Annotated in this window: 95 protein-coding genes and 1 pseudogene (2 of these 96 cut by a window edge); 53 read left to right on the forward strand and 43 right to left on the reverse strand. The window is 65.4% G+C overall.

Annotated features, from left to right (window positions below; genetic code table 11):
• Both ACODS0_RS07955 and argC read right to left on the reverse strand, forming a co-directional pair.
• A protein-coding gene (locus tag ACODS0_RS07955; protein WP_488834100.1) for a chemotaxis protein CheW crosses the window boundary here: on the reverse strand, nt 1-1,602 show its 5' portion. 1,092 nt of this gene lie to the left of the window's left edge; 1,602 of the gene's 2,694 nt are visible here — the first part of the coding sequence; its start codon is at nt 1,600-1,602; its stop codon lies off the left edge, out of view.
• Nucleotides 1,603-1,766: 164 nt separating this feature from the next.
• Nucleotides 1,767-2,699 (reverse strand): N-acetyl-gamma-glutamyl-phosphate reductase, encoded by a 933-nt coding sequence (argC, locus tag ACODS0_RS07960; RefSeq protein WP_488834102.1) that lies wholly within the window; start codon nt 2,697-2,699, stop codon nt 1,767-1,769.
• Nucleotides 2,700-2,914: 215 nt separating this feature from the next.
• On the opposite strand from argC, the gene sucC reads away from it, so the two are divergent.
• The 10 genes and pseudogenes from sucC (at nt 2,915) to ACODS0_RS08010 (ending at nt 16,128) form a co-directional block, all read left to right on the forward strand.
• Nucleotides 2,915-4,075 carry an ADP-forming succinate--CoA ligase subunit beta gene (gene sucC, locus ACODS0_RS07965; protein ID WP_056056610.1) on the forward strand — a complete coding sequence of 387 codons (1,161 nt, stop codon included), beginning with the start codon at nt 2,915-2,917 and terminating at the stop codon, nt 4,073-4,075.
• 15 nt (nt 4,076-4,090) lie between these two features.
• Complete coding sequence (gene sucD / locus ACODS0_RS07970) at nt 4,091-4,987, forward strand: succinate--CoA ligase subunit alpha (RefSeq protein ID WP_056056609.1); 897 nt, start codon at nt 4,091-4,093, stop codon at nt 4,985-4,987.
• A 357-nt stretch (nt 4,988-5,344) separates the two neighbouring features.
• The gene (locus tag ACODS0_RS07975) at nt 5,345-7,975 is read left to right on the forward strand and encodes a CHASE2 domain-containing serine/threonine-protein kinase (protein WP_488834105.1); all 2,631 of its coding nucleotides are present in this window, start codon (nt 5,345-5,347) and stop codon (nt 7,973-7,975) included.
• A gap of 17 nt (nt 7,976-7,992) precedes the next feature.
• The gene (locus tag ACODS0_RS07980) at nt 7,993-8,781 is read left to right on the forward strand and encodes a Stp1/IreP family PP2C-type Ser/Thr phosphatase (RefSeq protein ID WP_121421578.1); all 789 of its coding nucleotides are present in this window, start codon (nt 7,993-7,995) and stop codon (nt 8,779-8,781) included.
• Nucleotides 8,782-8,825: 44 nt separating this feature from the next.
• Nucleotides 8,826-9,479, forward strand: a complete 654-nt coding sequence (locus ACODS0_RS07985) for an FHA domain-containing protein (protein ID WP_436129340.1) — start codon at nt 8,826-8,828, stop codon at nt 9,477-9,479.
• Nucleotides 9,480-9,542: 63 nt separating this feature from the next.
• The gene (locus tag ACODS0_RS07990; protein ID WP_488834108.1) at nt 9,543-11,804 is read left to right on the forward strand and encodes a CHASE2 domain-containing protein; all 2,262 of its coding nucleotides are present in this window, start codon (nt 9,543-9,545) and stop codon (nt 11,802-11,804) included.
• Between the two features lie 33 nt (nt 11,805-11,837).
• Entirely contained in the window at nt 11,838-12,629 is a 792-nt protein-coding gene (locus tag ACODS0_RS07995; RefSeq protein ID WP_488834110.1) for an MBL fold metallo-hydrolase, read from the forward strand.
• A 772-nt stretch (nt 12,630-13,401) separates the two neighbouring features.
• Entirely contained in the window at nt 13,402-13,941 is a 540-nt protein-coding gene (locus tag ACODS0_RS08000; RefSeq protein ID WP_488834112.1) for a pilin, read from the forward strand.
• A gap of 113 nt (nt 13,942-14,054) precedes the next feature.
• A pseudogene (locus tag ACODS0_RS08005) lies at nt 14,055-15,315 on the forward strand (IS3 family transposase).
• Between the two features lie 33 nt (nt 15,316-15,348).
• A complete protein-coding gene (locus ACODS0_RS08010; RefSeq protein ID WP_488834114.1) occupies nt 15,349-16,128 on the forward strand; it encodes a hypothetical protein in 780 nt (259 codons plus the stop codon).
• Between the two features lie 39 nt (nt 16,129-16,167).
• On the opposite strand, the gene ACODS0_RS08015 is transcribed toward ACODS0_RS08010, so the two are convergent.
• Entirely contained in the window at nt 16,168-19,176 is a 3,009-nt protein-coding gene (locus ACODS0_RS08015) for a fused MFS/spermidine synthase (RefSeq protein ID WP_488834116.1), read from the reverse strand.
• 145 nt (nt 19,177-19,321) lie between these two features.
• Nucleotides 19,322-19,816 carry a cyclic pyranopterin monophosphate synthase MoaC gene (gene moaC / locus ACODS0_RS08020; RefSeq protein WP_488834117.1) on the reverse strand — a complete coding sequence of 165 codons (495 nt, stop codon included), beginning with the start codon at nt 19,814-19,816 and terminating at the stop codon, nt 19,322-19,324.
• 100 nt (nt 19,817-19,916) lie between these two features.
• On the opposite strand from moaC, the gene ACODS0_RS08025 reads away from it, so the two are divergent.
• The gene (locus ACODS0_RS08025; RefSeq protein WP_488834119.1) at nt 19,917-21,476 is read left to right on the forward strand and encodes a M48 family metalloprotease; all 1,560 of its coding nucleotides are present in this window, start codon (nt 19,917-19,919) and stop codon (nt 21,474-21,476) included.
• Here the strand turns inward: ACODS0_RS08025 and ACODS0_RS08030 are convergent.
• From ACODS0_RS08030 to ACODS0_RS08040, 3 genes are all read right to left on the reverse strand, one after another.
• Nucleotides 21,444-21,797, reverse strand: a complete 354-nt coding sequence (locus ACODS0_RS08030; protein WP_055394559.1) for a phage holin family protein — start codon at nt 21,795-21,797, stop codon at nt 21,444-21,446. The genes ACODS0_RS08025 and ACODS0_RS08030 overlap by 33 nt on opposite strands.
• An 86-nt stretch (nt 21,798-21,883) precedes the next feature.
• Nucleotides 21,884-22,342, reverse strand: coding sequence for a hypothetical protein (locus tag ACODS0_RS08035; RefSeq protein WP_218300852.1), 459 nt, complete (start codon nt 22,340-22,342; stop codon nt 21,884-21,886).
• 78 nt (nt 22,343-22,420) lie between these two features.
• Nucleotides 22,421-23,155, reverse strand: coding sequence for a TerC family protein (locus tag ACODS0_RS08040; protein WP_055394555.1), 735 nt, complete (start codon nt 23,153-23,155; stop codon nt 22,421-22,423).
• A gap of 487 nt (nt 23,156-23,642) precedes the next feature.
• Here ACODS0_RS08040 and ACODS0_RS08045 point away from each other — a divergent pair, with 487 nt between their 5' ends.
• Together ACODS0_RS08045 and ACODS0_RS08050 are read left to right on the forward strand one after the other, a co-directional pair.
• The gene (locus tag ACODS0_RS08045; protein ID WP_488834123.1) at nt 23,643-24,083 is read left to right on the forward strand and encodes a DUF3717 domain-containing protein; all 441 of its coding nucleotides are present in this window, start codon (nt 23,643-23,645) and stop codon (nt 24,081-24,083) included.
• Nucleotides 24,084-24,177: 94 nt separating this feature from the next.
• Entirely contained in the window at nt 24,178-24,483 is a 306-nt protein-coding gene (locus ACODS0_RS08050; protein ID WP_055394551.1) for a putative signal transducing protein, read from the forward strand.
• A gap of 75 nt (nt 24,484-24,558) precedes the next feature.
• Here the strand turns inward: ACODS0_RS08050 and ACODS0_RS08055 are convergent, their stop codons facing one another.
• Together ACODS0_RS08055 and purB are read right to left on the reverse strand one after the other, a co-directional pair.
• Nucleotides 24,559-25,119, reverse strand: coding sequence for a YaeQ family protein (locus tag ACODS0_RS08055; RefSeq protein WP_008903834.1), 561 nt, complete (start codon nt 25,117-25,119; stop codon nt 24,559-24,561).
• A gap of 186 nt (nt 25,120-25,305) precedes the next feature.
• Nucleotides 25,306-26,685 carry an adenylosuccinate lyase gene (gene purB / locus ACODS0_RS08060; protein ID WP_488834126.1) on the reverse strand — a complete coding sequence of 460 codons (1,380 nt, stop codon included), beginning with the start codon at nt 26,683-26,685 and terminating at the stop codon, nt 25,306-25,308.
• 119 nt (nt 26,686-26,804) lie between these two features.
• Here purB and ACODS0_RS08065 point away from each other — a divergent pair, with 119 nt between their 5' ends.
• From ACODS0_RS08065 to ACODS0_RS08100, 8 genes are all read left to right on the forward strand, one after another.
• Complete coding sequence (locus ACODS0_RS08065; RefSeq protein ID WP_488834129.1) at nt 26,805-27,419, forward strand: glutathione S-transferase N-terminal domain-containing protein; 615 nt, start codon at nt 26,805-26,807, stop codon at nt 27,417-27,419.
• 68 nt (nt 27,420-27,487) lie between these two features.
• Nucleotides 27,488-28,204 carry a TetR/AcrR family transcriptional regulator gene (locus ACODS0_RS08070; protein WP_063459681.1) on the forward strand — a complete coding sequence of 239 codons (717 nt, stop codon included), beginning with the start codon at nt 27,488-27,490 and terminating at the stop codon, nt 28,202-28,204.
• 178 nt (nt 28,205-28,382) lie between these two features.
• Nucleotides 28,383-28,970 carry a TRAP transporter small permease gene (locus ACODS0_RS08075; RefSeq protein ID WP_094289513.1) on the forward strand — a complete coding sequence of 196 codons (588 nt, stop codon included), beginning with the start codon at nt 28,383-28,385 and terminating at the stop codon, nt 28,968-28,970.
• A gap of 23 nt (nt 28,971-28,993) precedes the next feature.
• Nucleotides 28,994-30,274, forward strand: coding sequence for a TRAP transporter large permease subunit (locus tag ACODS0_RS08080; protein WP_488834131.1), 1,281 nt, complete (start codon nt 28,994-28,996; stop codon nt 30,272-30,274).
• A gap of 73 nt (nt 30,275-30,347) precedes the next feature.
• On the forward strand, nt 30,348-31,352 hold the full coding sequence (locus tag ACODS0_RS08085; RefSeq protein WP_488834133.1) for a TRAP transporter substrate-binding protein: 1,005 nt from the start codon (nt 30,348-30,350) through the stop codon (nt 31,350-31,352).
• 83 nt (nt 31,353-31,435) lie between these two features.
• Complete coding sequence (locus tag ACODS0_RS08090) at nt 31,436-32,347, forward strand: shikimate dehydrogenase (RefSeq protein WP_488834135.1); 912 nt, start codon at nt 31,436-31,438, stop codon at nt 32,345-32,347.
• A 36-nt stretch (nt 32,348-32,383) separates the two neighbouring features.
• A complete protein-coding gene (locus ACODS0_RS08095; RefSeq protein ID WP_228897187.1) occupies nt 32,384-33,283 on the forward strand; it encodes a VOC family protein in 900 nt (299 codons plus the stop codon).
• A gap of 15 nt (nt 33,284-33,298) precedes the next feature.
• Entirely contained in the window at nt 33,299-34,204 is a 906-nt protein-coding gene (locus tag ACODS0_RS08100) for a sugar phosphate isomerase/epimerase family protein (protein WP_055394681.1), read from the forward strand.
• Nucleotides 34,205-34,234: 30 nt separating this feature from the next.
• Here ACODS0_RS08100 and ACODS0_RS08105 read toward each other — a convergent pair whose 3' ends face one another.
• From ACODS0_RS08105 to glnE, 15 genes are all read right to left on the reverse strand, one after another.
• Nucleotides 34,235-34,690 carry a nuclear transport factor 2 family protein gene (locus ACODS0_RS08105; RefSeq protein WP_055394683.1) on the reverse strand — a complete coding sequence of 152 codons (456 nt, stop codon included), beginning with the start codon at nt 34,688-34,690 and terminating at the stop codon, nt 34,235-34,237.
• Nucleotides 34,691-34,695: 5 nt separating this feature from the next.
• Nucleotides 34,696-35,478, reverse strand: a complete 783-nt coding sequence (locus ACODS0_RS08110) for an SDR family NAD(P)-dependent oxidoreductase (protein WP_488834139.1) — start codon at nt 35,476-35,478, stop codon at nt 34,696-34,698.
• Nucleotides 35,475-36,017, reverse strand: coding sequence for a DUF3833 domain-containing protein (locus ACODS0_RS08115; RefSeq protein ID WP_488834140.1), 543 nt, complete (start codon nt 36,015-36,017; stop codon nt 35,475-35,477). Before ACODS0_RS08115 ends, ACODS0_RS08110 begins: the two co-directional genes overlap by 4 nt.
• A 26-nt stretch (nt 36,018-36,043) precedes the next feature.
• Nucleotides 36,044-37,339: an MFS transporter gene (locus tag ACODS0_RS08120; RefSeq protein WP_488834142.1), complete on the reverse strand. Its 1,296-nt coding sequence runs from the start codon at nt 37,337-37,339 to the stop codon at nt 36,044-36,046.
• Nucleotides 37,336-37,833, reverse strand: coding sequence for a chalcone isomerase family protein (locus ACODS0_RS08125; RefSeq protein WP_121421602.1), 498 nt, complete (start codon nt 37,831-37,833; stop codon nt 37,336-37,338). The genes ACODS0_RS08120 and ACODS0_RS08125 overlap by 4 nt, the downstream gene beginning before the upstream one ends.
• An 89-nt stretch (nt 37,834-37,922) precedes the next feature.
• On the reverse strand, nt 37,923-39,146 hold the full coding sequence (locus tag ACODS0_RS08130) for a class I SAM-dependent methyltransferase (RefSeq protein ID WP_488834365.1): 1,224 nt from the start codon (nt 39,144-39,146) through the stop codon (nt 37,923-37,925).
• Between the two features lie 26 nt (nt 39,147-39,172).
• Nucleotides 39,173-39,964: a DUF1365 domain-containing protein gene (locus ACODS0_RS08135; RefSeq protein ID WP_488834144.1), complete on the reverse strand. Its 792-nt coding sequence runs from the start codon at nt 39,962-39,964 to the stop codon at nt 39,173-39,175.
• On the reverse strand, nt 39,961-41,271 hold the full coding sequence (locus tag ACODS0_RS08140) for an NAD(P)/FAD-dependent oxidoreductase (RefSeq protein ID WP_488834146.1): 1,311 nt from the start codon (nt 41,269-41,271) through the stop codon (nt 39,961-39,963). Before ACODS0_RS08140 ends, ACODS0_RS08135 begins: the two co-directional genes overlap by 4 nt.
• Before the next feature lie 244 nt (nt 41,272-41,515).
• Nucleotides 41,516-42,109: a glutathione peroxidase gene (locus ACODS0_RS08145; protein WP_488834150.1), complete on the reverse strand. Its 594-nt coding sequence runs from the start codon at nt 42,107-42,109 to the stop codon at nt 41,516-41,518.
• A 323-nt stretch (nt 42,110-42,432) separates the two neighbouring features.
• Nucleotides 42,433-43,638, reverse strand: a complete 1,206-nt coding sequence (locus tag ACODS0_RS08150) for an HD-GYP domain-containing protein (protein ID WP_176887530.1) — start codon at nt 43,636-43,638, stop codon at nt 42,433-42,435.
• A gap of 92 nt (nt 43,639-43,730) precedes the next feature.
• Entirely contained in the window at nt 43,731-46,838 is a 3,108-nt protein-coding gene (locus ACODS0_RS08155; RefSeq protein ID WP_488834154.1) for an efflux RND transporter permease subunit, read from the reverse strand.
• A gap of 12 nt (nt 46,839-46,850) precedes the next feature.
• Complete coding sequence (locus ACODS0_RS08160; RefSeq protein ID WP_488834157.1) at nt 46,851-48,050, reverse strand: efflux RND transporter periplasmic adaptor subunit; 1,200 nt, start codon at nt 48,048-48,050, stop codon at nt 46,851-46,853.
• Nucleotides 48,051-48,123: 73 nt separating this feature from the next.
• A complete protein-coding gene (locus ACODS0_RS08165) occupies nt 48,124-49,560 on the reverse strand; it encodes an efflux transporter outer membrane subunit (RefSeq protein ID WP_488834159.1) in 1,437 nt (478 codons plus the stop codon).
• Entirely contained in the window at nt 49,557-50,285 is a 729-nt protein-coding gene (locus ACODS0_RS08170) for a TetR/AcrR family transcriptional regulator (protein ID WP_488834161.1), read from the reverse strand. The genes ACODS0_RS08165 and ACODS0_RS08170 overlap by 4 nt, the downstream gene beginning before the upstream one ends.
• 105 nt (nt 50,286-50,390) lie before the next feature.
• Nucleotides 50,391-53,138 carry a bifunctional [glutamate--ammonia ligase]-adenylyl-L-tyrosine phosphorylase/[glutamate--ammonia-ligase] adenylyltransferase gene (gene glnE / locus ACODS0_RS08175; protein WP_488834163.1) on the reverse strand — a complete coding sequence of 916 codons (2,748 nt, stop codon included), beginning with the start codon at nt 53,136-53,138 and terminating at the stop codon, nt 50,391-50,393.
• A gap of 98 nt (nt 53,139-53,236) precedes the next feature.
• On the opposite strand from glnE, the gene ACODS0_RS08180 reads away from it, so the two are divergent.
• The 4 genes from ACODS0_RS08180 to ACODS0_RS08195 all read left to right on the forward strand — a co-directional run bounded on the left by ACODS0_RS08180 (nt 53,237) and on the right by ACODS0_RS08195 (nt 61,040).
• Nucleotides 53,237-57,397: a YhdP family protein gene (locus ACODS0_RS08180; RefSeq protein ID WP_488834164.1), complete on the forward strand. Its 4,161-nt coding sequence runs from the start codon at nt 53,237-53,239 to the stop codon at nt 57,395-57,397.
• Nucleotides 57,397-58,212 carry a carbon-nitrogen hydrolase family protein gene (locus ACODS0_RS08185; protein ID WP_488834368.1) on the forward strand — a complete coding sequence of 272 codons (816 nt, stop codon included), beginning with the start codon at nt 57,397-57,399 and terminating at the stop codon, nt 58,210-58,212. Before ACODS0_RS08180 ends, ACODS0_RS08185 begins: the two co-directional genes overlap by 1 nt.
• Nucleotides 58,209-60,254 carry a two-component system sensor histidine kinase NtrB gene (locus ACODS0_RS08190; protein ID WP_488834167.1) on the forward strand — a complete coding sequence of 682 codons (2,046 nt, stop codon included), beginning with the start codon at nt 58,209-58,211 and terminating at the stop codon, nt 60,252-60,254. The genes ACODS0_RS08185 and ACODS0_RS08190 overlap by 4 nt, the downstream gene beginning before the upstream one ends.
• 156 nt (nt 60,255-60,410) lie before the next feature.
• Nucleotides 60,411-61,040, forward strand: coding sequence for a response regulator transcription factor (locus ACODS0_RS08195; RefSeq protein WP_055394714.1), 630 nt, complete (start codon nt 60,411-60,413; stop codon nt 61,038-61,040).
• A 41-nt stretch (nt 61,041-61,081) separates the two neighbouring features.
• Here ACODS0_RS08195 and ACODS0_RS08200 read toward each other — a convergent pair whose 3' ends face one another.
• From ACODS0_RS08200 to ACODS0_RS08210, 3 genes are all read right to left on the reverse strand, one after another.
• On the reverse strand, nt 61,082-61,729 hold the full coding sequence (locus ACODS0_RS08200; protein ID WP_055394716.1) for a YiaD family glycine zipper/OmpA-like lipoprotein: 648 nt from the start codon (nt 61,727-61,729) through the stop codon (nt 61,082-61,084).
• A gap of 78 nt (nt 61,730-61,807) precedes the next feature.
• A complete protein-coding gene (locus ACODS0_RS08205) occupies nt 61,808-61,936 on the reverse strand; it encodes a hypothetical protein (RefSeq protein WP_487256038.1) in 129 nt (42 codons plus the stop codon).
• Nucleotides 61,933-62,109 carry a hypothetical protein gene (locus tag ACODS0_RS08210; protein WP_176885330.1) on the reverse strand — a complete coding sequence of 59 codons (177 nt, stop codon included), beginning with the start codon at nt 62,107-62,109 and terminating at the stop codon, nt 61,933-61,935. Before ACODS0_RS08210 ends, ACODS0_RS08205 begins: the two co-directional genes overlap by 4 nt.
• On the opposite strand from ACODS0_RS08210, the gene mltA reads away from it, so the two are divergent.
• Nucleotides 62,042-63,265 carry a murein transglycosylase A gene (mltA, locus tag ACODS0_RS08215; RefSeq protein WP_488834369.1) on the forward strand — a complete coding sequence of 408 codons (1,224 nt, stop codon included), beginning with the start codon at nt 62,042-62,044 and terminating at the stop codon, nt 63,263-63,265. The two genes, ACODS0_RS08210 and mltA, sit on opposite strands and share 68 nt — an antisense overlap.
• A 113-nt stretch (nt 63,266-63,378) precedes the next feature.
• Here the strand turns inward: mltA and ACODS0_RS08220 are convergent, their stop codons facing one another.
• The 3 genes from ACODS0_RS08220 to ACODS0_RS08230 form a co-directional block, all read right to left on the reverse strand.
• Nucleotides 63,379-63,822, reverse strand: a complete 444-nt coding sequence (locus tag ACODS0_RS08220; RefSeq protein WP_488834173.1) for a hypothetical protein — start codon at nt 63,820-63,822, stop codon at nt 63,379-63,381.
• A 4-nt stretch (nt 63,823-63,826) separates the two neighbouring features.
• Complete coding sequence (locus tag ACODS0_RS08225; protein ID WP_055402226.1) at nt 63,827-64,072, reverse strand: hypothetical protein; 246 nt, start codon at nt 64,070-64,072, stop codon at nt 63,827-63,829.
• 616 nt (nt 64,073-64,688) lie between these two features.
• Nucleotides 64,689-64,820: a hypothetical protein gene (locus ACODS0_RS08230; protein ID WP_255424243.1), complete on the reverse strand. Its 132-nt coding sequence runs from the start codon at nt 64,818-64,820 to the stop codon at nt 64,689-64,691.
• Between the two features lie 97 nt (nt 64,821-64,917).
• Here ACODS0_RS08230 and ACODS0_RS08235 point away from each other — a divergent pair, with 97 nt between their 5' ends.
• A complete protein-coding gene (locus ACODS0_RS08235) occupies nt 64,918-65,472 on the forward strand; it encodes a hypothetical protein (protein ID WP_147433274.1) in 555 nt (184 codons plus the stop codon).
• A gap of 142 nt (nt 65,473-65,614) precedes the next feature.
• Here ACODS0_RS08235 and ACODS0_RS08240 read toward each other — a convergent pair whose 3' ends face one another.
• From ACODS0_RS08240 to ACODS0_RS08255, 4 genes are all read right to left on the reverse strand, one after another.
• Entirely contained in the window at nt 65,615-67,375 is a 1,761-nt protein-coding gene (locus ACODS0_RS08240; protein ID WP_488834178.1) for an MFS transporter, read from the reverse strand.
• Nucleotides 67,376-67,476: 101 nt separating this feature from the next.
• Nucleotides 67,477-68,961 carry a DUF3999 domain-containing protein gene (locus ACODS0_RS08245; RefSeq protein WP_488834179.1) on the reverse strand — a complete coding sequence of 495 codons (1,485 nt, stop codon included), beginning with the start codon at nt 68,959-68,961 and terminating at the stop codon, nt 67,477-67,479.
• Entirely contained in the window at nt 68,958-71,939 is a 2,982-nt protein-coding gene (locus ACODS0_RS08250) for a DUF2339 domain-containing protein (RefSeq protein WP_488834182.1), read from the reverse strand. The genes ACODS0_RS08245 and ACODS0_RS08250 overlap by 4 nt, the downstream gene beginning before the upstream one ends.
• A gap of 385 nt (nt 71,940-72,324) precedes the next feature.
• Nucleotides 72,325-72,810, reverse strand: a complete 486-nt coding sequence (locus ACODS0_RS08255; protein WP_094289647.1) for an Lrp/AsnC family transcriptional regulator — start codon at nt 72,808-72,810, stop codon at nt 72,325-72,327.
• 191 nt (nt 72,811-73,001) lie between these two features.
• Between ACODS0_RS08255 and ACODS0_RS08260 the strand changes: the two genes are divergently transcribed.
• From ACODS0_RS08260 to ACODS0_RS08280, 5 genes are all read left to right on the forward strand, one after another.
• Entirely contained in the window at nt 73,002-76,577 is a 3,576-nt protein-coding gene (locus ACODS0_RS08260; RefSeq protein WP_488834187.1) for an indolepyruvate ferredoxin oxidoreductase family protein, read from the forward strand.
• A gap of 301 nt (nt 76,578-76,878) precedes the next feature.
• Nucleotides 76,879-77,214: a preprotein translocase subunit YajC gene (yajC, locus tag ACODS0_RS08265; protein WP_055400362.1), complete on the forward strand. Its 336-nt coding sequence runs from the start codon at nt 76,879-76,881 to the stop codon at nt 77,212-77,214.
• 161 nt (nt 77,215-77,375) lie between these two features.
• On the forward strand, nt 77,376-79,259 hold the full coding sequence (gene secD / locus ACODS0_RS08270) for a protein translocase subunit SecD (protein WP_228897166.1): 1,884 nt from the start codon (nt 77,376-77,378) through the stop codon (nt 79,257-79,259).
• 12 nt (nt 79,260-79,271) lie between these two features.
• Nucleotides 79,272-80,222: a protein translocase subunit SecF gene (gene secF / locus ACODS0_RS08275; protein WP_121421621.1), complete on the forward strand. Its 951-nt coding sequence runs from the start codon at nt 79,272-79,274 to the stop codon at nt 80,220-80,222.
• A 17-nt stretch (nt 80,223-80,239) separates the two neighbouring features.
• Nucleotides 80,240-82,612 carry a DUF1631 domain-containing protein gene (locus tag ACODS0_RS08280; protein ID WP_121421622.1) on the forward strand — a complete coding sequence of 791 codons (2,373 nt, stop codon included), beginning with the start codon at nt 80,240-80,242 and terminating at the stop codon, nt 82,610-82,612.
• Nucleotides 82,613-82,676: 64 nt separating this feature from the next.
• On the opposite strand, the gene dprA is transcribed toward ACODS0_RS08280, so the two are convergent.
• Nucleotides 82,677-83,864 carry a DNA-processing protein DprA gene (dprA, locus tag ACODS0_RS08285; RefSeq protein WP_488834191.1) on the reverse strand — a complete coding sequence of 396 codons (1,188 nt, stop codon included), beginning with the start codon at nt 83,862-83,864 and terminating at the stop codon, nt 82,677-82,679.
• A gap of 79 nt (nt 83,865-83,943) precedes the next feature.
• Entirely contained in the window at nt 83,944-85,161 is a 1,218-nt protein-coding gene (locus ACODS0_RS08290; protein WP_218300823.1) for a LysM peptidoglycan-binding domain-containing protein, read from the reverse strand.
• A gap of 199 nt (nt 85,162-85,360) precedes the next feature.
• On the opposite strand from ACODS0_RS08290, the gene def reads away from it, so the two are divergent.
• The 12 genes from def (at nt 85,361) to ACODS0_RS08350 (ending at nt 95,607) form a co-directional block, all read left to right on the forward strand.
• Nucleotides 85,361-85,870 (forward strand): peptide deformylase, encoded by a 510-nt coding sequence (gene def / locus ACODS0_RS08295; RefSeq protein ID WP_488834193.1) that lies wholly within the window; start codon nt 85,361-85,363, stop codon nt 85,868-85,870.
• A gap of 35 nt (nt 85,871-85,905) precedes the next feature.
• Nucleotides 85,906-86,385 carry a hypothetical protein gene (locus ACODS0_RS08300; protein ID WP_488834195.1) on the forward strand — a complete coding sequence of 160 codons (480 nt, stop codon included), beginning with the start codon at nt 85,906-85,908 and terminating at the stop codon, nt 86,383-86,385.
• Nucleotides 86,386-86,416: 31 nt separating this feature from the next.
• The gene (locus ACODS0_RS08305) at nt 86,417-87,484 is read left to right on the forward strand and encodes a methionyl-tRNA formyltransferase (protein WP_488834196.1); all 1,068 of its coding nucleotides are present in this window, start codon (nt 86,417-86,419) and stop codon (nt 87,482-87,484) included.
• Complete coding sequence (locus tag ACODS0_RS08310) at nt 87,481-88,305, forward strand: AzlC family ABC transporter permease (RefSeq protein WP_055400344.1); 825 nt, start codon at nt 87,481-87,483, stop codon at nt 88,303-88,305. Before ACODS0_RS08305 ends, ACODS0_RS08310 begins: the two co-directional genes overlap by 4 nt.
• Nucleotides 88,305-88,643, forward strand: coding sequence for an AzlD domain-containing protein (locus tag ACODS0_RS08315; protein WP_121421627.1), 339 nt, complete (start codon nt 88,305-88,307; stop codon nt 88,641-88,643). The genes ACODS0_RS08310 and ACODS0_RS08315 overlap by 1 nt, the downstream gene beginning before the upstream one ends.
• A gap of 238 nt (nt 88,644-88,881) precedes the next feature.
• Nucleotides 88,882-90,081, forward strand: coding sequence for a phosphoglycerate kinase (locus ACODS0_RS08320; protein WP_488834198.1), 1,200 nt, complete (start codon nt 88,882-88,884; stop codon nt 90,079-90,081).
• Nucleotides 90,082-90,290: 209 nt separating this feature from the next.
• Nucleotides 90,291-90,980, forward strand: a complete 690-nt coding sequence (locus ACODS0_RS08325) for a hypothetical protein (RefSeq protein ID WP_055400342.1) — start codon at nt 90,291-90,293, stop codon at nt 90,978-90,980.
• Nucleotides 90,977-91,534 (forward strand): FlgO family outer membrane protein, encoded by a 558-nt coding sequence (locus ACODS0_RS08330; protein WP_055400340.1) that lies wholly within the window; start codon nt 90,977-90,979, stop codon nt 91,532-91,534. The genes ACODS0_RS08325 and ACODS0_RS08330 overlap by 4 nt, the downstream gene beginning before the upstream one ends.
• A gap of 191 nt (nt 91,535-91,725) precedes the next feature.
• Entirely contained in the window at nt 91,726-92,553 is an 828-nt protein-coding gene (gene pyrF, locus ACODS0_RS08335) for an orotidine-5'-phosphate decarboxylase (RefSeq protein WP_121508156.1), read from the forward strand.
• Between the two features lie 56 nt (nt 92,554-92,609).
• Nucleotides 92,610-93,506, forward strand: a complete 897-nt coding sequence (locus ACODS0_RS08340) for a LysR family transcriptional regulator (protein ID WP_218300819.1) — start codon at nt 92,610-92,612, stop codon at nt 93,504-93,506.
• 125 nt (nt 93,507-93,631) lie between these two features.
• The gene (locus tag ACODS0_RS08345) at nt 93,632-94,606 is read left to right on the forward strand and encodes a Bug family tripartite tricarboxylate transporter substrate binding protein (protein WP_218300818.1); all 975 of its coding nucleotides are present in this window, start codon (nt 93,632-93,634) and stop codon (nt 94,604-94,606) included.
• Entirely contained in the window at nt 94,603-95,607 is a 1,005-nt protein-coding gene (locus ACODS0_RS08350) for a M14 family metallopeptidase (protein ID WP_488834205.1), read from the forward strand. The genes ACODS0_RS08345 and ACODS0_RS08350 overlap by 4 nt, the downstream gene beginning before the upstream one ends.
• Nucleotides 95,608-95,726: 119 nt before the next feature.
• Here the strand turns inward: ACODS0_RS08350 and ACODS0_RS08355 are convergent, their stop codons facing one another.
• Together ACODS0_RS08355 and ACODS0_RS08360 are read right to left on the reverse strand one after the other, a co-directional pair.
• Nucleotides 95,727-96,701 (reverse strand): EamA family transporter, encoded by a 975-nt coding sequence (locus ACODS0_RS08355; protein WP_488834207.1) that lies wholly within the window; start codon nt 96,699-96,701, stop codon nt 95,727-95,729.
• On the reverse strand, nt 96,698-97,138 hold the full coding sequence (locus ACODS0_RS08360; RefSeq protein WP_488834209.1) for an acyl-CoA thioesterase: 441 nt from the start codon (nt 97,136-97,138) through the stop codon (nt 96,698-96,700). The genes ACODS0_RS08355 and ACODS0_RS08360 overlap by 4 nt, the downstream gene beginning before the upstream one ends.
• Nucleotides 97,139-97,396: 258 nt before the next feature.
• On the opposite strand from ACODS0_RS08360, the gene ACODS0_RS08365 reads away from it, so the two are divergent.
• Nucleotides 97,397-99,379, forward strand: coding sequence for a methyl-accepting chemotaxis protein (locus tag ACODS0_RS08365; protein WP_488834211.1), 1,983 nt, complete (start codon nt 97,397-97,399; stop codon nt 99,377-99,379).
• 129 nt (nt 99,380-99,508) lie between these two features.
• Here ACODS0_RS08365 and ACODS0_RS08370 read toward each other — a convergent pair whose 3' ends face one another.
• On the reverse strand, nt 99,509-100,909 hold the full coding sequence (locus ACODS0_RS08370) for an ATP-binding protein (RefSeq protein ID WP_488834213.1): 1,401 nt from the start codon (nt 100,907-100,909) through the stop codon (nt 99,509-99,511).
• Entirely contained in the window at nt 100,906-101,679 is a 774-nt protein-coding gene (locus ACODS0_RS08375) for a response regulator (protein ID WP_488834215.1), read from the reverse strand. The genes ACODS0_RS08370 and ACODS0_RS08375 overlap by 4 nt, the downstream gene beginning before the upstream one ends.
• A 228-nt stretch (nt 101,680-101,907) precedes the next feature.
• Here ACODS0_RS08375 and ACODS0_RS08380 point away from each other — a divergent pair, with 228 nt between their 5' ends.
• Both ACODS0_RS08380 and ACODS0_RS08385 read left to right on the forward strand, forming a co-directional pair.
• Complete coding sequence (locus ACODS0_RS08380; protein WP_055400371.1) at nt 101,908-102,504, forward strand: hypothetical protein; 597 nt, start codon at nt 101,908-101,910, stop codon at nt 102,502-102,504.
• A gap of 52 nt (nt 102,505-102,556) precedes the next feature.
• Nucleotides 102,557-103,528: an alpha/beta hydrolase gene (locus ACODS0_RS08385; protein ID WP_488834219.1), complete on the forward strand. Its 972-nt coding sequence runs from the start codon at nt 102,557-102,559 to the stop codon at nt 103,526-103,528.
• Nucleotides 103,529-103,595: 67 nt separating this feature from the next.
• Here the strand turns inward: ACODS0_RS08385 and uvrA are convergent, their stop codons facing one another.
• Nucleotides 103,596-106,652 (reverse strand): excinuclease ABC subunit UvrA, encoded by a 3,057-nt coding sequence (gene uvrA, locus ACODS0_RS08390; RefSeq protein WP_488834222.1) that lies wholly within the window; start codon nt 106,650-106,652, stop codon nt 103,596-103,598.
• A gap of 113 nt (nt 106,653-106,765) precedes the next feature.
• On the opposite strand from uvrA, the gene cysC reads away from it, so the two are divergent.
• From cysC to ssb, 3 genes are all read left to right on the forward strand, one after another.
• Nucleotides 106,766-107,362 (forward strand): adenylyl-sulfate kinase, encoded by a 597-nt coding sequence (gene cysC / locus ACODS0_RS08395; protein ID WP_055400369.1) that lies wholly within the window; start codon nt 106,766-106,768, stop codon nt 107,360-107,362.
• A gap of 193 nt (nt 107,363-107,555) precedes the next feature.
• Nucleotides 107,556-108,734, forward strand: coding sequence for an MFS transporter (locus tag ACODS0_RS08400; protein WP_488834372.1), 1,179 nt, complete (start codon nt 107,556-107,558; stop codon nt 108,732-108,734).
• Nucleotides 108,735-108,862: 128 nt separating this feature from the next.
• Nucleotides 108,863-109,426, forward strand: coding sequence for a single-stranded DNA-binding protein (ssb, locus tag ACODS0_RS08405; RefSeq protein WP_218300811.1), 564 nt, complete (start codon nt 108,863-108,865; stop codon nt 109,424-109,426).
• Here the strand turns inward: ssb and ACODS0_RS08410 are convergent.
• Nucleotides 109,423-109,716 carry a hypothetical protein gene (locus ACODS0_RS08410; RefSeq protein WP_488834225.1) on the reverse strand — a complete coding sequence of 98 codons (294 nt, stop codon included), beginning with the start codon at nt 109,714-109,716 and terminating at the stop codon, nt 109,423-109,425. The genes ssb and ACODS0_RS08410 overlap by 4 nt on opposite strands.
• Nucleotides 109,717-109,731: 15 nt before the next feature.
• On the opposite strand from ACODS0_RS08410, the gene ACODS0_RS08415 reads away from it, so the two are divergent.
• The 3 genes from ACODS0_RS08415 to ACODS0_RS08425 all read left to right on the forward strand — a co-directional run bounded on the left by ACODS0_RS08415 (nt 109,732) and on the right by ACODS0_RS08425 (nt 113,168).
• Nucleotides 109,732-110,307 (forward strand): hypothetical protein, encoded by a 576-nt coding sequence (locus ACODS0_RS08415; protein WP_488834227.1) that lies wholly within the window; start codon nt 109,732-109,734, stop codon nt 110,305-110,307.
• Nucleotides 110,308-110,391: 84 nt separating this feature from the next.
• Entirely contained in the window at nt 110,392-111,105 is a 714-nt protein-coding gene (locus tag ACODS0_RS08420) for a Bax inhibitor-1/YccA family protein (protein WP_121421645.1), read from the forward strand.
• A gap of 422 nt (nt 111,106-111,527) precedes the next feature.
• Nucleotides 111,528-113,168: a hypothetical protein gene (locus ACODS0_RS08425; protein WP_488834229.1), complete on the forward strand. Its 1,641-nt coding sequence runs from the start codon at nt 111,528-111,530 to the stop codon at nt 113,166-113,168.
• Between the two features lie 239 nt (nt 113,169-113,407).
• Here ACODS0_RS08425 and ACODS0_RS08430 read toward each other — a convergent pair whose 3' ends face one another.
• On the reverse strand, nt 113,408-115,343 hold the 3' end of the coding sequence (locus ACODS0_RS08430; RefSeq protein ID WP_488834231.1) for a cellulose synthase subunit BcsC-related outer membrane protein. The gene runs 2,384 nt beyond the window's last position; only the last 1,936 of its 4,320 coding nucleotides appear in the window; its start codon lies beyond the right edge, outside the window; the stop codon is at nt 113,408-113,410.

Genomic DNA, 115,343 nt, shown 5'->3' on the forward strand with positions numbered 1-115,343 from the left:
ACCTTGCAAGGCCAGAGTGCGCCGGACCAGGTCGGCATCCAGTTGCAGGTCGGCGGGCAGCGTGCTGGCATCGCAGGACACGGCCACCACGCGCCCCTGGCGGTCAAACAGCGCCACGCGCCGGTACACCGTGTAGAGGCTGTTGAGGTGCGCGAGGATCTGTGCCGCGCGCTGTGCTGCAGCGGCTGATTGCCCGGGCACGCCCCGAGCCTGGATGTCACCCAGCGCATGGGCCAGTTCTTCGGACAGCGCCCACCAGCGGCAGTCGTTGGCACGTTCGTAGAGATTGCGATCCATGATGCGGACCGCCAGGCCGGCATGGGCCTTCATCTCGGCGCGGCGCCCTGCCAGTAGCAGTCCGCGCAGTTCCTGGATGGCACCGTCGAAGACGGCAATGGTGTCCTTGCCCGTACGCCCGATCTGGTCAAACACGGCATGGATCGACGAGCCTGCGCTCACCGCCGATTCGGCCACCTTGCCATTCCAGATCACGCGGGTAAGCCCTTCTTCGATGGCGCGGGCGCGTTCCACAATGGCGCGCAGCATGGGATCATCCACCTCCATGCGCGCCGCCTCAGCCGTCGCCGGCGCGCCACCGCCCCCTGCAGACTCCTGCATACCTTGCTCGCCCTTGAACGCCGCATCCAGCCGCACCAGCGCCACCGCCCGCCAGGGCAGGCCTTGGTAGCCCTGGTAGCCCCGGGTGGTGCGCGCCTGCGCCAGGTAGTCGTGGCCCCGGTGGGTGCAAGGGCGGGCGTCAAGCGACTGCAGAGAGCCAGTGGCCAGGACCTCGCCCACCGAGAATTCAGCGGGCTTGCTGGACGCAATGACACGATCACTGCCATCCACGAGCAGCAGCGCCACGCGGTCCTCGGGGTCGCGCAGGTCGGCAAAGATCGACTCCAGCTCGGAATGGAGTCCAAAGCGCAGCACCACGGCCCCGCAGGCGCGCCCCTGCGCCGATACAACGCGGTGCACATACAGCAGCAGATCGCCTTCGCCGGGATACCAGTCCGAGGCACCGTAGTGCTCGCCATAACCGGGCCTGTCCATCGCACCCCGCCACCACGAGGGCTCCTGCACAACCAAGGCCTCGGTCACCTGCCGGTCTTGCAGGCCCAGCAACGGATGGGCACAGGCATCCAGCAGCAGGATGTCGTCATAGACGGTGTATTTGGCGCGGTACTCTTGCAACCGCTTGCGCAGCAGCGTGGCGGCATCGGGGTCGCCTTGGACTGCCGCAGCCTCCACAAAAGCCACCAGCGGTCCATCGGTGGCGATGAAGCCGACATCGGCCGTGCGCTCGAAAAGGTTGCGCACCAGAATATCGATGGCCACCTGGGCGCGGGACGCCAGGTCGCCCATGCGGTTGCTCAGGTGGGTGGTGGCAATGTGCTCCACCATCTCCTGGGCCAGCGTGGCGAACGCGGTACGCGTCTGGTCCAGTGTATGCAGGAAACCCGCCGCCTCGCCCGGGCACACGATGCGTGCAGTGGTGTCGATGACCTCCCAGCGAAGATCCAGGCGCTGCAACGCAGCCTCGAGCTTCTGCAGCGACCGCATCTGCGGCGCCACGATGTCATAAGACAGTGGAAAACCCATCAGCCCCCCCCAAACATACGGCGTGCGCCAGTGGGCCTGGCGTGGTCAGCGGTCTGGAATCAGCTTAAACGATTCCGCCAGGAAGGCCCATAGAAAAAACGCGCCAGGTCTGGCGCGTCGAAAACCTGCCGGGCAGACAGGAGGGTGGGGAAACCCGTAGCGGTTCAGAGACCGAGCATCAGCTGCAGGTTCTGCACTGCGGCGCCGCTGGCACCTTTGCCCAGGTTGTCCAGGCGCGCGATGACCACGGCCTGCCGGTATTGCTCGTTGGCAAACACGCGCAGCTCCAGCTTGTTGGTGTCGGTCAGCGTGTCGGCGGCGAGCTTCAAATCATCGGTGGGCGGCAGTACGCTGACCCACTGCTCGGGCGTGTTGGTGCGGCTGTAGTGACCGGCCAGCGCGTCGTGCAGGTCGCTGGCCTTGGGGGCTCCGGGCAGCAGGTCCAGGTGCAGCGGCAACTGCACCAGCATGCCCTGGCGGAAGTTGCCCACGGCGGGGATGAACACCGGGCGGCGTGTGAGGCCGGTGTAACGCAGGATCTCGGGGATGTGCTTGTGCGTCAGGCCCAGGGCGTAGGCCTCATACGGCGCTGCAGTGCCTGCCTCGTACGCTTCGATCATGGTGCGGCCGCCGCCGGAGTAGCCCGACACCGAAGGCAGGCTCAAAGGGTAGTCCGCAGGGATCAGGCCGGCGTCCACCAGCGGGCGCAGCATGGCAATCGCGCCCGTGGCGTAGCAGCCGGGGTTAGAGACACGGGCGGCATCGCGCACCGCCTGCGCCTGCGATGCAGCGAGTTCTGGAAACCCGTACACCCAGCCATCGGCCGTGCGGTGGGCCGTGCTGGCGTCGATCACCTTGACCTTGCGGCCCGAGCCGCGCTCGATCTCGTCCACCATGGCCACGGTGTCGCGCGCTGCATCGTCGTGAAGACACAGCACCACCAGGTCGACCCCCGCGATCAGGTCGCGTTTGGCGGCTGGGTCTTTGCGCAACTCGGGCGCAATGCTGACCAGCTCGATCTGCGGCATGGCCTGCAGGCGCTCGCGGATCTGCAGGCCCGTGGTACCGGCTTCGCCATCGATAAAGACTTTGGACATGGAGGTGCTCCTGCAAAAAGGCGGCAGCGGCTGCCGGAATAGAAAAGAGAAAAAGGGGGGATGGGAAGGCTACCAGCCCAGCCCGGGGTGTAAGTTAGGCACAAGGATGGTGCGTTGCAACATGATACAGTCGCGGGTTGCCATGTCCCAAGCCCGCGGCCAGACATCTGTTCATGGTAAACGGGTAACTACCACCCTTCCCTGAGAGAGACCTCATGAAGATTCACGAATACCAAGGCAAGGAAATCTTGCGCAATTTTGGTGTGCCCGTTCCGCGTGGCATTCCCGCATTCACGGTGCAAGAAGCCGTTGAAGCAGCCCAGAAGCTCGGCGGCCCCGTGTGGGTGGTCAAGGCCCAGATCCACGCCGGTGGCCGTGGCAAGGGCGGCGGCGTGAAGGTTGCCAAGACCATTGACGATGTGAAGGCACGCGCCAGCGACATCCTGGGCATGCAGCTGGTCACGCACCAGACCGGCGCTGAGGGCCAGAAAGTTCGCCGCCTGTACATCGAAGACGGCGCCGACATCAAGAACGAACTGTATGTGTCGCTGGTCACCGACCGCGCCACCCAGAAGGTCGCCCTGATCGCTTCGAGCGAAGGCGGCATGGACATCGAGGAAGTTGCCCACTCCACCCCCGAGAAGATCATCACCGAGATGATCGATCCGCTGACCGGCATCACCGAAGCGCAGAGCCGCAAGGTGGCAGCAGCCATCGGCCTGACCGGCGCTTCCATCGACCAGGCCGTGGACATCTTCGCCAAGATCTACAAGTGCTACATGGACACCGATGCGTCGCTGGTGGAAATCAACCCGCTGAACTGCGACTCCAAGGGCAACCTGATGGCCCTGGACGCGAAGTTCAACTTTGACGCCAACGCGCTGTTCCGTCACCCAGAAATCGTGGCCTTCCGCGATCTGGACGAAGAAGATCCAGCCGAAGTCGAAGCCTCCAAGTTCGACCTGGCCTACATCAGCCTCGATGGCAACATCGGCTGCCTGGTGAACGGCGCTGGCCTGGCCATGGCTACCATGGACACCATCAAGCTGTTCGGGGGCGAGCCCGCCAACTTCCTGGACGTGGGCGGCGGCGCCACCCCCGAGAAGGTGACTGAAGCCTTCAAGATCATGCTGAAGAACCCCAAGGTCGAAGGCATTCTGGTCAACATCTTCGGCGGCATCATGAAGTGCGACACCATCGCCACCGGCGTGATCACCGCTTGCAAGGCCGTGAACCTGAACGTGCCGCTGGTCGTGCGCATGAAGGGCACGAACGAAGAGCTGGGCAAGAAGATGCTGGCCGAGTCCGGCCTGCCCATCATCGCTGCAGACACCATGGCCGAAGCTGCGACCAAGATCGTTGCTGCCGTCAAGTAAGCCCGGAGAACACACATGTCGATCTACATCAACAAAGACACCAAGGTCATCACCCAGGGCATCACGGGCAAGACTGGCCAGTTCCACACCGAAAAGTGCCAGGAATACGCGAACGGCAAGAACTGCTTCGTGGCGGGCGTGAACCCCAAGAAGGCGGGCGAGTCGATCTTCAACATCCCGATCTACGCCTCCGTCAAGGAAGCCGCTCAGCAGACCGGTGCCACCGTGTCGGTGATCTATGTGCCTCCAGCAGGCGCTGCGGATGCCATCTGGGAAGCCGTCGAAGCCGACCTGGACATGGCCATCTGCATTACCGAAGGCATTCCGGTCAAGGACATGCTGATGGTGCGCAACAAGATGAAGGCCAAGGAAGCCGCTGGCGGCAAGAAGACGCTGCTGCTGGGCCCCAACTGCCCTGGCCTGATCACGCCTGACGAAATCAAGATCGGCATCATGCCCGGTCACATCCACCGCAAGGGCCGTATCGGCGTGGTGTCCCGCTCGGGCACGCTGACGTACGAAGCCGTGGCCATGCTGACCGAAGTCGGTCTGGGTCAATCGAGCGCCGTGGGCATTGGTGGCGACCCCATCAACGGCCTCAAGCACATCGACGTGATGAAGGCTTTCAACGACGATCCAGACACCGATGCCGTGATCATGATTGGCGAAATCGGCGGTCCTGACGAAGCCGAAGCCGCCCAGTGGTGCAAGGCCAACATGAAGAAGCCTATCGTGGGCTTCATCGCTGGCGTCACGGCCCCTCCCGGCAAGCGCATGGGCCACGCTGGCGCGCTGATCTCTGGCGGTGCCGACACGGCCGACGCCAAGCTGGCGATCATGGAAGAGTCGGGCTTCATCATCACCCGCAATCCTTCGGAACTGGGCAAGCTGCTCAAGGCCCAGCTGAAGTAAATCTCGCTGCGCCCGTCCGCGTCACTGCGGACACCTCGGGCTTGAGGGCTCGCAGAGGAAGGCGTACCCAAAAAAAGCGCCCGGAACCAAGGTTCCGGGCGCTTTTTGCATGGGTGGGCCAAAGTGTGTCCGGGTGGCCCGTCGCATTCGGGTGACAAAAATGACACACCCGATTCATGCGTCCTGCCTGCCCCGACAAGAACCGCCATCGAATCCTCGATGAACCACCCGTCGCATGCGGTTGGGGGCCACACCAAGCCCCCTGCAGCCCCGGCTTAAATATTGCTTTGAACAGCTCTCAATACAGAGAGTGGAATATCAGCAGTGGGACGAACAACCTCGGGGCGGTGGCTTGGCATGTGGCGTACCGATGGTTTGCGGGGCGCATTGGCTGCGGCGGTGCTGGTTGCACTGTGCACAGCCACGGGTGTGTTCCAGTGGCTGGAGTACCGCGTGTATGACGCTGCGACCAGCATCCACACGCCAGCCCCGTTGCCTGAAATTGCCATCATTGGCATCGACGATGCCAGCCTTGAAAGCTTGGGCAACGGCCCCTGGTCACGGGATGTCTACGCCAAGTTGATCGACCAGCTTTCGGCGGCTGGCGCCAAGACTATTGTCCTGACCCCGTCTTTTGCCGAACCCCAGTCCGACCGTGGCCTTGCCTACCTTCGCAAAATGCGGGACACGATGGCGCGGGCGGGGGACACATCCCCGCTGGCGACGGAGTTGAGCCGCACCGTAGACGAGGCGGAGAAGGCTCTGGATTCTGACGCGCGCCTGGCCGCCAGCATCCAACGGGCCGGCAACGTATTCCTGGCTTCGCGCTACACCCTGGCGGGCGGTGCCCGCACGCCGCTGCCCGCCTATGCGCACCGCAGCGTTTTGCCGAACCCTGCGAGCTTTGCGATCCCCGCCACATCGGCGCAAAACCCGGTCGCTGGGATCGGTTCGGTGGCGGCAGGCGTTGGTCATCTTTCGGTCGCCCTGGACGAAGATGGTCACCTTCGCGGCATTCCCCTTCTGCTGCGGTACGACGACGTCGGCGTGCCCTCCTTGGCCTTGCTCGCGGCGAGGCACAGTCTGCATCTGGGCCAAAACGAACTGCGGGTTCAGACGGAGCCTCAGGGCATTCGCATGGGTGGGCTGCACGTTGTGACCGACGGTTCGGCGGTGATGCATCCGCGATTTCACGCGGCGCCGGACGGTGCCTCCGCATTCCCTGTGGTGTCTTTTGCCCAGGTATCCAGCGGCAAGATTCCGCCGCAGGACTTCAAGGACAAAGTGGTACTGGTGGGTGAGACAAGCAACGCGCTGGTCACCCCGTGGGTCCAGTCCGGCGCGCGCACGATGTATCCCGTGGAGATGCTGGCGCAAACGCTGTCGGCCATACGGCTGGGCCTCGGGGTGCAACGACCTGAGTGGGTATGGACGATGTCCTGGGGCAGCGCACTGGGAGCATTGCTCTTTGTTGCGCTGGCCCTTCCGAGACTCTCTCGTCCAGCCGGGGGAGTGCTGGGCGCAGGGCTCCTGCTCCTGCTCGTCGCCACTGAGTGGGGCCTGCTGCGTTACGCAGGGTTCTGGATTCCTTTGGCGCCCGGCGTGCTGGCTTTGTTGGGAGGCATCACAGCCTTTGCCGTGCTGGGCAAGCTCAGCGCAAGAGGTACGCCCCCATCAGCGGAAACCGCCGAAACCGATCGCATGATGGGGCTTGCGCTGCAAGGGCAGGGCCAATTGGACATGGCCTTCGAGCGCTTGCGCCGAGTGCCGCCCAGCGATGCCCTGATGGACAACCTGTACCACCTGGCTCAGGACTTTGAGCGCAAGCGCAACTTTGCCAAGGCCAAGTCCGTCTACAAACACATCCTGCAGCACAACAAGGGATACAAGGATGCCCATGCACGGTACAAGCGTGTGCGGGCGCACTTGCAGAAGGAAACTGGCGCCCCGTCCAGCACACCCGCATCGATTCCCCCCACCCCAGCGCCGCGCCTGCCAGGTGATGCCGCAACCGGCATACCGATGCTGGGCCGCTATCAGATAGACAGGGAGATTGGCAAAGGGGCGATGGGCGTGGTCTACCTGGGAAGAGACCCAAAGATTGGACGCGTGGTTGCCATCAAGACCCTCGCGCTCGGCGAAGAGTTCGAGGGCGACGCACTCATCGACGCCAGAGCCCGGTTCTTTCGCGAGGCAGAAACAGCGGGGCGCCTGCAGCACCCCTGCATCGTGACGATCTTTGATGCTGGCGAGGAACACGATCTGGCCTACATCGCCATGGAGTTCCTCAAGGGCGCAGACCTGGCGCGGGCCTGCCATGCTGGGCATCTTCTACCGGTGGCCACGGTGCTTTCCATCGGAGCACGCGTTGCCGAGGCGCTGGACTACGCCCACGCACACAACGTGGTGCACCGCGACATCAAGCCTGCCAACATCATGTTCGACGCCGCCACGGATGCCGTGAAGGTGACGGATTTTGGCATTGCACGCATCACGGATTCCAGCAAGACACGCACAGGACTGGTTCTGGGAACCCCGAGTTTCATGTCACCGGAACAACTCGCAGGCAAGAAGGTAGATGGCCGGTCAGACCTCTACTCATTGGGTGTCACGTTGTTTCAGCTGCTCACGGGCTCGCTGCCGCTGCGCGGGGAGTCAATGACGGAGCTGATGCACAAAATCGCCAACACGGAGGCGCCCGACATTCGGCAGCTGCGTCCCGAGCTTTCCCCCGCCGTGGCGCGCGTGGTGGCCCAGGCCCTTCAGAAACGCCCGGAGGCCCGGTACCAGACTGGCCGGCAATTTGCCGCCGACCTGCGGCAGGCGGGCGTGGCAGCCGGACAGGCGGGATCGCCGGAGCCGGGAGCAGTCGTCTATGATGCGGACCGCGATGCAACAGGGCATGAAATGGCGGATTTTCAGAGAACCGTGATGGAGCAACCCGCTGGGCGGGGCGCGGCATCCCCGCCGATTTCAGGCGCCCGATGACGCTCGCCCCAACATCCATGACCTACGAATTTTTCGCACGCACCGACAAAGGCCGCGTGCGCACCAACAACGAAGATGCGGTGGCGGTCGACCGGGATGCTCAGGTCGCCATCCTCGCCGATGGCATGGGCGGATACAACGCTGGTGAAGTGGCAAGCGGCATGGCCACCACGTTCATCCGCACCGAGATGGCCCGCTGGTTGGGGCAGGCCGGCAGCACTCCCCAATCGACCGACGTGCGGCGAGCCCTGGAGATCTGCGTCGAGAACGCCAACCATGCCATTCTGGGTGCCTCGCTTTCCAACCCCCAATATGCGGGAATGGGCACCACGCTGGTGGTCGGGGTTTTCCACGGCAGCCGCCTCATCCTCGGACATATTGGCGACTCCCGCTGCTATCGCCTGCGCGATGGCACCCTGCAACAGATCACACGCGACCACTCCTGGCTCCAGGAACAGGTTGATGCCGGCCTGCTTACAGCGCAGCAAGCCGCGCTGTCGTCCAATCGCAATCTCGTTACCCGTGCGCTGGGCGTAGAGCCCAATGTCATGATGGAAGTCAACGAGTTTCAGGTGGCCCCCAATGACTTGTTCCTAATGTGTTCAGACGGCCTCACGGACATGGTCGCTGACTCAGACTTGGCGGAGCTGGTGCGAACACCACTGCCTTTGGAGGAAAAAGCCACATTGCTCATCGACACTGCCAATGCGAACGGTGGGCGTGATAACGTCAGCGTACTGCTGGTGCAAGCGGCTGCGGGGGGCAAGAAACGCGGCCTTATGTCCCGATTGCTAGGGGCCGCGTAAGTGGCGCCGACTACAACAATTACTCATCACATCAGGAGTGGATCATGCCCAGAATGATCGTTTCAATCGACGGGGTTGTCATCAAGGAAGTGCAACTGACCAAAGAGCGCACTACGCTCGGCCGCCGCCCTTACAACGACATCGTGATCGATAACCTCGCCGTGAGCGGCGAACATGCCGTCATTCACATGGCAGGCCAGGATGTGGAAATTGAAGACCTGGGGAGCACCAACGGCACCTACGTCAACGCCAAGGCTGTCAAGCGCCAAGAACTGCGCAATGGCGATACCGTTGAGGTGGGCAAGTACAAGATCCGTTTCCTGCACGAGGCCGAAGGGCAAAACTTCGAGAAGACCATGATCTTCAAACCGGGAATGGTGCCCCCCTTGGGCACGGCCTCCCGGCCTGCCCCGCTGGGTGCTGCCGCTGCCCCGCCCATCTCCGGGGTCATCCGTGTGATGTCTGGTGCCGCTGCGGGGCGGGAAGTGTCGCTGCAAAAGGTGGTTACCACCATCGGCAAACCTGGCGTTGCCGTGGCCTCCATTACCAAGCGGCATCAGGGCTTCGTGCTGGCCCATGTCGAGGGCCCCGACATGCCTCTGCTCAATGGTGCTTCCATCGGCACATCTCCTGTACCTCTCAAACACGGTGATCGGCTGGAGTTGGCAGGTACGGAAATGCAGTTCGAACAAAGCTGACGGCCGCACCCGGGCCTCGCGCCCCATCTGGCAATTTATCTGCCAACCTTGTCGCCGGAACCCATGCAATCCAGACTCTTGCATCTGTTCCGACGGCACGCTCGCCGCACGGCAGTCACCCTGATTCCGTTAGCGTTTGCACTGCTGCACATTTCAGGCGCCCTTCATCTCCAGGTGCTGGAGCGGCTCGAAAACATCATCTACGACACCCGGCTGCGTGCGACCATGCCGCGTACGCTGGATGAGCGTATCGTCATCGTTGATATTGACGAAAAAAGCCTTGATAGGGTGGGGCACTGGCCTTGGGGACGGGACAAGCTTGCTGCTTTGACGCAAGAGCTGTTTGAACGGCAACAGGTCGCGCTGGTGGGGTTCGACGTCCTCTTCGCCGAAGCAGACGGAAGCTCAGGCCTCGCAAACCTGGAGCGTTTGGCCAAAGGGCCTTTGCGGGCGCAGACGGGCTTCAAGGAACAACTGGTGCGCCTGGCTCCCACTCTTGACTACGACGCACTCTTTGCCCGCGCTCTGCAAGGCCGACCTGCGGTTCTGGGCTACTACTTCACCAGTGACCGAGACGGGAGAACAAAAGGTGTTCTCCCCCCTCCTGCCTTGCCCACCGAGAGACTTCGTGGTCTCCCATTGCGGGCCACCTCCTGGGGTGGATACGGCAGCAACATTGAAAAACTGGCCAATGCTGTGCCTGCTGCGGGTTTTTTCAACTCGGTTACCGATGACGATGGCGTTGTCCGTTCCCTTCCTCTCCTTGCGGAGCACCAGGGAAAGTACTACGAATCCTTGGCGCTTGCGATGTTTCGCACGCTGCTTGGCTTGCCGGAAGTACATCCCAACTATGTCAGCGCCGCCCCCCAAGGCACCCACGACACCTTGCACAGCATCGTGCTGCGTCAAGATGGCCGCGAACTTGCGCTGCCTGTAGACGACCGGCTAGCAACACTCATACCCTTTCGCGGCCCCGGCGACGTGAGCGGAGGGTCATTCCGCTATGTTTCCGCGTCAGATGTACTGGAGGGCAAACTGCCTGCCAACAACCTGCAAGGCCAACTGATTCTGGTGGGCTCAACAACCCCCGGTCTGCTCGACCTGCGCGTAACCCCCGTAGGCCGAACCTATCCCGGTGTGGAAACCCACGCCAATATGCTGTCCGCCTTTCTCGATGGCAAAAGCATCGTGCGACCCGACTACGCGGTGGGCTTTGACGCTGCACAACTGCTCTGCGCAGGTGTTTTGCTGGCCCTCGCCCTGCCCGCGCTGTCAGCCACCTCCGCGGTGCTTCTCAGCCTGGGGGTGGTTGCAGCGCTGGCAGGCCTCAACCTGTGGCTTTATCTCGCCCAAGGCTTGGCAATGCCACTGGCGACGGTAATCGTGATGGCGGTACTGGCATTCGCGCTCAACATGGTCTACGGCTACTTTGTGGAAAGCCGATCCAAGCGGGAACTGGCCGCACTGTTCGGCACCTACGTGCCACCCGAGTTGGTGGACGAGATGGTCAAGCAGCCCGAAAACTACAGCATGCAGGCCACCAGCCGCGAACTGACCGTCATGTTCTGCGACATGCGGGGGTTCACCGCCATGTCAGAGCAGATGGAGCCCCTGCAGCTGCAAGCTCTGCTCAATGACGTGTTCAGCCAGCTGACCCACATTATTCGCAGCCACAGGGGCACCATCGACAAGTACATGGGGGACTGCGTCATGGCGTTTTGGGGAGCGCCGGTGCCAACCGCAGAACACGCGCAACTCGCAGTGCAGGCAGCACTGGACATGGAGCGTGCGGTTGAGCAGATCAACCTGTTGCACCAGGAGCGCGGGCTTCCGGAAATCGGTATTGGCATAGGGCTTAACACCGGCACCATGTGCGTGGGCGACATGGGTTCGGACATCCGCCGCAGCTACACGGTCATCGGCGACGCGGTGAACTTGGGGTCTCGCCTGGAAGGCCTGTCCAAGTACTATGGCGTGCGTACCGTGGTGAGCGAAACTACCCACGCCCGAGTGCCCCAGTTCGCCTGGCAGGAACTCGACCGCGTGCGCGTCAAGGGCAAGGCCCAGGCGGTCGTTATCTACACGCCAATGTCCCCCCTAGACACGCTATCCCCGGCGCGGGCCTCAGAAATATCCACTTGGCAACACTTTCTCGAAGCATATCGCGCCCAGGACTGGACACAATGCGGCACACTGCTGACAGACTTGCTGCACAACGCCCCGCACTCCTCGCTCTATGGCCTGTATGCCAACCGCGTGCAGGCCCTGAGAGGGCAGCTTTTCGATCCCGGCTGGGACAGCGCCACCAGTTTCGATACCAAGTAGGCCAATGAACAACGAATAGGACAAGGCGGGTTCATGAAGGTTCGCGTACTGGGTTGCTCCGGAGCCATTGCCAAAGATTGCCGGACTACCTCATTTCTGATTGACGACAGCATCCTGATAGACGCCGGCACCGGCGTGGGCGACCTCACGCTGGAGCAGATGCGCCGCATCGACCATGTGTTCCTCACGCATTCGCACCTCGACCACATCGCGGCGCTGCCGCTGATGCTTGACGCTGTTTCGTCTCTACGCAACACTCCCGTGCAGGTCCACGCCCTGCCTGCCACGCTGGACGCCCTGCGCCAGCACGTCTTTAACAACACCATATGGCCCGACTTCACCCGCATCCCGACGCCTGAGGCGCCCTTTTTGCAACTGCAGCCCTTGGCCGTGGGCAACCGACTGACCGTGGCTGGCACCGTGCTGGAGGTACTCTCCGCCCGCCACAGTGTGCCCGCTGTGGGCTATGCTGCGCGCGGCACAAGCGGCTGGTGGGTCTATAGCGGTGACACCGGAGGCCAGAACCCGGACTTCTGGCAGCGTGTTAACACACTGCACCAGTCTGAGGACGGGGTGGCCGCGCTGTTCATCGAAACCGCCTTCAGCAACCGCGAGCATGATCTGGCCAGCAAAAGCCTGCACCTGTCACCCGCCACACTGGCCCAGGAGCTGCAGGCCTTGCCCCCCAGCGCCCACCAGTTCCCCATCTACATCACCCACGCCAAGCCGCAGGAAAGCGGTCTCATCATGAGCGAGGCCAACGCGCTGGAATGCGGGGCGTTCCAGCTGATTGATCTTCAGAAAATCGAGGTGCTAGAGGTGTAGGAAACATCCAAAAGCGCGACCTGCGGCCTCGACCGTTGGCGGACTCTGCGCCGCAATCCTTCTCTTTTGCATGGGAGTAACAGGTAGCCATGGACAACGCTGAAAGCCTCATGATTGAACACCTGAAGCGATTTCAGACTTCGGGCACCTTGCATCGGTGGAGCAATAGCAACAAGAGCAGGTCGATGAGTTCTGGAAGCGGCGTGAGTACATTGAAATACGTCTTGAACTGCATGCTTGAATTGCAGTCCGCTGAATCGAAGAAGGCCCACATCTGCGGGCCTTTAACTTTCTCATAAGTCACTTTCTTGGCGAGACACTCGCGGGAACACCTAACGTTCAGAACCTGTCGATCGACCGTGGTTGTTGTTCACCCACTCGGAAGAGACAGAACAGAGCAGCCAGGAGGCTATCTGGCTTAGGACGCCGAAAGCGAAAATCGACCCCAGCGAGAAAGCCCCTTGCGCGATAGCTGCGGGTCAGCCAATTGGTCAAAAGCAATAAGTGCTCGGGCTTTCTGCGTAAGGCCTGGATGCCAAAACGACTCTTGGTTTCGTGTCAGACATCCCGGCAGTCAGGGCGGACAAATTAGGACGACAAAAATGTCACAAACCAAGAGCATTGCCCCGAGGCGGTTAACGTATTCACGCTCCATACCCAGCTCATCCCCATCTCGGGGGTAGCCGGACCCTGGCACAAAAAGTGCTGCAGAAGTCATACCCTGTGGCACTGCCAGCAGGTGGTGTTTGCTCTCAATCTCGAGGAGAAATTTATGAAGCGTTTCATGCAAAAAGGTTTTACCCTGATCGAACTGATGATCGTGGTGGCCATCATTGGTATTTTGGCAGCCATCGCGCTGCCGGCTTATCAGGACTACACCGTGCGTACCCGCGTGACCGAAGGCCTGAACCTGGCTCAAGGTGCGAAGAACATGATTGCCACTGACGGCACCAGCACTACCGAACTGGCCAACGTTGTTACGACTTGGAATGCCCAGAATGCAAATACTGGTGCCAACTCCAAGTTTGTTGACAGCGTGCAGATTGCCGCTGGCGGCCCGATCACGGTGACATACAACGCTGCCGCTACCGGGGTTGCTGCGGCAAAGAACACGCTGGTCATTTCGCCTTATGTTCGTACGGCAGCCAAGGGCACGTCCGTCACCCTGGCAGCCGCTTTGACGGCTGGCACCAGCGGTGCGCTTGACTGGGCCTGCTCTTCCGTAACGGGGGTATCTGCAGCAAAGGCCGGCATGGCTGGCGCTAAGGCCGGTACGCTCGAAGCGAAGTACGCGCCTGCCACTTGCCGTTAAAATCCAGCGGCCTTTGGGCCTGTAAAAAAAGAGTGCCGAGGCACTCTTTTTTTTGGAGATGACCCGTCCTGAATGAGGTTGACACCTTTCTGTTCATCAGGAAGGAAAGTCAAGTGGATCAATGGGTTAAGAGAACGCAGAAGGACTACACACTGGCCTTTAAGCTGGCGGTGGTGGATCAGGTAGAAAGAGGCGAGCTGACGTACGGGCAAGCCCAGGAGCGCTATGGCATCCAGGGTGCCTCGACCGTGCTGGTCTGGCTGCGCAAGCATGGCCGCCAGGACTGGCAGGCCGCATCATCGGGCTTCAAAGGACCCACACACCCATGCAAGAGCCATCCAAGCCGCTGACACCCGAGCAGCGCATCAAGCAGTTGGAGGTGCAACTGAAGCAGGCGCAGGAGAAAGCGCAGTTCTTTGAGGCGGTGATCCATGTGCTCAAGCGCGAACATGGGGTAACCATCACAAAAAAGCCTGCTGGCAAGTCCTCCAAGAAAAGCTCGTCCAAGGGCTGAGCGTTGTGAGGGCTTGCCAGTACATGGGCATCAGTCGGCAGGCGCACTACAAGGCCCTGGCCTGCCAACGGCTGCGCGATGAACAACAGGCCAGCGTAGTGGCCATGGTCGATGAGAAGCGGCGACACCAGCCGCGCATCGGCACACGCAAGCTGCACTTCATGCTGAAGGAGCCGCTGCAGCACGCGGGCATCAAGCTCGGCCGCGATGCCTTGTTCGACATCCTGCGTCATGAACGGATGCTGGTCTTGCCCAAGCGGGCGTACCACAAGACCACCAACAGCCACCATCGCTTCCGGCGCCATCCCAACCTACTTAAAGACACAGCAGCCAAGGTGGTACCTAGCGGCTGCGAACAGCTGTGGGTGGCAGACATTACCTACCTGCCCACCAAAGAAAAACCGGCTTACCTGAGCCTGGTAACGGATGCCTATTCCCGCAAGATCGTGGGCTGGCATGTACATGAAGGGCTGGAGACTGCTCAGGTCAGCCAGGCGCTGAAAATGGCTCTGCGCAACAGGCAGACCAGCCAGAAGCTGGTGCACCACTCTGATCGGGGCATCCAATACTGTTCGGCGGAGTACCAACGCATCCATGACCGCCATGAGATCACCTGCTCGATGACCGATGGCTACGACTGCTACCAGAATGCCTTGGCAGAACGGGTTAACGGCATCCTGAAGATGGAATTCCTGCTGCACCGCCCGGCAAACCTTGAGCAGGCCAAGACCATGGTGAGCGAGTCATTGCGTCTATACAACGAGCAGCGGCCCCACCTGTCCCTAGAATACAAAACGCCCGATGCGATGCACCGGGCGTCTCTTGCAAGCCAATTGCGGCTGGGATTCAATCCCGCATAGGTGTCAACCTATTCCAGGACGGGTCAAGAAGAAATGAATCGAGTATGGAGTTCAACGCGATGGAAATTTGCGGCTCACATTGCTGCACGGCACGCGCTTCTCAGTTTAATCATCGCGGTATTGGCAGCACTCTGGATTTTCAAGGGCTGGTATCCAGCACCGTTCGGCGAGATGCTTGGCGTCAGCACGCTTGTAGCCGTATTGATTGCTGTAGATGTAGTGTGCGGGCCATTGTTGAATTTTTACCTCAGTAATCCAACAAAAACACGCCGCGCGTTGCTGGTGGATTGGACCGCGGTAGGGGTCATCCAGCTTGGTGCATTGGTCTATGGCATGCATGCGCTTTGGGAGGCGCGGCCCGTCATGGTGGTTTTTGAGAACGACCGTCTCGTGGTCGTCACGGCTGTTGAAATTGATGAAGCCGAATTTCCCAGAGCACTTCCTGAATTCCAGACACTACCGTCGACAGGAATTCAACTAGCCGCAGTACGGCAACCAAAGGATGCAGACGAACGCTTGCAAAGTCTTGAATTTTCATTGCAAGGCGTAGAGCCCAGCGCAAGGCCTTCTTGGTGGATACCATATTCTCAGGCTGAGAATGCAATTCGATATCGCGCCAAACCACTACTCGAACTTGCAGCACGCGGCACATTGACGGCAGAAGTGTGGGCGCGAAAATTGGACGGAATCAATATTAACAAGAGCGATTTACTTTACTTGCCAATAACCAGCAAAATGACCAAGGATTGGATTGCAGTTCTTGATTCCAAAACCCTTCAACCCATAGAATATCTCGCAGTCGATGGGTTTTGAGCCGCGCAATTATCTATCAAAATCTCAATCCTTAAAGCGTCAATCAACTGCCATGGCTTTCAGAAACAGGCGCTGCTGAAGATATGCGCCTTTAGATGTCACATTATTTCCCAATACTTTTTCTGTTGAAATTACATCTTCCCACTTTTCATCGCGAGCCAGTGAGGCAAGTATATTAGACAAGGCCACTGGCGCAAAGTACCTCCGCAGCGCTGAACTTTCAGGCGTTTTTTCAAGCCATTCCCTGCTTACACTTTCTACGACAAGATAATCACGGCGAGCCATGGCATCCAGCATTTTGAAGGTGCGCTTAAAATCATCTGGCATTATTTTGCATTGATGCCATTTTGGCTCAATCCAAACGCCATTCAATAATTCCGGTGGCAGATAGCTGATTGTCATTTCTGCGACGTCCAGAAGGCGTTCTGCCAAAACTTCGTTTTGCGCAGGTGTCCAGATTTTCCCACAGGTAGGTACTGCGGCCCGAAGCAATATGGTCGGCTCGTACACCTTTGGCAATAACCCTTTCACCAGATCATCCGTCGAATCTCCACGCAGATCGGCAGCCAGCGCACGGGCACGTCGTGTGAATATTTCGGGCAAAAAGTGATTAATTTCAGTTGGTTGAACTGCTGCCGGCAAGGGGTTTCTGATTTTTAGTGCCTCTAAAAACAAGAGGGGTTGGATCGGCAATTGCACCAACTCCGCAGCTTCAATGACCTTGTATCTGGTTTTTGGCGCATTTAACCCGAGTATGGGAAAATAATCGGAATTTGCTGGCCGCGAGGAGTGTGTGCGCGCAAATGCCCGCAGCAACCTGCCGTCGCTTACCTTCCGGAAATTAAGTTGCTCAGCGGTACCAATTCCCAATCGAGCCAGCTCGGCCTTCAGGGGGCCTGCCATCAAGCGGTCCACTTCTACTTTCGGAAGCGGGCCATTGGGACTGGCCACGATCAATAGATCAGAGTAATTGCTAAGCCAAGCCGAATAATCATCAAATGCCGGCGCCATAGCATTCAATATAGATCCCACGAGCGGCTCATCAATTTCATAGAGTTGAATCCATTGAATAAAGAGTCCATTCTCATTCAGCTGGGTAGGGATAAACTTGTAAAACTCTTTGGAAAATAGAGCACCAATGCCACTAATCCAGGGATTAGAGGGCTCGGATACAATAATATCGTATTTGGTTTTCTGACCTGCAAAATAGGATTTTGCATCGTCGATCACAATGCGCGACCGCGGATCTGTATACGCTCGCTTCACGCGATCCCCAAACGCTTGAGCCCCTGCAACCATTGCCTCTTCAATTTCAATGGTGTCGACACGCTCTACCCTTGAATCTCCCAGCAGCGTATGGGTCGTCAGGCCGGAGCCGAAGCCAATGACGCCTATGCGCTTTGGATCGGCGTGCATCGCAAGAGGTAGCGCGGCGGCCAATGTCATCGTGGGTTCATCAACAATAGGCTCAACGCCATCCTTCATAGCGATGGAGGCATCAATTTTTCCGTTGGTGGCAATTTGAACGCTGCCCTCCGGTGATACAACCACCGAAACGCTCGAAGTTTTCCCGTCCCGGTAATAGAGAATTCGATCATCAGCCATAAGGCTGGTGCGACCATGGCGAAACACGCCGGAAGCCATGGTCATGGGGTCGAAAGGCACGCGCACCGCGAGAACGAGCGCAGTGGCGGCCAAGCCGCCAGCCAACGCGAAGCGAAGCATGGAGCGTTTGTCCTCGGCCTGGGCCCGCAGCAGGAACAGACCAATGCCAATATCCACGATGGCTGCGACGCACAGGGCCAGCTTGAGGCCCAAGACGGGAATCAACAGGTGGATGGCGGCAAATACGCCCAGGATGGCGCCAAGGGTGTTCCATGCATATACCCGGCCAATGGCGCGTTCGCCTTGCCCCGCGCGGAGCAACGCCACCGTGAAAAGTGGCAGGGTCGTGCCCGCAAAGAATGCAGCGGGCAGCATGATGACGATGGCGATAGTGGCGGTGCCCAAATTGAACAACGCGTAGCCACCGTCGGACTTGGCTAGGGCCTGCATTAGCCAGCCCACCCAGGAAAAAGCATTGGCATAGACGAACAGAGACGCCAGTGCCGCGATACCCATCAAAACTTGCATCCAGCCCACCAGCCGCAGGGGTGAATCGGTCTTGTCGGCTTGCTTGCGCACCCACAGGCCACCCAGGGCAATGCCTGCGATGAAAGAAGCCAGCATCAACTCGAACGCGTGCATCGTGCTGCCGACGGCCATGCTGAGCATGCGAATCCAAATGATTTCATACGCGAAGGACGCCGCGCCGGACAATGCGGTGCCGAACAGGACGGTGCGCAGCAGAGGGTTTGTGCGAAGGGATTGCCCAGGAGCGTCGGCCGCTGTCACGGCTTTAGCGGGGGCTGGTTCAGGCTCGCGTGCCAGCCACCAGGCCAGCGCGGCAACGACGAAGTTCAAAATCCCGGCAGTGACCATGGCACCGGGCAGGCCCACCGAAGGCAGCAGCACGAAGACTGCCACCAGTGCGCCAATGGCCGCGCCGATGCTGTTGGTGAAATACAGCCCGCCCAGAAGGTTGCCTGCACTGCCGGGGTAGCGGCGGATTAATCCGCCGCTCATGAGCGGGAAGGTCATGCCGAGAAGAATGGTTTGCGGAAGGATCAGCAGCGCTGCAATGCTCCAGCGGGCAATGTCCACCGCCAATGGTGAACCCAGCGCCGGAATCAGGGTGTCGTAACTGAAACCGGCCACGCCCGTGAAGACCCAGTGGAACAGCAAACCAAGGACGCCAATGATTGCCTCAATGACGGCATAACTCCGGATCAAATTGCGCCAGCGCTGCCCCGCCTGGGCAATCCATGCGGCGCCCGCCGCCATGCCCCCCATGAAGATCGCCAGCACCAGAGCCTGCGCGTATGCGGCGTGGCCCAGAAAGAGCCCCAAATAGTGTGACCAAATTGACTGGTATATCAGCCCAGCAAAACCGGAGATGACAAAAATTGCGAGCAAGCCAGGCCGCGAGCTTTTGAAGGGAGATGTCATTGAATGAAAGTTCCAGAATTGCGCTGGGGACGGGATGATTTGAAGAGCGATGCAAAAATGATGCTCAGGCCGCTGATGCGATAGTCATGACTCACGGGTTACGTGAAATTGATGGCAGTCCAGATGGCCGCGCTGGAGAGTATTATTACGTGCTCCACTCCGACTTCCCCCCCCGCTTCTCTGCTACTCGCACCCCATGGACCACCATCTCCCGGTCCACAGCCTTGCACATGTCGTAAATGGTCAGTAAGGCCACCTGCACGGCAGTCAGCGCTTCCATCTCCACACCCGTCTGCCCCACGGTTTCTACGGTTGCAGAGCAAAATATGCCCACAATGCCCGGATGGCGGTCCCCGGCAGCTTCAAATTCAATAGCAATCCGCGTCAGCGCCAGCGGGTGGCACAGCGGAATCAACTCACTGGTCTTCTTGGCCGCCATGATGCCCGCGATGCGGGCCACGCCCAGCACGTCGCCTTTTTTGGCAGTCCCAGATTCGATCAAGGCCAAGGTTTCCGGCTGCATCTCGATGCGGCCGGTGGCGACGGCCACGCGGTGGGTGGCGGCCTTGGCGCCAACGTCCACCATGTGGGCTTGGCCTTGGGCATCGAAGTGGGTGAGGGGTGAGGCGGGGGTGGACATGGACAATGGAGCGAAACGTTTTTGGGGCGAAGGCATCATAAGGCGTTAGCCGTACAGGGCAACGCATGTGCATGGCCCTGAGGGTGGACAAAGGACCTTCGTGCAAAAATTTCAACAAAAGTGGCTTGTAGCGCTTGTTCAGAAAGCGCTAGCAGCTATAATTTTTATAGCAAACAGCATTTTCTACGCACCAGTGGCGAGTGCCCAGACGGCCTTGCCCACCCTCGGCGACCCCAGCGACCTCACCACCAGCGCCGAGCGCCGCCTGGGTGACCGCATCATCCGCGAACTCTACAGAGACCCCGACTACATCGACGACCCCGTCATTGCCGACTATGTGCAGGGTATCTGGCGCCCTTTGATGGCTGCAGCCAAGGCGCGCGGGGAGCTCTCGCCGGAGCTGGATGAGCGCTTCGCGTGGGAGATCCTGCTGGGGCGCGACCGCACGGTGAACGCGTTTGCGTTGCCGGGCGGCTATCTGGGCGTCCACCTTGGCCTGATCGGGGTCGTTACCACCCGCGACGAGCTGGCCTCGGTGCTGGCCCACGAGCTCAGCCACGTCACCCAGCGCCACATCTCGCGCCTCATCACCCAGCAAAGCAAGCAGACGCCCCTGCTGCTGGGGGCGATGATTCTGGGCGCGCTGGCGGCCAGCAAGAATCCGGGCGCCACGCAGGCGCTGGTGGTGGGGGGGCAGGCGCTGGCCATGCAGAACCAGCTGAACTTTTCGCGCGACATGGAGCGCGAGGCGGACCGCATTGGCTATGGCCTGATGGCCCCCGCCGGGTTTGCACCCCAGGGCTTTGTCAGCATGTTCGACAAGCTCCAGCAGGCCAACCGGCTCAACGACAACGGCTCGTGGCCGTATCTGCGCAGCCATCCGCTGACCACCGAGCGCATGGCAGACATGCATTCGCGCCTTCCGCCCGGAGAGGCTGCCGCAGCGGCCACAGTGCCATCAACGCTGGAACACGCAATGGTTGCAGCGCGTGCCCGGGTATTGGCCAACCCCGGCGTGGACACCTTGCGCCAGTGGATTGCCGAGCCGCAAGGTTCCGGTTTTGCAGCCCTGCCCGCCTCCCGGCGCGTGGGCGTGCTGTACGCAGCTGCGCTGGGCAGCAACCAGCTTCGGGACGCTGCAGGTGCACGCACTGCCGCAAAGAAGCTGGAGGACCTGGTGCGCAATGATGCCGCGGCCCACCGGCTGGCAAAGCTGCTCGCCGCCGAAATCGAACTGGCAGCAGGCGACGCTGCGGCCGCAGTCAACGCACTGACTGCCGATGCGAGCAACACCACCACCAGCAGCAACCGGCGCCCTGAACTGGTTTTGCGCACACAGGCCTTGCTGCGCGCTGGGCGCGCTGCCGAAGGAACCAGCGCCCTGCAAACCTGGGTGGCCACGCACCCCCGGGATGCGACGGCGTGGCAGCTTTTGGCGTCCACCTGGCAGGCTCAAGGCCAGGCACTGCGCGCAGTGCGCGCCGAGGCAGAGGCCCACGCCGCGCGCTATGACTATGCGGCTGCGGTAGACCGCTTCAAGGCGGGCCAGGATCTGGCACGGCGGGGTGGACCGCAGGTGGACCACATTGAGGCGTCCATCATCGACACCCGGCTGCGCGCGGTGGAGTCACTTCTTCGCGAACAGGCCGCCGAGCGCTGATTCAATCAGCACACCCAGCAGCGAATAGATCAGCGACCCGAGCAGCGCCGCGCCGAAGCCATTGACGTGGAACCCGTCCAGTACGCTGGCGGCGGCCCAGAACATGAGCGCGTTGATGACGAAGAGAAAAAGGCCGACGGTGACGATGGTGACCGGCAGCGTCAGCACCACCAGCACGGGCCGCAACACCACGTTGAACAGGCCAATGACAAAGGCCGCGATCAGCGCGGAGGTGAAGCTCTGCACTTCCACACCGCTGTAGACATAGGCCACAAACAGCAGCGATGCAGCGCTGAGAAGCCATTTCAGGAGGAGTTTCATGGCCGGAGAATAGCACCGGCCGAGGGAACCAAGAAATGCGCAAAACGGGAGCCAAGCCCCTGGCAGTCAGCCCCCGCGCTGACTGCCTATTCGAAAGCCAGCATCCACAACGCTCCGCAACCCGTGAGCAGGCTGCCCAGCGTTCCTGGCATTGGCGACCAGCCTTTGTCCGGGCGCACAGGCGCAGGCTCCTGTGCCAAATCCGTCTTGGGCCGGCGCGCATCTACCACCTGGGCCACGGAGGCGCCTGCAGCCTGCAACTGATCGGTCAGCTCCGCCAGCGGCCCCTTGGCCAGTACGGTGGTCACTCTGTCCGTGGGCACCCGCAGCACGGGAAGGATCTGGGCAAACAGCTTGTCAGCCCACTTGGCTCGCCAGTTTTCACGGGCGCTGTGGCTTACCCACTTGCTGATGCGATGGGTCATCCGTGGCGCGCAGGCCACCAGCACCCATTGTGTTCTGGCAGCCGCGTCGCGCGCGAACAAAGGTGCCAGCACCTGCTGCGCATAAACCGCGTCGTCCACATACACGATGACTCTGTCCATACCGACTCCCATTGAGGACCAAGGACAAAAGGGGGCATAAAGCCCCCTTTTGCAATGGTCGGTTCCGTATGTCTGCCTTTAGCCCTGCTGCTCGGCAGGTGCCGCCGCCGCGCGGCGCGCAACGATGATCTTGCCAGCCAGCAGAACCAGCAGCGCACCCGCCACGCTGGCACCGTACTTGATCATGTCTGTCTGTGGCAGTTTCAGCATCCACTGCCACTTGTCGGGGTTCGAGAAAGCAGGGTCCGTCACCAGCATGCCGCCAGCGATCCAGCCCAGCAGCATGCCGCCCGCCGTGATGATCATCGGGAAACGCTCCATGAGCTTGATGACCAGCTGGCTACCCCAGACGATGATCGGGATAGAGATCAGAAGGCCCAGCACGACCAGCAGGAACTGGTGCTCGCCCGCATTCTGCGCAGCGCCCGCAATGGCGATCACGTTGTCCACGCTCATCACCAGGTCGGCCACGATGATGGTCTTGATGGCGGCCAGCAGCTTGTCGCTGCCTTGCACGTCACCGTGGCCCTCTTCATCGGGAGCCAGCAGTTTGACGCCAATCCACACCAGCAACAGCGCGCCCACGAACTTGAGGAACGGCAGCGCCAGCAGGGTCATCGCAAAGGCGATCAGGATCACACGCAGAACAATGGCCCCGGCAGTGCCCCAGATGATGCCCTTGGTACGCTGGGCCGGAGGCAGCTTGCGGCAGGCCAGCGCGATGACCACCGCGTTGTCGCCGCCCAGCAAGATGTCGATGATGATGATCTGGCCGAGTGCGAGCCAGAATTCGGGCGAAGCCAAAAAGTCCATAAATTCCTCAGTATCAATACACGCGAAGGGGGAGTTCGCCGCCACTGTAGCGCCGAGTCCACCCAAGGGATAAAGGGCCTGCGGTCGGGGGATCAAGGACTGCCCTGACAGGGCAAGCAACGAAAGGACGGCCTTGATCAGCCCCAGCGGGCCCATCAAAGGTCTTGCTCAGCCCGGCGCCCTTGCGGTATGCGCTGAACCCGGACCGCCGGAAGCGATGTTTCGCTTCGTACTGACGACGGTTCCGATGCCTCGCGCCCCCACGCACCAAAATTTGGCAATGCCGGAATGCAAGTCGGGAGCTACTCCCCTTCGAAGCGTCGATTGGAACATCGCCCGCACGGTCGCGCAAGGGCAGCACGATTGTGGTTATTGCGTACACGCCCCTCTAAGGCTGCCAAAAAGGGGCCGAAGCTCCCTGCAAAACACCTTTGCCAGGGTTGCCTTGTCCACGCGGCTATGATCCAGCCCCTTCGCTCAAACCTCCATGGCCGCCATCCACATCACCGACATCGAAGCCGCCATCAACCACTGGCGCAGCCGGGTGCCTTCGCCCGACGGAGTCTCCCTGGCCCCGGAGATCCGCGCGCTGGCAGAGGTCTATGCGCAGATGGTGTTCCGGCGCGAGGACGTGGTGGAAGAAGACCGCCTGCCCCCGGATGCCCTGGATGCCTGGCATGCCTGGTACGGCACCACGCCCGACACGCCCTGTATCGCCATCTGCTCCACCAGCCAGGGCGACGACCTGTGCAAGGGGTGTGGGCGCACGTTTGACGAAGTGCAGTTCTGGCCCGCGATGGGCCCTGCCGAAAAACGCGCGGTGTGGCGACGCATCACGCTGGAGCACTCTGCGTGGCGGTTCAACCGCTATGCAGAACGGGCGGCCGAAGGGGTATCCAAAGCGCCGACGCCAGCGGGCGCGGCGTGACCCGCCCATTTTCTTTTCAACACATCGCCCCGCCTCGCACGCTGCAAACACGCGGGGGCTGTACGCCCGGCAGTCAAACGGCTATGGTGAGCCCATGTTGCGCCTCACCCAAGCCCCGAACATCGCCATCGCCACACTGTGGGCGGACTTGTTGTGCGAAGCGGGCATGACGGCCTCCGTGCAGCGCCAGTATCTGGGTGCCGCGGCGGGGCACCTGCCGCCGGACCAGTGCCTGCCCGAAATCTGGCTGGACTACGACGAACACGCCACCCGCGCACGCGCGCTGCTGCAGGAGCTTCAGGATTTGCCACAGCGCCGCTGGGCATGCCAGTGCGGCGAGACGGTCGAAGGCGGATTCGAGCAGTGCTGGCAGTGTGGCGCGCTCATGCCACGAGACTGAGTCAAAAACTACCAAATTGATAGCTGTTAACGCTTATCCATCGAGCGCCAGAGGCCATTTTGACCAGTATTTCAGTCACTTCCAGCGCACGGGCTCCACATGCACACTGCCCTGCGTGCTGCTCAGGGTGATCGCGCCTTCCTGCACCGTAGCCTGCAGTTGCATGCTGCGCTCGGCCAGCTGCGCCAGTGCCTGGGATGCCTCCGTGGGGATGCGCCAGACCTGCAGCTTTTCCAGGCGTGACAGTTTGGTCTCGATGCCTTTCCACCAGATCTCTGCGGCGTGGTTGAAGCAGTAGACGATCACAGAATCGGCCTTGCTGCAGGCCTTGGTGAGCGGCTTGTCTTCGGGCTGGCCCACCTCAATCCACACGCGCTTGCGGCCGGTAAAGTCGGTGAGCGAGGCATCCGGGTCATCCGGGTCCGACAGCCCCGCACCAAATGCCAGCGTGGCGTCGCCGTTGCAGAGGTCGTTGAGCTGGTGCGCCTGGATGGCCAAAGCAGCCAGCCGGACCATCATGCGCTCGTCGGTCTCGCTGGGGTGGCGGGCCAGCGTGAGGGCGTGGTCAGCGTAGTAGCCGTGGTCGATGTCGGCGATCTGGAGGTTCGCCTTGAAGATGGTGGATTTGATGGCCATGCAGCCTCACTATTAAATTGATAGCTGCCGTCGCTTATCGGAAAAGCGCCAGAGGCAAAAAATATCTCAAAAGACCGGCAGCGCACGCAACTGGCGGTGCCCAAGCCAGCGCAACCGTGGAACCGGCTTTGCCGGGCCACGGGTTGCGTCCCCCTCGGGGGGAAGGCGCGCAGCGCCTCAGGGGGGTCACACCCTTCGTGCCAGTTCGGCGGCCTTGCCCACATAGCTACCCGGAGTCATCGCGAGCAGCCGGTCTTTTTCTGCCTGGGGGATTTCCAGCGAGGCGATCAGGCCGTGCAGCGCCTCGGCGGTCACGGTCTTGCCACGGGTCACTTCCTTGAGCTTTTCGTAAGCGCCCTGCACACCAAAGCGTCGCATCACCGTCTGGATGGGCTCGGCCAGCACTTCCCACGAAGCATCCAGGTCTTCGGCCAGCGCTTCTTCGTTCAGCTCCAGCTTGTTCAGGCCGGTCAACAGCGAGGCATAAGCCAGCGCCGCGTAGCCCAGGGCCACGCCCATGTTGCGCAGCACGGTGCTGTCGGTCAGATCCCGCTGCCAACGGCTGATGGGCAGCTTTTCAGACAGGTGCTTGAGCAGCGAGTTGGCCAGGCCCAGATTGCCTTCGGCGTTTTCAAAGTCAATCGGGTTGACCTTGTGCGGCATGGTGCTGGAACCAATCTCGCCCGCCTTCAGGCGCTGCTTGAAGTAGCCCAGGCTCACGTAGCCCCAGATGTCGCGCGACAGGTCGATCAGGATGGTGTTGGCGCGGGCCACGGCATCGAACAGCTCGGCCATGTAGTCGTGCGGCTCGATCTGGATCGAGTAGGGCTGGAAGGTCAGGCCCAGGCCCAGCGGTTCGGGCGTTTCGATGACCTTCTTGCTGAAGGCTTCCCAGTCAAACTCAGGCCAGGCGGACAGGTGGGCGTTGTAGTTGCCCACGGCGCCGTTCATCTTGCCCATGATCTTGACGGCGGCGATCTTCTCGCAGGCCGTTTGCAGGCGCATCACCACGTTGGCCATTTCCTTGCCCACGGTGGTGGGGCTGGCGGTCTGGCCGTGGGTGCGGCTGAGCATGGGCACGTCGGCAAAGGCGTGCGACATTTCGCGCAGCTTGAGCACGATGCGGTCCAGGCCCGGCAGGATGACCTGGTCGCGACCTGAACGCAGCTGCAGCGCGTGGCTGGTGTTGTTGATGTCTTCGCTGGTGCAGGCAAAGTGCACAAATTCGGAGGCCTTTTCCAGCTCGGGGCGCGCCTCGAACTTGCTCTTGATCCAGTATTCGACGGCTTTGACGTCGTGGTTTGTTGTTTTTTCGATCTCTTTGATGGCGGCGGCGTCAGCTTCGGAGAAGTTCTTGATCAGGCCGAGCAGATAGGCGCGGGCGCCCGTGGTCAGGGGCTTGAACTCGGCAAAACCGGCATCCGACAGGGCAATGAACCAGGCCACTTCCACCTGCACACGGCGGTGCATGTAGCCGTGTTCGCTCATGATGGGGCGCAGGGCGGCAAGTTTGCTGGCGTAACGGCCGTCAAGCGGCGACAGGGCGGTAATGGTGGACAGGCTCATGGCGCGCCATTGTAGGCGTGGTGTGTAAGCGCCACGCAGCCGTCAGCTTGCGGGCGGGCAGCTGCCGATAGAATCAATCTCGAATCGTTCAGCCTATCCCGCGCCCTGGAAGACACACCATGAAATTGATCGGAGCCACCGCCAGCCCCTACGTACGCAAGGTACGTATCGTGATGGCCGAGAAAAAGCTCGACTACCAGTTCGTGCAAGAAAACGTCTGGGCAGACGACACCCATATTTCCACCTCCAACCCCTTGGGCAAAGTGCCCTGCTTGGTAATGGAAGGCGGCGAGGCCGTTTTTGACTCCCGCGTGATCGTCGAATACCTCGACACCCTGTCGCCCGTGGGCAAGCTGATCCCGTCGCAAGGCCGCGAACGCGCCGAGGTCAAGACCTGGGAGGCACTGGCCGATGGTGTGATGGATGCCGCCATCCTGGCCCGCCTGGAGGCCACCTGGGCCCATCGCAAGGACAGCGAGCGCAGCCAGGCCTGGATCGACCGCCAACTGATCAAGGTCAACGACGGCCTCAAGTCCATGAGCCAGGGTCTGGGCGACAAGCCGTATTGCAGCGGCATTCACCTGAGTCTGTCCGACATCGCCGTGGGCTGCGCCCTGGGCTGGCTGGAGTTCCGCTTCCCCGACATCGCCTGGCGCAACGAGTACCCCAACCTGGGTAAGCTGCTTGACAAGCTGATGCTGCGCCCGAGCTTTGCAGACACCAAGCCGTCCTGAGCGGCGGGCGCAGGCAGCCCGGGTTTGGTAAAGACCCCGCGCCGGGCTTGCCGTATGCTTGGGCGCTTATGAACGAAATGGTTCAAAAACCTTCGAAACCCGGCGACGTGCGGGCCACCCGCCAACGCGCGGCGCGCGAGGCCGCCACCACGCCCGGGGCGGACCGGGTCCGCGTCAACGACCCCGACCGCACGATGGCCAACATCCTGCAGGTGGCCACAGCAGAGTTTGCCGACAAGGGCCTGGCAGGTGCGCGCATCGACGAGATCGCGGCGCTGACCAGCACCAGCAAGCGCATGATCTACTACTACTTCGGTAGCAAGGAAGGTCTGTACGTCGCGGTTCTGGAGGAGGCCTACCGCCGCATCCGGCGCATCGAATCGGAGTTGCACCTTGAAGACTTGGCACCCGAGCAGGCCCTGCGCACGCTGGTGGGGTTCACGGTGGACTACCAGCTCGCCAACCCCGACTTCATCCGTCTGGTGATGAACGAGAACATGCACCGGGGCGAATTCATCAGCAAGTCGGCCACGATCCAGGAACTGAACATCCCCGTCATCCATGCCGTGCGCGATGTCTACCAGCGTGGCGTGGCGGCGGGTGTGTTCCGCCCCGATGTAGACCCGGTGGACCTGCACATGTCCATCTCGGCGCTGTGCTTCTTCAACGAGGCCAACCGCCACACCTTTGGCGCGATCTTCAAGCGCTCGCTCGACACCCCTGCCGCCACGGCGCAACGCCGTGAATCGATCATCGAGATGATCGTGCGCTTTCTGCGGCCCTGACCCTCCCGGCCCGGGCACACCCCGGTCCCGCGCCAAAAAGCTCCTCATCGGCACCCTGGGTGCGCCGTGCATGGCTGCGCCATGCCATGCCAAACCATGCAGGGTTTGCACCTAGATCAAATACTAACCAGTTCGTACAAAATTCTTTCAGCGTTTCAATACAACGACTGGAGACACCATGTTTGCACTGGCCGACCGCGTGCTGCGGGGATACACCCGCGTGCTGGATGTACTGTCCGGCCTGTGTCTGGCGGTGATGGTGGTGCTGGTGTTTGGCAACGTGGTGCTGCGCTACACCCTGAACTCCGGCATCACGGTGTCGGAAGAACTCTCGCGCTGGCTGTTTGTGTGGCTGACCTTCATGGGCGCCGTGGTGGCGCTGCGCGAACACGGCCACCTGGGCACGGATGCGCTGGTGTCGCGCCTGCCCGCCGTGGGCAAGAAGGCCTGCCTGGTGCTGGCGCAGATCGCCATGCTGTATGTGTCGTGGTTGCTGCTGAGCGGCAGCTGGGCCCAGATGCTCATCAACTGGGAAACCGAAGCGCCCGTGACCGGCGCCTCGGTGGGCATCTTCTACGCCAGCGGCGTGCTGATGGGCGGGTCGGGCATGGCCATTCTGCTGCACGACCTGCTGCGCACCCTGTTCGTTCCGCTGGCGGAGCATGAGCTGGTCATGGTGCAGGAAAGCGAAGAACTGGCGGCCCTGGCGCACCGCCCTGCGGGCGCCGAAACATCCCACGAAGCGCCCGGCAGCCGCCGCCCCTGACCCCTCCGCACAGGCACTCCACCATGACCGTCACCATCTTCCTCGGCTCCTTGCTGCTCGCCATGGCGATCGGCATTCCCATCGCGTTTGCGCTGCTCATCAGCGGCGTGGCGCTGATGTGGCATCTGGACCTGTTCGACGCGCAGATCCTGGCGCAGAACGTGATCAACGGCGCCGACAGCTTTCCGCTGCTGGCCGTGCCCTTCTTCATGCTGGCGGGCGAGATCATGAATGTGGGCGGCCTGTCCAAGCGCATCGTGAAGCTGGCGCTCACGCTGGTCGGCCACGTGCCCGGCGGACTGGGTTATGTGGCCATCATGGCGGCAGTGATCCTGGCTGCCGTGTCGGGCTCGGCCGTGGCCGATGCTGCAGCGCTGGCCTCCCTGCTGCTGCCCATGATGGTGGCAGCAGGCCACAACAAGGAGCGCTCGGCCGGGCTCATAGCGTCGGCCGGCATCATCGCCCCGGTGATTCCACCGTCCATCGGTTTCGTGATCTTTGGCGTAGCGGCCAACGTATCTATCAGCAAGCTGTTTCTGGCAGGCATCGTGCCGGGCATCCTGCTGGGCTTGGCGCTCGCCCTCACCTGGTGGTGGCTGGTGCGGCGCGAAGATGTGGCGCCCCCAAAGCGGGCCACCCGAGCCGAACTGACCGTGGCCTTGCGCGAAGCCGTGTGGGCGCTGGGCCTGCCCCTCATCATCCTGGTGGGGCTGCGCATGGGAGTCTTCACCCCCACCGAAGCCGCCGTGGTGGCCGCCGTGTATGCGCTGTTCGTGTCCATGGTGGTCTACCGCGAGCTGAGCTGGCGCCAGCTGGCCGACATCTTCCGCGCCTCGGCCCGCACCAGCGCAGTGGTGATGTTCCTGGTGGCGGCCGCCATGGTGTCCGCCTGGCTGATCACCGTGGCCGACCTGCCCTCCAAGGTCATCGGCATGCTGGAGCCGTTCATGGGCAACCCAACGCTGCTGCTGATCGCCATCATGCTGCTGGTCATGGTGGTGGGCACGGCCATGGACATGACGCCCACCATACTCATCCTTACGCCCGTGCTGATGCCGGTGGTCAAGGCTGCAGGCATCGACCCGGTGTACTTCGGCGTGCTCTTCATCATCAACAACGCCATCGGGCTCATCACCCCACCCGTGGGCACGGTGCTCAACGTGGTGGCCGGGGTGGGGCGCATGTCCATGTCGCAGGTCACACGCGGCGTCACGCCCTTCATGCTGGCCCAGTTGGCCGTGATGTTCCTGCTGGTGCTGTTCCCCTCCATCGTCATGGTGCCGCTGCGCTGGTTGAGTGGTTGACCCCCATCTGCGCCCCGGTCCTTTTCTTTCCGCTCCGTTTCTGCCCCGCCTAAAAACCCAAGGAGACATTTCCATGAAACTGCTCAAAACCCTGCTCGCCACCGCCCTGGTTGCCGCGTCGCTGCTGTCCGCCGCGCATGCCCAGGAGCGCACCATCAAGTTCGCTTTCCAGAACCAGAAGGACCACCCGCAAGCTCAGGGCGCGCAAAAGTTTGCGGACCTCGTGGCGGCCAAGACCAACGGCCGCATTGCCGTCAAGCTCTTCCCCGGCGGCACGCTGGGCGGTGACCTGCAGACCGTGTCGGCCCTGCAGGGCGGCACGGTGGAGATGACCGTACTCAACGCGGGCATCTTGTCGGCCCAGGCCAAGGAATTCGGCATCTACGACTTCCCGTTCCTGTTTGCCACGCCCCAAGAGGCCGATGCCGTGACCGACGGCCCCTTCGGCAAGAAACTGCTCGACAAGCTGCAGGCCAAAAACCTGGTCGGTCTGGGCTACTGGGAGCTGGGTTTCCGCAACCTCACCAACAGCAAGAAACCCATCACCAAGGCCGAGGACATCGCGGGTCTCAAGATCCGCGTGATCCAGTCGCCGATCTACATCGACCTCTTCAACGCGCTGGGCGCCAACGCGGTGCCCATGCCCTTCCCCGAGCTGTACACCGCCATGGAACAGAAGGCCGTGGACGGCCAGGAGAACCCGTTCTCCACCATCCTGTCGTCCAAGTTTGCCGAGGTGCAGAAGTACCTCACCGTCACGCGCCACATGTACAACCCCCAGGCCGTGATCGTGAGCAAGAAGTTCTGGGACAGTCTGAACCCCGCTGACCAGAAGGCGCTGAACGACGCCATGGCAGAAGCCACGACCTTCCAGCGCGGCGTGTCGCGCGTGCAGGCCAACGTGGCGCTCGACGACCTCAAGAAGGCGGGCATGCAGGTGTCCGAGTTCTCGCCTGCCGAGCTGGACAAGCTGCGCGCCAAGGTGAAACCCGTCGTTGAAAAACACAGCGAGAAGGTGGGCGCCGAGACCGTGCAAGAGGTCTATTCCACGCTGGCCAAACTGCGCGGCGGCAAGTAAGCAACCGCTGCAACCCCTGCGCTGCCGTGCGGTGAACACACCACCAACCCGGCAGCGCGCCCACCCCGCATTCCGCCCGCCCCATGAGCCCCCAGCTCCTCGATCCCCCGGTCATCCCCACCACGTCCACCATGTCTTCCACTAGCCCCCGCAAGGTGCTGATCGGGCTGATCGGTGCCGGCATCCAGAAGTCGCTGTCGCCTGCCCTGCACGAAGAAGAAGCACGCCACCACGGCATGCGCCTGCACTACCAGCTCATCGACCTGGACCGCTCGGCGTCGTCACCCGAACAACTGCCCACGCTGCTGTCGGCAGCGCGCATCATGGGCTATGCGGGCTGCAACGTGACCTACCCCTGCAAGCAGGCGGTGATCCCCCACCTCGACAGCCTGTCGGAAGAAGCGCGCGCCATGGGCGCAGTGAACACGGTGGTCATCCGCGACGGACAACTGGTAGGGCACAACACCGACGGATCGGGCTGGGCCTGGGGCTTTACCCGCGCACTGCCCGGCGCTGACCTGCGACGCGTCGTACTGCTGGGCGCGGGTGGCGCAGGTGCTGCGATTGCACACGCCGTGCTGCGCCTGGGCGCCGAGCACCTGAGCATCGTCGATGCACAACCCGAACGCGCCGCACAACTGGCCGCCGACGTGAATGCGCTCTACGGCGCGCGCGCCGAGGCCGGTGAGATCCGCTCGGCCATGGCCCACGCCACCGGGCTGATCCACGCCACGCCCACGGGCATGGACAAGCTGCCCGGCCTGCCGCTGGATGTGGGCCTGCTGCGCCCCGCCATGTGGGTGTCCGAAGTCGTGTATTTCCCGCTCGACACCGCCCTGGTGCAGGCCGCGCGCGCGCTGGGCTGCCGGGTATCGGACGGCGGCGGCATGGCCGTGGGCCAGGCCGTGGGAGCGTTTGAGCTGTTCACCGGCGAGGCCCCTGACGCCGCCCGCATGGACGCACATTTCCGCCGCCTGGTCAGCAGCGCCCGCTGACCCCTTCCGCGCACGACAACACAAGGAGCTGAACCCATGAGCACCCCGATGGTGGCCACCCGCGAAGCGCTGGGCGACATGCCCAACCCCCTGGGCCTGCAGGGCATCGAGTTCATCGAATACGCCACCAGCCGCCCGCAGGCGCTGGGCCAGGCGCTGGAGCGCATGGGTTTTCAGCCCGTGGCGCGCCACCGCTCGCGCGAGGTGCTGCTGTACCGCCAGGGTGACATGAACATCATCGTCAACGCGCACCAGGACACCGAACGCACCGGCGTGCATGCGCCGCCCGCACTCACCGAAACACCGGTGCTGGCCGCCATCGCCTTCCGCGTGGGCAACGCAGCCGCAGCATTTCGCCGCGTGCTGGAACTGGGCGCGTGGGCCGTGCACACCGAGGTCGAGGTGATGGAGCTGAACATCCCCGCCATCCACGGCGTGGGCGCGAGCCGCATCTACTTTGTGGACCGCTGGAAGGAGTTCTCGATCTACGACGTGGACTTTGTGCCCATCCCCACCGTCAACCCGCGCCCGCCCGCGCTGCAGGGCCTGCACCTGTTTGGCGTGGTGCAGTACATCGGTCTGGGCCGCGCAGCAGACTGGATCCATTTCTACAGCGAGCTGTTCGGCTTTGCCGAGCTGGCACCCGACCAGTCGTTTGGCGTGCTCACCCATGGCCGCATCCTGGCCAGCCCCTGCGGCACGCTGCACTGGCAGCTGATTGAACCGCTGGTCGATGCGCTGGATGCCGACCCCGAGGAGCTGCTGCAGCGCGTGGCCTTTGGCACACCCGACGTGCTGGCCACGGTGCAAGCGCTGCGTGCGCGCGGCGTGGAGTTTGTCGAGTCGCCCACGGGCGTGCACACCGGCACGCGCGGTGCCCTCACGCGCGCCGACACCGCCTCGCCCAGCTTCGAGCTGGTGCTCGACGCCCGCTGAGCCTGGAGACCGCCCATGCGCCAATCCACCATGCAACGCAACGTCGCCGATTTCGGCATGGACACCATCAGCCTGGCGGGCCCACTGGAGGCCAAGCTGGCCGCTGTGAAAGCCGCCGGCTTCGGCCAGATCATGCTGGCCGCGCGCGACATCGTGGGCCACCCTGAGGGCATCGAAGCCGCTGTGCACGCGGTGCGCAACAGTGGCCTGCGCGTGACGGGTTTCCAGGTGCTGCGCGACTTCGAGGGTCTGTCGGGCCACCTGCACAGCTACAAGGTGGACATTGCCAAGCAGATGATCCTGATGGCGCGCGACCTGGGCGCGCCCGTGTTGCTGGCCTGCAGCTCCACGTCATCGCACGCCACGGCGGATGCCGAGGCCATTGCACGCGACCTGCGCAAGCTTGCGCTGCTGGCGCTGCCCCATGGCATCCGTGTAGCGTTTGAAGGCCTCTCGTGGGGCCGCCACATCAACGAAGTGCACCAGGCCTGGGCCGCAGTGGAGCAGGCCGATTGCCCCAACCTCGGTCTGGCGATCGACTCGTACCACCAGTTCGCCACCAGTACGCCGCTCTCGGCCCTGGAAGACGTGGACCCCGCCAAGATCTATCTGGTGCAGCTTTCGGACTTCATGTGGCAGGAGACCCGCACGGTGCAGGAGCGCATCGAGACCGCGCGGCACTTTCGCGTGTTCCCCGGCGAGGGCGTGCACAGCCAGGCGCTGGCCGAGCTGGTGCGCACGCTCGATGGCATGGGCTACCAGGGCGACTACAGCTTTGAGGTCTTCAACGACGACTACCAGCAGCTGCCGCTGCCTTATGTGGCGCAACGCGCGTGGAACAGTGCGCTGTGGCTGGCGGAGGGGGTGCTGCAGCGCGCCGTACCGCTGCCCGGACACCCGCGCATCAAGACCCTGGCGTGACCAACGCGTCAAAGCGTCAGCGGCCAACGATCAGCTGTTGGCGCGTTTCTTGAGCCAGCGCATCAGCGCGCCCACCACGGGCAGCTTTTCGTACAGCTCTTCGGCAGCGTCCCAATAGTCGCGGTGCAAGCTCACCAGGCCTTGTTCGTCCAGCACCAGGTGCGAGGCACCGCGCACCGTCTGCGTCACGCCCTTGTGGAAGTCCTTGAAGGCGAACAGGAAGTCCCAGGTCAGAAAACATTGCTGCCCCTGCACCACGCGGCCGGTGACCACAAAACGCGGCTGCTCCAGTGCCTCGAACATGTGGGCAAAGATGCCCTGGATGGCAGGCACGCCCACCACCTCGTTGAACGGATCCTTGAAGCGCGCCTGAGGCCCATAGAACTGGCCGATGGTCGCCACATCGGCGGGCGACAGGTTTTCAAAGAACGCAATGACGCGCGTAACGGCTTCTTCCGTAGCGATCGTGGTTTCCGGTGGGTGCATACCGTTCAAAGACCTGTGAATTTTCGAACCGCCGGAAAGTACCACCGATACGGCAGCACACGCAGCAGTTTCATCACCCGCGTGAAGCGCTTGGGAAAGTGGATGTCGAAATGCCCCCGCTCCCAGCCCTGCACGATGGCCGCCGCCGCAGCTTCGGGTGAGATGAGGGCCGGCATGGTGAAGTCGTTGCCCGCCGTGAGCGGCGTGGCCACAAAGCCCGGGTTGATCACGCTCACGCCCATGCCCAGGTCATGCAGGTCCAGGTACAACGCCTCGGCCAGGTTGATGAGGGCCGCCTTGGTGGGGCCATAGGCCAGGCTCTTGGGCAGCCCCCGAAAGCCCGCCACGCTGCTGATCAGGCTCACATGGCCCGGGCGCCCGGCCTGCGCTGCAGTCAGCATGGCGGGCAACACGCCAGCCAGCACATGCAGCACGCCGTTGTAGTTGATCTGCTCGTGGCGCAGCATCACGTCCAGATCGAAGTCGGTGGCGCGCATGTCGCGGTAGTAGCCCGCGCAATAGCACACCATGTCGGGAACACCCTCCGCCAGCACCTGCGCGGCGGCGGCCTGCACCTGTGCCGGTTCGGCGGTGTCAAAAGCCAGCGCCGTGCTGCCGGGGTGCTGCCGGGCAAAGGCGTTCAGCGCATCACCACTGCGCGCCGACACGATGACCTGCGCGCCGCGCGCATGCAGCGCAGCCGCTGTGGCCCGGCCAATGCCGCTGCTGGCCCCGATGAGCCAGGCCCGGCGGCCATGCCAGTCGCGCAGGGGTGGGTTGAGGCTCATGGTGCGCGTTTGGTGAAGGACAGGGTGATCTCGCCCAGGCGCACGCCGAACTTGCTCATGGTGGCGCGGTTGAGCATCACGCGGTCGTCAATGAGGTACATCCAGTCGTCCAGGTCCACGTTGTAGACCTTGCCACCCACGGGCAGGGCCAGTGTGTAGTTCCAGCGGAAGGCGTTGCCACGCGTCTGGCCGTTGGCCGTGCCCACCACATCGTCGGCGGTGCCGGTGTAGCGGCCGTCGGCATGCTTCGTCAGCCGCCAGATGCGGCGCTGCGTGGTGCCGTCGGAATAGGTGAAGGCTTCGTCGAGCACGCCCTCGTTGCCTTTCCAGCTGCAGTCCATGACCACGGTGAAGCGCTTGACGATCTGGCCGCTGCGGTCCTGGAAGATGCCGTAGGCGTCGATCTTGCCGTTGAAATACTGGGCCAGGTCCAGCACCGGTTTTTCGCTGGCGTAGCCATCGAGGTTCTGGCTGGCGCAGCCAGACAGCACCACGGGTGCGGCCACAGCGGCCGAAAGGAGGAGACGTCTTTGCATCATGGTGGTGGGCCTTGGTCGGTTCGAATTCAAACAATCGCCGCGCCACGCGGGCGGCGCAGAATGAGGAGATAGAGCGCGGCCGCAGCGGTGAACTTGAGCACGCAGGGCAACACCGCATAGGCCAGGCCGAGGGTCTGCAAACCGTCATCGCTTCGCGTTCCGGGGCTGTAGCCCAGCCATCCCAGCAGGGGCAGCGCCAGGCCTGCCGCCAGTGCCAGGTTGAGCTTGGTGGCAAAGTTCCACCAGCCAAAGTACGCGCCCTCGTGCTGGCCGCTGTCGCCCTCGGCGGCAATCACGCCAGCCAGCAAGGCGCTGGGCAGGGCCAGGTCGGTGCCCAGCGCCACGCCGGACAGCGCACAGACGACGAGGAACGGAACCACATCACCCGCGCCCAGAAACGCAGTCCACACAAACACGGCAATCGCCAGCAGCATGCCCGCCAACCAGGTGCGCGCCAGGCCCCAGCGCGCCACGGCACGCAGCCACAGCGGGATGGACAGCGCAGCGCACACGAAATAGGCCGCGAGGAACATGGGCTCCTGCGCGGGCGGGGCCTGCAGCCGGTCCTGAATAAAAAACAGTACCAGCGTGGCCGGTATGGCGCTGGCAATGCCGTTGAGCATGAACACCGCCAGCAGGCGGCGGAAGGCAGGGCGGCCCCAGGGCCGCCACAGGCTGGCGCGCTGCGGGGGGCGGTACACACCGGCCACGGCGACACCCGCATGCGCTGCGGGGCGCGGGGCTCTGGTCCAGGCCCACCAGCCTAGCAGCAGGGTGATGGCAAACACACTGAGCATCACCGGCAGGCCCAGCAGCGCGGGCAGCACCGATGCCAGCACCACGCCGGCCAGTGCAGCACCCTCGCGCCAGGCCACGATGCGGCCACGCTGCAGCTCGTCGCCGCCCAGGCGCGCGCCCCAGGACTGGTGTGCAATGCTGAGCTGGCTGTAGGCGGTGTAAGTGATGAGCAATGCCACCAGTGCCCAGGCAATCAGCGCATCGGCCCCGCGCACCAGGGGAAAGAACAGGCTGGTCAGCCCCAGCGCCAGCACCACAGCCGACACCGCGCCCACCGCCAGCACGGCCCGCACCGAACGGCCGAAGAGGTAGTCAGACAGGCGGCCCAGCAGCGGGTCGGTGAACGCATCAAACAGCCGCGCTGCCAGCAGCACCGAGCCCAGCGTGGCCAGGGGCATGCCAAATTCGCGCGCATAGTGGTTGGGCAGCAGCACATACAGCGGCAGCGCCACAAACGCCAGCGGCAGGCCCAGCAGCCCATAGGCCAGGCCTGCGCTGGCGCGGATGGGCTGCGTGGAGGTCATGGTTGGCCTGCAGTGCGGGTGGCGGCCAGCAATTCCTGGCGCAGCCCTGGTTCGGAGGTCTGCGGAGACAGCCAGATGCCAAAGAACAGGCGCGAGAACTCGGCGTCCGGCACCTCACCGACGACACGCCCCGCCATCTTGAACACCGCACCCACGCCCGGCTGGTGAATGCCCAGCAGGCGGTCGCCCGACTTCACATCCGGCAACGCGGCCTGCAGCGCCTGCTGCCAGCGCGTGGCCTGTTGGGGCGTGAAGCTGCCCACGCGGCGCATCTCTTCCAGTGAGCGTTTGGCGATGGCCTCGGCCGTGAAGTCGCGGTGGTAGGTCAGCTCCAGCGCCAACGGCTGGGCGCCGTAGTTGTCTGCGTCAAAGCCGGGCTGCACCCACAGGCGGGCGCGGTAGATCTCGAAGCCCAGAAACCGGAGCACGCCCTGGCCCGCCAGGCGCACGCCTGACAGGGGCGTGGCGGTGGCCGACTCTGCCGCCTGGGCCATTGGCACGGCCTGCGCGATAGCGGAATTTGAATAAAAAAATGCTCCAGCGCTTATCCATAAAGCGGTAATAGCTATGTTTTTCATAGCATTCAATCCTTCACCAGCGTGTACTGCACCAGGTCGATGTTGCTCATCGCAAATGCCGCTTCGCAGTACGCCAGGTAGAACTCCCAGATGTGCAGGAAGCGCTGGTCAAACCCCAGCTGCAGGATTTGCGTGCGCTGCGCCAGAAAGCGCTCGCGCCAGCGCTTGAGGGTTTCGGCGTAGTCCTGGCCAAACGCAAACTCGTCGACCACGCGCAGGCCTGCCGCCTCGGCCTCTCGGCGGAACTCGCGCGGACACGGCAGGCAGCCTCCGGGGAAGATGTACTGCTGGATGAAATCCGTGGAACTGATGTAGCGCTCGAACAGGCTGTCGTCGATCACGATGCTCTGGATGCAGGCCTTGCCACCTGGCTTGAGCAGGCGGTTCACCGACTGGAAATAGGTGGGCCAGTATTCGCGGCCCACGGCCTCGACCATCTCGATGGAGCAGATGGCGTCGTACGGGCCGTCCTGGATGTCACGGTAGTCCTGCAGGCGCAGGTCGGCGTGCTCGGCCCCCCCCTGCTGTGCCATGCGCTTTTGCGCGAATGCGAGCTGCTCTGTGGAGAGAGTCACTCCCGTCAGGTGGGCGCCGAATTCCACGGTCGCCATCTCGGCCAGCGCACCCCAGCCACAGCCAATTTCCAGCACTCGAGAATTTGGCTGCACCCCCGCCATGCGCAGCGCGCGGCGCACCTTGGCGTGCTGGGCTTTGCGCATGTCGCCGCCTGCATCGCCCTCGAACCAGGCGGACGAATAGTTCATCGTGTCGTCCAGCCAGAGTTCGTAGAACGCGTTGCCCAGGTCGTAGTGGGCATGGATGTTCTTCTGGCTGTTGGCGCGGGTGTTGCGGTTGAGCAGGTGCTTTATGCGATATAGCAGACGCCCGGCCCAGGTGCCGTAGATCACGCCTTCCACCTGCTGGCGGTTGGCGATGAAGAGCTTGAGCAGGTCGGTCAGGTGCGGCGTGGTCCAGTCGCCCGCGATGTAGCTCTCGGCAAAGCCGATGTCGCCCGACCGGAGTGCGGCACTGCACACGTTCCAGTTCTTGAGCGTGATCGCGGCCGAGGGGCCATCACCGTGCCCGAAGTGCTGCAGCGTGCCGTCGGGCAGCTGCACCGTGAGGTGGCCATGCTGCAGGCGCTGCAGCAGCTTGAGCGCCGTGCGGGCGGCAGCGGGGGTGCCAGCGGGCAGGGCCAGGGCGGTGCGGGGGGCGGTGGTGGAGTTCATGGCGGCGTTCTCGTTCGTCATGGAATTCAGCGGGTCACGATGGATGCAGGCGCCTCGGGCTTGCGGTGGAAACGCACGCGCTTGAGCCACAGCTGCAGCGCGTGCCAGTGAATGCGGGCAATGATGGCCAACGTCATGGCGGGGTAGCCCCAAAGCGCCTGGCGCAGGGTCTGTGGGGTGATGGCCTGCAGGGTTCCGCTCACGCTGGTCTGGATGAGCGGGCCGGTGTCGTCGTCGTGGTCGATGCGCACCACAGTGCGGCCCGCGTCCTGTGCCCCCGCCTCGGTACGCATGAAGCGAAAGCGGTAGCCCCCGTTCACCTCACAGAACGGCGAGACGTGGAACACCTTGCGCGCCTGCTGTTCCACGCCGTACTGCGGCGCATCGAGCAGGTAGCAGTGGCGCTCGCCAAAGGTGTTGTTGACCTCCACCACGATGGCGCGCAGGTGGCCGTCGGCGCGGTGGCAGTACCAGAAGCTCACGGGCTTGAAGGTGTAGCCCAGCACGCGCGGATAGCAGTGCAGCCAGACCTCGCCCGTGGCGTCGGTGACGCCTTCGGTGCGCAGCAGCTCATCGAGCCAGGCCAGCGCACCACCCTGCGCGGCACTGCGGCCGTCGCCGTGGTCCACGTCATGGAAGCTGATGGCGCCACGCCGGTTCACCGCCAGCGCGCTGCCCAGGCCGGGCAGGCTGCGCATGGGCAGCATCAGAAAAAACGTGGGGTAGGCAAACGCATGCCGCCGGGGCCGCAGCCGCGTGTGGCGCACCTGGCCGAAGCCGATGAGGGGCGCTGCGGGTGGGGCTGCGGCGTGGCTCACGCAGCCTCCGCCAAAGGCGCTGGCAGGGCCGCCAGCAGTTGCTCGGCCACGGCCAGGCCGGACTTGAGGCCGTCTTCGTGGAAGCCGTAGCCCGTCCAGGCGCCGCAGAACCAGGTGTGCTGCTGCCCTTGCAGCTTGCCCACCTGCTGCTGCGCGCGGATGGCGGCCATGTCGAACACCGGGTGGGCGTATTCGTAGCTGCCGATCACGTGTTCGGGCGCTATGTCGCGCACCGGGTTCAGCGACACCACCACGGGCTGCGCAAAGGGCACGGGCTGCAGCTGGTTGATGAGGTAGTGCAGGCACACGCGGGCCGACTCGCGGCTGCGTTGCGGCGCACGTTCGTAGTTCCACGCGGCCCAGGCGGCGCGGCGCTCGGGCAGCACGGACGTATCGGTGTGCAGCACGGCGCGGTTGGCCTGGTAGCGAATGGAACCCAGCACCGCGCGCTCGTGCGGCGTGGGCTGGGCCAGCAGGGCGAGCGACTGGTCCGAATGGGTGGCCAGCACCACCTTGTCAAAGTGCTCGGTGTGGCCTGCAGTCACCACGCGCACACCGGCGGCGTCACGCTCGATGCGGCGCACGGGGGTGTTCAGGCGCTTGTCGGCAATGCCTGCGACGATCTTGTCCACATAGTGGCGCGCACCGCCAGACACCGTCCACCACTGCGGGCGATTGCTCACCTGGATGAGGCCGTGGTTGTGGCAGAACCGGATCATGGTGGCCACGGGGAATTTCAGCATCTGGTCGGTGGGACAGCTCCAGATGCAACCCAGCATGGGCAAGAAGTACCAGTCGCGGAACGCGTCGCCAAAGCGGTGCTCGCGCAAGAAGTCGCCCAGGGGCTGCATCAGCGCGGCCTCGGCCTGCTTTTCGGCAATGCGCGTGCAAAGCTTGTTGAAGCGCAGCAGGTCGCGCAGCATGCCCAAAAAGCGCGGGTTGACCAGGTTGGAGCGCTGGGCAAACACGGTGCTGAGGTTGGTGCCGCTCCACTCCAGCGCGCGGCCACCGCCAAAGGCTGCGGGCACCTGCACCGAAAACGACATGTCGGATTTGGCCGTCTCCACGCCCAGCTCGGCCAGCAGGCGGATGAGATGGGGGTAGGTGCGCTCGTTGAACACCAGAAAGCCGGTGTCTACGCCGTGGGTGACGGGGGCGCCCGAGGCATCCGGCAGCGTTACATCCACCGTGTGGGTGTGGCCGCCGAAGTAGTCGCCCGCCTCGAAGAGTGTGATGTTCGCCTGGCCGCGCAACTGGTGCGCAACCGACAGCCCGGAGATGCCGGAGCCGATGATGGCGATTTTCATGGCCGGCCCCCTCTGGCCGGCGCCTGGAATAAAAAGGTTGCGAAGCGTCCCGAAACGAATAAGAGAGGGAGGGAGGAGAAGCGCTCCAGGAGGTCAGTCGGAACCCAGGGGCCCGAAAGGCTTCGCAACGTTAAAACTGTACGCTGCGCAATCGTCTTGCGCAATGGATAGAGTGGGGTCACGCTGGCGAAGTTCCAGAGGCTCACTGTATTTTTTTTCAAGAAATGTAAAGAAGTCATGGCGGTCACCGGGGCACAGGCTGGTTCAGCTGTTGTTCGATGGCCCGCACCAGGCCTTTGTTGTCTGGGGCGGTCAGGCTGGAGTAGCTGTCCACCAGCTTGCCGTCGCGACCCAGCAGGTATTTGTGGAAGTTCCAGCGCGGCGCTGTGCCCGACAGCTGCGCCAGTTGCTGGAACAGCGGCGAAGCCTCGGGGCCCCTCACGCTGCTCTTGGCAAACATCGGAAATTTCACGCCAAAGGTGTTTTCGCAGAAGTCAGCAATCTCCTTGTTGCTGCCTTTTTCCTGGGCAAAGTCGTTGGACGGGAAGCCCAGCACCACCAGGCCCTTGTCTTTGTAGCGGGCGTACAGCTCCTCCAACCCCTTGTACTGGCCCGTAAAGCCACAGAAGCTGGCCGTGTTCACCACCAGCACCACTTTGCCGCTGTACTGGCACAGCGACTGAGGCTTTTCGTCCTGCAACCTCGCAAACGTGTGCTGCAGCGTGGCCGGGCAGCTTTCGGAACCCGCCGCGCGGACCGGGGGGGCATAGCCGACCGCCACCGCAACCAGCAACAAAAGGCTGGCGGCCGAAAGAAAGCGTCTGTTAGAGGTGTTCATAGGACTTGGGATCGCAGGGGGTATGGGCAATTTAACCATTCCATCATTTTTTGTCCACATGAGTTTTTATTTGGACTGATTGGTTTACGGGAATGCGAACCGCTCGGATTCAAAGTCCTGCAAAAGAAAGGGGTATTGCGGGCGCGCACGGGAACGGGGCGACATGCGTCGCACGGCTGAAGGTTTGCCGTCGTGGTTGCAAGAGAGGGGGAGTTCCGGGCACAAGCTGCCCGCCAGTGGCGCTGGGCGCCGTTGGGTGGCGTGGGCCTGTGCCAGCCCACCCGCTGCAGGTGGGGGGGATGCGCCCGCAGCCCGGCGCGGGGTCAGACCAGGTTGAGCAGGCGGTCCAGCGAGAGCTTGACTCTCACGTCCTTGAAAGCCACCACGCCCGTGACCTTCCAGGGGGGCATGCCGGTGTCACGCGGAATGGGCTCGCCCGTGGGCATGCCGTCACGGTTGGTCACCACCGCCACCTTGGGCGTGGTGGCCGTGGTGCCCCGGCGAACGACCACGCCCACCTCCTGGCTGGCCAGCCGCACGAAGGCCCCGGGCGGGTATACACCCAGGGTCTTGACGAGCGCAGCACCAGCCTCGTCCACCTGGTGCTCTTCGTCGTAGTAGCTGGCCTGCATGGCCGCCGTGACGGGCATGGGCAACCGGGCCGCGCGAGGTGCCATGCGGGCGCCAAAAATGTCGGCACGCTGCAGCAGGCGGGCCATTTGCTGGGGTTCCGTCTTCTTGGCCAGCGGGCCGGGGGTGCGGTGGTGGTGGCAGCGCACCGCCTCCAGCCACACCGGGTCGGCCACGCCGAGCGTGCGCAGCAGCGCCTCGGAGCGCTCCGCGTGGCTCTCGACCGCCGCAATCTGCTGGGCGGTGAGCGGATGGGTCTGCTGGGCCAGCTGGTCCTGCAGCTCGGACATGGCTATGTTCATGGAGAGCGCCGCGTGGCCCAGCTGCTGCACGCGGGAGGCGGGCCAGCGCAGCATCTCGCGCGCCACCACCATACACACACAGCACACCAGCATCGAATGCGTGGCGCTGTACATGCGCGTTTCCTGCGCAGACAGGTAAATCAGGCCCAGCAGCGTCGCGTCGGGCGTCTGCTCGCAGTGGCGGGCCAGCTCGTCGTGCAGCGTCTGGAAGCGCCCGCCAAAATCAGCGGGCGAAGGTGCACGCAGCAACTGCGTGGCACGCAACTGCAGTTCGGGCCAGTCAGGCAGCGTCTTGCCAGTGCGGCCCCGCCCTCCTGCGTCGTCGGCCGCCGTCATCTTCATCGCGGCAATTTCGCCCAGGTTGGTGTCGGCGATCAGCATGCGCTGCAATTGCGCGAGGTAGGCCCGGTGGCTGTCACCGGACTCATCGGTATCCACACACAGCTGCCGCCCCCGGCCCACCATCTTGGCCAGCTCTTCCCGGGTGCGGATGACATAGCCTTTTTGCGCCAGCAACACGCCATCAGCACCCCGCAGCACAAACGGCAAAGGGTGGCCCAGCTGGATGGATTCGATGTTCAGGCTGACGAGGTTCATGGTGGTCGTTACATTATCTAACGGCCACACGCCCAGCTAAGCCGGGGCAACCCCGGGGATTGCCTGCTTTTTCAAGCAACCACCGGTCTCCATCATCCCGCTGGGGGTGTAGCGGGCGCCTCTGGGGCGGGCACCGGGTGGGCACCCCGCAAGCGCCGCAGCATGCGACCAAACCACTGCCCCAGATCATCCACCCCCGTGAACACGGCGGGGATGACCAGCAGGCTCAGCAGCGTGGACGTGATCAGCCCGCCAATCACCGCCACCGCCATGGGCGAGCGGAAGCTGGCATCCGCCGCACCAATGCCCAGCGCGATTGGCATCATCCCCGCACCCATGGCCAGCGTGGTCATGATGATGGGCCGTGCGCGCTTGTGGCAAGCGTCGATCAGTGCCTCAAAGCGCGTCATGCCATGCTCGCGCCGCGCCAGGATGGCGTATTCCACCAGCAGGATGGAGTTCTTGGTGGCAATGCCCATAAGCATGATCAGCCCGATGAGCGAGGGCATCGAGAAGCTCTTTTGCGCGATCAGCAGGCCCACGAACGCCCCGCCTAGCGACAGCGGCAGCGCCGCCAGGATGGTGACCGGGTGGAGGAAGTCCTTGAACAGCAGCACCAGCACGATGTAGATGCACAACACCCCGGTCAGCATGGCCAGGCCGAAGCTGGCGAACAGCTCGCCCATCATTTCGGCATCGCCAATGGTGATCTGGCGCACGCCCGGCGGCAGGTTCTGGATGGAGGGCAGCGCTTCGACCGCCTTCGTCACGTCGCCCAGCGGCTGGCCTGACAGCTCGATCTCAAAGTTGACATTGCGCGCGCGGTCATACCGGTCCACCACGGCCGGTCCGCCGCTGAACTCGAGCGTGGCCACCTGGCCCAGCATCACTGGGCCTTTGCTGCCCGGCACCGACAGGCGCTCCAGCAGCGACAGGTCTTTGCGCGCGTCGTCCTGCAGCTTGACCACGATCGGCACCTGGCGCGAGGCCAGGTTGAGCTTGGGCAGCGACACGTCGTAGTCGCCCACGGTCGCAATGCGCAGCGTTTCGGCAATCGCGCTGCTGGTCACTCCCAGGTCGGCGGCGCGCGCAAAGTCCGGGCGCACCGCGATCTCGGAGCGCACCAGGCTGGCCGTGGACGAGATGCTGCCCAGGCCCGGGATGGTGCGCAGGTCCTTCTCGACCGCCAGCGCGGCCGAGGTCAGCGCCTGCGGGTCGTCGCCCGAGAGCACCAGCACGTACTTCTCGCCAGAGCCCCCCAGGCCCACCTTGCTGCGCACGCCCGGCAGCGTCTCCAGCGCTGCACGGATCTGGTTCTCGATGCCCTGCTTGCGCGGCCGGTCGCCGCGCTCGGCCAGCAAGATGGTGAGCGTGGCCTTGCGCGTTTCGGCATTGGCGCTGCCCATGAACGGATCGCCACCGGCCGAGCCCCCACCGATGGTGGTGTACACGCTTTGCACATGGTCCACCTTGGCGATGCGCTGGCGCGCATCCTCGGCCACGGCGCGGGTCTGGGCCAGCGTGGCGCCAGGTGGCAGCTCCAGGTAGACCTGGGTCTGCGAGTTGTCATCGGCCGGGATGAAGCCCGTGGGCAGCAGCGGGATCAGCGCCAGCGAACCGATGAAAAACGCTGCCGTGGCAATGAAGGTCATCCAGCGGTGTTTGATGCACCAGGCCGCCCAGCGCAGGTACACCGTCATCCAGCGCGGGTCCTTGTGCGTATCCACGATGGGTTTGAGGATGTAGGCCGCCATCATGGGTGTCAGCACCCGCGCCACCACCAGGCTGGCAAAGACCGCCAGCGACGCCGTCCAGCCGAACTGCTTGAAGAACTTGCCCGCAATGCCGCTCATGAACGCGGTTGGCAAAAACACCGCAATCAGTGTGAACGTGGTGGCCACCACGGCCAGGCCAATTTCGTCGGCCGCCTCCATGGCCGCCTGGTAGGGCGTCTTGCCCATGCGCAGGTGGCGCACGATGTTCTCCACTTCCACGATGGCGTCATCCACCAAAATGCCCACCACCAGCGACAGCGCCAGCAGCGTGATCACGTTGATCGAGAAGCCCAGCCAGTGCATGCCGATGAACGCGGGAATCACCGACAGCGGCAGCGCCACAGCCGACACGAACGTGGCGCGCCAGTCGCGCAAAAAGAGCCACACCACCAGCACGGCCAGCAACGCGCCTTCGTACAGCAGGTGCATGGAGCCGTCGTATTCCTCCTGCACAGGCTGCACAAAGTTGAAAGCTTCGGTGATCTCCAGATCGGGGTGCTGTGCGCGAATTTCCTTGAGGGCCGCCTGCACCGCAGAGCCGACTTCCACCTCGCTCGCGCCCTTGCTGCGCGCAACCTCGAAGCCCACCACCGGCTTGCCGTTGAGCAGGGCCATTGCGCGCGGCTCGGCAATCGTGTCTATCACCGTGGCCACCTGATCGAGCCGCACATGGCGGCCGTCGGACAGTGCCAGCGTGAGCCCTGCGAGCTCCTGCGCCGACTGCACCGTGGCCAGGGTGCGTACAGGCTGTTCGCTGCCGCCCAGGTCGGTGCGGCCACCGGCACTTTCGGTCTGCACCAGCCGCAGCTGGCGCGAGACATCGGCCGCCGTGGCGTTCAACGCCTGCAGCTTGACCGGGTCCAGCAACACATGCACCTCACGCTGCACACCGCCCACGCGGTTGACCGCGCCCACACCCCGCACCGTGAGCAGCTTCTTGGCCACGGCATCGTCCACAAACCAGGACAGCGCCTCGTCGTCCATGCGGGTGGAGGCGATGGTGAACGCCAGCACCGGCTGCGCGGCCAGGTCCATCTTGGTCACGATGGGGTCGCGCACGTCGCCAGGCAGGTCACCGCGCACGCGGGCCACGGCAGAGCGCACGTCGTCCAGCGCTTCCTGCGTAGGCTTTTCCAGGCGGAACTCGGCCGTGATGGTGGCGCCGCCGTCCTGCACCTTGGTGTAGATGTGTTTCAGGTCTTGCAGCGTGGCGATGCTGTTTTCAATCTTGCGCGCCACATCGTTTTCGAGCTGCGCGGGCGAGGCGCCGGGCAGCGCCACGGTCACGGAGATCGTGGGCAGGTCAATGTCCGGAAAGTTCTGCACCTTCATGGCGTTGAACGACAGCAGGCCGCCGAAGGTCAGCAGCACAAACAGCATCAGCGCCGGTATGGGGTTCTTGATCGACCAGGTGGATACATTCATGTCGAATGCTCCTCAATTGATAGCTGTTTGCGCTTTATTGGTAAGCGCTAGAGCCATTTTTTGCTTGAAATCCGGAGCTTGCGAGGTGCTGCTGGCGGGCGGCGTGCTCACCACCCGCACCAGGTCACCGTCGTTCAGGAAGCCAGCGCCACGCACCGCTACCGAGGCATTCGCGTCCAGACCCGAGAGCACCTCGACCCGGTCAGCCACGCGGCGGCCCGTCTGCACCTTGCGCATTTGCACACGCTGCTCGGCACCCACCACAAACACGTACGAGAAGCCGTCGCGCACCACCAGCGCCTCTTGTGGCACGGTGAGTGCATCGCTGGCGCCCAGCGCAAACTCGCCGCGCGCGAACATGCCCGCACGGAAGTCTGTGTTCAGGGGTAGATCAACGTACACCAGCGCATTGCGCGTCTGCGGGTCCACCGTCGGCGCAATCATGCGCACCGTACCCTCCGCCGTCGCGCCGCTGGCCGCCATCACGCTGACCTTGGCACCGGGCGCAATGCGGCGCAGCTCGGTGGACGTGACTTCGGCGCGCCATTCGAGGCGCCCCTTGCGCACCATGCGGAACAGCTCGGTGCCCGCGCCCACCACCGCGCCCACGGTGGCCGTGCGGGCCGAGATCACGCCGCTGTCGGGCGCCACCACCTGGGTGTACTTGAGACGCAACTGCTGTGCGTTCAGCGTGGCCTTGGCCGCCTCCACGCGAGCCTGCGCGGTCTTCTCGGCCGTGGTGTACTGCTGGATCTGCTGCTGGCTCAAGGCGCCCGTGGCCTGCAGCGAGCGGGCCCGGTCGGCATTGGCAGCGGCTTCGGCCGCATTGGCCTGGGCTTCGAGCAGGCTGGCGCGGACCTGGGCCACATCGGCCTGTACGGTTTCGGCAGAGAAAGTTGCCAGCACCTGGCCGGCCTTGACCACGTCGCCCACGTTCACACGCACGTCGGTCAGGCGCAGGCCGTTACTTTCGGCGCCAATGCTGGCCTCCTGCCAGGCGGCGATGTTGCCATTGGCCGCCAGGCGCAGCGGCACCGAGGTGCGCTGGGGTTGGGCCGTGCTCACGGTGAGCGCGGGGCGGGGCTGGCGGGCCTTGGGCTCATCGGCGGCGCGCGATGCGCTGGAGAACACCAGGGCGCCACCGGTGGCCAGCGCGCAGGCAGCGATGACGGCGAAGGCCGTGGGAGAAATCTTGAAACCTTGCGTTTGCATTGTGTGTATCCGTTCATCCAGTCGGTGTCAGGAGAAGGGGTGAGCGATCAGCCCACCCCCCCGGTTTTTTCATTCAGCGTGCGGCGGTAGCCGCAGCAGAAGGGGAGGCTGCCGTGGTGGTGGTCTGCCCGTCCCATCCACCGCCAGCGGCGCGGTACAGCGCAACCCAGGCGGCCTGGCGTTCATGCTGCAGCGCGATCAGCGCGTTCTCGGCCGCCAGGGATGTGCGCCGTGCGTCTTCCAGCTCCACCAGACTCGCCAGGCCGCCGCGCCAGCGCGCTTCGGTGGCATCGAAAGATGTGCGATAGCCCGCAGCCGCCGTTCGCGCGCTGGTGCTGCGCTCGGCCGTGCTCTGCAGCCGCACCAGCGCCTGTTCGACCTCGCTCACGGCCTGGCGCACCTTGGCGCGGTAGAGTGCGGCGGCTTCGTCATAGCGCGCCTGCGCCGCGTCCACCTGCGCGCCGCGCCGGCCACCATCGAACAGCGGCACGCTGAGCGCCAGCGGGCCGATGGTCCAGGTGTTCAGGTCGGTGGTCACGCCACCGCTGCGCACCCACGCCGTGCCCACCGAGCCGCTGAGAGACAGTCGCGGGTAACGCTGGGCCTGGGCGCTGCCCACTTCGGCACTGGCAGCGGCGACTTCGCGCTCGGCGTTGTACACATCAGGGCGCTGGGCCAGCACCTGGGCGGGCAGCGTGGCGATGGCGAACACGGTGTCGGGGGCTGTGGCGGCAGGCGTGGACAGGCGCGACCGCAGCGCCGGCTCCTCCCACCCGGTCAGTGCCACCAGGGTCTTGACCTCCACATCGCACTGCATGCGCTGCTGCGATGCACGCGCCTGCGCTTCGGCGGCACTGGCACGGGCCAGGGCAGCCGTGGCGGGCGCCGTGAAGCCGGCGCGTTCGCTAAGACCTGACAGGCGCGAGGTTTCGCCACGCGACTGCGCATCGCGCTCGGCCACGCGCAGCTGCTCCAGGCAGGTGCGCAGGCTGCTCGTCTGCTGCGCCACCTCGGCGGCCACGCTCACGCGCGCCTCGTGCCACAGCGCCTGTGCGCCCGCCAGCCGCTCGTCGGCAGCGGTCTTGGTCGCGCGGTTCGCACCAAAAAGGTCAATCTCCCAGCTCGCCTGCAGCCCGGCCTGCGCCGTGGTCGCGATGCCTGCAAGCTGTTCGTTGAAACCCCGGCTGGCGCTGGCCTGCGCATCGAGCGACGGCAGCAGCGCGGCGCGGCTGGCCACCTGCGTGGCCCGGGCCTGCGCAATGCGGGATTGGGCCTGCGCCACACCGGGGCTGACGGCCTGGGCCGCGTCGATCAACTCCACAAGCAGCGGGTCGCCCAGCTGCGTCCACCATCGGGTCAGATCCCCCAGCGAGCCATGGTGCGGCAAGGGCGCCTGCCACGCCACAGGCGGAGTGGTGGGCACTTGGGCGGGGGGCGCTGTGATGGCACAGGCGCCCAGGGCGAGGGGCAGGCAGGTGGCCCAGAAGAATCGGGTCTTGCTCAAAGTCATGCGTTGGATTCCTTGTGCGAATTCCGTGAAGTACTGCGGCGCGCGGGCTGTTGTGCGGCCTGCCGCCTGGCGATCTCGCCCTGCACCATGCTCAGGGCGTAACCGGTCAGCCGGTCCACCCATTCGTCCACAGCCCCAGACCCCGCCAGCTGCGGTGCAATAGCCTGCAGCGGGTCGCGCTGGGTCCACATCTGCATAACCAGCCCGGCCAGCGAGAAGGCGAGGCGATGCATGTCGTCGTCCGCTGCGGCCACGCCCATGTGGCGGCACAGCACCTCAACCAGGGCGAGGTGGGGGGCACGGCACTCGCGCTCGATGAGCTCGGGCCACACATGGGTGGGGTCCAGCAGCTCGCGCACATGCAAGCGCAGCGACTGGGTAACAAGGTCATCGTGCTTGAGCGGCTCCAGAAAGCCACCGAAGTAGGCGGCCAGCGCCTGCTGCAAGGTCAGCGCAGGGTCGGCAAACACCGGGATGAGGTCGCTGCCGCTGCCGAAGGGCTCGTAGAACGTGGCTGTGTAGAGGCGCGCCTTGTCGCCAAAATGGTAGGCGATCGCTGCCACGTTGGTGCCGGCGGCTTCGGCAATGGCACGCACCGAGGTCTGTGCAAAGCCCCGCTCGGAAAACAGCTGCAGCGCGGCGCGCAGCAGGCGCACGCGCGTGTCTTCTCCATCACTGCGGGCGGTGCGCTGGGCTGCGGGAATGAAATGGGCGCCGAAACTCATGGCACCGGATTACACACCAGAATTCAAACAACCGTTTGAATTAGCGATGCCACGCGGAAAATTCAGCCCGCAAAAATGCAACAAAACGTCACACCTTGGTGCGACTCAACCGAACACGGACCTCCACAGGGCCAGCACCGCATCGCGCTCGGCCTGCAGTGCGGGGGGGGCAACCTGGGTGGGCGCCTCGTCCAGGCGCGCCACGTGTTGCACGCGCCGCAGTTCGCGGTACGCATCCGCAGCCGCCACACCCACGCCAGGGGGCAACAGCCGCACCTGCTCGGCGCGCTGCAGCAGCGCGATGTTGCCCACATTGCCCACCAGCTCCGGGTGGTTTGCAGACTGCGAGAGCACCAGGTATTGAACGGCAAACTCCGCATCCACCATGCCGCCCGGACTGTGTTTCACATCGAACTGCCCGTCGCGCGTGGGGTGCGCTGCGCGCACACGCTCGCGCATGGCCACGATCTCCTCACGCAGGGCGGCAGCGTCGCGTTCGGAGGTGATGACAGCCTCGCGCACGGCATCGAAGCGCGCCTGCAAGGCCTCGCTGCCCATCACAAACCGCGCGCGTGTCATGGCCTGGTGCTCCCAGGTCCACGCGGTGTTGCTGCCCCGGCGCTGCTGGTAGTTGGCGTAGGCCTCGAAGCTCGTGACCAGCAGACCTGAGCTGCCATTGGGCCGCAACGCAGTGTCGATCTCATACAGATCGCCTTCACCCGTCTTCACTGTGAGCCAGTTGATGAGCTTGCGCACAAAGGCCGCATAGACCTCGGGGGCGCGTTCGTCGTCGTCATCGAACACAAAGACGATGTCCAGATCGCTGCCGTAGCCCAGTTCCTTGCCGCCCAGCTTGCCGTAGCCAATGATGGCGAATTGCGGGCTCTCGCGGTGGCGCGTCTTGAGCCGGCTCCAGCACCACTGGGCCGTGATGCGCAGCACGCTGTCGGCCAGGGCGGACAGGTCATCCGCCACCTGCTCGACGGTGATGCGCCGCTCCACGTCGCGCGCGAGGGTGCGGAAGGTTTCCGCGTGCTGGGCACGGCGCAGCAGGTTGAGCAAGGTTTCGTCATCGTCCTCGCCCGTGGACTGCAGCGACGCGAGCCGCACTGCCAGTTCGCGCTCGAAGTCGGCCACCACAAAACGTTCGGCGAGCAGCGAATCCCCCACCAGTTCATCGATGACGCCGGGGTGCTGCAGCAGGTAGCGGGCGGGCCATTTGGCCGCACCCAGGAGGTGCAGCAATTGCTCGTGCACAGAGGGGCGCTCCAGCAGCAGCGCCAGATAGCTCTCGCGGCGCAGCAGCGGCTCCAGCCAGTTGGCAAGGCGCAGGGCGGCCTCTTCGGTGACGCGGCCTTCCTTGAGCCACTGTGCGGTGCGTTGCACCAGCCGGAACAGGCGGGCACGGGCTTCGTCGCGCAGCCCCGCCACGCGCGGGTGGTTGCGCCATTCGGCAACGCGCTCGCGAAATCCGGGCGGCAACTGCTCCAGCAGCGTGTCGAATTCGGGGGGGGCTGCTGCCGCAGCGCGGGGGCCGCCACAGCCTCCGCCATTGCACTGCTTCTTGCCCGCCCCGCCCAGCAGGGTGTCGAATTCCTGGGCCACCAGTTCACGGTGTGCGTCCAGCTCGTGCAGGAAGGCGCAGCAATCGGGATACCCCAGGGTGTGCGCGATCCACGCAAGATCGTCATCGCGCGTGGGCAGCACATGGGTCTGCTGGTCATCCAGGTACTGGATGCGGTGCTCCACACGGCGCAAGAAGACGTAGGCCCGCGCGAGCGCATCAGCCGTTTCCTGCGGCATCAGACCCGCCTGGGACAGGCGTGTGAGCGCATCAAGCGTGGGGCGGCGGCGCAACTCGGGGAACTGGCCGCCCCGCACCACCTGCAGCAGCTGAACCGTGAACTCGATCTCACGAATGCCGCCGCGCGAGAGCTTGACGTCGTTGGCGCGCTCCGGGTGGCCCGCGCTGCGCTTGGCGGCATGGTCCCGGATCTGGCGGTGCAGCACCCGCAGCGCATCGAACACGCTGTAGTCCAGGTAGCGGCGGAACACAAAGGGCAGCACCACACCGCGCAGCGCCTGAACCTCAGGACTGGCAATGCAATCACGCGGTGCCACCACCCGGCTCTTGAGCCAGGCAAAACGCTCCCACTCGCGCCCATGCAGCTGCAGGTATTCCTCCAGCGCCGACAACGAGACCGAAGGCGGGCCAGAGTTGCCATTGGGCCGCAGCGCCAGGTCCACGCGGAACACAAATCCGTGTTCGGTGGTGTCGCCCACCAGGCTGTAGATGGCCTTGACCGCACGTGCAAAGTATTCGTGGTTCGAGATGCGCCCCCGGCCATCAGCCGTGCCCGCCGTTTCGCCATCGTGCTCGTACACGTAGATCAGGTCGATGTCGCTGGAGACGTTCAGTTCGCGGGCACCGAGCTTGCCCATGCCGATGATCCACAGCTGCACCGGCTGGCCGTCCGGCCCGCGCGGCGCGCCGTGGCGCTCGTCCAGCTCCTGGCGGGCGTGTTGGCTGGCCCTGTCCAGCGCCAGCTCGGCCAGCTCGGTGACCGCGCTGGTAATGTCCGCCAGCGGAGCCTGCGTCTCGCAGTCCATCTGGATCAGCCGCTCCATGACCAGCTGGCGCAGCACCCGGAGCGCGGTGCCCGTGTCACAACCGCGTGCGCGCAGCGCGTCGTAGGCCTGCTCCATGCTGGGCCACCGGGGAACACCGGGCGGCAGGAGCAGCAGGTCAGCCTCGTAGCGGCGATGCAGGCGCTGATAGAAACGCGAGTGCGCGGCCCCGTGAACAAAGGTCGCGGAGGGATTGCAGGGGAATTCAGGATACGGGATCGACATGGCAGCCGCAGCGCAACGCTGCGTACATAAGAACACTGGTTTGTAGTGAACCCGCGCTAAGCCTGCGGGTCATAATTCCTGCCACATTCAATCCCACCATGATCGATCCCACCACGCACCCCACCCGCCTGCTGAAAATTGTGGCAGGTCTCGCGCGGTGGTCGCTGGGCTTGCTGCTGGCCTTCTGGCTGCTGCTGACCATCGCGTGGGGGGCCCTTCATGGCTGGATTGTGCCGCGAATCGGTGATTTCCGCCCACAGCTGGAGGCGCATGCCGCACGGGCGCTGGGGGTTCCTGTCCAGATCGGTGCCATCGCGGCGCACACCGAAGGCCTGATCCCTTCCATTGAACTCTCGGATGTCACCCTGCTGGACGCTGCCGGCCGCTCTGCCCTGCGCCTTCCACGGGTGGTGGTGGCGCTGTCGCCGCGCTCCCTGCTCAAGGGCGGGTTCGAGCAGCTGTACATCGAAGAGCCCGAGCTGGATGTGCGCCGCACTGCCGACGGCCGCATCCAGGTGGCGGGTCTGGATTTCTCCCAGCAGCAGGGCGAGGACAACGCCGCCGCCGACTGGCTGTTTTCACAGGGCGAGGTGTTCATCCGAGGTGGCACGGTGCGCTGGACCGATGAGCAGCGCGGCGCCCCGGAGCTTGCGCTGGAGAAGGTGGACCTGCTCTTGCGCAACGGCAACTGGCACCATCACATGCGGCTGGATGCCACGCCGCCCGAAGCCTGGGGAGACCGCTTCACGGTGACGGGGCTGTTCCGCGCCCCCTTGCTGCGCGCGCGCGACGGCAACTGGAAACACTGGAATGGGCAGGTCTTCGCCGACTTTTCCCGGGTGGACGTCTCGCGGCTGCGCCACCATGCCGATGTGGGCGTGGACATCGCACAGGGCCGGGGCGCGCTGCGAGCCTGGGCCGATGTGCAGCGCGGGCAGATTGTGGGCGGCACAGCCGACCTGGCGCTGGCCGATGTCAATGCCACACTGGGTGCAGGCTTACAGGCGCTGGTGCTGCCGTCCATTCAGGGGCGGCTGGGTGGGCGCCGACTGAACGGGGGGTTCGAATTCTCGACCCAGGCGCTGCAATTCAAGACGGACGATGGTCTCACCTGGCCCGGAGGCAACGTCCGGCTTGTGCACACGGCAGCGGCCGGCAAGGCCCCCGCGCAAGGCGAGTTCCGCGCCGACCGCCTGGACCTGGCTGCCCTGGCGCAGGTCGCCAGCCGCCTGCCCCTGGGCGCCACGGCACATGAGGCCGTGCGCACCTATTCACCCCACGGGCTCGTGGACGAAATCCAGGCCACCTGGAAAGGCCCTCTCGAAAACCTGCAGCAGTATCAGGTACGCGGGCGCATTCGCGGATTGGCGCTGGCAGGCGACACTCCCGCCAGCGCTTCCACCCAACTGGGCCTGCGGGGTGCCACGGTGGACATCGACATGACCCAGGCGGGCGGCAAGGCAGCGCTGACCATTGCCTCCGGCGCGCTGGTGCTGCCCGGCGTGTTCGAAGACCCGGTGCTGCCGCTGGACCGGCTCAGCGCCGATGTGCGCTGGCAACTCGATGGCGACCGCATCGCCGTGCAGGCCACCGACGTGCAGTTTGCCAATGCCGACGCCCAGGGCGAGGCCCGGGCCACCTGGCATACCAGCGATGCGGGCAAGGTGGCACACCGCTCTCGCTTTCCGGGGGTGCTGGACCTCACAGGCACCCTGAACCGGGCGGACGGGACCCGTGTGCACCGCTACCTGCCGCTGTCCATCCCCCAGGAGTCGCGCCACTATGTGCGCGACGCCGTGGTGGCGGGCAGCGCGAGCAACGTGCAGTTCCGCGTCAAGGGGGATCTGCACCACCTGCCTTTCGACGACCCCAAACAAGGCGAATTTCGCATCGCAGCCCGCGTGAAGGATGTCACCTACGCCTACGTCCCCACGCAGCTGCAACCGGCCAATACGTTGCCGTGGCCTGCATTGACGGAGCTGGCGGGGGAGCTGATCTTTGAACGCTCCTCCATGCAGGTGCGCGGCGCCAGTGGCAGTTTTGCGGGACGCCCGGGCCTGCGCCTGTCGAAGGTGGACGCCAAGATTCCAGACCTCTCCCATACCGTGGTGGGTGTCAGTGCCGATGCCCGGGGGCCGCTGACCGAGCTGCTCACGCTCATGAACACGTCGCCTTTGGGCCGGATGACCGGCAATGCACTGGAGCAAGCCAGCGGCACCGGCAACGCAGATTTCAAGTTGCGCCTGACCTTGCCGATCAGCGACATCGAAAAATCCAAGGTCCAGGGCAGCGTCACGCTGGCGGGCAACGAACTGCGCATTACCCCCGACACCCCGACGCTGAGCCGGGTGCGGGGCGTGGTGCAGTTCACCGAAGGCGGTTTTTCGCTCAATACCGTGCAGGCCCAGGCACTGGGCGGCGCTGTCCGGCTGGAGGGCGGCATGCGCGCTCTGCCCTCCAATGCCCCGGCCACCGAATCGGCCGTGCAGCTTCGCGCACAGGGCACCGCCACGGCCGAAGGGCTGCAGCAGGCATCACAGCTGGGCATGCTCTCGCAGCTGGCGCGCCGCGCCACGGGCAGCACCGCGTATTCCATGGCGCTCGCGTTTCGCCGTGGCGTGCCGGAGGTGCAGGTCACCACCAGCCTGCAGGGGCTGGCGCTGGCGCTGCCCGCCCCGCTGGGCAAGACGGCCGAAAGCAGCCTGCCAATGCGGTTTGAAACCCAGGTGGCCCGCGAATCGCTGGTGGGCCTTACGCAGGCTGGAAATGGCACCGACGCCCCGCCTTTGCGCGATCAGATCACGCTGGACCTGGGCGCACTGGGCTCGGCCACTTACATTCGGGATCTGGGCGGGCCCCAGGCCCGGGTGCTGCGCGGTGCCATCGGCATCGGCCTGTCGGGCGGGGAATCCGCCCCGGTGCCCGCGCAGGGTGTGGCGGCCAACATCAGCCAGGGCAAGCTCGATGTGGATGCCTGGGAAGACGTGCTGACCCAGGCAACCGGCAGCGAACCCGCTGCACGCCCCGCAACCGCACCCGGATCGCCAGGCTCAACGGGGACGCCCAGCACGGCGCAGGACTACCTGCCCACCACACTGGCCTTGCGCGCCCGCGAACTCACGTTGCAGGGTCGCACCCTGCACAACATCGTGGCCGGCGCGCTGCGGGACGGCACCACCTGGCGTGCCAACCTCGACGCCACGGAACTCAACGGCTATCTGGAATACCGCCAGCCAGGCGGCGCCGAACACCCCAACGGGCGCCTGTTTGCGCGGCTCTCGCGCGTGAACATGCCCCAGAGCGACGTCACCCAGGTCGAGGCCCTGCTGGACGAGCAGCCCGGCGCACTGCCCGCGCTGGACATTGTGGTGGATGACTTTGAACTGCGCGGCAAACGCCTCGGGCGTGTGGAAATAGAAGCGCAGAACCGGGGCGGAGATGGCACGCAGCGCGAATGGCGCCTCTCCAAATTCAATATCCTCGCGCCCGAGGCGAACTTCACAGCCAACGGCAACTGGGCGGTGCTGAACACCGCAGGGGTGGGGCCCCGCACACCGGAGCGGCGCACGGTGCTCAACTTCAAGTTGGACATCCGCGACTCGGGCGACCTGCTGGGCCGCATGGGCATGGCCAATGTGGTCCGGCGTGGCAAGGGCCGCATGGAAGGGCAGGTGGCCTGGATCGGCGCGCCGTTCAGCCCTGACTACCGCAGCATGACCGGGCAGATCAACCTGAACGTGGAGTCCGGCCAGTTTCTCAAGGCTGACCCAGGCCTGGCCAAGCTGCTGGGCGTGCTGAGCCTGCAATCGCTGCCACGCCGCCTGACGCTCGACTTCCGCGATGTGTTCAGCGAGGGTTTTGCGTTCGACTTTGTCCGGGGCGATGTGCGCATCGAGCAGGGCGTGGCCACCACGAACAATCTGCAGATGAAGGGCGTCAACGCCGCCGTGCTGATGGAGGGCAGCGCCAACATCGACCAGGAAACCCAGGACCTGCGCGTGGTGGTGGTGCCCGAGATCAACGCCATGACCGCGTCCCTGGTGGCCACAGCCATCAACCCGGTCATTGGGCTGGGCAGCTTCCTGGCCCAGGTATTTCTGCGCGGCCCGCTGATCGAGGCGGCCACGCAGGAGTTCCGCATCGATGGCACCTGGACGGACCCCCGCGTGGTGCGCGTGGCCCGCCGCAACCGCGAGGCAGGCCCTGCAACCGGCACGCCCACACGCCCCAGCGCACCCCGCACCGGAGAACCGTCATGATGAAAGTTGCTGCGATCCAGATGGTGTCCTGCACCCGGCCCGACGACAACCTGCGCGCTGCGCGCTCCCTGCTGGAGCAGGCCGCCAGCGCAGGTGCCGAGCTGGCGGTGCTGCCCGAATACTTCTGCGTGATGGGCCACAAGGACACCGACAAGCTCGCCCTGCGCGAAGCACCGGGCGAGGGCCGTATCCAGCACTTTCTGGCCAGCGCGGCACGCGAGCTGCAGATGTGGATTGTGGGGGGCACCTTGCCGCTGGTGGCCACCACACCCGACCGGGTGCGCAACACCACCCTGGTGTTCAACCCCGCTGGCGACTGCGTGGCACGCTACGACAAGATTCATCTTTTCTACTTTGACAACGGGCGCGAGCAGTTCCACGAAGGCCGGGTCATCGAAGCGGGTAACACCCCCGTGCAGTTCGAGCTGCCATCGCGCGACGGCCACTGCTGGCGCGTGGGCCTCTCGGTGTGCTATGACCTGCGCTTTCCCGAGCTGTACCGCGCCCACGCCAGCGCGGGTGCAGACCTGCTGCTCGTGCCCAGCGCGTTCACCCACACCACCGGCCAGGCGCACTGGGAGCTGCTGCTGCGCGCCCGCGCCGTGGAAAACCTGGCGTATGTGCTGGCGCCGGCACAGGGCGGTGTGCACGAAAATGGGCGGCACACCTGGGGCCACAGCATGCTGGTGGACCCCTGGGGCACCGTGCTCGCCCAGCAGGACCAACTGGCGGGCGTGGTGTCGGGTGTGGTGGACCCGCAGCGCCTGCGCGACATTCGCCTGCAGTTGCCCGCCTTGTCGCACCGCGTCCTGTGAAGATCCCGCAGCAGCGCACACTCTTCAGACGCTGGCGCGGCGCATGGCGGCGCTGGTCGCTGTGGACCCTGCTGGTAGCCCTGGTGATCTCCATGCTCGCCACCATGGTGTGGCTTGCGGGGCGCTACGAGGCCAGTCAGGTGCAGTCGCGCCTGGAGCGTGACACGGCCGACGCGGTGTCCGACATCCGCGTGGCGCTTACGCGCAACCTGCAAAGCCTGCAGGCCCTGCACGCGGGCGACCCGGGCCAGCTGGCCTGGGAGGTCGATGCAGCCGAGCTGCTGCGCAACCGGCGGGAACTCGTGCGCATCGAGTGGCGCGATGCCGACCTGCGGGTACGCACCCATGCCCAGTCGCCCTACCGCCCCGTGGCCTGGGACGCCCGGCTGCGCGAGGGTAACCAGTCCGACGCCGCCATTGCCTGTGCCAACGCACGCCGCCTGAGCAGCCCAGCCTATTCAAGCAGCTACTTTCAGCCCCACGGCGACGGGCTGGGCTCGGAGATGATGGAGCTGTGCCTGCCGCTCACCTCGGGCGGGCGCAGCACGGGTTTCCTGGTGGTCACGTATTCGCTGCAGGACGTGCTGATCAACCTGGTGGCGCACAACCTCACCCGCAGCCAGGAGGCCTCGTTCACCGAGGCCGACGGCACCCGGCTGGCCGTGCTGGGCGCCGCGCGCCGCGGCTCGCGCATGTTCACGGCCACGCACCTGCTCGATCTACCTGGCAGCACCCTGGTGCTGCGCATGGACACCTGGCACAGCGCGCCCAGCCTGTTCCCCAACGTGCTGACCGCGCTGGTCACCGCCATGTCGATTGCGCTGGTCACCGTGATGGTGGTGCTGGTGCGCGACAACCGCAGGCGCCTGCGCGCCGAGCGCGACCTGGCCGACGCGCTGGCGTTTCGCAAGGCCATGGAGGACTCGCTGGTCACAGGCCTGCGCGCCCGCGATCTGGAAGGCCGCATCACCTATGTCAACCCGGCCTTCTGCGCCATGGTGGGGTTCAGCGCGCCGGAGCTGCTGGGCCAAAGCGTGACCGCGCCCTACTGGCCCCCCGAGCGGGTGGAGGAGTATCGCCAGCGCCAGGCCATCCGCTTTGCGGGCACCATGCCGCCGCGCGAGGGTTTCGAATCCGAATTCATGCGCAAGGACGGCACCCGCTTCCCTGTGCTGATCATCGAGGCCCCGCTCATCAACGCCCAGGGCCTGCACACGGGCTGGATGAGCGCGTTCCTCGACATCAGCGAGCAGCGGCGGGTGGAAGAGCTGTCGCGGGCGTCACAAGAGCGGCTGCAGGCCACCGCCCGCCTGGCCACCGTCGGCGAAATGGCCTCGCTGCTGAGCCACGAACTCAATCAGCCCCTGGCCGCCATTTCCAGCTATGCCACCGGCTCCATCAACCTGCTGGAGGCGCCCACACCGGCAGAGCAGGGCGCAGGCGCAGCTGCCCATGCCGAGCAGCTGCAGGATGTGCGCATGGCCATGCAACATATTGCGCGGCAAGCCGAACGCGCAGGCAAAGTGATCAAGAGCGTCCACGACTTTGTGCGCCGCCGCGACCAGGCGCGCGAAGCGGTGTACGCGCAGCAGTTGCTCGATGCCATCCTGCCGCTGGTGAGCCTGCAGGCACGCAAGCTGGGGGTGCGCGTGAACACCTCGCTGGAGCCCCACCTGCCCCCCGTGTTGTGCGACCGCACCATGGTCGAGCAGGTGCTGCTCAACCTGGCGCGCAATGCCATGCAGGCCATGGACGACCCCGCCCTACCCACGCGCATTCTGGACATTCGGGTGCGGCGTGCGGCGTCAAACCAGCACAGCGGCTGGATCGAGTTTGCGGTGACCGACTTGGGATCGGGCATTCCCCAGGACGTAGCCGAAAGGCTTTTCACCCCGTTTTTCACCACCCGCCCCGAGGGCATGGGTCTGGGGCTGAGCATGTGCCGCACGGTGATCGAGCAGCATGGCGGTTTTCTCGGATTTGCGCCCCATGAACCGCGTGGTACGGTGTTTACCTTCACGCTACCAGCAACAAGCCCCTGAGCGACTACGTCGCTTCCCCTTCTCGCGCGGCTACGCGCGGGAAGGGGAACGCCGCCAGCGCGGCGGGGCGGCCCTTGCTCGGCGGCCCCCGCCCAGGCCGTGCCAGTTGCCGCGACTGCGCGTAACCGACAATCCACCAGATAACCGAGTTGAACCATGGAGCCCACCACCAACGCCACCGTGTACATCGTGGACGACGACGCCAGCGTGCGCGAAGCGCTGGCGTGGCTGTTGCGTTCGCGCAGGCTATTCAGCGAGTCCTTTGAGAGTGCCGAGGCCTTTGACGCCATGCTCTCAAGCCGGCCCGCGCAGCGCCAGCCCTGCTGCCTGCTGCTGGACGTGCGCATGCCCGGCATGAGCGGCCTGGCGCTGTTCGACCTGCTGGCGGTGCGCGGTGACCTGGCCACCATGCCGGTGATCTTCCTGACCGGCCACGCGGACGTGCCCACTGCCGTGGACACCGTCAAGCGGGGCGCGTTTGATTTCTGCGAAAAGCCGTTTTCCGACAACGCGCTGGTAGACCGTGTTGAGCAGGCGCTGGCCAAATCGGCCGAGCGCCTGGCGCAACTGCGTGAGCGCAGCGACCTGCAGGTGCGCCTGCGCGATCTGACGGACCGCGAGCGCGATGTGATGGACCTCGTGGTAGCGGGCCTGCCCAACAAGCTGATTGCTGACCAGCTCGATATCAGCGTACGCACGGTGGAGGTGCACCGCTCACGCGTGTTCGACAAGATGCAGGTCAAGTCGGCCGTGGAGCTGGCCAACCTGCTGCGCACAGAGAAGTAGGGCTCTGCGCGCCCTCCCCACGCCCTCTCGGGCGTGGTTGCTTACCCGCGTGGGCGCTCGCCCACAAAGATCTCCACGCGCCGATTGCGCGCCCGGCCGTCGGCCGACTCGTTCGTGGCGATGGGATACCGCTCCCCCATTCCATCGATGGCGATGCGGCGCCCGTCCACGCCCCGCCCCGTGAGATAGCTGCGCGTGCTGGCAGCGCGGTCCATCGAGAGCGGGTTGTTGATGGCGTCGCTGCCGGTGTTGTCGGTGTGGCCCACGATGCGGACATCGGTGTTGGGATTGTTGCGCAGCCCGGCTGCGAACTGATCGAGCACGGGCGCGAAATTGGGCTGGATGTCCGAACGGCCCACGGCAAACGAAATGTCGCTGGGGATGTTGAGCATGAGCTGGTTGTCGGCCGTTTGCGTCACGCCGATGCCGGTGCCTCGCGTGGCCTGCTCCATCTCGCGCTTCTGGCGCTCCATGTTCTGCGACCAGATGTAGGTGCCCAGGGCCCCCACACCGGCACCTACCACTGCCCCGGTGCCAGCGCTGCCACCGGTGGCCGAGCCGATGACGGCGCCTGCCAGCGCGCCCACGCCGGCCCCGGTGGCGGTACGGCGCTGGGTGTCGTCCATGCTGGCACAACCAGTGGCCAGAACGATGACGGCGGTGGCGCCGAGAAGAATGTGTTTGCGCATGGTGGTGCTCCTTGAAAGATTCAACGGAGCTGGGCGCTTCGGGACTTCCGATCGCGTGCCGCATGGCCTGTGGTGGGCCTAGGCATCGGGTGCGCCCAGCTCATCGCCATCGTGGCTGCAGCCGGGCCGGGGCACCATCGGCACAGCGGCACCCTGGCTGTAGGACGAAGCCGCCTGGGCCCGCTGCCCGCGCGCAGGCAAGGTCATTGCGCCGGAGGTGGTGGGGGAGCAGCCTCGGGGGATGCCGCTGGCGGTGGTGGCAAAGGCTCCTGCGGCGGCGGCTGCAGCTCGCCACCCTTGCGGCCCGAGAACATCGTCCACCAGACGATGGCCACCAGCAACACCAGCGCCAGCAGCGCTTCAAGCAAAATCAGCCCCATGAAATTGACACTCCTGCGCGTTGCTTTGACGGCGCTGATTGTAGGAACGCTGGCCGCCTGCTCCACGCCCCCTGCCCCAAGCCCCTCCCGCCCCGGGGCCATCCCCGCGCCACCACCGCCCAGCACCGTGGTGCTGCCCGGCGACACCGGCCCGCTGCCGCCACCGATGTCACAGCCCAAAAGCCGCTGGATTCCCGTGCGCTGGGCCGAGCTGCCGGGCTTTTCCGACGATGCGTTGCACGAGGCCTGGAACGCCTGGATCAAGAGCTGCGAACGCCCCCAGCCCCCCTTCACCGCGCTGTGCAGCGAAGTGCGCCAGCTCAGCATTGCCACCGCCGACGAGCAACGCGCGTGGCTCATCGCCCGCCTGCAGCCCTACCGCGTTGAAGCAACCGACGGCAACCCTGAAGGCCTGCTCACCGCGTACTACGAGCCGATGATGGAGGCCACCCGCCAGCCAGGCAATGGGTTTACCGTGCCCATCTACCGCGTACCGACCAGCCTTGGGGCCCGCAAGCCCTGGTACACGCGCCAGCAGATCGAGACCCTGCCGGAAGCGCAGGCCGCGCTGGCGGGCCGCGCCATCGCCTGGCTGCGCGACCCAGTGGAATCGATGGTGCTGCACATCCAGGGCTCGGGCCGCCTGCGCATCGCCGAGGCAGACGGCACGGTGTCGCTGGTGCGCGTGGCTTACGCGGGCACCAACGACCAGCCCTACCAGAGCATCGGCCGCTGGCTGCTCGACCAGGGCTACACCCGCGACGCCACCTGGCCCGGCATCCGCGCCTGGCTGGCCGCCAACCCCCTGCGCACCAACGAGCTGATGTGGACCAACCCGCGCTATGTGTTCTTTCGCGAGGAGCCTCTGAACCCGCTGGACGCGGGCTTCGGCCCGCGCGGCGCCCAGGGTGTACCGCTCACCCCCGGCCGCTCCATCGCCGTGGACCGCCAGAGCATCCCGTACGGCACACCCGTCTGGCTGGCCTCCAGCGGCCCGCAGGTACAGCTCAACCGCATGGTGATGGCGCAGGACACGGGCAGCGCCATCCTGGGGGCGGTGCGTGCAGACTTCTTCACGGGCTGGGGCCCGGAAGCGGGCGACATCGCCGGGCGCCTGAAGCAGAACCTGCGTCTGTGGGCGTTGTGGCCCCGATGATTGTTGGATGACTTTGGCCGCCAGCGCCTATTCAGCAAGCGCCAATAGCTATTAGATTAATAGCAAACTCTCAACCCCTCTGCGAACCTACGCCCAGTGGTTGGCCGCCGGATTCACGGGCACGGCGCCCTTGCCGCTTCGGTTTCCACCCGCTGGGCCGCAGCCGCCGCCGCGAACGCCATGGCTGGGGGCACGGTCACAGTGCGCAGTTGATCGCCCGTGATGCGGTACTCGTACTCGCGCGTCGAGCCCACCATCTCCGTCCTGAAAGTGCTGCCCGCCATGGTGGCCGCATACACCTGGGAGCGGACGACCTGGTAACGGTACGTGGTAGTGGCTGTCCCGCTGGCGGTCTTACAGGTCGATTCGAACTGATCTTCCTTGAACTGCAGGGTGCAGCGGCCGGAGGTGTCTTCGGCCTTTTCGCCATCGGGGGTGGTCAGCACGATTTTGGTGGCGCGCCAGCAGCCGAGCAGGGCTGGGTCGGAGGCGGCGTGGACGCAGGGGACGATACACAGGAAAGAAAGCAGCAGGCGGGAGCGCGCGAGGAGATTCATAGGTTCATCTCACCCCATACAGAACAAGAACCAAGACCGACGCTGCGGCAAATGCGGCCCACGAGATCACGGTATATCTCGCGCCGATCTGGCCGTGCTTGGCCAACGACCAGATCTTCGTGATGTCATACGGGATACCGCGCGCGGCGCAATAGATAGCGGGGGCGAGAACCCCGTTCCCCAGCACGATCAAATACGCGAGTGGAAGCAGCGGATGCACTTGGTAGAGCATCTGAAAAATGAAGGTCATGGGCCGGGATTTTCAACCGAGTCGCACTGGCCGGGGGCGTTCAGCCCGAAGGGCGGGGTGAGGCGAGCCACAATGCTACAAAATTTATAGCTTATAGCGCTTGCCCCACAAGCGCTAGCGACCAAAAACATCTCAAATCGCACAAAACCCAGCCCACGGCCCAACGCCCACCTTGTCCCCCTCGGCGGCGCATCCCCCATAAAGCCCCAGCGTGTGGCCCCGCTGCGCCACGTCATACAGCCATCACCCGATAAAGCACAGCAGGTATTCCGTCCGGGCTTCCTCGCGGATGCGTTCCACAAACCGAACGGACTGGCTGATGCCATGCAGCAATGGCCAGCCCCACATGCCCCGGAGCAGGATGGTGAAACCGATGGAGTTTTTGTGACGCGTTGTAAGAGGCACTCGCGGAACGAAGCAACGCCGCCGCCCGCATCGACGCGCGTGCGGAGGTTGTAAACCCTCCTGTGAATGGCCATACCTGCGGGCCAAGTGCATTTACAGATGACTACAAAGTCAACGGCACCACTACCAGATTGGCCCTTGAGAATCTGCGCTCGTCTTCGGCAGGTAGTGGCTCTCTGGGCGACCAACGGCTTATCGCCGCCGTAACCCTTCAGCCAGCCAAGAATCGCGCGAAGCGCACGGATGGCACAAAGCCGCCGCTTTTGACAGCGGAGTGCAGGGGCGCCGAACCTGCCAGGCCTGCGTCGGCATGGGCTTCATTGCGGTGCCATGGTGGCGTCATGGCGATGGCAGTTGTTCTGTTCCAGCGCCGAAGACAGGGAGGAGGTCTGTGCCCCAGCACAGATCGTGTTTGTTATTAACAATGAGAGGATCGCACCATGCGACAAGGTATTTTGAAGAGTGTTTTGGGAATGAGCTTGGGCCTGGCGATGGCCACGGGTGTGCATGCAGAGCTGCTCAACATCAGCACGATTGCGGTGCAATCGCAGAACACGCTGACAGCGGCGTGCACGATTGTGGGCGCAGGTGGGAAAACGTTGCCGGACGGCAGCAAAGTGTTCGTCGTCCTGGCAGAAGGCATGGCTGCCGATTCCAACCCCACGCTGGTGATCCGATTCAGCGACAACTCCACCGGGAGCAACGACGACTGGAATTCCACATCTATCGACGCTAGCGGCAAACCCATCCGGACGAATACTGCAGGATGGCTGGGCCGCAACCCAGGGCGCGAAAGTGATGCTGGCACAGTGGTCGCGGCGATTCCAGGCGAATGGTTTTGTGTGACTTCGCGTGAAGTTTCCGGCGGCGATGCGCTTCGTCCGGTGGCGATCTCCGTGACCGACGTCACGGCAAAGGCGGCGAGCGCGAAGTCTGCAGCCGTGGGCGCAGATGCGGGCTTGCGTTCCGATATCTGGGCCGGTTCGCCCGACTGATCCAACAGCCGCTCATTGGCTTCGGGGCGTTGCACGCTCCTATTGAAAGGGAACACCATCGTGTGTTCCCTTTTTTTCGGGCTACCGCATTGTCTGCACCAGCGGCATGTGCGGGTGATTCATAGCTACCCGGGGAGGCCCCTCATTGCTCCACCGTCCACCGCGTCACGCGCGGCGGCGCATCGCCCACATGGAAGGCCAGCTTGCGGTCGCGCAGCGCCACATCCGAGGCGGTCACGCGGTCAAAGCGGCGCAGGTGCTCCGTCCACGACTCGTCCTCGATGCGCTCCACATACCGCGCGGGCTGGCTGATGTCGTGCAGCAGCTGCCAGCCCAGGGCGCCCTGGCGCAGGCGGCTGCGGCGGCTTTCCTGCATCACGGCGCGGAATTCGGCGGCGCGCGCGGGGTCGACGAAGTATTCGATGGTGACCACCAGGTGCCCTGATCCGGGCGGTGTGTCGGCCACGGGCGCCTTGAAGGCGCGCGAGGGGCTCAGGTCTTCCTCCATGCTGCGGTCGGCCACCAGGCGCTGCACCAGCAGCATGGCCACCACGCCGGTGGCGGCGGCAATGCCCAGGCTCACATGCACATCGGTGAGCGTGGCCACCTGGCCCCACACGGCGGCGCCCAGCGCGGTGGAGCCCATGATGGCCATCTGGTAGATGGACATGCCACGCGCGCGCACCCAGTTGGGCAGCGCGAGCTGGGCAGACACCGACAGCGAGTTGGCCGTGGTGATCCACGCCATGCCCGCCACGAACATCGCGGGCACGGCCACGTACACATTGGGTGCCACGGCCATCACGCCCGTGGCAGCGGCCTGCAGCGCCGTGCCGCGTATCACCAGCACATCGCGCGCCATGGCCTGGCGCAGGCGCGGCAAGAACATGGCCGCCGTGATGGCGCCCGCGCCCATGCTGGCCAGCAGCAGCGTGAAGGTGCCCGCGCCGCCGCCTTCGAGCCCCTTGGCCAGCAACGGCAGCAAGGCCAGCAGCGCGGTGGCGTGCAAAAAGAAGACGGAGATGCGCCACAACACGGCGCGCATGCGCGGCGACTGGCGCACAAACTGCAGGCCCACACGCATGGCGCTGGTCAGCTTTTCGCGCCCCAGCGGGCTGGGCGTGTGCACCCGCTTCCAGCGCATGATGACCAGGCCCGAGACGATGGACAGCACGGCGTTGAGCACAAACACCCAGGCGCTGCCCGCGCTGGCGATGATGGCGCCCGCCAGCAGCGGGCCGATGATGCGCGAGGCGTTCATGGCCACGCCGTTGAGCGCCAGCGCCGCAGGCAGCTGCGGGCGGCTGACCAGCTCGGGCACGATGGCCGCGAACACCGGCCAGCGCATGGCCAGGCCGATGCCGTTGGCAAAGGTGAGCGCCAGCAGCAGCAGCGCCGTCATGCCGCCGGCCATGACGAACACGCACAGCACCAGTGCCACGGCCGCCACCCAGAACTGCGTGGCGATGAAGTAGCGGCGCCGGTCCAGAATGTCGGCCAGCGCGCCGCTGGGCAGGCCCAGCAGGAACACGGGCAGCGTGGAAGCGGTCTGCACCAGCGCCACCAGCACGGGCGAGGTGGTGAGCGTGGTCATGAGCCAGGCGGCCGCCACGTCGTTCATCCACATGCAGGTGTTGGCCGCCACCCAGGTGAGCCAGAGCATGCGGAACACGGGCACCGACAACGGCGCAAACGGTGAGAGCGAGGCCGCCTGGTTCAGCGCCGCGCTGTCCCCCAACTGGGCGGCAACGGACTCTTCGGTGCCATGCGCCAGATCCGCACGCGCGGCACGGTCTGCAGCCGCATCGCTTTGCGGCGGGGCGCCCGGGCTCAGGTCCGGGGCATCAGGGGAGGGCGGGGGCGCAACGCTGCGCGTGCTTTCGTGGGACGGCAATGGCGGCATGTCTGCGCATTGTGCGACGGTTGGCGCGGCCGTGGTGGCTCAGCGCCAAATAGCCCACTGCGGGCCTGCGCCAACCGGGCCATCACCGGCGCCGCGCTTCGTCATGGGGCATCGGTCGGCGCAGCCGGGGCCTGGTGGCCCGCCTGTTTGGTTTGCCGCAGCAACAGCCAGGCCATGAGCCCAAGTGCCGCCACGCCCGCCAGCAGCACGCCCCACAACACGGCGCTGCGCGTGGAGATGCCGCCGCTGGCCGCCGCAGCGGGCACCAGCGCGCCGTCTGCGGGCTGGCCGCCGGTGATGTCGGCCCGGGCTACATCGGCCAGCGCCACAGGCAGAGTGTTCTCCTGCGCGGGCTGGTAGCCCGGCACCAGGCTGGCCAGGGGCAGGAAGGCGCTGGCCGCCGCCGTGGCCCCGGGCAGCCCGGCCGCCAGCGTGAAGGGCCCCTGCCCGCTGGCCAGGAACACCAGCTGCGCGGGCTCGAACTGCAGCGCCAAAGCGGGCGCGGCAGCAAAACCGGGGGTCTTGGGGTCGGCTTCGATCTTGATCTCGCGCACCGAGGCACCGCCCAGCTCCACGGGCCCGCTGGCCTGTTCCTTGCCGCCGGTTGCCATCTTGTAGACCACGGCACTGGCCAGTGGCGACCAGGGCTGCTCGCGGTGGTTGCGGCCCAGCACGCGCACTGGAATCAGCACATTGCTGCCGGGCGGCGTGATGGCAAGCGCCGCGACCGGTGTGGCAAACGGCAGCGCAAACACCAGTTCACGCGGGTTGGCCAGGGCGGGCGTGACCATGCTGGCGCTGACGCGCTCGCGCGGGCCCGTGCTGCGCGAAGTGGCCAGCGTGGCGCCGCGCAGGGTCACAGCAGCGTCGCCCCAGGTCACGCGCAGGTAGTGGCCCTTCAGGTCGGCGCGCTGCAGGTCGACCTGGTCGTTGCCCAGGCGGCCCGGTGCAGTGGGCGCCACTGCCGCGTCGGCACGGTAGAGCACGGTCTCGGCCAGTGGCTGCCAATGTTTGAGGTCCTCGCTGGCCTGCACCCGGAACGTCACGGGCTGGCCCGCAGGCAGATCCACGTCCAGGGCCATGCGGGCCACGGGCAGCTGCACATTCCGCGCGTCGAGCAGCGCGCCGCGCACGGCTTGCGGAGTGGCGGGGCCTGCCGTGGTGGTCGTGACGGCCGTGTCGATCTGCACCACACGCTGGCCCTGGCGCTCCTCGATGCGCAGCGACAGCCCCTCCAGCCCGGCCGTGCCCGTGCTGGCGGCGCCCAGGATGGGATACGCGGGCAAGGTCACCGACTCCTCGGGCGCGCTGGCCGTCGCCACACCGGCCAGTGCCATGGGCACAGGCTGGCCCGCGCCGTTGAAGAGGCGCACATCGGCATAGCCCGGGCTTTGCAGGCGCACCAGCACCTCGGCGGGCAGCATCACGCGCTGCAGCGGCGCATCGGCCGCGAGCGTGACGGGAATACGGATGGCGTAGGCCGCAGGGCTGTTGGCATCGGCCGCCGCCTGGGCCACGCCGGTGCACAGGGACAGGGCGGCAGCGGCCAGCACCAGGGGCAGGTTCAGGGCGACAGGCTTCTTCATGGCAGTGTTTCTGGTTGCGATGGCGCCAGCGGTGGCGCGGCAGGCTCCGCAGGGGCGTCCGCCTTGGGTGGCGACTTCGGAGGCGACTTCGGAGGTAAAGGCGCAAAGTAGCCCACCACCAGCATCAGCACACCCACGGCGATGAAGGCAATGATGCGCTCGGCACCCCCCGCGTTGGACAGATCGATCAGTAGCAGCTTGACCACCACCACGCCCAGCAGGCCCGCGCCCACCAGCCACAGCGGCCGCTGCACGCGGCGGTGTGCCAGCACCATCAGGCTGAGCGCCAGCAGCGTCCACAGGATGGCGTAGCCGGTCTGCACCACGAAGCTGTTGAACAGCGCCGACGCATCCCAGCGCACGCCAAAGAAGTGGTGGGCCACGCGCAGCCACACGGTGTTGATCACGATGAACGCGAGCAGCGCCAAGGCCACCAGCGCATGGCGCCCGGTGACCCCGCCCGAGCGGGCCGGGGGCGGCAGCGCTGCGAGCAGCACCCGCCGCCAGAACACCAGGCCGCCCAGCGCAAGCGCCAGGGTCAGGTCGGTGGGGTTGAGCAGCGGGATGTAGGGCAGCGGCGCCGTGTGTCCGGACGAATGCACGGCCGCCAGCAGCGCGCCCCCGAACACCAGCACCGCAAGGGGCAGGGCCGCCAACCAGTAGTAAGCCTCGGCATGGGGGTTCAGCGGCCAGGGCAGCGCCGCGCGTGCCGCAGGCTGGTTGCCACGGCCCGCCCAGAGCGCGAGCAGCATCAGCACCGCAATCGCGCTGACCAGCAGGACCACACCGGCCCACGAGGTGCGCCACAGCTCGGCCTTGCCGATGCCGGACCAGAGGCAGTCGGCCAGCAACAAGGTCACCAGCCAGGCCGTGGCGGCGTGGAACCAGCCGAAGCGCGGCGCGCTTTGGTCGGACGGGCCCTCAGTGCCCGCCGCCTGCCAGCGATCGGTCTGCAACAGCATCCACCCATGCAGCGCCAGCACGATGGGCCACACGGCCCAGGCGGGGGTGCTCAACACACGGTGGCCGTCCACCACCTGCGCCACGAACCCCAGCGCCAGCACGCCGATGGTGGCGCGCGCGGGCCAGGTGGCCACGGCCCAGCGCGTGCGCAGGCCGAGCAGCATCGACAGGGCCGCACTGAGCACCACGGCCAGCATGCCCAGCAGTTCGGCAACGCGGTCCGAGAACACCGGGACGGGCCACTGATTCGCCTCGGTGGCGGGCACGCTGCGCGTGATCTCCAGCCACCAGGCCAGGCACCAGAAGACAAAGCCGTAGAGGTAGGCCGGGTTGGGCAGCAGCACCTCCACCCTGGCATAGCCCTGGGCCCAGGCCGAACCGCTGTGGGGCAGCGGCTGGCGCAGCCACCAGGCCAGCAGCAGCGCGGGCAGCGCAATCAGCATCGCGCCCAGGAAGGCCGGGTTGGCCAGCGGCAGGGGCGAGACCTGCAGGCCCCCGCTGTCCACGCCGCTCATGAACGCCAGCATGGCCACGACCTGCAGCACCAGGCCAAAGGCACGCGGCATCCAGCGGGCCTGACGCATGCCGACCCAGAAGGCGCCCGCGCCTTCGAGCGCCCACACCGCCGAGGTCCATTGCGCGTCCAGCGCGAGCGGCACGGCCAGCGTGGCAAAACCCACGCCGATGGCGATGAAGCATTCGGTGAGCAGGCGCCAGCTGGCTTGCGCGCGGCGCACCAGCACGGTCGCGGTCAGCAGGTAGACCGCCGCAAAGGCCAGCGCAGAGAAGGCCGCACCCAGCTCAAACGGCTGCACCAGCCCGGCCTGCAGCCCAAAGCCCACCAGCGGCGTGCCGAAGACCAGCATGCTGTCCACCGTCTTGCCCAGCTTGGTCGGCGTGTTGCGGGCATAGAGGATGGCAGTGGCGAGGTAGATCAGCACAAAGCCCGCGAGGAAGGGCTGCGTGCTGGCGTAGTGATCGGGCACATATTTGAGCGCCCCCCAGGCCGTGGCCACGCCGAAGGTGGCGACAAAACCCACCACGTTGAGCACGCGCCAGGAGCGCTTGTGGGCGATGAAGAGAATCGCCAGGTTGAGCAGGGTGTAGTAGCTGAACAGGCCCACGTGGCTGCCCTGGCCTGTGGACAGCAGGATGGGCGCAGCGAAGCCGCCGGCGAACGCCGCCACCGCGAGCGCCCGCGAATCCTGCAGCAGCGCCAGCGCACAACTGGCGGCGCAGACCGCGATCATCAGCCCGAAGGCCCAGAGCGGCGGCAGCAGCCCATAGAGCCGGAAAGCCGCAAACACGGTGAGGTACATCACCGCCACGCCGCCGCCCTGCAGGGCCAGCGCAAAGCCGGGCTTGTCGGTGCGCTTGCGGAAACCCACCCCCAGCAGCGCAATGCCCACAGCTGCAACCGCCGCCAGGCGGAATTCAACCGGCAGCAGCCCCGCCGACGCCGCGTAGCGCGCAAGGAAGGACAGGCCGATGAACAGGATCACCAGGCCCACACGCACGATGGTGTTGCCGCCCAGGAGCCAGTTCTTGGCTGCGAGCACGGCCAGCTCGACGGGGTTGGGCTGCGCGGGCTGGGCTGTTGTCTTGCGGGGCGCGGCAGGCGCGTCCGTGCGGTTGGCCACCGGGGCCGACGAAGGGACGCGCGGCAGGCCTTGGGGCGTGAGTTCGCCGGCCCAAAAAGCGTCGTCCGCATCCCGAGGATCGTCGCTGGGGGTGGGCGGTGGAGGGGGTGCGTGTGGCGCAGGCCGTTGCGCCACTTGCGCTGCCGCCACAGGCCGGTCTTCGGCAACCGGCGCTGCCTGCGGTGCCCGCGTGGGCTGGGCAGTGGCCTTGGTGGCGTGCGCTTGCAGCTCGGTGCGGATGGCAGAGCGGATCGCCCAGCGCAGCGACAGCCCTGCGAAAAAGCCCAGAATGCCGCCCACAAACGGCCCGAAGTCGCCGTAACCGCCGAACCACGAGCCCAGCACCGCGCCCCAGAAAATGCCCCAGATGATCATGCCGCCCTCGCCCTCTTTTTTGGGCTCCGGTCGGCAGGCCGTGGGGCTGTGCGCGAGAGGAGCCATCGTATTGGTAGACCCACCGGCAACCGCTCGCGCAGCAACCTTGCGAACCAACACCCCGGTCAGGGACACGAGGTGCAGGGCCTTGCAGGCGCGTGGCGGAGAGGGTGCGTGCGGCAGCTTGGCAGCCCCGCTGTGGTTCCGCAGGCTTATACAGCACACCCTGCGCAGGAACCACGCCCTAACGCCTTGTTACCTTGCAGGACGCCCGGCCACATCGAGCCCCTCGCCCCGGGGCGAGGGCTTGCACTGCACGGATTTGAAGCCAAAACAGGCCTTTCCGCGCGTCCATCAGCCCTAACAGCTATTGATTTAATAGCAATTACCCTTTGACCCGCGCCAGGTGCGTGAGCGGCAGCGCCCCGCTGGCCTTCACCTCGCCCAGCGAGAAGCTGGTGTGCATGTCTTTCACATTGGGCAGGTTCAGCAGCACGTCGCGCGCGAACTGCGAAAAGCTGTCCAGGTCGCGCGCCACCACCTGCAGTTCGAAGGTGCCGGTGCCGCTGATGTAGTGACACGACACGACCTCGGGGATCTGGCGGATGGCCTCTTCCATCTTGCGCGTGAGGTTGCCCGTGCTGCGGTCGGCATCGAGCCGCACAAAGGCCAGCACCCCCAGGCCAATCTTGTGCCGGTCGATCTCGGCGCGGTAGCCCTTGATGAAGCCTTGCTCTTCCAGCGCCCGCACGCGGCGCCAGCAGGGCGCGGCCGACAGGCCCACGCGCTGGGCCAGCTCGGCGTTCGTCAGGCGGGCGTCAGCCTGCAGTTCGTTGAGGATGGCGATATCGAATTTGTCGAGAGTGTTCACAAAATGACTGCAATGAGAAAGATCCTTTCTCAGAATAGCCTAAACACGGCACAGAACGCAAAGACATATCAGCGGCGCAGACATACACTTCTCTCCACACTGGAGTCGCGGCCCTAAACGGGCGGATGGACTCTGCCCCCCACCGGCCCACAAGGCGCGGACCCCACAAAAAAGCCATTGGAGACATAGCCATGAATGCCCCACTCCCAGAATCCGTCCGCAAGGCGCTGGAAACCGTCACGCTTGACGACAAGTATTCCCTGGACCACGGCCGGGCCTTCATGAGCGGGGTGCAGGCCCTGGTGCGCCTGCCCATGCTGCAGCGCCAGCGCGATGCCGTGGCGGGCCTGAACACGGCGGGTTTCATCAGCGGCTACCGGGGCTCGCCACTGGGCACCTACGACCAGGCGCTGTGGGCTGCCAAGAAGCACCTGGCGGCCAACAACATCGTCTTCCAGCCCGGCGTGAACGAAGAGCTGGGCGCCACGGCCGTCTGGGGCACGCAGCAGCTGGACCTGTACCCGCAGAGCAAGAAGTTCGACGGCGTCTTCGGCATCTGGTACGGCAAGGGCCCGGGCGTGGACCGCTGCTCGGACGTGTTCAAGCACGCCAACATGGCGGGTACCGCCAAGCATGGCGGCGTGATCGCCATTGCGGGCGACGACCACATCAGCAAGAGCAGCACGGCCGCGCACCAGAGCGACCACATCTTCAAGGCCTGCGGCACGCCGGTGTTCTTCCCGAGCAGCGTGCAAGAGATCCTGGACATGGGCCTGCACGCCTTTGCCATGAGCCGCTTCTCGGGCGTGTGGTCGGGCATGAAGACCATCCAGGAGGTGGTGGAGTCTTCCAGCAGCATCAACATCGACCCGGACCGCGTGAAGATCGTGATGCCCGAGGACTTCGTGATGCCGCCGGGCGGCCTGCACATCCGCTGGCCCGATGCGCCGCTGGAGCAGGAAGCGCGTCTCATGGACTACAAGTGGTACGCGGCCCTGGCGTACATCCGCGCCAACAAGCTCAACTACAACGTCATCGAAGGCAAGAACGACCGCTTCGGCATCATTGCCAGCGGCAAGGCCTACAACGACACCCGCCAGGCGCTGGTGGACCTGGGCCTCGATGACGACACCTGCCGCCAGCTGGGCATCCGCGTGCACAAGGTCAACGTGGTGTGGCCGCTCGAAGCCACCATCACGCGCGACTTTGCACAAGGCCTGCAAGAGATCCTGGTGGTGGAAGAAAAACGCCAGGTCATCGAATACCAGCTGAAAGAAGAGCTGTACAACTGGCGCGCCGACGTGCGCCCCAATGTGCTGGGCAAGTTCGACGAGCCCGAAGGCGATGCGACGGGCGGCGAATGGAGCATGCCCAACCCCAGCCAGAACTGGCTGCTGCGTGCCAAGGCCGACCTGACCCCCGCCATCATCGCCAAGGCGATTGCCAAGCGCCTGAAGAAGCTGGGCGTATCGAGCGACATCATCGCGCGCATGGATTCGCGCATTGCCGTCATCGAAGCCAGCGAGCGCGCGATGACCGAGCTGAAGGTGGACACGGGCGAACGCGCCCCGTGGTTCTGCAGCGGCTGCCCGCACAACACCAGCACCCGCGTGCCCGAGGGGTCGCGCGCCGTCGCCGGCATTGGCTGCCACTACATGGCCAACTGGATGCCCGATCGCAACACCTCCACCTTCACGCAGATGGGCGGCGAGGGCGTGACCTGGGTGGGCCAGGCGCCGTTCACCACCGACCAGCATGTGTTCGCCAACCTGGGCGACGGCACCTACTTCCACAGCGGGCTGCTGGCCATCCGCCAGTCGATCGCGGCAGGCACCAGCATCACCTACAAGGTGCTCTACAACGACGCCGTGGCCATGACCGGCGGCCAGCAGGTGGGCGAGCGGCCTGAAGGTCACTCGGTGCTGCAGATCATGAACAGCCTGAAGTCCGAGGGCGTGGTCAAGCTCATCATCGTGACCGACGAGCCGCAGAAGTACGACGGCGTACCGCTGGCCGAGGGCGTGACGGTGCACCACCGCGACGAGCTCGACACGCTGCAGCGCCAGTTCCGCGAGATCAAGGGCTGCACGGTCATCATCTACGACCAGACTTGCGCCACCGAAAAGCGCCGCCGCAGGAAGCGCGGCACGCTGGCCACGCCCGACAAGACCGTGGTCATCAACGAGCTGGTGTGCGAGGGCTGTGGCGACTGCTCGACCAAGTCCAACTGCCTCTCCGTCGAGCCGGTGGAGACGGAATTTGGCCGCAAGCGCCGCATCAACCAGAGCACCTGCAACAAGGACTATTCCTGCGTCAACGGCTTCTGCCCCAGTTTCGTCACGGTGGAGGGCGGCAAGCTCAAGAAGCCCAAGAAGGAAAAGAAGGGCGACCTGTCGGCGCTGCCCTCCATTCCTGAACCCGTGCTACCCGTGGCTGAAAGCGCCTGGGGCATCGTGGTCGGCGGCGTGGGCGGCACGGGCGTGATCACCATCGGCTCGCTGCTGGGCATGGCGGCGCACCTGGATGGCAAGGGCGTCATCACGCAGGACGCTGGCGGCCTGGCCCAGAAGGGTGGCGCCACCTGGAGCCACATCCAGATCGCCAACCGCCCCGAAGCCATCTACACCACCAAGGTCGATACGGCCAAGGCGGACCTGGTAATCGGTTGCGATTCCATCGTGGCGGCCCACAAGTACACGCTGGCAGTGATGCAGCCGGGCCGTACCTTTGTAGCGCTCAACACGCACGGGACGCCCACGGCGGCCTTCGTGACCAACCCGGACTGGCAGTTCCCCGGCGCCAATTGCGACAGCGCCATTGCCGCGGCGGTCGGCGCAGGCGGTGTGGGCAGCTTTGACGCTGAGCAGGTGGCCACCCAGCTGCTGGGCGACAGCATCTACACCAACCCGCTGATGCTGGGCTACGCCTGGCAAAAGGGCCGCGTGCCGCTGACGTTGGCATCGCTGATGCGCGCCATGGAACTCAACGGCGTGCAGGTGGACAACAACAAGGCGGCGTTTGAATGGGGCCGCCGCTGCGCGCACGATCTGGCGTCGGTGCAGGCGCTGTTCCAGGCTGCGCAGGTGATCCAGTTTGTGAAGAAGCCCTCGCTGACCGAGATGATCGCCAAGCGTGTCGAATTCCTCACTGGCTACCAGAACGCGGCCTACGCGGCCGAGTACCACGCGTTTGTCGAGAAGGTGAAGGCGACCGAATCGCGGCTGGACGTCGGCACCCGCCTGAGCGAAGCCGTGGCCCGCTACCTGTTCAAGCTCATGGCGTACAAGGACGAGTACGAAGTGGCGCGCCTGCACACCGACCAGGCTTTCACGGACAAGATCGCCAACATGTTCGAAGGCGACTACAAGCTGGTGCACCACCTGGCACCACCCATGACGGCCAAGAAGAACGACAAGGGCGAACTCGTCAAGCAGCCCTTCGGCCCCTGGATGCGCAGCGCTTTTGGCCTGCTGGCCAAGATGAAGGGTCTGCGCGGCACGGCGCTGGACGTGTTCGGCAAGACCGAGGAGCGCCGCATGGAGCGCGCGCTGATCGTGGAATACCGCGCCTGCATCGACGAACTGCTGGCCACGCTGAATGCGGGCAACCTGGCCCTGGCCGTGGAGATCGCCCGCATCCCCGAAGAGATCCGGGGCTATGGCCACGTGAAGGAGCGCCACCTGAAAGCGGCACGCCCCAAATGGGACGGCCTGATGGCCCAGTGGCGCAGCGGCAAGGTGACCGAGCCCCGGCGCCAGGCGGCCTGACACACGGCCCGCAGCGGCCGTTTGGGGCGGAGAGCCCGCGCCTGGCGCGGGCTTTTTGCTATTAATTGATGAGCTATAAATGCATAACCATCAAGCGCTAGCAGCCATTTTTACCTAAATAACTGTCAATCCATCCCCTGCGCCGCCTGGCGCGGCAAACACCCGCTGCCGCCTTGGGTCTTCCTCCTGGGGACACAGGCGGGGCGCCGCATACAATGCCCTGTTCTGCCCTGACAGGCGCTATGGCGCTTGCCTCTGGCGGGTTGTGTGAATTTTGAACATCCGTTGTGGAGTCCAGTCCGTGTTTATTTCTTCCGCTTTTGCCCAAACCGCACCCGCAGCAGCCGCTGGCGGCGGCGACATGATGTCCACGCTCACGGGCATGCTGCCCCTGGTGCTGATGTTTGTGGTGCTGTACTTCGTCATGATCCGCCCCCAGATGAAGCGCCAGAAGGAACACCGCGCCATGATCGAAGCCATTGCCAAGGGCGATGAAGTGGCCACCGCAGGCGGCATCGTCGGCAAGGTCACGCGCCTGTCCGAAGGTTTCCTGCACATCGAGATCGCCAGCGGCGTGGAAGTGCAGCTGCAGCGCAGCGCCGTGGTTCAGGTGCTTCCCAAGGGTTCGGTGAAGTGAGGATCAACCCCCTGAGCGGCTGCGCCGCTTCCCCTTTCTCTCGCGCTGCGCGCGGGAAGGGGGACGACGCCCGTGGCCTGGCAACGCCAGTTCCACGGTGTCCGCTGGCATGAGGGGATCGGCGCACACAGCGCCTGAAATACTGAGATAAGAGCGCGATCATGAACCGTTATCCGGTCTGGAAGTACGCGATCCTGGTGATCGTGCTGCTGGTGGGGGTGTTGTACACCCTGCCCAATTTCTTCGGCGAGGCACCTGCCGTGCAGGTTTCGTCGGCCAAAGCCACCGTCAAGGTGGACACCGCCGTGCAGCAGCGGGTGGAAGAGGCGCTCAAGGCGGCTGGCGTCACGCCAGACTTCGTGGAACTGGAAGGCAACTCGGTGCGCGCGCGTTTCGATGCGCCCGACACGCAGCTCAAGGCCAAGGACGCGATCCAGAAGGCCCTGGTGCCCGACGCCAGCGATCCCTCGTACATCGTGGCGCTGAACCTGGTGTCCCGCTCGCCCGTCTGGCTCAAATCCCTGCACGCCAACCCCATGTACCTGGGCCTGGACCTGCGCGGCGGCGTGCACTTCATGCTGCAGGTGGACATGCAGGCGGCCTTGACCAAAAAAGCCGAGTCGTACGCAGGCGACATCCGCACCGCACTGCGCGACAAGAGCATTCGCCACGGTGGCATCAGCCGCGAAGGGCAGAACATCGACATCAAGGTGCGCGACGAAGCCACGATGACTGCAGCCCGCAACCTGATTGCGGACCAGTTCCCCGACCTCCAGGTCGCCAGCACGCCCGAGGGCACTGAATTCAAGCTGCGCGTTGCCATCAAGCCCGAAGCCACGCGCAAGGTGCAGGAGCAGGCGCTCAAGCAGAACATGGTCACGCTGCACAACCGGATCAACGAACTGGGCGTGGCCGAACCAGTGATCCAGCAGCAGGGCCTGGACCGCATCGTGGTGCAGCTGCCCGGTGTGCAGGACACGGCCAAGGCCAAAGACATCCTGGGCCGCACCGCCACGCTGGAAGTTCGCCTGGTGGACGAGGGCACCGAAGCCCGCGCCGCCGAGACTGGCCGTGGCCCCGTGCCGTTCGGCTCGGAACGCTATCTGGAACGCAGCGGCCAGCCAGTCATCGTCAAGAAACAGGTGATCTTGACCGGCGAGAACCTGACCGATGCCCAGCCGGGCTTTGACGGCCAGACGCAGGAACCCACTGTGAACCTCACGCTGGACGCCAAGGGTGCGCGCATCTTCAAGGACATCACGCGCGAGAACGTAGGCAAGCGCATGGCCATCGTGCTGTTTGAAAAGGGCAAGGGCGAAGTGGTGACCGCGCCAGTGATCCGCACCGAAATCGGCGGTGGGCGCGTGCAGATTTCGGGCCGCATGACCACGGCCGAAGCCAACGACACCGCGCTGCTGCTGCGCGCCGGTTCGCTGGCGGCGCCCATGGAAATCATCGAAGAATTCACCATCGGCCCCAGCCTGGGCGCCGACAACATCGAGCGCGGCATCAACAGCGTGGTCTGGGGTCTGATCGCGATTGCCATCTTCATGTGCGCCTACTACATGCTGTTTGGCGTGTTCTCCAGCATTGCGCTGGGCGTGAACGTGCTGCTGCTGGTGGCGGTTCTGTCGATGCTGCAAGCCACACTCACATTGCCGGGTATTGCCGCCATGGCCCTCGCGATTGGGGTGGCCATTGACTCGAACGTGCTGATCAATGAACGCATCCGCGAGGAGCTGCGCTCGGGTGTCTCGCCACAGGCGGCCATCCATACGGGCTACGAGCGTGCCTGGGCGACGATTCTCGACTCCAACGTGACGACCCTGATTGCAGGCCTGGCCCTGCTGGCCTTTGGCTCCGGCCCGGTGCGCGGGTTTGCCGTGGTGCATTGCATCGGCATCCTGACCAGCATGTTCTCGGCCGTGTTCTTCTCGCGGGGCCTGGTGAACCTGTGGTACGGCCGCCAGAAGAAGCTCAAGAGCGTGTCGATCGGTACGGTCTGGAAGCCAGATACCGACACCGCCGTGGCCAAGACGAACTAAAGGACAACGGCCATGGAATTCTTCCGCATCAAAAAAGATATCCCCTTCATGAAGCACGCGTTGATCTTCAACGCGATCTCCTTCATCACCTTTGCCCTCGCAGTGTTCTTCCTGCTGACCCGCGGCCTGCACCTGTCGGTGGAGTTCACCGGCGGTACGGTCATGGAAGTGGCCTACAGCCAGCCCGCCGAACTGGCCAAGGTCCGCGAGACGGTTTCCGGCCTGGGCTATCCGGACGTGCAAGTGCAGAACTTCGGCACCGCCCGCGACGTGATGATCCGGCTGCCCGTGCAAAAGGGCGTCACATCCGCGCAGCAAAGCGAGCAGGTACTGGGCGCGCTCAAGGCCGCTGACCCCGAGGTCACGCTGCGCCGCACCGAGTTCGTCGGCCCGCAGGTGGGTGAGGAACTGGTGCACGGCGGCCTTATGGCGCTGGCCATGGTGGTCGTGGGCATCGTGATCTACCTGGCCTTCCGCTTCGAGTGGAAGTTCGGGGTCGCCGCCATCATCGCCAACCTGCATGACGTGGTGATCATCCTGGGCTTCTTCGCGTTCTTTCAGTGGGAGTTCTCACTGTCGGTGCTGGCTGCTGTGCTGGCCGTGCTGGGATACTCGGTCAACGAGTCGGTCGTGATCTTCGACCGGATCCGCGAGGCCTTCCGCAAGTACCGCAAGATGAGCACGCACGAGGTGATCGACCACGCCATCACGAGCACGATGAGCCGCACCATCATCACCCACGCTTCGACCGAGGCCATGGTGCTGTCGATGTTCTTCTTTGGCGGCCCCAGCCTGCACTACTTTGCGCTGGCGCTGACGATCGGCATCCTGTTCGGCATCTACTCGTCCGTGTTCGTGGCAGCCGCCATCGCCATGTGGCTGGGCGTAAAACGCGAGGACCTTGTCAAGCCCGTCAGAAAAGATGGGGATCCGAATGATCCCCATGCCGGAGCCACCGTCTGACCCGCTAATATCTGCCCATGCAGCCCACGCCCTCTTCCGTTCCGCAGCGCCGCCTGGCCCGCCAGGCGCGCCAGCGGTTCGTAGAGGGCATCTGTGCAGGGCTCCCGGACCTGGACAAGACGGTCCTGGACCTCCTGACAACGCTGATGACCCAGACGGGCACGGCGCGCGAAATGCAGTCGCACCGCGATGCCTGGATGCGGTATCAACAGCACCACGCAGCCTGGACAGATCGCACTGGCAAGGCCTGGCGCGATGCGTTGGCCCCCCATAGCAGCACCACCCGGGGTGCCCTGGCAGCCAATGGCGCAAACCCCCAGTTCGAACTGTTGAGCGACGACGTGGTGGAAAACAAGATCCTGGCTTCACGCATGGCCCTGACGGTCAGCGAACAGGTGAGCCAGCAGTTCGACACACTGCGCCAGCGCACCCAGTCGCTGGAAGGCCAGGAACTCGACAGCAGCGATATCCTCCGTCCGGAAGCCGTGTGCCTGCTGCTGGTCGAGCAGTGGGTGGAGGCCGGACTGCCCCGCACCGACCTGCAGACCGTGGTGGACCCGCTGCAGCGGGAACTGGCCAACTTGCTCCAGAAACAGTACCAGGCCGTCAACGTGTTCTATGTGGAACAGGGTGTGACGCCACAGGCGGACCTGAAGTCCCGCGTGCGGCGCACGGCAGGGGGGGCGATCACCGGCAGCGGTGGGAGCAACGACTCCGGGGCCGGAGGCCTGGCCTCCCAGGCCCTGGCCCAGACTCGGGATGCCATGGCGGCAGCGCGCGGGGGCATGATGCCCCCCCAAGGCGGTCGGCCCATGCCCCAGCATCCGTCCCGCATGCCCCCGCCGGGCTACCCGCAGCACGGAATGCCCACTGCGTTTGCCACCGGCATGACTCCGCTGGCACGCGCCCGCCAGCGCGCCCACGGTGTGATGGGGCAACTGCGCAGGCTGCTCACACAGCCCGCCACCGGCTTCGACATGGTCAATGCCCCACCAGCGTCTGCGGCGCTGGCCCATGCACTGACCGCCCACCGTGTGCACGCCGACACGTACTACAGCGGTGTCGCCACCCTGATGGAAGACTACAGCCCTGCGGCCGTGGTCCAGTTGGCAGGGGCCGTGCGCGAACGCTCGACCGAACTCAAGAAAAAGGCCTCGACGGCCGGTGAAAAAGCCATCATCGAGGTGGTGGCCCTGATGTTCCAGAGCATCCTGGCCGAAGACCGCATCCCGCCAGCCGTGCGCGTGTGGTTTGCGCGACTTCAGGTGCCTGTGCTGCGCGTGGCACTGGCCGAGCCAGAGTTTTTCAGCAACCTCAACCACCCAGCGCGCCAGCTGATCGACCGCATGGGCGCCTGCGTAATGGGCTTTGATGCGACCAGCATCAATGGCAGCGCACTGGAGGCGGAAATCCGTCGCGTGGTACAGGTGATTGAGCAGTACCCTGAAACCGGCCGCCGGGTGTTCCAGCTCGTCTACGACGAGTTCGAGAAATTCCTGTCCAAGTTCCTCACCGAAAAACAGGCTACGTCGCGCTTGGTGACGGTGGCTCAACAGGTCGAGCAAAGGGAGACGCTGGCGATCCAGTACACCATCGAGCTGCGTACCATGCTGCGCGACATGCCGGTGCGCGACGAGATCCGCGAGTTTCTGTTCAAGACCTGGGCCGAAGTCCTAGCCCTCTCGGCCGTGCGCGACGGCCCCCAGCACGCAGACACCATCTCGCTCAAGCGCACAGCCGCCGACCTCGTCTGGGCCGCCAGTGCCAAGCCCAACCGCAGCGACCGCGCGCAGGTCATCCAGAATCTTCCTGGCTTGCTGCAGCGACTGCGCCAGGGGCTGGCCCTCATGGGCGTGAACGGCGCGCCGCAGGACGCCCAGATCAAGATCCTCACCGACACCCTGGCCGATGCCTTCCTGTCCAAGACGGCCTCCATCCCGCAGGCCCACATTGACGCCATGGCCAAGCGCCTGGCCAATCTGGAGGACTTTATTAGCGACGCCACGCTGGGCGACATGCCGCTCAATGCCGACAACATCGAGATGATGCTGGGTATCGATGCTTCGTCCATTCACGTGGTCGCCGACAACGGTGCCCCGGTGGAAGACGCCATGGTGGCCTGGGCCCAGGAACTGCAGCCTGGCACCTGGTACACGCTGGACCACAACGGCGCATCGGCCCAGGTGCAGTACGCATGGCAAAGCCAGCGCAAACAGCTGCACCTGTTCGCAGCCGTGGATGGCAGCAGCTACCTGATCCAGCTGCGCAGGCTGGCTGCGTACTTGCAAGCGGGCTTGCTCGTGGCCCAGGACGAAGAAGGCCTGACCTTGCGCGCCACGCGCGATGCACTGGCCAAGCTGGACGCGAACCCCGAGCGGCTGCTGGACTGATGCGGCTTCAGGGGGCATCAAGACGATGCCTGTGCCACCCGGCAACGAGAGGCCACCGCCAGCGTCAGGCGCTGCCCAGCCGCTGGTACAGGCCGCCTGGCAGACGCGCCACCTGGCCATCCAACTCCAGCTCCAGCAATTCCACCTGCAGCGACGCCGCATCCATGCCCGTGCGGGCCACCAGGGCATCCACCCCCATGGGGTCAAAACCCAGCGCCTGCAACAGGGGGCTTTCAGTCTCGCGAGTGTCGATATCCCTGCTGCCTTCTTCGTCAAGCAAGGCAGCGCCAGAAGAGGCGCTCTGCTTGCCTGCCGCAGGGGGCATGCGCAGTTCTTCCAGTACATCCTGCGCGGACTCCACCAGCTTGGCGCCCTGGCGTATGAGCGCATGGCAACCCCGCGACTGCGGTGCGTGAATGGAGCCGGGGATGGCAAAAACCTCACGGCCCTGTTCCGCCGCCATTCGGGCGGTGATCAGCGAACCAGACGCCAACGCCGCCTCGACCACGAGAGTGCCTTGAGAGAGGCCGGAGATGATGCGGTTGCGCTTGGGGAAATTGGCGGCCAGCGGTGGCGTGCCCAGGGGGTATTCGCTGACCAACACCCCGTGGGCTGCGATGCGGTGGGCCAGGTCAAGGTTCTTGCGGGGGTAGACGCGATCCAACCCGGTGCCCACGACCGCAATGGTGGCGGGTGTTGCCTCCGCAAAGGGGTCGGAGGACACATCCAGCGCACCTTCATGGGCTGCCGCATCCACACCCAGCGCGAGCCCCGAGACGATGGTGAAGCCCGCCCCCCGCAGTGCGCGCGAAAAAAGCCGCGCGTTGTCCGCGCCCTGTGCCGTGGGGTTGCGGCTTCCGACCACGGCCAGGCACCGGCCGGTCGGAAACGGGTTTTGCGCCACCAGCCGGGCCGCCCCCATCAGGTACATGAGCAGCGGGGGATCTTCGGTGTCCAGCAGCGACTGGGGATACCGGGCATCCCCCAATGTGATCACCGCACGGGCAGGTCCTTGTGGATCTGCTCCCTCCAGCCAATGCCAGGTGGTCTCCAGCAACGCCTCCCATCCGCTGGGTACGGTACACAGCGCCTTGGCCTGGGCCAAGGTCACACAGTGCTGCAAGGCAGATTCGGGTTGGCGGAAGATGTCCTGCGGCAGCCCAAAACGGGCCAGCAGACGCCGCGCTGCGCCATTGCCCACGCCCTGGGAAAGCGTGAGGCGCAACCAAGCGCCCAGCTCGTCGCGGTCCATGGAGGTAGTTGATAGAAGAACCACGGCAACGCCAGCCCCGCCACCCACAGGCAGCCGTGCGGCTTCAGCCAGTCCGCCGTTATTCCTGAGGATTGATCAGGCGGTCGCCCACGCGCACGCCGCTGCGGATTTCCAGCAGCAGCGCGTACGAGACGCGGTCGAAGGTCCGGAACACCATGGCCGTCCCGTTGCTCTCGCTGGGTAGCTTGATCATGGTCTTCCCCTCGCCAGTCACATCCTTGATGCGGTCGCCCTGGGTCAGCAGCGACAGGACATGACCTGGCTCAATGCCGTCTTGCGAACCCATGTTGATCGCAACCACCTGGTTCTGGGCGGCATAGGCTGCCGAGAAGCTGCCGTAGATGGAGACGATGCGCGCGTCCACATCGATGTGGGGCGCTCGTGGGGTGTAGCTGGTGAAGACCCGGGCAGGCGCTGGCAGGATGCGGTCTCCTGCGCGTATCTCTTCCTTGGTGCCGGACAGATCCACAGTGGCAGGCACATATTCAGAGACATAGCCGCCCTTGCCGTTGGGAATCTCTTCAAAAGACTCGCCACGCACCAGCTCGGCCTTGCCCAGGTACTGTGCTTCGTACCCCAAGATTTCACCCGTCACCGGATCCTTCATGGCCACGGCATCGCGGAAAACACGGAAAAAACGGGGCTCGCCAGGTTCTGCACGAACGGGGGCGGATGCATCGCCGCGCACATAGGCGCGGTCGCCACTGGCCATGAGCACGCGATCTTCGGTGGTGGCCACAATACGGGGAGCCCGTTGCAACACGTCGGCATCCACCACCAGAGGCTCCACGAGGAAGGGCTCAATCAGGTGAGATTTGAGAGTGGGGAGCGCCGTGCTGGCCAGACTGTCGCTGCGGGTGCGGGGCGACACGCGCACCGTCTGAGGCTCTGAATCCGACACGCCAGGGGGTGTCGTCCGCAGGCGGGCGTAGCTGCCATCCTTGTCCAGGTAAAGCGTCTGGCCCGGATAAATCAGGTGCGGGTTTGCAATGGCCTTGAGGTTCATGCCCCACAGTTCGGGCCAGCGCCAGGGCCGCTTGAGGTACAGACCCGAAATACCCCACAACGTGTCGCCGCGCTGCACCGTGTAGGTGTCCGGGGCGTTGGGCGCCAGCTCGGACAAGGGGATGCCACGCTCCGACACTTGCTGTGCCGTGGCGCGCTGACCGCTGGAGATGGGAGGGGTCTGGGCCTGAGCCGGTGCGACCAGCAAAGCGCCAGCGATGATGGTGAGCGCGCCCAGGGCGGTCCGCCGCACGCTGGTGAATGCTGTCATGTTGTTCCTTTTCTCATGCATTGGGAAACGCCCCCTCGCTGGCACCTCGACGCACGGAGCAACCGCGCAGCCGGGCAAATACGTTACAAAGCTTCTTAGATTCTCTGCTCAAGCCCTTGATTCGGCAACGATTATTGGCTGGCGGCGCTGCAGCAGGCCTTAAAAGTGGCGAAAATAGCGACATCTCTTGGCAGCTTTCATGGCAATCCTTCCCATTCTCTGTTACCCGGACCCCCGGCTTCACAAGGTTGCACGCCCCATTGCGGCGGTGGACGACCGCATCCGGACGCTGGTCTCCGACATGCTGGCCACCATGTACGACGCCCATGGCATTGGCCTGGCCGCCACCCAGGTGGACATGCACGAGCGCCTGGTGGTCATCGACGTTTCTGAGGAACGCAACCAGCCGCTGGTGCTCATCAACCCTGAATTGGTCTGGACCAGTGCCGAAAAGCACCTCAACGAAGAAGGTTGCCTCTCGGTGCCCGGCATCTACGACGGCGTTGAACGCTTCGATGCCGTGCATGTGCGGGCACTGGACGCCCAGGGCCAGTCACGCGTCATTGAGGCCGATGGCCTTCTGGCGGTGTGCATCCAGCACGAGATGGACCATCTCATGGGCAAGGTGTTTGTGGAATACCTCTCCCCACTAAAGCGCAACCGCATCAAGACCAAGATGGTCAAGCAGCAGCGGGGGGCGCGCGAGTGACCGGTCCGGCGCTCTGCACCCGCAGGGGTGGCGGAGTGCTGGCGCGCCTGGCGCTTCTTGTGCTGGCGGTGCAAATTTCGGGCTGTGCGCTGCCAGCCCGCGAAAAAACCGGCGCGCTACGCGCAGAGGTGGTTGCCCGTCTGGGGCAACCTACGGCGGTGTTTGCGCTTCCGGCCGGCGAGCGGCTCCTGTACTCCGAACTGCCCGCAGGGTTTGCGGCCTACAACCTGGATTTCGACGCCAGCGGCAGGCTGGTGCGCAACGAGCAGGTGCTGACGCAGGCGCGCTTTGAGAACCTTCCCGTGGGCGTATGGACCACCGCCGATGTGCAGCGCACCTTTGGCCCGCCTTTGCGCGTGGAGCGTGTGGCACGGTTCGAGGGCGACATCTGGACCTACCGCTTCCGCCAGAACTCCGACCCGCGCCTTGCCCACGTCCACCTGGACCGCCAGGGCGTGGTTCGGCTGGTCATGTTCACGGACGAGCTTCCCCATTTTGATAACGCGCGCGACTGAGTGCGTACTTACCTCCTGACAACGGTTTCCCATGAGAGTCATTTTTGCAGGCACGCCCGAATTTGCCCGCGTGGCGCTGGAGCGGCTGCTGGCCGCAGGGTTCACGGTGCCCCTGGTCCTGACCCAGCCCGACCGCCCCGCGGGGCGCGGCATGAAGCTGCAGGCCTCCCCCGTCAAGCAATGCGCGCTGGAGCATGGCATCGCCGTCGCGCAGCCACGCAGCCTGCGCCTGGACGGCAAGTACCCCGATGACGCAGCCGCTGCCCGCGATGCCTTGTTGGCTGCGCAGGCCGACGTGATGGTGGTGGCCGCCTATGGCCTCATCCTGCCGCAGTGGGTGCTGGATTCCATGAGCGCCGCACGGCCGCCCGAAGGCACGAAGGCCCCCTCGGGGGGCAGCGAACCACGCGCAGCGGGAAGCGGGGGGGCGCGTTTGGGATGCCTCAACATCCACGCCAGCCTGCTGCCGCGCTGGCGCGGCGCCGCGCCCATTCACCGAGCCATTGAAGCGGGAGATGCAGAAACCGGCGTCACCATCATGCAGATGGATGCCGGCCTGGATACCGGCGACATGCTGCTGATGGAGCGGCTGGCCATTGCGCCCACAGACACCACCGCCACCCTGCACGACCGGCTGGCCGCGCTCGGGGGCCGCATGATCGTGGAGGCTCTGGAACTGGCCGCCTGTGGAGGGCTGAAGGCTGTGCCCCAGCCCGCCGAGGGCATCACCTACGCCCACAAGATCGAGAAGGCCGAGAGCACCATCGACTGGTCGCTGCCCGCCACGGTGATCGGCCAGCGTATTCGGGCGTTTGACCCGTTCCCCGGGGCCAGCACCGAATGCGCCGGGGAAACGATCAAGGTGTGGGGTTATGAAATTGATAGCGATAAATCGAATACAGATAAGCGCCAGGGGCAAATTTTGTCGGTAAATGGCGACGGAGTGATGGTCGCCTGCGGCGAAGGCACGCTGCGCCTGACCACCTTGCAGCGCGCGGGGGGCAAGCGGCTCGCAGCGGCCGATTTCTTGCGGGGCTTTGACCTGCAGCCCGGCATGGTGCTGGGCGCTGCGCCCACCACCGCCGCGACACCGGCATGAGCCGCCGGGCCGCCATCGGCAACACACTGCGCCACCCCTCCTTTCGCGTGGCCGCCGTCGACATGGCGGGCACGGCCGTGGGCATCGGGGCCTGGGGCCTGGTCACCGGAGTGGTCATGGTCAAGAGCGGGCTGCCCGTTGGGATGGCCATCTTCATGTCGCTGGTGGTGTATGCCGGTAGCGCGCAGCTAGCGGTCATCCCTTTGATGGCGGTGGGCGCGCCGCTGTGGGTGGTCTGGCTCACGGCGAGCTGTGTGAACCTGCGTTTTGTGATCTTCAGCAGCATGTGGCGCAGCTACTTCGCGCACCTGCCGCTGCGCCAGCGCCTAGCGGTGGGCTATTTCAGCGGCGATGTGATCTACGTGGCCTTCATGAAGCGCTTTCCGGAGCCGCGCCCCCAACCCGAGCAGGTGCCGTATTTCTGGGGTGCTGCCAGCACCAACTGGCTGGCCTGGCAGGTGCCGTCCATCGCCGGCATCCTGCTGGCCAATGCCGTGCCGCTGTCCTGGGGCCTGGGGTTTGCGGGCGTGCTGGCGCTACTGGGTGTGCTGCTGTCGCTGCTGTTCGACCGGGCCACCTGGCTGGCCACCGGTGTCGCCGCCACGGCTGCGATTGCCGCGTTTGCACTGCCGCTCAAGCTCAACATCCTGGTGGCCATTGCGGCAGCGGTGGCTGCGGGCCTCTTGATGGAAGCAGTGGACCGCCGCCGCCACAAGCCCGAACTGGTCCTGCTGCCCGCCGACAGCGTGCTGCCCCCTGAAGAACGCGAGCAGGTCGAGGCGGGCGACGTGGTGCCACTGCGCGAGGAGCGCCATCCATGATGAACGACTGGTCCTGGATTGAGCCCGCCATCGCCATCTTCGGCCTGGCCGTGATCACGGTGGTGTCGCGCTCGTTCTTCATGATCCCCGAGCGCGAGCTGCCGCTGCCCGACTGGCTAAAGCGCGGGCTCAAGTACGCACCGCTGGCCGCCCTCACCGCCGTGATCGCGCCCGAGATCCTGATGACCCAGGGTGAACTCATCGGCACGTTCATGGACGCGCGCATCCCTGCCGTCCTGTGCGCCACCGCCTACTACTTCTGGCGGCGCGGCATCCTGGGCACCATCGTGGTTGGCATGGTGGTGTACCTGCCGCTGCACATCGGCTGGAATTGGTAGAGAAGCACCTCCTGAGCCGTGTGCGTCAGTGCCGCCGCCAGAGGCGGTGGCTCTTCGGTGCAGTCCAAGCCTGCGCAGGCAGGCTTGGAGCCGCTGCCCCTCAGCCCCCAGGGGGACGACGCCAGGGGCCTGGCAGAGCCAGTTCCGCGGTTGCACTGGCAAGGGCGCGGGAGCCGCATGGGCTTCGCTCACTAAAATGGCAGCCCTCAAGAGCCCGATTCAATCCACCCCTCCCGCCATGAACATCCTCCGCTTTTCCGATCTGTGCGCCCAAGGCAAGGCCCAAGGCCAGCGCGTTTTCATCCGTGCCGACCTGAACGTTCCCCAGGACGATGCTGGCCGCATCACCGAAGACACCCGCATCCGCGCATCGATCCCCTGCATCCGCATGGCGCTGGACGCCGGAGCGGCCGTCATGGTGACCAGCCACCTGGGCCGGCCGACCGAAGGCGAATTCAAGCCCGAGGACTCGCTGGCCCCCGTGGCCGCACGCCTGGCCGAGCTGCTGGGCCGCGATGTTCCGCTGGTCTCGAACTGGGTGGACGGCGTCACCGTTGCCCCTGGCCAGGTCGTGCTGCTGGAAAACTGCCGCCTGAACGTGGGCGAGAAAAAGAACAAGGAAGACCTGGCCCGCAAGATGGCTGCGCTGTGTGACATCTTCGTGAACGACGCCTTTGGCACCGCCCACCGCGCCGAAGGCACGACCTACGGCATCGCACAATTCGCCCCCATTGCCTGCGCCGGCCCGCTGCTGTCGGCCGAGATCGACGCCCTGACCAAGGCCCTGGCCCATCCCCAGCGCCCGCTGGCCGCCATCGTGGCGGGCTCCAAGGTCTCGACCAAGCTCACCATCTTGAAGAGCCTGGCCGACAAGGTGGACCAACTCATCGTGGGCGGCGGCATTGCCAACACCTTCATGCTGGCGGCGGGCCTGCCCATCGGCAAAAGCCTGGCCGAACCCGACCTGCTGGACGAAGCGCGCGCCGTGATCGCCGCCATGAAAGCGCGCGGCGCCGAAGTGCCGATCCCCGCCGATGTGGTTACCGCCAAGGCCTTTGCCGCCGATGCCCCAGCGACCGTCAAGGCAGCCAAGGACGTGGCCGAGGACGATCTGATCCTGGACATCGGCCCCGAAACCGCCGCCCGCCTGGCCACCCAGCTCAAGTCCGCAGGCACCATCGTCTGGAACGGCCCGGTGGGCGTGTTTGAATTCGCGGCCTTTGAAAACGGCACCCGCGAGATTGCCAAGGCCATCGCCGAATCCCCCGCGTTCAGCATTGCTGGCGGTGGCGACACCCTGGCGGCCATCGCCAAATACGGCATCGAAAAACAGGTGGGTTATATCTCCACCGGCGGCGGCGCCTTTCTGGAAGTGCTGGAAGGCAAGACGCTGCCCGCGTTCGAAATCCTTGAAAAACGCTTCGTTACCATCGTTTGAAATTTGTTACACGCGCCGGTACAAGCAAATGCAGCCGCGCGTAAGCAAGCACGCCAATCTGTGACCAAAAACAACGAATTGCGTGTGTCTGGGCGCAGTTACCTCAATTTTTTCTTGTTTTTGTTGAGTATCGCGCCCAGAATTATTTTTCAATCGCGTGGGATGTATCTGTTCATGTCCCCGCCTCTCAAAGTCCGTAGGAGGGAATCATGAAATTTTCAAAGGCAGTCAGCTTGGCGGTATTGGCCGGCGCTGTGGCTACTTTGGCGGGATGTGCTTATCGTTCGCCCATTCCCCTGGCGGAGAACTTTGAGCTGACGGTACAACCCAAGGTCCGCTCGGCGGGCCACTGGGAACTGGTCTCGAACGACGTGGTGGCGCAAACCCTCAGCACGCTCGACAAGACCGGCATGGCCCCTGGCACGCAATTGCATGTCGCACTGCCCCCCAACCCGAGCGCATTCGATCTGGCATTCCGTGATTTCCTGATCACCAAGCTCGTGCAAAGCGGTGCGCCTGTCTTGCAGGATCCTGGCCAGGCACTCAACGTGACGTACAACACGCAGGTGGTTCGTCACAACAGCCCCCGCCCCCACTTCATTCCTGGCCAGTTCACGATGATCGCTGCGGGCCTGATGGCAGCCTACGGCCTGCGTCACGAGCACCTGGATCTGCAACTGCTGGCCGCGCTGGGTGCCACCTCGCTGGCTGACTACGGCGCCAGCATCAACTCGGGCGGCCCCACCAACACCGAGCTGATCCTGACCACCACGGTCACACGCGGTGGCCAGTATGTGGCCCGCAAGACCGATGTGTACTACCTCGAGAACGCGGACACGCCGCTGTTCATGCGTCCGTCGTACTACAAGAACGTCAATATGAAGGTAGTTTCGCAATGAAAACCGCAGCACTTCTGACCGCGCTGGCCGCAGCAGCTTTGCTGGCCGGCTGTGCCAACAATGGCGCGCCCACGCGCACCGATCCGACCTACCAGGAAGCCGCCAACAACCAGTTCTTGACCAGCAGCCGCGATGCTGTGGCCAAGCTGACCGCCGGTTTCGACCTGAGCGCTGCAGGCAGCGGCCCCGTCCTGGTGGCCACCGTGGTCAACGTGAACGACCTGAGCCGCTCGGCCCCTCTGGGCCGCACGCTGTCCGAGCAATACGCCTCGCACATGGCGGCCAGCGGTTTCAACGTGAAGGAAATCAAGCTGCGCGGCGACGTGTTCGTGCGCGAAGGTGCTGGCGAGTTGCTGCTGTCCCGCGAAATCAAGGATATCGCCCGCAGCCACAATGCCTCGCTGGTGCTGGTGGGCACCTACTCGGCCGCTGCCAATTTCACCTACGTGAGCCTCAAGCTCGTGCGCACGGAAGACAGCCGCATCATCCGCGGCCACGACTACGCACTGCCCAACGACCGTGATGTGCAGCGCCTGCTGGCGGTACCGCGCTGAGGGAATGCGAATTCGGTAGAGGGGCTCCTCCTGCGTACGGGGACTCCCGAACCACCCCAAAAAAGGCCGTCTCGACGGCCTTTTTTGTTGCCCACTGCGGGCTCGTGACCACACCCCGGAGTCCTCTGCGCCGCAGCGGTGGGCAGAAAACCGTGCGGCGGTGCTTGTCACCCCACCTAAAATCACGCCCCATGACCTTCACCGACATGCTGCGCGACGCCACGGCGCAAAACAACTCCCTGCTGTGCGTGGGCCTGGACCCGGAGCCCACGCGGTTTCCTGCGGGAATGCAGGGCGATGCGCACAAGATCTATGACTTCTGCGCCGCCATCGTGGACGCCACGGCCGATCTGGTGTGTGCCTTCAAGCCACAGATCGCCTACTTTGCCGCCCACAGCGCCGAAGACCAGCTCGAACGCCTGATGCAGCACATGCGCGCCAACGCGCCGCATGTGCCGGTGATCCTGGATGCCAAGCGCGGCGACATTGGCTCCACGGCCGAGCAGTACGCCAAGGAGGCCTTCGAGCGCTACGGTGCCGATGCGGTCACGCTGTCGCCCTTCATGGGCTTCGACTCCATCGAGCCCTACCTGGCCTACCACGGCAAGGGCGCGTTTCTGCTCTGCCGCACCTCCAACCCGGGCGGCGACGACCTGCAGACCCAGCGCCTGGCCAGCGTCGAAGGCCAGCCGCTCATGTATGAGCATGTGGCACGGCTGGCGCAAGGCCCCTGGAACAAGAACGGCCAGCTGGGCTTGGTGGTGGGTGCCACCTACCCACAGGAGATCGAGCGCGTGCGTGCCATTGCGCCCACACTGCCGCTGCTGATCCCTGGCGTGGGCGCCCAGGGTGGCGACGCCGCTGCCACCGTGCGCGCCGGGCTGCGCGATGGCGGGCCGATCATCGTGAACTCGTCGCGGTCCATCCTGTACGCATCCAAGGGCGACGACTTTGCAGCGGCGGCGCGCACCGAGGCCCAGCGCACCCGCGCGGTGCTCGAAGCAGCCCGCGCGCGCTGACACCCCACTTTCAGCTCCGACAACCTTCGCGCCGCAGCTGCACCCGGATCACACCCATGCAGCTCAAGTGGCTCGAAGACTTCATCGTGCTGGCGCAGGAGCGCAGCTACACGCGGGCAGCCGAGCTGCGGCATGTCACGCACCCCGCCTTTGGCCGCCGCATCCGCGCGCTGGAGGCCTGGGCGGGTACGCCGCTGGTGGAGCGCGGTGGCGGCCCCGTCACCCTGACGCCTGCCGGGCAGAGCTTTCTGGAAACTGCGGGCCACATGGCGCGCAGCCTGGCACAGTCGCACGAGGAGCTGCAGAGCCTGGCCGGGCGGCAGGCCCGCACCGTGACGCTGGCCACAGGCCGCACGCTGGCACGCACGGTGGTGGCCGACTGGCTGGTGCGGCTGCAGCCCATTTTGCAAAACGCCGAGCTGTGCATACGCACCCGCGCTCTGGCAGACACCGTGGCGCTGCTGGAAAGGGGTGAAGCCGACTTCTCGCTCGTGTACCACCACCCGGCGCTGGCGATACGGCTGGATGCGCGCCAGTTCATGCATGTCACCGTGGCGTCCGACCGGCTGGTGCCCATTTCGCGGGCGACGGCACAAGGGCAGGCGCTGCACCGCTTCGGGCAGGACCACCTGCCCGTGCCCTACCTGGCCTATGCCCCCCAGCTCGCGCTGGGGCGGCTGGTGGAAGACCATCTGTCCCAGAACCCGCATGCGCCCCGGCTGCAGCGGGTGGTGGAGTGCGACTCGGCCGACGCGCACTACGAATACGTGCAAAAAGGCCTGGGCGTGGCGTGGCTGCCCTGGTCCATGGTGCACGCCGATTGCCAGGCCAAACGGCTCGCGCCTGCGGGCGATGCGCGCATGGAAGTGCGTTTCGACGTGCGCCTGTACCGACCCAAACGCCGACTCGGTCCCGTGGCCGAAGCGCTCTGGAAAGCCCTGGCGCAGCGTTGACCACCCCAGGGTTTGCCCGAAGGGGGAGAACCCATTTGGCACACCTTGGTGCCATTTCAGCACCACAGGCGGCTGCCCGCCTTTTCACAATGGCTCCACCCACAAGAACTTCACTGGAGCTCCGCATGCAAAACACTCCCTCCCTGCGCCGCACCGCCTTGCTGTGTGGCATGGCCCTCTTGGCGGCCCCAGCGTTCGCACAGGATGTGTATCCCTCCAAACCCATCACCATTGTGGTGGGCTACCCACCCGGCGGCAGCACCGACCTGACCGGCCGCAACGTGGCCCTGGAGCTGAGTGCCAAGCTGGGCGTACCGGTGGTGATTGAAAACATTGGTGGCGCGGGCGGCGCGATTGGTGCACAGAAGGTGGCGAGCAGCACACCCGACGGCTACACCTTTTTGGTGGGCGCCAGCAACGAGATCGCCATCAACAAGCTGGTGACCAAGAAGGTGAAGTACGACGTGAAGGACTTCACCGCCATCGGCCTCATCGCCTCGCAACCGCTGGTGCTGGTGGCATCCACCGGCGCGGGCGTGAAGAACCTGGCCGAGTTCACGCAGAAGGTGTCCAAGAACCCGGGCAAGTTCAGCTACGGCAGTTCGGGCGTGGGCACTTCGCTGCACCTGGCGGGCGAGATGGTCAAGGAGCAGGGCAAGCTCTTCATGACGCACATCCCTTACCGGGGCGTCGCGCCGCTCACCAACGACCTCATGGGCAACAACCTGGAATACGGCGTGTTCGTGCTCTCCAGCGGCCTGCCACACATCAAGAGCGGCAAGGTGATCGCCCTGGGCACCACCGAAGCCAAACGCTCCGCCGCCACACCGGACATCCCGGCCCTGGCCGAAACCCCGCAGTACAAGAACGTGGACATTGGCGTGTGGTTTGCGCTGATGGGCCCGGCCAACCTGCCCAAGCCGGTGTTCGACAAGGTGAAGAAGGCGCTGAACGACACCCTGCAGTCGCCCGATTTCAAGAAGAAGATGGAAGCCAGCGGCTCCACCGTGGCTGCGACCACGGTCAACATCGACCAGTTCCTGGCGGCCGAAGTCGCCAAGTACAAGAAGATTGTGGAATTCGCCAAGATCGAAGAATGAGCAGCAGCACCGCCCCCCAAAACACGGCCGTTCCACCGCTGGCCTTCGAGCTGCCCGCGCCCGACATCACCGCCTGGCGCGTTGGCAACACCGGCACCGAAGGCGTCTGGCATTTCGACTCGGGCGAGCCCGGCCGCCACGTGATGGTCAGCGCGCTGGTGCATGGCAACGAGCTGTGCGGCGCCTGGGCCTTGAAGGGCCTGCTCGAAGCGGGCGTGCGGCCGCAGCAGGGCACGCTCACGCTGGCGTTCTGCAACCTCGATGCGTTCGACCGGTTTGACGCGAGCAACCACGACGCCTCGCGCTTCACCGACGAAGACCTCAACCGCCAGTGGCTGGACGAGCGCATCGACGCAGCCGACACCAACGAGCGCCGCCGCGCCGCCGCGCTGCGCCCGTTTGTGGCGCAGGCCGACTGGCTGCTCGACATCCACTCGATGCACGAGCCCTCGGCCCCACTGCTGCTCACCGGCATCCAGCCGCGCAACCTGGAACTGGCGCGCGCCATGCGCTCGCCCGAGCACATCGTGGTGGATGCGGGCCACAAGGACGGCGTGCGCATGCGCGACTACGGCCGGTTTGGCGCGCTGGAGGACGACCACGGCAACAGCACCCGTTCGCTGCTCATTGAATGTGGCTTCCATGGCGACCCGGCCAGCCGCGCCGTGGCACAGGACCAGTGCGTGCGCTTCATCGAACAGTCCGGCGCCCTGAGCGCCGACGCCCTGGCGCAGCAACTGCCCGGCTGGCGCCTGCCCGATGCGCCCCGCCAGTGGGCGCTGGAGGTGACCGGCCCCGTGGTGGCCACCAGCAGCGCCTTCCGCTTTGTGGCGCCCTACACGGGGCTGGAGCTGTTTGAAAAGGCTGGCACCGTGATTGGCGACAACGACGGTGTGCCGGTGACCACGCCGTATGACAACTGCGTGCTGGTGATGCCGTCGGTGCGCCAGGCGCGCGCGGGCGTGACGGTGGTGCGGTTCGCGCAGCGCAGGGCGCTGTAAGCGCGCAGTAACAGTTTAGTAGCGGCGCAACAGGCGCACTGCAGAGGCGGTGGGTGGCAGGAGCCCCCGCCTCTTCCTATTCAAATACTATAAATTTAATAGCTGTTAGCGCTTATCCATCAAGCGCTAGAGGCCATTTTTGCTTGTATTTTTGGCCCCAACACCACACAGGCCAGAGCTGCCACCACCAGCACAATCCCCGCCCACTGCCAGGGCGCCACACCCTCGTCCAGCAGCAGCCAGCCTGCGGTAAGCCCCACCACCGGCACCGCCAGGCTGAAGGGCGCCACGCGGTTGGCAGGGTAGCGCTGCAGCAGGTTGGTCCACAGCGCATAGCCAACAATGGTGGCCGCCCAGCCCAGGTAGGCCACAGCCGCCCACGACAGCAAGGGCACGTCCGCCAGCGTTTGCCACTGCAGCCAGCGTGCGGCGTCAGGGTCGAACACGGCAGACAGCGCCACAAAAGGCAGCACCGGCACCAAGCTGCTCCAGATCACAAACGCCAGCGGGTCAAACCCCGGGCTTTGCTGCTGCGCCAGGCGCGCCACGATGTTGGACGAGGCCCACATGGCAGCGCCGCACAGCGTCAGCAGCAAACCGGCCAGCGTGGTGGCCGCCGCTACACCCACGCCAGAGCCTGGGCCCACGTAGTTCATCGCAAAACACACCAGCCCCAGCGCGGCCAGCACCAAGCCCCACCGCAAGGGCAACCCCGGCCGCTCGCGCAGCAGCGCAAAGCCGAACAGCGCGGTGAAGAACACCTGCGTCTGCAGCAGCACACTGGCCAGCCCGGCCGTCATGCCCACCTTGAGCCCGACAAACAGAAAACCGAACTGCCCCACGCCCTGGAACAACCCGAACAACAGCACCCAGCGCCAGTGCATGCGCGGCGGGCGCACCAGCAGCACCAGCGGCAAGGCGGCACACAGGTAGCGCGCGGCGCCCAGCTGGAAGGGGCTGAAGCTGCGCAGCCCCCATTTCATCGCAACGAAGTTGACGCCCCACAGGACCACCACCACCAGGGCGGCCAGCAGGTCGCGCGCACGCAGCGGGCCACCTACCGGGCCTGGAGGGCCGGATACAGGCGCCGTCACTGCGCAGCCCGCGCAGCGTCGATGTGTGCCTTCACCCGCTGGGCCAGGGCCATGTCGCCGGGGGTTTCGGGGCTCCATTTGTCGATGGCACGGGGCTGCTCGTCGGCATCCACGGCGGTGTAAACCGCCACGCAGTGCAGCACCTCTTGCAGCGGCTCGCCATGGATGCCACCGCTGCGCACCTCCACGGCCAGGTGCATGGCGGTGTCGGTGGTGGACGCCAGGCGCGCATGCACCTCCACCAGATCCCCCGGGCGAATGGGGTGCACAAAATGCGCGCCGCCCACAAACTCGGTGATGCACGGCCCCTTGGCCCAGGCGCTGGCGCAGGCAAAGCCGGCATCGTCCACCCAGCGCAGCACGGTGCCACCGGGCACACGGCCGGCCTGGGGCAGGGTGCTGTGAGACGCCAGGAAACGCAGGGTGATCGATTGCATGCCAGGTGCTCCAAGGGGCGGGTGTTGGGGCCATTATTCTCCAGCACGCCCTCTGCTGGCGCCCCGCCTGCAGACCTCGAAAAGCTGCCGCAGGTCGGCCGAAATTGACCAGAGTCAAAACCCTACTCAAAACAGCCCCCTACATTGCGTTACATCCCGCGCGGCCTGATGGAGGGCCGCATCCCAGTCGGCGGGTGCCGACACCCCGCCCCCTGAGGTCTACCCTTTTGCGCACACTCCTACCGTGCGCCTACTGCCATGTCCCTTCTTCACCGCTTGAACCTGCTCGAAAAATTCCTCATCCTGGGAACCCTCGGGCTCATGATGAGCGCACTGCCCACCTACCTGACGGTGCGCGATGCGCTGCACGCCATTGGCCATGCGCGCCACGAGGCGCAGGGCATGGTCCCTGCGCAGGCACTCACCCGCCTCGTGCAGCAGATGCAGGTGCACCGGGGCCTGTCGGTGGGCATGCTGGGCGGCGACGAAACCCTGGCAGCACGCCGCCCCGCTGCGCGCGATGCCGTCAACGCGGCGCTGGACGATGCCACCACCCGCTTTGCGGCCGCCAAGGTGCCCGCCGCCCAGATGGCCGCCTGGACCCAGGCCCAGCAGACCTGGCGCACGCTGGAGCAGGCCGTGGCCGCACGCAGCATCGAGCAGGCCCAGAGCACGGCACAGCACACGCAGCTCATCGCGTCGCTGCTGCAGCTCAACGAATCCTTGCTGCATGCCTATGGCCTGCAGATCGACCCCGACGCCGACACGCACGCGCTGATCCAGGCCTCGCTGGTGCAGGCGCCCATGCTGGGCGAAAAGCTGGGCATGCTGCGCGCGCAAGGCGCCAGCGCCCTGGGCAAACGCGAGCTGACGCCCCAGGGCAAGGGCCAATTGCTGGTGCTGCAGCAGCGTGTGGCCGAGCTGCAGGCCGACACCTTCCGGGGACTGGACCGCGCCCTGCAAGGCAATCCCGATCTCCAACGCGCCCTGGGCAGCAGCGCGCAGGCCGTGCAGGGCCAGATCCAGCAATCGCTGCAGATGGCCGAACGCGACGTGATCAACGCTACCGAACTGCAGCTTGCGTCCAAGGACTATTTCGACGCCTTCACCCGCACCATCGAAGCGCTGAACGCGCTCAACAACCTGTCCATGGCCAGCCTGGACCAGGCGCTGCAGGCCCGGGTGTCTGACCTGCAACGGGGGCTGCTGTGGGTGGCTTTGGCGCTGGTCGTCACGCTCTCGGCCACCAGCGGCATGGCGCTGGTGTTTGTGCGCTCGATGACGGTGCCGCTGTCGCAGGCCGTGGCGCTGTCACGCGCCGTGGCGCAGGGTGACCTGAGCGGCGCCCCGCTGGCCCACGGCACCAACGAAGTCGGCCAGCTGCTGCAAGCGCTGCAGCAGATGCGCAGCCAGCTCACGCAGGTGGTCCGCCAGGTGCGCAACGGTTCTGAAAACGTGGCCACGGCCAGCGTGCAGATTGCCCAGGGCAATACCGACCTCTCGGCCCGCACCGAAAGCCAGGCCAGTGCGCTCGAAGAAACCGCCGCCTCGATGGAGCAGCTCAACGCCACCGTGCGCCAGAACGCCGACAGCGCCCAGCAGGCCAGCCAGCTGGCCGCGAGCGCGAGCACCGTGGCCACCCAGGGCGGCGAGGTCGTGGCCCAGGTGGTCAACACCATGCAGGGCATCAACGCCGCGTCGCAGAAGATCTCGGACATCATCGGCGTGATCGATTCCATCGCCTTCCAGACCAACATCCTCGCGCTCAACGCGGCCGTGGAAGCCGCCCGCGCGGGCGAGCAGGGCCGGGGCTTTGCGGTGGTGGCCAGCGAAGTGCGCAGCCTGGCCGGACGCAGTGCCGAGGCCGCGCGCGAGATCAAGGCCCTCATCAGCGCCAGCGTGGAGCGCGTGGAACAAGGCACGGCCCTGGTGGACCGCGCGGGCAGCACCATGACCGAGGTGGTGGCGTCCATCCGCCGCGTGACCGACATCGTGGGCGAGATCAGCGCGGCCAGCCACGAACAATCGCTGGGCGTGGCCCAGGTGGGCGAGGCCGTGACGCAGATGGACCAGGTCACGCAGCAAAACGCCGCCCTGGTCGAGGAAATGGCCGCCGCCGCCAGCAGCCTGCAGAACCAGGCCGAAGACCTGGTGCAGGTGGTGTCGGTGTTCCGTCTGGGGGACGAAGGCCAGGGCCAGCACAGGGCACCACGCCCCACAAATTCGCTACAAATTCAATAGCTATCAGCGCTTATCCAACAAGCGCTAGCGGCCATTTTTATTCAAATTCTGCGCCCCCGTAGCTCCGCGGCGCTGCGCGGAGCGGTGGATGGACCGGGCAGCCCGCTCGCTCCACCGTTGCGCATCCGTTCACGCCGTCGCAGGCTCACCACCCGGCCCCGTCTGCGGTAGCACCAGCCGCGCGCGCAGCCCCTGGCCGGGGGCGCTGTGCAACTCCAGCGCACCCCCCTGGGCGCGCGCCACGCGCTCGGCAATCGCCAGCCCGAGCCCGGCCCCCGGTGCGCCCGCACGCGCCGTGCCGCCGCCACGTGCAAAAGGCTGGCGCATGCGGTGGATCTCTTCGGCGGTGATGCCGGGACCCTGGTCCTGCACCTCCAGCCATACCTGGGTGGCGTCTGCCCCTGTGCGCAACACCACCGGCGGCGCACCGTGGCGCCAGGCGTTTTCCACCAGGTTGTCCAGCGCGCGGCGCAGGGCCTGGGGGCGCACGGGCACGTGGGGCAGGGCCCCCAGTTCCAGCACCAGCGCGCGGCCATGGTCGGCCTGCGCCTCGGCCACGGCCTGGGCCAGGTCGTTGAGCGATGCGGTGGTGGGCGCCTCGGCATCACCGCTGCGTGCGAACTGAAGGAATTGGCCCACGATGCCATCCATCTCGTCGATGCTGCGCGCCATGCTGGCCGCCAGCGGCGCATCGACCTGCGGACCCGCAATCTCGACCCCCAGGCGCAGCTTGGTCAGCGGCGTGCGCAGGTCGTGCGACACACCGGCCAGCATCAGGGCGCGCTCGTGGTCGGCGGTGGCCAGGCTCTGTGCCATCTGGTTGAAGCTGCGCGCCACGGTGGCGATTTCTTCGGGCCCATCATCCGGCAGGGTTGCGGGCGACTGGCCTTGCGCCAGTTGCTGCGCCGCGCCCACCACCTGCACCAGCGGGCGGTTGATGTGGCGCTGCAGCCACCACGCGCCCAGCAGCGCCAGCAGCATGCTGGCCAGCGTGGCGGCCAGCCAGGCGCCGGTGAACTCACGGGTGGGGAACACGCTGGGGAGGTTGAGCCAGTAGCTCTCGGCCCCCTCCGCGCCCTCGTGTACCACACGCAGGGACAGCACGCCGGTGCTGTCGCGGCGCCACAGCGGTTGCGTCGGTTGCGGCGGCTGTGTCGCAGCATCGTTCGCACCCAGACGGCGCGACACGGCCTGCACAAACTGCCGCTCCAGGGGCGACAGCAGCGTGCGCCGCGCTGCGCTCTCCGGCGCAACGGGCGGGGCGGACAACACGGCCTGCCGGTTGAACGCCTCGACAAATGCCACACGCTGCGCCGGGGGCAGTGCCTGCAGCCCCGCACGCAGCGCGGCCACATTGCGCGCCACGCCATCGGCCACCTGCGCGACACGGGGCTTGAAGATCATCTGCCGCACCAGCACCGCCGCCACCAGCTGCCCCAGCACGATGAGCACGGCCATCAGCAGCAGGTTTCGCCCGAGCAGGCTGCGCGGCCAGAGCCCCCAGCGGCGGGTGGTTGCAAAGGCCATCATGGCTGGCGCCCCCCGCCCGGCGCAGCGCCATCGGGCACAAACACATAGCCCACGCCCCACACCGTGCGGATGTGGCGCGGCTGGGCCGGGTCGGCCTCGATGAGCTTGCGCAGGCGCATCACCTGCACGTCGATGCTGCGGTCGGTGGCGGTGTGGTCGGGCCCATAGGCCAGCGCGATAAGCCGGTCGCGCCCGAGCGGTCGGTGTGGCTGCTGGGCCAGCGCCTGCAGCAGTGCGAATTCGCCGGTGGTCAGGGGCACGTCCTGCGCACCCTGACTGTGGTCGTCGTCGCTACCGTCGTTGCGCTCCAGCCGGCGCTCATCCAGCCACAGCGTGAAGGCGCCAAACACAATGCGCCCGCCCGCCTGGCGCGGCCCGGTGTGGGCACCCAGCACACGCTGGCGCCGCACCATGGCCTGGATACGGGCCAGCAGCTCGCGCGGGTTGAAGGGCTTGGGCAGGTAGTCGTCGGCGCCCATCTCCAGACCCACGATGCGGTCCACCGGGTCGCCGCGTGCGGTGAGCATGAGGATGGGAATGGTCTCGCCCTGCGCACGCAGGCGGCGGCAGATGGCCAGGCCGTCCTCGCCGGGCATCATCACGTCGAGCACCAGCACATCGAAGCGCTCGCGCTGCAGCAGCACGTCGAGCGGGCCCGCGCCTTCGACCGTGCGCACGGTGTAGCCCTGGTCGCTGAGGTAGCGCTGCAGCAGGGCACGCAGATCGGGCTCGTCATCAGCGACCAGGATTTTGGCCAGGGGGTCGGTCATGGGGCAGGGAGCAACGTGGCAAGTGAAGGCGGCGTGGTGGCAATGGTAGGCGCTACTTGGACGGTACGGCGGGCCATGCACCCCCAGCCATGACAAGGCATGACGGAGTCGCAGTCGTTTGTCATGGTTTGTCATACATCGGCGGATTTCTGCCATCAATGGCTCACACCCGGGACCCACAGTACAGCCATGCCACACCCCAAGGCAAACCCCAAGGAGTTGACCACCATGCCTTTGCTGCCCCACCCCGCTGACAACGACCTGCTGCACCGCCCCGCGCTGGCAGCGGGTGTGCTTGTGTTACCCGCCCTCGCCACCCTGGGGCTGAGCGCCGTGCTGGCGCTGGCCGCCCCCACCGAAGCGCAGGCCCGCACCCGCCGGAGCGTGGAACACAACGCCGATGGCAGTACCACCGCCCACACCGGCGTGGCGCGCAGCGGCCCGAACGGCGCGATGCTGCGCGGCCGCACCGCCACCACCGATGGGCAGGGCAATGGCAGCGTGACCCGCCGCGGCGCCACCGTGGGCGCGCAGGGCGGGGTAGCCGCACGCCAGGGCAGCACCACCCGCAGTGTTGACGGCAGCGCCAGCCACAGCGGCACGGTGTCCGCCCAGAATGCCCAGGGCAGCCTGCACAGCAGCGGCGGGGCGAGCCGCAATGCCGACGGCAGCGTGGAGCAGGCCCGCAGCACCACCGCCACCAGTGCGGCCACCGGCAACAGCGTGCAGACACAAAGCAGCTACAGCAAGGACAGCGGCTTGAGCCGCAGCGCAACCTGCTACGACGCGAGCGGCACGGCCATGGCTTGTCCGACGCGGCCTTAACACCGTCTGGACCCAGCCATCGATTGCCCCCTCTGACCTCAGGAGCCTTGCCATGTCCCTGCGCCGCACCCTCACCTTGACCACCCTCGCCGCGCTCACGCTGGCCACCGCCAGCGTGCAGGCCCAGACCACCGCGCACAACGGTGGCCGCCTGCGCGCCCTCATCGCACAAAAGCAGGCCGCCGCCGCACCGGCCGTCCTGGCCGCCGGCGTGCAGCGCATCGCCGATGTGCCCTACGGCACCGACCCGGCACAGCGCATGGATGTGTATGTACCCACCAGCCCCACCACAGGCACCAACAGCCTGGTAGCCAGCGCGGTGCGCGCGCCGGTCATCTTCATGGTGCACGGCGGCGGCTGGCGCATTGGCGACAAAGCCATGGGCCGCGTGGTGCAGGAGAAGGTGAACCGCTGGGTGCCCAAGAGCTTCATCCTCATCTCCATCAATTACCGCATGCTGCCCGACGCGCCCGTGGCCGTGCAGGAGCGCGATGTGCAGGCCGCCCTCATGGCCGCGCAGCAGCGCGCGGGCACCTGGGGCGGGGACCCGAGCCGCTTCATCCTCATGGGGCACTCGGCCGGGGCCCACCTGGTGGCCCTGCTCAATGCCCGCGCCCCGCAGGCACTGCGCGAAGGCGCCTGGCCGTGGCTGGGCACGGTCTCGCTGGACAGCGCCATGATGAACGTGCCCGCCCGCATGCGCGCCCCGCACCTTCCGCTGTACGACGACGCCTTTGGCACTGACCCTGCATATTGGGTAGCGATGTCGCCCTTCCACCAGTGGACGGCGGGCGCTCCGCCGATGCAGATGGTGTGCTCCACCCAGCGGGCGGACGACCCCTGCCAGCAATCAGATGCCATGGCCCGCCACGTGCGCAACCAGGGCGGCCGCGCCGAGGTGTTGCCGCAGGACCTGGACCATGGCGAAATCAACGCCCAACTGGGCCTGGACAGCGATTACACCCGCGCGGTGGAGGCCTTCATGGGATCGCTGGACGCTGAGGTGGCCCGTCGCTTGCAGTGATGCAGCGGCAGATTGCTACTGAATTAATAGCTGCTAGCGCTTTATAGATAAGCGCTAGCAGCCATTTTCATTCAAATTTCGCCTGCAGGTAGGGCGCCAGATACCGCCCCGTATGGCTGGCCGGGTTGGCTGCCAGCTCCTCCGGTGTGCCCACGCCCACCACGGTGCCACCGCCCGCACCACCCTCCGGCCCCATGTCGATGAGCCAATCGGCGGTTTTGATCACGTCGAGGTTGTGCTCGATGATGACGATGGTGTTGCCCGCGTCGCGCAGCTGGTGCAGCACCTTGAGCAGCAGATCAATGTCGGCAAAGTGCAGGCCCGTGGTGGGCTCGTCCAGGATGTAGAGCGTGCGGCCGGTGTCGCGCTTGGAAAGCTCCTGCGCCAGCTTCACGCGCTGCGCCTCGCCACCGGAGAGCGTGGTGGCGGCCTGGCCCAGGCGGATGTACGACAGGCCCACGTCCAGCAGCGTCTGCAGCTTGCGCGCGATGGTCGGCACGTCCTTGAAGAAGGCGGCAGCGTCTTCCACCGTCAGCTCCAGGATCTGCGCGATGTTCTTGCCCTTCCACAGCACTTCCAGCGTCTCGCGGTTGTAGCGCTGGCCGTGGCAGATGTCGCAGGGCACGTACACGTCGGGCAGAAAGTGCATCTCCACCTTCACCACGCCATCGCCCTGGCAGGCCTCGCAGCGGCCACCGGCCACGTTGAAGCTGAAACGCCCGGGGCCATAGCCACGCTCCTTGGCGGTGTTCACCTCGGCCATCAGCTCGCGGATGGGGGTGAACAGGCCGGTGTAGGTGGCCGGGTTGCTGCGCGGCGTGCGGCCAATGGGGCTCTGGTCGACGTTGATGACCTTGTCAAAGTACTCGATGCCCACGATCTCGTCGTGCGCGGCTGGCTCTTCGTGCGCGCGGTACAGCTGGCGGGCCACGGCGGCGTACAGCGTGTCGTTGACCAGCGTGCTCTTGCCCGAGCCCGACACGCCCGTCACGCAGGTGAGCAGCCCCACGGGGAAGTCCACCGTCACACCCTTCAGGTTGTTGCCCGTCGCGCCTGCCACCCGCAGCGCCTGCAGGGCGCCCTGGCGTGCGTGGTGCTCGGCCATGCGTTCGGCGCGGCGTTTGCTGGCTTCGGTCTGCGGAAAGCGCGACTTGGCCTTGGCCTCCACCACGGGTGCAGCCTGCTCGAGCACCGGCAGCCAGGGCGTGCGGCGCGGGGGCACGGCGATCGAGCGCACGCCCGACAGGTACTGGCCCGTGAGCGACTGGGTGTTGCCACGCACTTCGTCGTAGGTGCCCTGCGCCATCACGCGCCCGCCGTGCACGCCCGCGCCGGGGCCCATGTCGATCACGTGGTCGGCGGCGCGCATCATGTCTTCGTCGTGCTCGACCACGATCACGCTGTTGCCAATGTCGCGCAGGTGTTTGAGCGTGGCGATCAGCCGGTCATTGTCGCGCTGGTGCAGGCCGATGCTGGGCTCGTCCAGCACGTACATCACGCCCGTCAGGCCCGATCCGATTTGCGAGGCCAGGCGGATGCGCTGCGCCTCGCCGCCGGAGAGGGTCTCGGCGCTGCGGTCCAGGCTCAGGTAGCTCAGGCCCACGTCGTTCAGGAACTGCAGGCGCGTGGCGATCTCGCGCACCACCTTGTCGGCGATCTCGGCCTTGGCGCCGGTGAGCTTCAGGTCGTTGAACCAGGTGTGGGCGGTGTTCAGTGTGGCGTGGCTCACTTCAAAGATGGCGCGGGCCTGCTCGCCCTCGCCCAGCCGCACGTGGCGGGCTTCACGGCGCAGGCGCGTGCCGTGGCATTCGGGGCAGGGCTGGGTGCTGCGAAAGCGCGCCAGGTCCTCGCGCACCACCACCGAATCGGTCTCGCGGTAGCGCCGCGACATGTTGGGGATGATGCCCTCGAACGGGTGCTTCTTGGCATACACCTTGCCCTTGGAGGCACCGCTGTCCATGATGTAGCTGAAGGCGATTTCTTCCTCGCCCGAGCCGTGCAGGATGGCGTGCTGCACCGGTGCGGGCAGCGATTCAAACGGCGCCTCGATGTCAAACGCGTAGTGCTTGGCCAGGCTCTCGAGCATCGCAAAGTAGTAGCCGTTGCGCCGGTCCCAGCCCTTGATGGCGCCGCTGGCCAGGCTCAGCGTGGGGAAGGCCACCACACGCGCCGGGTCGAACACATCGCGCTGGCCAATGCCGTCACACGCGGGGCACGCGCCCATGGGCGAATTGAACGAGAACAGGCGCGGCTCCAGCTCCGGCAGCGAATAGCTGCAGACGGGGCAGGCGAACTTGCTGCTGAACAGGTGCTCTTGCCCCGTGTCCATCTCCAGCGCCAGCACGCGGCCATTGCCCTCATGCCCGCCCACGCGCAGCACCGCCTCGATGCTCTCGGCCAGGCGCTGCTGCAGGTCGGCGCGCACCTTGATGCGGTCGATCACCACGTCGATGTTGTGCTTCTCGGTTTTCTTGAGCGCGGGCAGGTTCTCGTGCTCGTAGATCTGGCCATCCACCCGAAAGCGGACGTAGCCCAGCGCCTGCATCTGTGCGAACAGCTCGGTGAACTCGCCCTTCTTCTCGCGCGCCACGGGCGCCAGCAGCATGAGCTTGGTGTCTTCGGGCAGGGCCAGCACGGCATCCACCATCTGGCTCACCGTTTGCGCGGCCAGCGGCAGGTTGTGGTCGGGGCAATACGGCGTGCCAGCGCGGGCGTACAGCAGACGCAGGTAGTCGTGGATCTCGGTCACCGTGCCCACTGTGGAGCGCGGGTTGTGGCTGGTGGCCTTCTGCTCGATGCTGATGGCGGGCGACAGGCCTTCGATCAGGTCGACATCGGGCTTGTCCAGCCGCCCCAGAAACTGCCGCGCATAGGCCGACAGGCTCTCCACATAGCGCCGCTGGCCCTCGGCATACAGCGTGTCGAACGCCAGGCTCGACTTGCCCGAGCCCGACAGCCCGGTGATCACCACGAGCTGGTTGCGCGGGATGTCGAGGTCGATGTTCTTGAGGTTGTGCGTGCGCGCCCCCCGGATGCTGATGCGCTGCTCGCGCAGGGCGCGGGCGAGGTAAAGACCGCTGCTGTCGGCAGCTTGGGCATCGGTGGGGGAATGGGAGTCGGTCACGGAGTGGGGAAACAGCAGGGAAACCGACCATGATAGGTCAAGCCCCATGCCCTGTGTTGCAGCTGCTGCCATGCCAGTACCATTGCACGCCATATTCATTTGCCTACACCAAAGTGACCGATCCCACACCACCCCACGTCCCCCATGTCCATGCCCAGGCGCTGACCGTGACCCGTGCGGAGCGCGAGCAGTTGGGAGGCCACCCCGGCCGGGTGGTCTGGCTCACCGGCCTGTCGGGTGCGGGCAAATCGACCATTGCCAATGCGCTGGAGCGGGAACTGAATCGCCAGGGCAAACGCACCTACATCCTGGACGGCGACAACATCCGCCAGGGGCTGAACCGTGATCTGGGGTTTTCGGACGCGGACCGGGCAGAGAACATCCGGCGTGTCGCACAAGTGGCCCGCCTGTTTGTGGACGCGGGCGTGATCGTGGTGGTGGCTTTCATTTCGCCCTTTCGTGCGGAACGTCAGGCGGCCCGGGAACTGTTTGCCCCGGGCGACTTCCTGGAAGTGTTTGTCGATGTGCCGCTGGCACTCGCCGAAGAGCGCGACCCCAAAGGCCTGTACCGCAAGGCCCGCACGGGCGAGTTGCGCCAGTTCACCGGTATTGATTCGCCCTACGAACCACCGCTGGCCGCCGAGCTGGTGCTGCCCACAGCCCAGCTCACGCCCCAGGAATGCGTGCAGCGGATCTGCGCTTTGCTGTGAGCCTTTGGGCCGGTCAGCCATGCATTGGGAGCCGTGCCACGCCTCGCACATGCCCACGCGAATCACAACTCCTGCCCAATGGGCGAAAATCCCTGCTTTACCTGCCCCATAGGGCACCACCGTGCCGGATTCTCCTTCTTCACTTGCGGGCGCTGCCCCGCCGCCCCTGTCGCCATCGCCTTCCGGCAACGCCATGACCCCGCAGGAGCGCCGCTCCAGCCTCAGCCTGGCGCTGATCTTTGCGCTGCGCATGCTGGGCCTGTTCCTGGTTCTGCCCGTGTTTGCGCTGGAGGCCCGCAAGTACCCCGGTGGGGATGACCCCGCGCTGGTGGGGCTTGCCATGGGCATCTACGGCCTGACGCAAGCCGTGCTGCAGTTGCCGCTGGGCATGGCGTCCGACCGGTTTGGGCGCAAGCGCGTGATCGTGCTGGGCCTGCTGGTGTTTGCGGCGGGCAGCCTGCTGGCCGCGCTGGCCGATTCGCTCACGGGACTGCTGGTGGGCCGCGCGCTGCAGGGCGCCGGGGCCGTATCGGCCGCCGTGACCGCCCTGCTGGCCGACCAGACCCGCGACGCCGTGCGCACCAAGGCCATGGCGCTGGTGGGCGGCAGCATCGGACTGATGTTTGCCGTCGCGCTGGTGGCCGCACCGGTGCTGGCGGCCCACATCGGGCTCGCGGGCTTGTTCGGGCTGACCTGCGCCCTGGCGCTGGCAGGCGTGGCGGTGGTGATTTGGTGGGTGCCCGCAGAAACCGCGCAGCACCAGAATGCGCCCCGGGGCCGCCTGGCCGATGTGTGGGCCCACCCCGACCTGCTGCGCCTGAACCTGGGGGTTTTCGTTCTGCACACCGTGCAGTTGTCCATGTGGGTGGCCGTGCCGGCCATGCTGGTGCAGGCGGGCCTTAGCAAAGACCACCACTGGCAGGTCTACCTGCCTGCGGTGGTGCTCTCGTTTGCGGCCATGGGCGGGCTGTTTGCGCTGGAGCGTGCGGGCAGGCTGCGCGCCGCGCTGCTGGGTGCCATTGCACTGGTGCTGCTGGTGCAGGCAGGCCTGGGCCTGCTGGCGGGCAGCGGCAGCACACCCACACTGTGGGTGCTGGGGCCGTTGCTGTTTGTGTTTTTCTGTGGATTCAACGCGCTGGAGGCCAGCCAGCCCAGCCTGGTGTCGCGCATGGCGCCGCCGCAGCTGCGCGGTGCGGCGCTGGGCAGCTACAACACGCTGCAATCGCTGGGCCTGTTTGCGGGCGGCGCGCTGGGCGGCGCCCTGGTGAAATGGGCCGGCGCGCCGGGCCTGTTTGCCGCCACCACCGTGCTCACGGTCCTGTGGCTGGTACTGACCTGGCCCCTGCGGCCCGTGGGGCGCGGCGGCCACTGAGTGGTGGATCGCGCCATGCCGCCAGAGCTTCCATTGCGAGCCGGTTGCGGCACAATGGCGCGTTTGGCGCCCGGAATCCTTCTCCAAATCCGGCGCTTCTTTCATCCCTTTAAGGCAAAAACAGCACCATGGCATCCGTAAACAAAGTCATCATCGTCGGCAACCTGGGCCGCGACCCTGAAATGCGCACTTTCCCCAGTGGCGATCAGGTGGCCAACGTGACGATTGCCACCACCGACAAGTGGAAAGACAAGCAGTCTGGCGAAATGAAGGAAGCCACCGAGTGGCACCGCGTGGTCTTCAACGGCCGCCTCGCCGAGATCGCTGGCCAGTACCTGCGCAAGGGCTCGCAGGTGTACGTGGAAGGCAGCCTGCGCACCCGCAAGTGGACTGACCAGAGCGGCGTGGAAAAGTACAGCACCGAGATCCGTGCTGACCAGATGCAGATGCTGGGCAGCCGCCAGGGCATGGGCGGCGGCCAGGGGGGTGGTGGCCAGCAAGGCGGCGGTTACGACGATGGCGGCTACGGCGGTGGCGACCAGGGCGGCGGCTACGACCAGGCCCCCCGCCGCGCCGCGCCCCCACCACGCCCCATGGCGGCCCCTGCCCAGCGCCCTGCACCTGCGCCCGTGGCACAGCCACCCCGCGCAGCCTCGGGGTTTGACGACATGGATGACGACATCCCCTTCTAAAAGCCGCGCTTTCCAGTTTTGTAAAAAGGCCCGCAGCACAGACGCTGCGGGCCTTTTTTTTCGCCCGCACGATGGTCAAGAAGCGCTGAATCAACAGCACGCAGCGCTTCTTCTACAACGGCCTGCGCCATTCCCACCCCCTCAGTTTGTCCAGTGCGGCACGGGGACAACGGCGCCAACACTTTCTTACACCGGTTGCGCCCAACTCGAAGATCATCGGGCGCTTGTTGGCGGCTGGCCTGCGGTGCCGCCAGCAAATTCTGGTTAGTCACAACAACATTCAACAGCACAAGAGAGGGATAGCCATGCCAGGCTTTGTTCGCAAGATTTTGATTTTCATCACCGGTTACGCGTGGCTGCTGCTACTGGCCGGGCCCGGCCTGATCGGCCTGTCGCTGTACAGCGGCTGGAAGGCCGATGGCGACCATGCCTACGCAGCGCGGGAAAGCCTGCAGAGCGTGGCAGGCACGGTGACGCAGGCTTCGGAGGTCACCGTCAAGCGCAAGCGCCGCGCTACCAAGCAGTTCTACGAAATCAGCGTCCAGCCCGAAGGAGCAGGCGCCGAGGCCCGCAAACTGCGCATCGACTACAGCACACCCCAGGAACTGGTGGGCAACCTGATCGACGAAAAGATCACCGCTTTGGTGGACAAGAGCGACAACGACCTGGTGTACGAAGTGGCGGTCGATGGCAAGCCCGTGATCAGCTATGAGACCACCAGGCAGCGCCTGCAGGCCGAGGCAGCGTCCTCAGCCAGGTCCTTCAGCGGCGCTGGCACCTGGATTTTCGCGATCCTGCTGACGCTGATCGGCGCCGCCGGTGTGTGGTCCAACCGCAGGCTGCGTGCAGCGGACTCCAGCCAGCAGCTCAGCGCGGCCTGAGAATTTTTCACAGAGAGGGAGGGAGGAGGCGCCTGGTGCGCCCCTCCCGTGATTTCACAACTAGCACAGAGCGAGGAATACGCCATGAATCCCAATGTCCTGACCCCTTCGACGCCGGAAGGCGCACCGTTTGAACGGCGCGATTTCATCGTTGCTACCTACAAGCACCTCGGCGTGGCCATGCTGGCCTTCGTGGTGCTTTCCGCCGTCCTGATGGCGACCGGATTTTCCGGCACAGCGGCCAAGATGCTGCTGGCCAGCGGCAACAAGTTCCTGTGGCTGGGCGTCATGGGCGCGTTCATGCTGGTGGGCTGGCTGGCCTCGTACATGGCCGACAACGCAGAGAGCCCGCAAACACAGCTGATGGGCCTGGGCCTGTATGTACTGGCCGAAGGCCTGATCTTCGCGCCGATGTTCGGCATCGCCCAGATCGTGGCCCCCGGTGCCATTGGCGCTGCGGCCTTCATCACGCTGCTGCTGGTGGGCGCGCTCACCTGGACGGCGTTCACCACCAAGACCAACTTCTCGTTCCTGGGGGGCATCCTGAAGGTGGGCGGCCTGGTGGCCCTGGGCACCATCATTGCCGGCGCCATCTTTGGCTTCAAGCTGGGCATCTGGTTCTCAGGGATCATGGTGCTGTTTGCCGGCGCCTGCGTGCTGTACGACACCTCGCGCATCATCCACGACTACCCCGCCGACCGCCCTGCGGGCGCTGCGCTGCACCTGTTTGCATCGATCGCGCTGATGCTCTGGTACGTGCTGCGCATCCTGATCAGCCTGGCGACCAACGACGACTGAGCCGCCATTCTCGAAGCCCCGCGCGGTGGCAAGGGCCGGCTCCTGCAAAGGGGTCGGCCCTTTTCTTTGCAGCAGGCTGAAATCCAAGAAAAATCAGGCTCTGGCGCTTGATGGACAAGCGGCAATAGCTATATTATTGATAGCAATTCATCGTAAGTGCATTCAGGTGCACCTGACACGCGTGGCCCAGCCGACATCCGAGGTCGCATTCCCCGTGGGCGCACCGCAGCTCCACAGCCTGCCGCCCAACTCCGGCATGCCATTTTCCTGTCGTCCCTTGCGCCCGCTGCTGGCACAATTAGAAACAGCAAGACAGCCAGCATGCACCAGTGCGCGCTCGCTGGCCCGTCGATAACGCCTCGCGCGCCACGGCGGCATCTCGACGACTCCCCAATTACCCACTGATCCTCTTTCTGTCCATCATGCGCAAATACCTCTGGCTATCCTTGACCTGTGCGGCCCTGCTCGCCAGTTGCGGCGGCGGCTCGTCCGACGGCGAAGACGTGGGCCCCGCCCCTGGCGTACAGCAATACCCCGGCGGCATATGGGAGGGCACGGTGGGCACCGGCGCTGCGCAGCGGCAGGTGGTGGGCTACATCGATCCCGGCCCGCTGGGCACCGGGGGCGAGTTCTACATGGCACGCGAGGCCCCGGGCGCAGCGGGCTTTGATGCGATTTACGGGCGTTTGAATGTCAACGTCACGGCAGTGCTGGCCACTGGCGTCACGTACTACTCGGTCCAGGACGGCAAATTTGCCACGGGCCTGACGCTGCGTGGCACGGCATCGAACAGCGGCAAGATCGGCCGCACCGACGGCATCAGCGGCAATTACTCTGACCCCGTGCAGACGGCGGCTGCGTCCGGCGCGGTGGTGCCGATCAAGCTCTCGTACAGCAGCCTGAACTTCCACCCCGCACGCGCGAGCCTGGTCGAGGGCACCTACCGGGGCACCGGCCTGTTTGGCGGCGGATGGGTGCTCACCGTCACCCCACAGGGCCAGCTCTCGGGCCGCATCGGCGGCTGCCTGGTCACGGGCACGGCCACGCCACGCGCCGCAGACTCCCCGCTGTATTCGATGACGCTCAATCTCTCGGGCGACACCACCTCCTGCGAGGCCAGCGGCACGCAGCAATCCGGCATCGCCGTGCTGCGGTTTGATGCGGCAGGGGTGCCCAACGGCATCTGGGTGTTCACGCGCAATGCGACGGGCCCGAACAACACCTTCACCCTCAACGGCATTGCCGACCCCCGCACCACAGTGCCGCCTTCCACTACGCCGTTGTCGGTGGCAGGCAACTGGCAGGGCTCCTTCACGCTGCCTGCAGGCGTGATTGGCGATACGACCGTCTGGGGCAGCGTGCTGCCGGACGGTGGCCTGTTCTTCTACACCAACAGCAGCCTGGACCACAACGCGCTGTATGGCCGCCTTATCCGCTACGAGAACAACGTCACGAACAACCGTTTTGTGACGGCCAACGATGGCGTGTTCTTCAACCGCCTGCTGGCCAACACAGGCGCCTACAACGAGTCCGTGCTGATCGACGGCACGCTCCAAAGTGGCGATGGCACCAGCACCGCCGGCCTGTTCAGCGGCAGCTTCAGCTACCCAACGCAGCCAGGTGGTTTCCCCACCCGCTTCAGCGTGACGCCCGACCCGCTGTACGCCCTGCCCTCCGGCAAGGTGCCCAACGCGGCCCTGATCGTTGGTACCTACAAGATGGCTGGCACGGGTTTTGGTGGCGACACCACAACACTGACGGTGTTTGCCGATGGCGCCATCACGGGCCTGACCACCAGCGGCTGTGAAGTGGCGGGCAAGCTCCTGGGCGAACTGGGCAGTGGTCTGAATCTGTACCGCGTCGAGGCATTCGGCTACCTCAACAGCCCCAACGCACCCATCACCTGCGGCCTGTCCTCGGGCCCGCCGCAGTCCGGCTCGGCATCGGCACAGTTCGATGCGAATGGCAAGGTCATTGGCCTGCGCATCCTGACTGCCGGGTTGTCCGCGGCTGGCACACGTGCCCACACCGTGTTTGTGGGCGCCAAGCAGACCACGCCGTAACGGCAGGGAGCACCCCTCGCGCTAGGCGGGGGGTGCTGCAACCGGGCAATCACTGCGGTGCCCCTGTGATCGGCCCATGGGCCTGGGCTTACAGCGCCTTCACCCCGCGCAAGCGCCATGTGGCACGCAGACAGTGCTCCCGCCACAAGCGGGTTGCCCATAAAAAAGGCCCGTCGCACGCGAAGTGCGACGGGCCTTTTTTGTGGCTTGCGGAGAGCGGGTGAGCGCCCTGGAAAAGTTCAGTAGCTATACGGTGACCGCAGCGGGTTGACCGGGAACGCCTGCAGGCCGTTGTAGGGCTGGAAGGCGTAGCGCACATACAGGCCGCCCGCGAACTCACGGTAGTTGCGTGCGTTGTTGAGCGACAGGTGTCCCCCCACGAACACCTGCGGATGCATCTGGTATTCCATGGCCGCACCCAGGTTGTAGCCCAGGCCCGTGCGGGACTGGCCGGGGTAGATGGCCGTGGCGCCCGTTTCGCCAAAGGCCAGCGCGTCGGCGGCTGCCTGGACTGCCGAGACTTGCCGCGATGGGCTGTTGGGGAAATACGGCGCCGCATCTTCCTTGAAATACTGCACGCCCACCGAGCCCTTGAGCTGGTAGGACAGGCGGCCATTGCGCTGCGCCCATTCGACCGGAATGCCAAAGGACACGAACTGCTGGGGACTGAAATAGCCACCGTGGCCCACCGTGAAGTAGCGCAGGTTGCGCTGGTACGACAGCCCCGTAAAGCTCAGGCCCGCCGTCAGGTCGGCGTTCGATGTGCGATGCACATGCCAGTACATCCCGCCACCCAGCTCGGCCCGCGCATTGCTGCGCACGCGGGTACCGGTCAGGCCATGCAGCGAACCGTACCCATAAATCCCCAGTTCACCATCGTCCCAGGTCAGATCAACGCGGCCCCCCGAAGCGGACACGCCGCCCCAGCGGTCGCCGGTCCGGGCATCACGGACACCGGCAAACGACAGCAGGCTGTCGGTCACCGGGCGGCGCGAGAGGTCCACGGCCACGGTCAGGTCGTCGGTGAGGGCTGTGCGGTATCTCGCGCCTGCCGTCACATCGGACTGGCCGAAGCCCAGCGGCGTGCTGCCGATGTCTGCCCGGAAGCCTCCGCTTTCATAGCCTACGCTCAGGCCGACGCCGCTGTCGCTTTGCGAGCCAGCACCGCGTTCGGGCATGGCCAGGGCCGTGACCGGGCCACCACCAAAGCGGCTGATGGTGCCGTAGGGAGAGCCGGGCGAACCTGCGCTGGCGCCCGTGGGCGTTACGCCCAGCAGCAGGTGACCGTCACCCACGCTCATCTTGAGCTGCACGGGCGCTTCGATCTCGGATAGCTGGCTCATGCCCGCCTCGCCCTGCCGTGCGCGCGCAACTGCGCCCACGGAGAACGAAGAAATCTGGCTTTGCTGCACTTCGCGCAGCTCATCGCGGGCCGTGCGGGGCCGCGTGGGGTCGGGCACGTTGCCCAGGCCCGCCGTGGACCAGGCAGAAGGTGCGGCAGGAGCAGGCATTGCGCGTTGCGCAGGCAAGGACTGGGCGCCGCCCGCATACCCACCACCGTAGGCCTGTGCAGGCGTGTAGTAGCCCGCCGCAGCCGGGGCCGGAGCGCCCATCGGCTGCATGGGTTGTGCAGGCGGCACGTACACAGGTGCCATGGCCGGCGCCGCCGCAGAGGCACCCACCGACCGTGGGGTCGAAGAAGGCAGTGCCGCAGCGTTGCGCCGCGCAGCGCTGGTCGAAGCCGCCGTGTCAGCCGCCGCCACCGGGCTGGACGCCTCGGGGTAGTAACTGGCGGGCGTCATGGGAGCGGCCTGCGCATAGGCCTGCGGTACCGTGCCAAAGCGGCTTGCACCGGCCGGGTCGGGAATGTAGAGGCCTGCAGGTGCGTTGTTGCTGCGCGCTACTGGCTGGGGCGCGTACTGCTGGGGGGTGTAGCCCACCGGCGACCGTGCGACGGCTGCGGCACCAGGCACTGACAGGCCGCCCCCGGCACGCTGCTGCAACGCCGCGCGCTGGGCAAATGGATTGCCCGAACGTGCAGGCCCCGCCGCCACGCCACTGGCGGCCAGCACGGCATCGCGCTGCGCGTTTTCGGCAGCAACGGCAGCCGTGAAGAACTCGGTGGCCTTGGAATTCTTGCCCTGCGCCCGGTACAACCGACCGGCGGCCGTCAGC

The organism is Acidovorax sp. FG60, assembly GCF_057808995.1.

Excerpts from the sequence above, each read along its gene's own strand:
- ACODS0_RS08315 (WP_121421627.1), top strand. The coding sequence starts at position 88,305 with ATGAACGACTGGTCCTGGATTGAGCCCGCCATCGCCATCTTCGGCCTG.
- ACODS0_RS08130 (WP_488834365.1), bottom strand. The coding sequence starts at position 39,146 with ATGAACTCCACCACCGCCCCCCGCACCGCCCTGGCCCTGCCCGCTGGC.
- ACODS0_RS08320 (WP_488834198.1), top strand. The coding sequence starts at position 88,882 with ATGAACATCCTCCGCTTTTCCGATCTGTGCGCCCAAGGCAAGGCCCAA.
- ACODS0_RS08110 (WP_488834139.1), bottom strand. The coding sequence starts at position 35,478 with ATGAGCCTCAACCCACCCCTGCGCGACTGGCATGGCCGCCGGGCCTGG.
- purB (WP_488834126.1), bottom strand. The coding sequence starts at position 26,685 with ATGAGCCTGTCCACCATTACCGCCCTGTCGCCGCTTGACGGCCGTTAC.
- pyrF (WP_121508156.1), top strand. The coding sequence starts at position 91,726 with ATGACCTTCACCGACATGCTGCGCGACGCCACGGCGCAAAACAACTCC.
- secD (WP_228897166.1), top strand. The coding sequence starts at position 77,376 with ATGAACCGTTATCCGGTCTGGAAGTACGCGATCCTGGTGATCGTGCTG.
- ACODS0_RS08045 (WP_488834123.1), top strand. The coding sequence starts at position 23,643 with ATGGCCGCCATCCACATCACCGACATCGAAGCCGCCATCAACCACTGG.
- ACODS0_RS08150 (WP_176887530.1), bottom strand. The coding sequence starts at position 43,638 with ATGAACCTCGTCAGCCTGAACATCGAATCCATCCAGCTGGGCCACCCT.
- ACODS0_RS08035 (WP_218300852.1), bottom strand. The coding sequence starts at position 22,342 with ATGGACAGAGTCATCGTGTATGTGGACGACGCGGTTTATGCGCAGCAG.
- ACODS0_RS08000 (WP_488834112.1), top strand. The coding sequence starts at position 13,402 with ATGAAGCGTTTCATGCAAAAAGGTTTTACCCTGATCGAACTGATGATC.
- ACODS0_RS08040 (WP_055394555.1), bottom strand. The coding sequence starts at position 23,155 with ATGGACTTTTTGGCTTCGCCCGAATTCTGGCTCGCACTCGGCCAGATC.
- ACODS0_RS08250 (WP_488834182.1), bottom strand. The coding sequence starts at position 71,939 with ATGATCATCTGGGGCATTTTCTGGGGCGCGGTGCTGGGCTCGTGGTTC.
- ssb (WP_218300811.1), top strand. The coding sequence starts at position 108,863 with ATGGCATCCGTAAACAAAGTCATCATCGTCGGCAACCTGGGCCGCGAC.
- ACODS0_RS08195 (WP_055394714.1), top strand. The coding sequence starts at position 60,411 with ATGGAGCCCACCACCAACGCCACCGTGTACATCGTGGACGACGACGCC.
- ACODS0_RS08210 (WP_176885330.1), bottom strand. The coding sequence starts at position 62,109 with ATGGGGCTGATTTTGCTTGAAGCGCTGCTGGCGCTGGTGTTGCTGGTG.
- ACODS0_RS08200 (WP_055394716.1), bottom strand. The coding sequence starts at position 61,729 with ATGCGCAAACACATTCTTCTCGGCGCCACCGCCGTCATCGTTCTGGCC.
- ACODS0_RS08425 (WP_488834229.1), top strand. The coding sequence starts at position 111,528 with ATGCGCAAATACCTCTGGCTATCCTTGACCTGTGCGGCCCTGCTCGCC.
- glnE (WP_488834163.1), bottom strand. The coding sequence starts at position 53,138 with ATGTCGATCCCGTATCCTGAATTCCCCTGCAATCCCTCCGCGACCTTT.
- ACODS0_RS08420 (WP_121421645.1), top strand. The coding sequence starts at position 110,392 with ATGAATCCCAATGTCCTGACCCCTTCGACGCCGGAAGGCGCACCGTTT.
- ACODS0_RS08115 (WP_488834140.1), bottom strand. The coding sequence starts at position 36,017 with ATGATGCAAAGACGTCTCCTCCTTTCGGCCGCTGTGGCCGCACCCGTG.
- secF (WP_121421621.1), top strand. The coding sequence starts at position 79,272 with ATGGAATTCTTCCGCATCAAAAAAGATATCCCCTTCATGAAGCACGCG.
- ACODS0_RS08105 (WP_055394683.1), bottom strand. The coding sequence starts at position 34,690 with ATGCACCCACCGGAAACCACGATCGCTACGGAAGAAGCCGTTACGCGC.
- ACODS0_RS08015 (WP_488834116.1), bottom strand. The coding sequence starts at position 19,176 with ATGACATCTCCCTTCAAAAGCTCGCGGCCTGGCTTGCTCGCAATTTTT.
- ACODS0_RS08165 (WP_488834159.1), bottom strand. The coding sequence starts at position 49,560 with ATGACTTTGAGCAAGACCCGATTCTTCTGGGCCACCTGCCTGCCCCTC.
- moaC (WP_488834117.1), bottom strand. The coding sequence starts at position 19,816 with ATGTCCACCCCCGCCTCACCCCTCACCCACTTCGATGCCCAAGGCCAA.
- ACODS0_RS08325 (WP_055400342.1), top strand. The coding sequence starts at position 90,291 with ATGAAATTTTCAAAGGCAGTCAGCTTGGCGGTATTGGCCGGCGCTGTG.
- ACODS0_RS08310 (WP_055400344.1), top strand. The coding sequence starts at position 87,481 with ATGAGCCGCCGGGCCGCCATCGGCAACACACTGCGCCACCCCTCCTTT.
- ACODS0_RS08080 (WP_488834131.1), top strand. The coding sequence starts at position 28,994 with ATGACCGTCACCATCTTCCTCGGCTCCTTGCTGCTCGCCATGGCGATC.
- ACODS0_RS08365 (WP_488834211.1), top strand. The coding sequence starts at position 97,397 with ATGTCCCTTCTTCACCGCTTGAACCTGCTCGAAAAATTCCTCATCCTG.
- ACODS0_RS08245 (WP_488834179.1), bottom strand. The coding sequence starts at position 68,961 with ATGAAGAAGCCTGTCGCCCTGAACCTGCCCCTGGTGCTGGCCGCTGCC.
- ACODS0_RS08235 (WP_147433274.1), top strand. The coding sequence starts at position 64,918 with ATGCGACAAGGTATTTTGAAGAGTGTTTTGGGAATGAGCTTGGGCCTG.
- ACODS0_RS08075 (WP_094289513.1), top strand. The coding sequence starts at position 28,383 with ATGTTTGCACTGGCCGACCGCGTGCTGCGGGGATACACCCGCGTGCTG.
- ACODS0_RS07980 (WP_121421578.1), top strand. The coding sequence starts at position 7,993 with ATGACCTACGAATTTTTCGCACGCACCGACAAAGGCCGCGTGCGCACC.
- ACODS0_RS08260 (WP_488834187.1), top strand. The coding sequence starts at position 73,002 with ATGAATGCCCCACTCCCAGAATCCGTCCGCAAGGCGCTGGAAACCGTC.
- ACODS0_RS08155 (WP_488834154.1), bottom strand. The coding sequence starts at position 46,838 with ATGAATGTATCCACCTGGTCGATCAAGAACCCCATACCGGCGCTGATG.
- ACODS0_RS08360 (WP_488834209.1), bottom strand. The coding sequence starts at position 97,138 with ATGCAATCGATCACCCTGCGTTTCCTGGCGTCTCACAGCACCCTGCCC.
- sucD (WP_056056609.1), top strand. The coding sequence starts at position 4,091 with ATGTCGATCTACATCAACAAAGACACCAAGGTCATCACCCAGGGCATC.
- def (WP_488834193.1), top strand. The coding sequence starts at position 85,361 with ATGGCAATCCTTCCCATTCTCTGTTACCCGGACCCCCGGCTTCACAAG.
- ACODS0_RS08010 (WP_488834114.1), top strand. The coding sequence starts at position 15,349 with ATGAATCGAGTATGGAGTTCAACGCGATGGAAATTTGCGGCTCACATT.
- ACODS0_RS08225 (WP_055402226.1), bottom strand. The coding sequence starts at position 64,072 with ATGACCTTCATTTTTCAGATGCTCTACCAAGTGCATCCGCTGCTTCCA.
- ACODS0_RS08380 (WP_055400371.1), top strand. The coding sequence starts at position 101,908 with ATGCCTTTGCTGCCCCACCCCGCTGACAACGACCTGCTGCACCGCCCC.
- ACODS0_RS08030 (WP_055394559.1), bottom strand. The coding sequence starts at position 21,797 with ATGAAACTCCTCCTGAAATGGCTTCTCAGCGCTGCATCGCTGCTGTTT.
- ACODS0_RS08140 (WP_488834146.1), bottom strand. The coding sequence starts at position 41,271 with ATGAAAATCGCCATCATCGGCTCCGGCATCTCCGGGCTGTCGGTTGCG.
- ACODS0_RS08065 (WP_488834129.1), top strand. The coding sequence starts at position 26,805 with ATGAAATTGATCGGAGCCACCGCCAGCCCCTACGTACGCAAGGTACGT.
- ACODS0_RS08220 (WP_488834173.1), bottom strand. The coding sequence starts at position 63,822 with ATGAATCTCCTCGCGCGCTCCCGCCTGCTGCTTTCTTTCCTGTGTATC.
- sucC (WP_056056610.1), top strand. The coding sequence starts at position 2,915 with ATGAAGATTCACGAATACCAAGGCAAGGAAATCTTGCGCAATTTTGGT.
- ACODS0_RS08120 (WP_488834142.1), bottom strand. The coding sequence starts at position 37,339 with ATGACCTCCACGCAGCCCATCCGCGCCAGCGCAGGCCTGGCCTATGGG.
- ACODS0_RS08180 (WP_488834164.1), top strand. The coding sequence starts at position 53,237 with ATGATCGATCCCACCACGCACCCCACCCGCCTGCTGAAAATTGTGGCA.
- ACODS0_RS08280 (WP_121421622.1), top strand. The coding sequence starts at position 80,240 with ATGCAGCCCACGCCCTCTTCCGTTCCGCAGCGCCGCCTGGCCCGCCAG.
- ACODS0_RS08400 (WP_488834372.1), top strand. The coding sequence starts at position 107,556 with ATGACCCCGCAGGAGCGCCGCTCCAGCCTCAGCCTGGCGCTGATCTTT.
- ACODS0_RS07975 (WP_488834105.1), top strand. The coding sequence starts at position 5,345 with ATGTGGCGTACCGATGGTTTGCGGGGCGCATTGGCTGCGGCGGTGCTG.
- ACODS0_RS08145 (WP_488834150.1), bottom strand. The coding sequence starts at position 42,109 with ATGAACACCTCTAACAGACGCTTTCTTTCGGCCGCCAGCCTTTTGTTG.
- ACODS0_RS08085 (WP_488834133.1), top strand. The coding sequence starts at position 30,348 with ATGAAACTGCTCAAAACCCTGCTCGCCACCGCCCTGGTTGCCGCGTCG.
- ACODS0_RS08055 (WP_008903834.1), bottom strand. The coding sequence starts at position 25,119 with ATGGCCATCAAATCCACCATCTTCAAGGCGAACCTCCAGATCGCCGAC.
- ACODS0_RS08170 (WP_488834161.1), bottom strand. The coding sequence starts at position 50,285 with ATGAGTTTCGGCGCCCATTTCATTCCCGCAGCCCAGCGCACCGCCCGC.
- ACODS0_RS07985 (WP_436129340.1), top strand. The coding sequence starts at position 8,826 with ATGCCCAGAATGATCGTTTCAATCGACGGGGTTGTCATCAAGGAAGTG.
- ACODS0_RS08185 (WP_488834368.1), top strand. The coding sequence starts at position 57,397 with ATGAAAGTTGCTGCGATCCAGATGGTGTCCTGCACCCGGCCCGACGAC.
- ACODS0_RS08100 (WP_055394681.1), top strand. The coding sequence starts at position 33,299 with ATGCGCCAATCCACCATGCAACGCAACGTCGCCGATTTCGGCATGGAC.
- ACODS0_RS07995 (WP_488834110.1), top strand. The coding sequence starts at position 11,838 with ATGAAGGTTCGCGTACTGGGTTGCTCCGGAGCCATTGCCAAAGATTGC.
- ACODS0_RS08240 (WP_488834178.1), bottom strand. The coding sequence starts at position 67,375 with ATGCCGCCATTGCCGTCCCACGAAAGCACGCGCAGCGTTGCGCCCCCG.
- ACODS0_RS08230 (WP_255424243.1), bottom strand. The coding sequence starts at position 64,820 with ATGACGCCACCATGGCACCGCAATGAAGCCCATGCCGACGCAGGCCTG.
- ACODS0_RS08205 (WP_487256038.1), bottom strand. The coding sequence starts at position 61,936 with ATGACCTTGCCTGCGCGCGGGCAGCGGGCCCAGGCGGCTTCGTCCTAC.
- ACODS0_RS08340 (WP_218300819.1), top strand. The coding sequence starts at position 92,610 with ATGCAGCTCAAGTGGCTCGAAGACTTCATCGTGCTGGCGCAGGAGCGC.
- ACODS0_RS08070 (WP_063459681.1), top strand. The coding sequence starts at position 27,488 with ATGAACGAAATGGTTCAAAAACCTTCGAAACCCGGCGACGTGCGGGCC.
- ACODS0_RS08090 (WP_488834135.1), top strand. The coding sequence starts at position 31,436 with ATGAGCCCCCAGCTCCTCGATCCCCCGGTCATCCCCACCACGTCCACC.
- ACODS0_RS08160 (WP_488834157.1), bottom strand. The coding sequence starts at position 48,050 with ATGCAAACGCAAGGTTTCAAGATTTCTCCCACGGCCTTCGCCGTCATC.
- ACODS0_RS08050 (WP_055394551.1), top strand. The coding sequence starts at position 24,178 with ATGTTGCGCCTCACCCAAGCCCCGAACATCGCCATCGCCACACTGTGG.
- ACODS0_RS08385 (WP_488834219.1), top strand. The coding sequence starts at position 102,557 with ATGTCCCTGCGCCGCACCCTCACCTTGACCACCCTCGCCGCGCTCACG.
- ACODS0_RS08330 (WP_055400340.1), top strand. The coding sequence starts at position 90,977 with ATGAAAACCGCAGCACTTCTGACCGCGCTGGCCGCAGCAGCTTTGCTG.
- ACODS0_RS08095 (WP_228897187.1), top strand. The coding sequence starts at position 32,384 with ATGAGCACCCCGATGGTGGCCACCCGCGAAGCGCTGGGCGACATGCCC.
- ACODS0_RS08305 (WP_488834196.1), top strand. The coding sequence starts at position 86,417 with ATGAGAGTCATTTTTGCAGGCACGCCCGAATTTGCCCGCGTGGCGCTG.
- ACODS0_RS08370 (WP_488834213.1), bottom strand. The coding sequence starts at position 100,909 with ATGATGGCCTTTGCAACCACCCGCCGCTGGGGGCTCTGGCCGCGCAGC.
- dprA (WP_488834191.1), bottom strand. The coding sequence starts at position 83,864 with ATGGACCGCGACGAGCTGGGCGCTTGGTTGCGCCTCACGCTTTCCCAG.
- ACODS0_RS08415 (WP_488834227.1), top strand. The coding sequence starts at position 109,732 with ATGCCAGGCTTTGTTCGCAAGATTTTGATTTTCATCACCGGTTACGCG.
- ACODS0_RS07990 (WP_488834108.1), top strand. The coding sequence starts at position 9,543 with ATGCAATCCAGACTCTTGCATCTGTTCCGACGGCACGCTCGCCGCACG.
- ACODS0_RS08345 (WP_218300818.1), top strand. The coding sequence starts at position 93,632 with ATGCAAAACACTCCCTCCCTGCGCCGCACCGCCTTGCTGTGTGGCATG.
- argC (WP_488834102.1), bottom strand. The coding sequence starts at position 2,699 with ATGTCCAAAGTCTTTATCGATGGCGAAGCCGGTACCACGGGCCTGCAG.
- ACODS0_RS08375 (WP_488834215.1), bottom strand. The coding sequence starts at position 101,679 with ATGACCGACCCCCTGGCCAAAATCCTGGTCGCTGATGACGAGCCCGAT.
- ACODS0_RS08290 (WP_218300823.1), bottom strand. The coding sequence starts at position 85,161 with ATGACAGCATTCACCAGCGTGCGGCGGACCGCCCTGGGCGCGCTCACC.
- ACODS0_RS08125 (WP_121421602.1), bottom strand. The coding sequence starts at position 37,833 with ATGGCCCAGGCGGCAGAGTCGGCCACCGCCACGCCCCTGTCAGGCGTG.
- ACODS0_RS08350 (WP_488834205.1), top strand. The coding sequence starts at position 94,603 with ATGAGCAGCAGCACCGCCCCCCAAAACACGGCCGTTCCACCGCTGGCC.